Here is a 91,946-nt window from a genome sequence, read left to right as displayed (position 1 = left end):
GGTAAGCAGAGTTTTTGAAATGTAAGGCCTTTGAATAAGACAAAAGGCTGCCTCATCGCTAACTTTGCAACAGTGCCGCGCGACGAGCAGCAGCACCAGGAGCAGAAGCACGTCGAGAAAAAGCAACAGCAGATCGAGCAGCGCCCACGGCGGGCCGCTCGCATCGGATAAGTCGAAAAATCCGGCTAAAGTGGCCGAGCTGCACATCAGGCCGCGCGGTTTTCCTCCCTGATCGCCGGCGCGGTTTCTTCCTCCCTGAACCGCATGCAGACTTGCCGCCTCGGACACCCCGAGGCGGTTTTTTTTCGCCTCGCTCGAGCATCGCCGCATCCGACGATGCCGAGACGACCAGGCCGCGCACGTCGAGCTGCAGCATCGCCATTGCCGACGATGGCACCAGGTCGCCGGCGGTGGCCACCGACCTCGAGCTCGCATCGCCACATCCGACGATGCGCGCCGGCGTCGACCATCGCCAGGTCTGACGATGGCGGCCGCCCTGCCCTGGATCTCGCATCGCCATTTCTGGCGATGAGATCCACGGAGCGGCCATTTAGACCCGCCAATAACGACCCGGCCAAGATAAATCGCATGACGGCCTTTTTGGCCGGGGGTAGCATGACCGGACACTTTGCGTATGCCCAAAGGAGCCCGCAAGTATGCGCAGGACGAAGCCAGTAGCCGCGCCGATGGTGGCGCGGGTCTATCTGCGCGTCAGCACCGACGCGCAGGACTTGGAACGCCAAGAGGCGATCACTACGGCCGCGAAGGCCGCCGGCTACTACGTCGCCGGCATCTACCGTGAGAAGGCATCCGGCGCACGCGCCGACCGGCCTGAGCTGCTGCGCATGATCGGCGACCTACAGCCCGGCGAGGTGGTCATTGCCGAGAAGATCGACCGCATCAGCCGCCTACCTTTGCCCGAGGCCGAGCGCCTGGTGGCCTCGATACAGGCCAAAGGCGCACGCCTGGCCGTCCCTGGCGTGGTCGATCTATCCGACCTGGCGGCCGAGGCCCAGGGCGTCGCCAAGATCGTGCTGGAAGCCGTGCAGATCATGCTTTTTCGCCTGGCCTTGCAGATGGCCCGCGACGACTACGAGGACAGGCGCGAACGCCAGCGCCAAGGCATTGAGTTGGCCCGCCAGGCCGGGCGGTACAAGGGCCGCCGTGCTGATCCGAAGCGCCGCGCCCAAGTTGTCGCGCTGCGCAAGTCCGGCTACAGCATCAACAAGACCGCCGAGCTGGCCGGGTACAGTGCGGCCCAGGTGAAACGGATATGGGCCGAGGTCAGCCAGGCCGAAGCGAAGCAGCACGGCGCGTTCGTGGAGGACGCATTGACGGAAGCCGATGCCCTGGCCGCTGTCGGCCAGGATGAGCGCCAGGAGGAAAGGGCATGAAGAAGCCGAACCAAGACGACGAGCCGTTTTTCATCACCGAGGAGATTGCGGCCGAAATGATCGCCGGCGGCTATGAGTTCGAGCTGCCGCCCATTCCTTGCACCATCCGCCTACGCGACGTGCTGGAGCGCATGACCGATGCTGAGCTAGCATTGCAGCCGGGCGAGATCGCCGACCAGGAGCGTGAACGCTGCCGGCGCAAGCCGTGTTCAACCTCATGATCTGGTCATGGTATTTTTCATGGCACTGAGCCTGATAGTTCTTGCAAATTGTTGTCACTAAAGGGTTTTGTGTGCTTGTTTACAATCGAGTGGGAGTGACGGGCACTGGCTGGCAATGTCTAGCAACGGCAGGCATTTCGGCTGAGGGTAAAAGAACTTTCCGCTAAGCGATAGACTGTATGTAAACACAGTATTGCAAGGACGCGGAACATGCCTCATGTGGCGGCCAGGACGGCCAGCCGGGATCGGGATACTGGTCGTTACCAGAGCCACCGACCCGAGCAAACCCTTCTCTATCAGATCGTTGACGAGTATTACCCGGCATTCGCTGCGCTTATGGCAGAGCAGGGAAAGGAATTGCCGGGCTATGTGCAACGGGAATTTGAAGAATTTCTCCAATGCGGGCGGCTGGAGCATGGCTTTCTACGGGTTCGCTGCGAGTCTTGCCACGCCGAGCACCTGGTCGCTTTCAGCTGTAAGCGTCGCGGTTTCTGCCCGAGCTGTGGGGCGCGGCGGATGGCCGAAAGTGCCGCCTTGCTGGTTGATGAAGTACTGCCTGAACAACCCATGCGTCAGTGGGTGTTGAGCTTCCCGTTTCAGCTGCGTTTCCTGTTTGCCAGCCGGCCCGAGATCATGGGGTGGGTGCTGGGCATCGTTTACCGCGTCATTGCCACGCACCTGGTCAAGAAAGCGGGCCATACCCACCAAGTGGCCAAGACGGGCGCGGTCACCCTGATCCAGCGTTTTGGATCGGCGCTCAATCTGAATGTTCACTTCCACATGCTGTTTCTCGACGGTGTGTATGTCGAGCAATCCCACGGCTCAGCGCGTTTCCGCTGGGTCAAGGCGCCGACCAGCCCAGAGCTCACCCAGCTGACGCACACCATCGCCCACCGGGTGGGTCGCTATCTGGAACGGCAAGGCCTGCTGGAACGGGATGTCGAAAACAGCTATCTGGCCTCGGATGCGGTGGATGACGACCCGATGACACCCCTGCTGGGGCACTCGATCACTTACCGTATCGCTGTCGGTTCACAGGCGGGGCGAAAGGTGTTCACTTTGCAAACTCTGCCGACCAGTGGTGATCCGTTCGGTGACGGGATTGGCAAGGTAGCCGGGTCCAGCCTGCACGCCGGCGTGGCGGCCAGGGCCGATGAACGCAAGAAGCTCGAACGGCTGTGCCGGTACATCAGCCGCCCGGCGGTATCCGAGAAGCGGCTGTCGTTAACACGAGGCGGCAACGTGCGCTACCAGCTCAAGACGCCGTACCGGGACGGCACCACGCACGTCATTTTCGAACCATTGGATTTCATTGCAAGGCTGGCCGCCCTGGTACCGAAGCCCAGAGTCAACCTAACCCGCTTCCACGGGGTGTTCGCACCCAACAGTCGGCACCGGGCGTTGGTCACGCCGGCAAAACGGGGCAGGGGCAACAAGGTCAGGGTGGCTGATGAACCGGCAACACCAGCACAACGGCGAGCGTCGATGACATGGGCGCAACGGCTCAAGCGTGTTTTCAATATCGACATCGAGACCTGCAGCGGCTGCGGCGGCGCCATGAAAGTCATCGCCTGCATTGAAGACCCTATAGTGATCAAGCAGATCCTTGATCACCTGAAGCACAAAGCCGAAACCAGCGGGACCAGGGCGTTACCCGAAAGCCGGGCGCCACCGGCTGAGCTGCTCCTGGGTCTGTTTGACTGACGAGCCTGAAGGCCAACGATACCAATCAAAATGCTGCGTTCACAGCGCCGCGGCAGGGATCCGCCGTGCTGGTTGTCGGAAAAGGAGCCGCTAGTGGGAAAGAGGAGGGTAAATTTTCAGCGTTGCTGGCTCCCCGTCAGCCGGATTGGGTTGCATCGCAGGGGTGTCGAAAGAGTCAACTGCGGTCCAAAGCTGTTGGACTTGGGTGAAAAGGGCGTTTATTCTTCCTATACGTGCCGCGTTCCAGGCGGCGACTATGAGGGCTATGTCGATGCCCATGTGCGCCGGCTGGAGGCGCTACGCCGGGCCGGTATCGTCGAGCGGATCGACGCCGACCAATGGCGCATCCCCGATGATCTGGTCAGCCGTGCCGCCGCCCATGACGCCGGCCGAGACAGTCAGGCCAGCGTTCGCGTCCTTTCCCCGGTCGATCTGAACAAACAGATCGGATCGGACGGCGCGACCTGGCTGGACCGGCGGCTGATCCACGGCGAGACGGCCGACCTTGCGCCAACCGGCTTCGGGCAACAAGTCCGCGAAGCCATGGACCAGCGCCGCGAGCACCATATCGAACAGGGCGACGCCACCCGCAGCCGGGACAGCCGCGTCTTCTACCGGCGCAACCTTCTCGCCATCCTGCGGGAGCGCGAGGTAGCCGGCGTCGGATCGGATATGGCTTTGAGTAAGGGCCTGCCGTTCCGCGCCGCCACGGACGGCGAGAGCGTCAGCGGCAAGTTTACCGGAACCGTGCATCTATCGAGCGGCAAGTTCGCCGTGGTCGAGAAATCCCATGAGTTCACCCTTGTCCCGTGGCGGCCGATCATCGACCGCCAACTCGGCCGCGAGGTTATGGGCATCGTGCAGGGCGGGTCGGTGTCGTGGCAGTTAGGGCGGCAGAGGGGGCTGGAACGCTGAGTGCGCCCATGCCGCATTGCGAAGCAAAAGATAATCGGATAAAATGTAGCAATTCATATTCGTAAGCGTGGAGTAATCAGATGGGAAATTCCAAGTCAGCAGACAAGTAAGCCGCAACAACCAGTATTGTTGTTGCGGCGCTCTGTAAGGCTAGTCTCATCTGATTGCTGACGAGCAGACGTCGCCCGGTATTCCTTAATCGAGGGTTGATTCGTCATGACCACCACACGCCCCGCGTGGGCCTATACGCTGCCGGCAGCACTGCTGCTGATGGCTCCTTTCGACATCCTCGCTTCACTGGCGATGGATATTTATCTCCCTGTCGTTCCAGCGATGCCCGGCATCCTGAACACGACGCCCGCTATGATCCAACTCACGTTGAGCCTCTATATGGTGATGCTCGGCGTGGGCCAGGTGATTTTTGGTCCGCTCTCAGACAGAATCGGGCGACGGCCAATTCTACTTGCGGGCGCAACGGCTTTCGTCATTGCGTCTCTGGGAGCAGCTTGGTCTTCAACTGCACCGGCCTTTGTCGCTTTCCGTCTACTTCAAGCAGTGGGCGCGTCGGCCATGCTGGTGGCGACGTTCGCGACGGTTCGCGACGTTTATGCCAACCGTCCTGAGGGTGTCGTCATCTACGGCCTTTTCAGTTCGATGCTGGCGTTCGTGCCTGCGCTCGGCCCTATCGCCGGAGTATTGATCGGCGAGTTCTTGGGATGGCAGGCGATATTCATTACTTTGGCTATACTGGCGATGCTCGCACTCCTAAATGCGGGTTTCAGGTGGCACGAAACCCGCCCTCTGGATCAAGTCAAGACGCGCCGATCTGTCTTGCCGATCTTCGCGAGTCCGGCTTTTTGGGTTTACACTGTCGGCTTTAGCGCCGGTATGGGCACCTACTTCGTCTTCTTCTCGACGGCTCCCCGTGTGCTCATAGGCCAAGCGGAATATTCCGAGATCGGATTCAGCTTTGCCTTCGCCACTGTCGCGCTTGTAATGATCGTGACAACCCGTTTCGCGAAGTCCTTTGTCGCCAGATGGGGCATCGCAGGATGCGTGGCGCGTGGGATGGCGTTGCTTGTTTGCGGAGCGGTCCTGTTGGGGATCGGCGAACTTTACGGCTCGCCGTCATTCCTCACCTTCATCCTACCGATGTGGGTTGTCGCGGTCGGTATTGTCTTCACGGTGTCCGTTACCGCGAACGGCGCTTTGGCAGAGTTCGACGACATCGCGGGATCAGCGGTCGCGTTCTACTTCTGCGTTCAAAGCCTGATAGTCAGCATTGTCGGGACATTGGCGGTGGCACTTTTAAACGGTGACACAGCGTGGCCCGTGATCTGTTACGCCACGGCGATGGCGGTACTGGTTTCGTTGGGGCTGGTGCTCCTTCGGCTCCGTGGGGCTGCCACCGAGAAGTCGCCAGTCGTCTAACCGACGACTGGTAGCAGGCCCGCTCCGATGCGGCGCACTAACCATCGAAACCTCGTGAATGTCGGTATCCTGTCTGGCAGGATACCGCTCATTTCCCTTGTTCAGTTCATCGCCGTCGCCGAGCATCTGAATTTTCGGCATGCGGCCAAGGCACTTGGTATCAGCCAGTCGAGCGTCAGCGCGCGTGTGAAAGCGCTGGAGGATAACCTTGGTGTCCTGCTATTTGAGCGCCATGCGCGGGGCGTTCGGCTAACAGACGCAGGCAGGCACTTCATGGAGCGTGTCACGGCGGGTGTCGATCAACTCGATCACGCAGTGAAGACCGCGGAGTGACGGGCACTGGCTGGCAATGTCTAGCAACGGCAGGCATTTCGGCTGAGGGTAAAAGAACTTTCCGCTAAGCGATAGACTGTATGTAAACACAGTATTGCAAGGACGCGGAACATGCCTCATGTGGCGGCCAGGACGGCCAGCCGGGATCGGGATACTGGTCGTTACCAGAGCCACCGACCCGAGCAAACCCTTCTCTATCAGATCGTTGACGAGTATTACCCGGCATTCGCTGCGCTTATGGCAGAGCAGGGAAAGGAATTGCCGGGCTATGTGCAACGGGAATTTGAAGAATTTCTCCAAAGCCCGCGACGCAGCGCCGGCAGGCAGAGCAAGTAGAGGGCAGCGCCTGCAATCCATGCCCACCCGTTCCACGTTGTTATAGAAGCCGCATAGATCGCCGTGAAGAGGAGGGGTCCGACGATCGAGGTCAGGCTGGTGAGCGCCGCCAGTGAGCCTTGCAGCTGCCCCTGACGTTCCTCATCCACCTGCCTGGACAACATTGCTTGCAGCGCCGGCATTCCGATGCCACCCGAAGCAAGCAGGACCATGATCGGGAACGCCATCCATCCCCGTGTCGCGAAGGCAAGCAGGATGTAGCCTGTGCCGTCGGCAATCATTCCGAGCATGAGTGCCCGCCTTTCGCCGAGCCGGGCGGCTACAGGGCCGGTGATCATTGCCTGGGCGAGTGAATGCAGAATGCCAAATGCGGCAAGCGAAATGCCGATCGTGGTCGCGTCCCAGTGAAAGCGATCCTCGCCGAAAATGACCCAAAGCGCGGCCGGCACCTGTCCGACAAGTTGCATGATGAAGAAGACCGCCATCAGGGCGGCGACGACGGTCATGCCCCGGGCCCACCGGAACGAAGCGAGCGGGTTGAGAGCCTCCCGGCGTAACGGCCGGCGTTCGCCTTTGTGCGACTCCGGCAAAAGGAAACAGCCCGTCAGGAAATTGAGGCCGTTCAAGGCTGCCGCGGCGAAGAACGGAGCGTGGGGGGAGAAACCGCCCATCAGCCCACCGAGCACAGGTCCCGCGACCATCCCGAACCCGAAACAGGCGCTCATGAAGCCGAAGTGCCGCGCGCGCTCATCGCCATCAGTGATATCGGCAATATAAGCGCCGGCTACCGCCCCAGTCGCCCCGGTGATGCCGGCCACGATCCGCCCGATATAGAGAACCCAAAGGAAAGGCGCCGTCGCCATGATGGCGTAGTCGACAGCAGCGCCGGCCAGCGAGACGAGCAAGACCGGCCGCCGCCCGAAACGATCCGACAGCGCGCCCAGCACAGGTGCGCAGGCAAATTGCATCAACGCATACAGCGCCAGCAGAATGCCATAGTGGGCGGTGACGTCGTTCGAGTGAACCAGATCGCGCAGGAGGCCCGGCAGCACCGGCATAATCAGGCCGATGCCGACAGCGTCGAGCGCGACAGTGCTCAGAATTACGATCAGGGGTCTGTTGGGTTTCACGTCTGGCCTCCGGACCAGCCTCCGCTGGTCCGATTGAACGCGCGGATTCTTTATCACTGATAAGTTGGTGGACATATTATGTTTATCAGTGATAAAGTGTCAAGCATGACAAAGTTGCAGCCGAATACAGTGATCCGTGCCGCCCTGGACCTGTTGAACGAGGTCGGCGTAGACGGTCTGACGACACGCAAACTGGCGGAACGGTTGGGGGTTCAGCAGCCGGCGCTTTACTGGCACTTCAGGAACAAGCGGGCGCTGCTCGACGCACTGGCCGAAGCCATGCTGGCGGAGAATCATACGCATTCGGTGCCGAGAGCCGACGACGACTGGCGCTCATTTCTGATCGGGAATGCCCGCAGCTTCAGGCAGGCGCTGCTCGCCTACCGCGATGGCGCGCGCATCCATGCCGGCACGCGACCGGGCGCACCGCAGATGGAAACGGCCGACGCGCAGCTTCGCTTCCTCTGCGAGGCGGGTTTTTCGGCCGGGGACGCCGTCAATGCGCTGATGACAATCAGCTACTTCACTGTTGGGGCCGTGCTTGAGGAGCAGGCCGGCGACAGCGATGCCGGCGAGCGCGGCGGCACCGTTGAACAGGCTCCGCTCTCGCCGCTGTTGCGGGCCGCGATAGACGCCTTCGACGAAGCCGGTCCGGACGCAGCGTTCGAGCAGGGACTCGCGGTGATTGTCGATGGATTGGCGAAAAGGAGGCTCGTTGTCAGGAACGTTGAAGGACCGAGAAAGGGTGACGATTGATCAGGACCGCTGCCGGAGCGCAACCCACTCACTACAGCAGAGCCATGTAGACAACATCCCCTCCCCCTTTCCACCGCGTCAGACGCCCGTAGCAGCCCGCTACGGGCTTTTTCATGCCCTGCCCTAGCGTCCAAGCCTCACGGCCGCGCTCGGCCTCTCTGGCGGCCTTCTGGCGCTCCTGCTGCGGCGTCCGCTCGTGGGCCGTGGCGCGGGTCCGCGCGCCGGCCTCGTGCGCCTGGCGCTCGCGGGCGAGGTCCAGGGCGGCCGTCTTCACGTTCTGCCTTGCGCAGATGAGATAGATCTAGCGTGGACTCAAGGCTCTCGCGAATGGCTCGCGTTGGAAACTTTCATTGACACTTGAGGGGCACCGCAGGGAAATTCTCGTCCTTGCGAGAACCGGCTATGTCGTGCTGCGCATCGAGCCTGCGCCCTTGGCTTGTCTCGCCCCTCTCCGCGTCGCTACGGGGCTTCCAGGGGTCGTTTGCGGGAAGGGGCGGAATCCTACGCTAAGGCTTTGGCCAGCGATATTCTCCGGTGAGATTGATGTGTTCCCAGGGGATAGGAGAAGTCGCTTGATATCTAGTATGACGTCTGTCGCACCTGCTTGATCGCGGCCGCGATAGCTAGATCGCGTTGCTCCTCTTCTCCATCCGCGTTCCAAGCTGCGGAAAGGCACCCATAAGCGTACGCCTGGTCGAGCAGGCGACGCGGATCGACGTCCAGCGCACGAGAGAATGCGTCCGCCATCTGTGCAATGCGTCTAGGATCGAGACAAAGGTCGTCTCTGTCAGCCGGATCGTAGAACATATTGGCGGCGCCAAAGCCCACTTCACCGACCAGACCGACGGGATCTATCACCAGCCAGCCGCGACTGGAGAACATGATGTTTTCATGATGCAGATCGCCATGTAGCCCACGCAGTTCCGAGGCATTGCTCATCATTTGATCGGCTATAATCGCCGCGTGGACGTAGTCAGTTTGACAACCTGCGTTTTGATCATCGCGCGCCCGCTGAAACAAAGCTGCAAAGCGATCCCGGATCGGGAGAAGGGCAGAAGGCAGGGGTTCCTCAGATGCGGCATACAGCTTCGCCATTAGTTCCGCTGCAATTTCGGTCGCCTGGTAGTCGCCGTGCTCGGCAACGATGTGAGAGAGCATTCGCTCCCCGGCATATTCGAGCAACATCAGATTGTTCTCACGACCGAGCAACCGGACTGCTCCCCTCCCATTGCGCCATACCAGATAGTCGGCCCCGCGCAGTTCATCAGCAATGTCTTCTATAGGTTTCAATCCCTTGACGATTGCAGGAGTCCCGTCTGGCAATGAAACTTTCCAAACGAGGCTGGAAAAGGTGTCCGCAATGAGAACAGGTTGCGAAACGTGCCAATGAGCAGGAAAAACAGGCGGCATGAACATCAACCCCAAGTCAGAGGGTCCAATCGCAGATAGAAGGCAAGGCGTTCGCGGTCGGGGGCTTCGATCCCCAATACATTGAATAGGACAGCGAAGGCGCGCTCTGCTTCATCTGGCGCTGCCCAGTTCTCTTCGGCGTTAGCAATCATGAGTGCCAAATCGGCATAGCGATCTGCTGTTCCGAGCCGCCCAAGGTCGATCAGACCCGTGCATTGAAGAGTTTTAGGGTCCACCATGAAGTTCGGCATGCAGGGATCACCATGGCAAACAACCATATCGGTGCGCTCTTGGTCGAGCCGCACCGGTAGCTCTCGTTCGACACGAGCCAAAAGATCGAGCTGCGGCGTACTCTTGTCCTCGTCCGGTAAGAAGTCGGGATTGACGGCATTGCGGGACACCACATCAACGGCGCGTCCGAACATTCGCGACAGCCTGCGCTCAAACGGACATTGATCAACCGATAGGCTGTGAACAGCGCCAAGTTGCTGCCCCATTGACGGCCACGCTTTGAGCAAATCCGCTCCAGACAGATCAGCCGCCGGTACTCCCGGAATTGCCGTTATCACCAAGCATGCACCCTCCTGTTCCTCCTGCCAGTTGATGACCTCGGGGCAAGCCACACCTCGACCTTTGAGCCAAATGAGGCGGTCACGCTCTCCAGCGAGCTCACCGCGGCGGGAAGCAGGTGCGATTTTCGCGAAGGCATGCCCGTCACCACGTCGAAAAACAAAATCACCAGATTCTCCGCCTCTGACAGGCAACCAGTCAGAATGCGATTCACCAAAAAAAATATTAGTTCGATTCAATGGAGGTTCCTTCAGTTTTCTGATGAAGCGCGAATATAGAGAAATATCCCGAATGTGCAGTTAACGAATTCTTGCGGTTTCTTTCAGCGCCGCCAATACCGCCAGCCCGTCGCGCAAGGGGCGCGGCTCGTGTGTGCGGATGAAGTCAGCTCCACCTGCGGCGGCGGCAAGCTCTGCAGCGAGTGTCGCGGCCCCGACATCCCCCGGACCACGGCCTGTGAGCGCGCGCAGAAAGGATTTGCGCGAAACAGACAGAAGCACCGGCAAATCGAAGCGCAGCCGCAATTCATCGAACCGCGCCAGCACCGAGAGCGAGGTTTCGGGAGCAGCCCCCAGAAAAAACCCCATGCCGGGATCAAGGACAAGGCGGTTGCGTTTGATACCGGCACCCGTCAGCGCCGCGATGCGCGCGTCAAAGAACGCCGCAATGTGATCCATGATGTCGCCAGCGGGTGCCTCGCGCCGATCTGCCTGCCCGTCTTGCACCGAATGCATAACGACGAGTTTGGCAGATGATTTCGCCAATTGCGGATAGAACGCAGCGTCTGGAAAACCGCGAATATCATTGAGATAGGCCACACCACGCGACAAGGCATAGGCTTGCGTCGCGGGTTGATAACTGTCGAGCGAGACGGGAATGCCATCTGCCTTGAGCGCGTCCAGCACCGGCGCGATACGCGCGATTTCTGTGTCGGACGAAACAGGCGCGGCGTCGGGATTGCTGGATGCCGGACCGAGGTCGATCACATCTGCCCCCTCGGCCATCAGCTTACGCGCCTGCGCAATGGCTGCGTCTGGCGCCAGATACCGGCCTCCATCGGAGAAACTGTCCGAGGTTATGTTGACGATGCCGAAAATGATGAGCGATTTATTCATGGGGGCTTCTATAATAATAATAATCGAGCATGAGTCTCATACGGATGCTCGGGTCGAAAGGGAATCCCCAGGCGAGTAACCTGTTTGCGGTGATCCATTAGCTGCAGGAGCAGAATAGCATACATCTGGAAGCAAAGCCAGGAAAGCGGCCTATGGAGCTGTGCGGCAGCGCTCAGTAGGCAATTTTTCAAAATATTGTTAAGCCTTTTCTGAGCATGGTATTTTTCATGGTATTACCAATTAGCAGGAAAATAAGCCATTGAATATAAAAGATAAAAATGTCTTGTTTACAATAGAGTGGGATAAATGGACGCTAAAGAACTGAACCACATGATAGCTGAGGCCTACAGCCGGGATTTGCAAAAGCCTGAGCTGGTATCGTTCAAAGAGGTGAGTCGCTGGGGGCGTAAGTACGGTTTCCCCGTCGTATGCACTCTGGCCGATGAAAGTGAAGAAAAGCAGATCCACTGGGCTGCCAGTTTGCTCATTCAAGTAGCCGGTACTTGGCCGCGAGAAGATATGCCGGAATTGCTCACACCGGAACGGGGCTCCGCGCTGTTCAACGATGCGATGCAGTTATTGGCGAATGGGCTTGGAGCAGCAAATCAATTGCGCTGACAGCACAAACCTTGTCAATAAGCGGCCTTCATGGCCGTTTTTTTGTTTAAAGTTTGTTTTAACAGAACCATAATTAGATATTGCAGTATCATTTTATGATCGCTACAATCTTTCACATGTGAAAGTTTGGGGGTGGTCTTGATCACCTGCGAGAAACCAAAATAGAGGTGGGTATGGCAAAAGTAATCAGCTTCGCCAACCAGAAAGGCGGAGTGGGTAAGAGTACCCTCTGTATCCAGCAGGCCTTTTATCTGGCGTTACAGAAGAAAAAGAAAGTGCTGGTCTTGGATATGGATGGTCAGGGGAACACGTCCTCTCGACTGGCCCCCAGACGAGAGCTTGAGGATGGTGACTACGAGCCCATCCTCACAGGAACCAAAACCGCAGAGCTGTTCGCTTACGAGCTGGACGGCATTGAGGTCATGCACTGCCCTTGCGGTGCAGACCTCATTCATACGCCGAAAAACGACCCGGATCTGTTTGAGATGGAGGCTGTGCCTCTTGACCAGGCCATGAATCCGGCTCGCCATTTGGCTGAGCTGTTTGAGAACTACGACTACGTGCTGATTGATTGTCCGCCTAGCCTCGGCAGAAAGCTGGTGGCAGCGTTGGTGATGTCTACCCATGTGGCATGTCCAGTAAAGCTCTCTGGCTTCGCTGTGGACGGCGTAGAAGGTCTCCTGAACACGATTATTGGTGTGCGCGAGGCGTACAACCAAGATTTGGAGATCCTGGGCATCGTGATCAACGACATGGACCGCTCTGTCAATCACGACAAAGCCCTCAAGTCGCTGGAGAACACAGTTCCGGATCTGTTGTTTGAGAACAAAATTATGCACCGGCCTCCGCTCGATACGGCGACGACTGATGGCATCCCTGTCTGGGAGCTTCGCTATGGACATGTCGCGGCCAAAGAAGTTGAGGCGGTGTTGGAAGAACTATTAGAGAAGGTGGGCTAAGCGATGGCATTGAACAATTTAAAAGGCCTGTCCGAACTTGCTAAAGCCGCCAAAGGCAAGAAAGGCAAAGAGGTTCTTACCGTACCTGTTGACGACGTTGTATCCAAGGTCCAGGTTCGTAAGCGCTTCCGTAACATTGAAGAGCTGGCGGCAACCTTGCTGACCGAAGGGCAGCAGTCTCCGATCATCGTGTTCCCGAAGAACGAAGAAGGCAAGTTCGTCATCCAAAAAGGGGAGCGGCGTTGGAGAGCGTGTAAACACGCTGGTATCGAGACCATTGACTTGGTGGTGAATGATAAGGTCCAGAACAACTTGGACGAGACTGCTGGTGAGCTGATCGAAAACATCCAGCGGGATGACTTGACTCCGGTAGAGATTGCCGAGGCGTTAAACCTGTTTATTGAAGAAGGTTGGAAGCAAAAGGATATTGCTGATCGGCTCGGTAAGAATATCACTTTCGTATCTACGCATCTGTCGTTGCTCAAGCTACCTGACTGTGTGCGTGAGTTATACGATAATGAAGTATGTTCTGATACAGAGACCTTGAATAACCTTCGTCTCTTGTTCGATCTGAATGAAGAAAGATGTCGCGCCGTCTGCGCGGTGGCTATGTCTGACGGGATTACTCGTAAACAAAGCCGTGAGCTGCTGAATGATGCCAAACGTATCAAAGACGAAATGGAAAAAGGCCCACTGACTGGCTCCCACCAGAATGATGAGCTTGGCGCTGGCAACACCGACGAGCAATCCCTCAACTCGGGTGGGGATGGTACGTCGGAACAAACCGGGAATGACGACCTGAACCTTGCCCAGGAGGAACTGGAAGGGGGTAAAAATTCCAATGGTCAGGACGATGATGACGAAGACCCTTTGCGTGATGAAGAGGGTGAGCACAAAGATCCTGTCAAGCAGCCAGATAACAGCGGCAAGGACAAAGATGAAGAAGGCGGTGATGCTCTTCCTCCTCTGCCGAAGGACAAGGAATGGAAGAACGTCCGGGCTGACAGTTTGATTTTTGCTGTCAACGTTAACCTGGATGGCGAGACCAAACGTGGAGTCATCATGACCGACCGTGTTGCTCTGGTTCCGTCTACTGTCTGGGTTAAAACGCTCGATGGCGAAGGCAAGGAAAAGCATGTTCATGTGCCTGTGTCAGACATTGAACTCCTGAGTGTCGAAGGCTAATAAAGGAGGCCCAGCCAGAGAGGTTGGGCCTGTCAAGAACAGGTGAATATGAAGATCTCACAGGACATGAAAAGAAAATTTGCTTTGGTGAATGCCCTGTCTAAAACGGAGAAGCCAAGTCTCCAAGACCTTCACAAGGCAACAAATATTCCTGAATCAACGATCAAGAGACAGTTGTCTGCCCTGCGTGATGAGTTCGGAATGAATATCTTGTTCGTCAGGGAGTCTACCGGCGAACGAGGTGCCACCGGCTACTACATGCTGACAGACTGGGGGATCTTAGACAGGTCTTCGTTCTTGAACCGGTACGGAAAACTGTAAGGTGCCATAGAGCAGCGCATTGAATGCAAAACCCGCCAATCGGCGGGTTTTTTTATGCTGCCACGGTAGCGGCGGTTGCTGGAGGTTTTTCGGCGTAGTAGGCGATGTTCTTGGTTCGTCTGCTAAGGGTGTCTATGCCGACGATACTCAGCGTTTTGGGAGTGGTATTGCGGGACTCGAAATAATGGAATAGCTGGATCATGCAGCACTTCACCATCAACGGATCGATGTCTTCCAGGTAGATTGAGGCTTCTCTCAATGCTTCGGGACCGTGGTTCTCGATCAGGTTTTCCATCCAGTGAATGGCGTTGATGCCAGAACCACAGCAGGGCTCATAAAAGTCTGCCGAAGACTGTGAGCCAACAATGAGTGACATCAAGCGGCCAATCTCTGGAGGAGTGGGGAAGTAATTGGTGCCCTTCTTGTGGAAGCCAGACATGCTTAGGACGTAACCCAAAACATCGCTGGTGGGGTCGCGCTTAATGGCGGCAGACAGGACGTGAGAGAGCTCGAAGGCGACCGGCTGAAGTTCTTCCGGGATCTCCTCCTTGGCTGGGTATAGGCCAGTCTGCAAGTATGCCCACTGGTCAATAAAGGCCTCAACAAACCGAGATGTGCCCATTCTGTATCGGGACTGCTCGATGAGAGATAAAGCCTTGGATGTAAGTTGCTGTGTTTCTGGTGACATAAGCGCTCCAGTTTGTTCTGACGAAACATTCAAGAGGTAGAAACGAAGAACCCCGCCGAAGCGAGGTTCTTTGCTTTCCTGCCTGATCGCCTTAATGCCGAAGCAAAGACGTCTTGATAAAGTCGGGGCAACCGGACATTTCCCGGTCGATGAAGTCCTGACGTTTCGCCAGCGGCCATTTCATGAACGCCGCGAGCGGGATGCGCTTATTCGTGTTAGTATTGCCTTGCAGCATAACAAAGCTCCTTAATTGCTTGATTGTGTTGTAAGGGCTGCAACGAAGGTCGAAGAGCGATGCGGCCCTTATTTATGATTATTACAGCATCATAAAATAATATCAAGAGACAATAAAACGATACCAAGAAACAAAACTTTCACATGTGAAAGTCTCCCCGCTGTCCACCTCGCACACTCCAAACGCCCAAACGCCCAAATAACTTGTCTATCTGCCCAAAATGGGCGCGTAAGCGTCCGATAGAAAGTAATTGTTAGTGAGATATTGACTACACGGAATATGGCTATATCATAGAATCATAAAATGATGCTGTAAAAGTGATATGTATGCCAAAGCAAGCAAATCATCTCCGTTTGAAGAAACCTTGCGCCAACTGTCCATTCCGGAAGGAGGGCGCTATCGAGCTGGCCCCTGGGCGATTAGAAGGCATCATCAACGACATCGTTGAAAACGACATGACGACGTTTCATTGCCACAAGACCGTGCACTCAAAGTCAGGTGGTGAATGGGATGAAGAGGGTAACTATGCACCTTCGGGACAAGAGTCGATGTGTGCCGGTGCTGCGGCTTACTTGATGAAAATAGGCAGGCCGACAGTGGCTATGCGAATTGCCTTTGCGTTTGGTGATGCAAAGGTGTCCGACTGGGACGAAGCTCAAGAGCTGGTTGTCGAGCCTTTGGTACAAGGGGACCGAAATGAGTAAGCGATATGCGGTAGTGCCGCATCCGAAACTGAAACGAGAGTACAAAGGTCGGCTGGTCAGAACTACTCGGGTACTAAAAAACGGCTGGGGGTTGATCCCTCTAGGGGCTGTGGCAACGGTCACGCATCAGTCTCCCAAGGGATCAGAACTGACCTTTGAACCATGCGACTGCTGCGGCCTGAAAGCCATTATCAGTCATGTAAGCATGGACTCCATTGAATTTATCGAACCGATTACTGAGGAAGAAGATGGACGAGAACAAGCTCAACATTGAAACGGTCGATGGGCACAACGAGCTGGTAGTCAGCTTTTTGTCCAGAATGGTAAGCCTGAGTGACGAGGAAAAGCAGACAGTATTGTCCTGCCTTCCGGACACCGGCAAACAAACAATCACCCAGCTCTATGAGGCGCTGCGTTCTCAAGGGCACCAGGATCTTGCAGAGAAAGTCGAACCATACCTCCAGCAGGGGGTGTTTGGGCCGATCTTCGATAACGCCAAGTCCAAGGTGTTCGTTCGGGACGAAGCGCCTTTTTTCCTCATGGATGAAAATCCTTTGAACTGGGATGACGCTAAAGCATTCAATCGCCTACGTATGAGTACGACCTGTGTTCTTGGCCGTGGCGGCTGGACTATCGGTGAGCGCTTTGATGACCGCTTTGATACCGAGGTGGGCGGAACACAGCTTATCGTCACTCAGTCACTCAACGAAAAAGGTGAGATTGAAGGAGGACTTCCTACCTCGATGTCGCTGAATGACTTTGCTGAGTTCCCTAAACAGCCAAGGCCTCCTCAAATAGTCGATTACCAGGAAGACAAGCGATACACGCTTGAGGAAGCGGAAGCTATCCCTGAGCTCGCACCAGTGGTTCAGCGTCTGAAAGAGCGCATCGAAGAGTATGAGGAGAGAAGAGCCCATGATTGACCTGACATGCCGCCTTTGTGCTGGTTCCGGTGTTTATGACTTTTCCCCTTCCAAAGAAACCTGCGGTATGTGCCAAGGGCATGGGAAATTTGTTGACGCCAAAGCAATGCTGGTGGCTGCCATCGAGCTGGCAAAGAAGCAACGCGAGCCTGTCATTGAAGTGGTAATGGGGTTGGTGCTCCAGGGTGTGGATGTTAGAGGGAAGGAGCCTGGAGAGCGGTTCAAGGCTGCTCAGGCCTTTAACGCCCCAGGGCACAACCTATTACGATACGGGTGGGATGCTTGGGAGCTCTATGCCCTCCATGAGGGTGTAAGTCCAGAACTTGCATCGCTTGGCCGAAGTGTGATGCGCGAGTGGCATAGCCATTCATGGGGCCGGTTCAGTGGAGAGGTAGGCTTTAACGCCGCCGAGATCATGATCAAACAGGCCAAAGACAACCCAGAAAAAGCAGAAGAGCGCTGGGCGTTCCTGCTTAGTGAAGAATGGATGGTGGAGTAATTGTCGTGACAGAACAAACCAATAAGAAATTGATGCTGGATGAGTCTCCAGATATGCCCCTGCAATTCAAGTGGAGAAAGTTTGGTGGTGCGATTTTTACTGCCACGCAAACAATGGAGCACGTCAAGGAAGGACGTAAGCTCGGGCCGACTCCAGCAGGGATGCTACCTCAAGAAGTGTGGCTGAACCGCCTGATCGCTATGGAAGAAACCCTGCCACGAGGGAAGTTTTTTGACAGATTCCGCCGCCGCGACAAAAACGAGCAGTATGACTTGGCCGCCGATCATCTCCGTCTTGTCGGAAAGAAAAAGCGATAGGGGGATAGATGAAAGCCCAGGCATACCCACCATCAGTCATTCGTAAAGGCGCTGTGTTGTACGCAGCCCTTTATTACATCTCTGATGATGATAAAGCAAAGGTCGAGGTTACAGAGTGGATAGTTCGCTCTATTCAGAAACGACGCAACTCAACCAGCGATCAACGCTATGTCAATCTTGCCCAAAAGTTAGATGGGATTACGTGGGGGAAAAGGTCACGGAAGAATGGGGACTTTGGTTGGTTGCCATCTATACCGAGCTGGTGCTTGAAGCAGTTCCGGGAAGGTGGCGAATTGCCTTTTGGCGTTTATACGACGCGACTGGCCGCTCTCAAGTTTGCGAAAGTCAGCTTGCAGGAAGAGGTCCAATATTGCGAGGCCGAGCTGAAAAAGGCTCAGACAGAAGAGGATACTCAGGAACTCCAAGAGGAGCTGGCGGAGAACCAGAGACTTCTGAAAGCTGCTGGAGCAATGGTGAAGCGCGAGCAAAACAAGAAGAAAAGAGGTTGACCAATGTTACCGATCGTCTCCCCCTCCGTAGTAACCAAACAACTTGCGTTCAATCGAGTAGGCGATAAACGCAAGGTTAGGGTTTCGTCCAACTTTTTGGATGTTATGGGGTTCAAGCCAGGTATGGGCATCGCCGTTGAGCCAGGGGAGGGGATGGGCGGTTTTTCGGTGATCCCAGCGACCGATGAACTACAGACACACCAGGTTTATCAGCGCCGGTATCAACCAAAGAGTCGCTCCAACAACCCGCTGGAAACCGTTATTGAGTTTTCTGGACAAGGGCTCATAGATAAGTGCTTCCCTCGCTATACAGAGCGTTTCCACGTCGAAATGCGAAAAGGTCGAGTAGTCTTCACTCCCGTCGCAAACAGAGCCTTTGCCATTGCTGATCGGTTCAGAAAAACCAGCCCTTTCCGTGCCTTTGTGGCATTGACTGGCGGGGTAGACATTCATGTTATGGAATCGCTTGGCTGGAAGGCTGAGATTGTTTTGGAACATCGTCCAGTTGAAGCCAGAGACAGAGCATCCGGGCGGAACCTGAGTGAAGTACATGCGCTCAATACGCTGGTGAACAGCTCCCCGCGTATCCTGCTGAATGAAGACATTCATCACCTGGAGCTGGATCGCCTTGGAGCCTTGCTGGCGGAGTGCCCACCAATTGGTTTGGCCCATTACTCGTTGGGGTGTGATGACCACTCAAACGCCAAAAGTCCAAGGGACAAAGAGCGTTCTCTTGAAGATCTCTCCACCATGCTCGACATGGTTTACCCGGCACTAAAACAGATCGAGGTCGTGAACCCTGCCGTCGTGCTGGTGGAAAACGTCCCGAACTTCAAAGCATCCGGAGCCGGGGCGATGATGGGAACGACACTGCGGCGGATGGGGTACTTCCTCACTGAGATGGTCTTGAACGGTCTGGATTTCGGCGCGTACCAGGGGCGAGAACGCTATTACATGGTGGCGTCGGTCTTCCCTGGGTTCGTTCCACCGAAACCTGAGCAGAGAGCTGGTGGACGATTGTGGCCGGTGATCGAGAAGCACCTCGGGGATTGTGCAGACGTCACAGCGTTGAAGTCAATTCAGGCCAGAGAGTCAACTTCTCGCAGGATGCCTGCGTTCTTGACGAGAGAAAGCACCAGTTGCCCGACCATCCTCAAGTCTCAGGATCGTGGGGTAAAGGATGCAGTGTACATCCAAGACGGTGGCCGCATTTACAAGCCATCGGTCGATCTGGTTCAGGAGTTGATGTCGATACCTGATAGCTTTGATATTTCGTGGATGGCAAAAGAACAAGCGACAGAAACACTTGGGCAGAGTGTGGATTACAGATTGCATTCAGCGGTCATGGCCGCAGTTCGGGATCACCTGAATGTGAATTGCGGTCGCCATACCGTGGTGCAGCACGGTATCAGAAGTAAGGAAGGTAAATAATGGCAGTCATTTACTACGGCGAGGGAACCCATGACGCCGGTTTCGTCGGGTTCCGTGTCGCACGAACAGTTGGGGTGGCGGATGATTACCGGCAGGAATACTTCTCCTTGAGAGAGTATTCCTACGCAACAGCTCACCGGCTGGCCTACAGCTTGGACCGAAAGTGGGAAGCTGAGGCAGAAGAGGTGAAGCGTCAGAATAAGACTTGTAAGCGGCGACGCAACTCCGGGCCAAATATCATTGCTGAGGGGCTGAGGGCTTATATCAGTATCGAGAACCGGAGCCGGATGGGGGTGAAGAGAACCTACTTCGCACCTTGTTTTCTCGTCACAAAGCCAGGCTACGGCAATGGGGATATTGTTTTCAGGATTTCCACTCATGGCTACGCAGAAGCCTACGAAAAGGCGGTGGAAAAATATTGTGAGATCCATGATTTGACGGATGAGCAGTATGTTGAGTTGCTTGACCGTATGCCGAGTACAGAGGTGTTCACTGGATACCTGCTGAATGCTCTTTTAATACGCGGTCATCGCGCCACAAAAGCTGAAATACTGAGTAAGCTGGGGGCTGCGAAGAATGAAGATGACATCACCAATAGCAAAGGGAAAAGCGGCCACAACAGAGTGCGTTGCCCAGAGTATCGGTGGGCGCAATAACAGCGCCAGATGTTCAAACCATGTTTTATAGCAACACCTCTTTGGGGGCGGAATTATGTTTTTTGATAACAAAGTAGAATCTCACTCGCTCGTAATGGGAGCCAGCGGGAAGGGCAAATCGGTCTTGTCCGAACAAGTGCGGAAAAACGCGAGGCTGCGCGGTGATCTGCTGGTGGATACTGAGATGTACCGTGAAGGTCGAGGGTTGAAACCATACGAGCATGAGTACGCTCGTCGCTTAGTTCTGGGGCTAAGTGGACCGTTGCCGCGTGAACTGCGTGGGAAGCCGGTGACGGTTATCTCTGATGTGTCCAGACCAAAAAAGGTAAAGCGTCAGCCAAAGCAATTTGTTAAGACCGTAAATGGCGTCACCCTTGAACGCCAATTGGTGGCAGATGCAAGAGACCAGTTGGAAATGCAAACAGGCGTCTGGCTCAAACAACCTCAGCTCATCGAGCTGATGGAAGAGTCGGGCATAGACGAAACTCTAGCCGATTTTGGTGAGGCTGAAACACAGATCCGAGAAATGCTGGCGGATGCGTTGGCGATGAAACTGGTAGGGCGCTCATGGCCCAAGTGTGGAGCCCTCTATAACGCGGCAGAAAAGTCCGACGTTAACTTTTCCTCCGAGCTTGATGCTGCGGCAAAAGAAGCTGGATACATGGTTCGCTGAATGGGATTTGGTGTGGACAAGATAGATCGGCAAAGTTGGCTCGTTAAATTCAGGCGAGCGAAGTGTCAGGACACTTTAGACACGATGCGGGATGCGGCCATTCGCAACTATGAAGGGAATATTCGTGTTATCGCGGATATTGTATTGGCCCATGAGGCGAGAGAGACAGAAATTGAAAAAGGGATGTTTTGTCTAATAGTTAGATAGTCTGATGAGCTATCAGGTGGTGATTATGAAAAAGAGAATACTTCATCTGCCCGTAAAAAAGATTTACTTCGATCAGATCAAATCTGGAGAAAAACCAGATGAATATCGCCTCGTCACAGACTACTGGATAAAAAGACTAGAGGGGCGCGAGTATGATGAAGTCCATGTTAAGTGTGGCTACCCAAAGGCTGGAGATATGTCCAGGATAGAGATTCGTCCTTGGCGTGGCTTCTCAAGGAACGTCATAACGCACCCGCACTTTGGAGATTATCCGGTTGAAGTATTCGCCATCCATGTGAATTGATTTTGGTATTCTGATTTAAAACTATTGTAGCTCAGGTATCAAAAGAACTTGGGTAATTAAAGATAAGGGGCCGACGGCCCCTTAATTGTTTTAGTTTGTGAATATTGAACAATCGAGGTGGGATAGCGCTTGTTCGTAGCTACCTTTGTTGTTCGTCTTACGCAGTGCCACCAGCTCAACAATCAATTGGCTTAAAGCCAGTGATTGAGGCTCCCAGACGCGCTTGCATTTGTCAGCCATGTTGGCATTTACGTCTGTAATGACGTAGAGGAAATCAGGGACGTCTTTCAAGGTCCCCAGGCCTTTTGCCATATCAACAGCCTCAGGGTTTTGATAGCTTCGAGTGGCGCTCAGGTCATCGTGGGAAATATAGCTGGCAGATGTCTCAGCGAAACCTAACACCATGCCTTTTCCTGCGCTTTTTGCAATGGCCGAGCCGATAGCTAGAGTTGGCATGATGGCCTGACCTATTTGGCGGGTAGATGCAGTTGCCAAGCCTGAGGCGATGTTCTTCCCGGCATCTTCGGCAGTGGCAGAGCTGGTTGTGAGCATCGCAGTTAAAATGATTTTTCCAAACATACTTAATTCCTCTATCAATCCATAAAGTCCGACTTTTTGAAGGGCATAGTGCCTTTGCAATCGGGATACGCTGTGCAGCCCCAGAACTTAGAGGCTCGTTTCTTGCCAGGGGCTTTTCCTTTCCTGAGACGCATCGGGCTACCGCAATCTGGGCAGTCTGGACAATCCTCCGCCGCGATACGTTTCTCGGGTTTCCCTCGGTTGTCTGGGAACGTCTTCTTGCAAGCCTCGTTCTGGCAGCCCCAGAAAAAACCGTTCTTCCCTTTGATCCGGTGCATCTCTCCACCGCAGTTGAAGCATTCGTGTGAAGGAGGCTTCGCGCCCTCGAAGGCTTTAGCCATCGCGCCACCTTCTTTGGTCAGAACCGGTGCGGCCACTTTGAGCTGCTCAACCATTTGGCAGATCCAGGTGGAAATCTGCTTCATGAAGACAGACATGTTCCCGGAGCCGGAGGCAACTTTCTCAAGCTCCTGCTCCCAAGCCGCAGTCATGCCGGGTGATTTGATGGCTGGTGGAAGCACTGCTATAAGCGCATGAGCCTTATCAGTTGCAAGCAGTACCTTTTTCTGACGCTTGAAGTAGCCTTTATCAACAGCGCCCTGGATGATGCTTGCGCGTGTTGCTGGAGTGCCTAAACCGGCTGTGTCTTTGAGGATTTGTTTGAACTTCTCCTCAGTCACGAACCGGGCAATGTTCTCCATCGCGGCAAGCAATGTGGCTTCGGTGAAGTGCGGTGCTGGCCGCGTCATTTTGTTTGCCAGCTCGGCCCCATTCAGCAAGGCAGGTTCGCCCTGGCTAACCCTGGGGAGCTTCTCTTGTTCAACCGGCGCGTCGGTGTCTTCCCCCTCGTCCTTGGGACTGCTTTCACTATCAGAAGCAAACAAAACCTTCCAGCCTTGTTTGGTAGGTGTCTTACCAGCGGACGCAAAGAGGTGACGCCCACACTGCACCTCGATGGAGGTTTTGGTGAACTCGAACTCGCTGTAGAACTGCGCGATGTAGAAACGACGGATGGCGTCGTAAAGATTGAACTCGATCTCAGACATGGCACTGATGTCTGTTCTGGCCGGTGTTGGAATGATCGCGTGGTGCGCGGTCACTTTGGCGTCATTGAATACCCTGGCCTTGCGATGAGGATCTGCGCCAGCCACCAGCCCAGAGACGTTCTGATCGGACAAAATGAGCGCCTGGAGAATGTCCGGAATGTCTTCCTTTTGGCTCTCGGGTAGATAACGACTGTCAGTACGAGGGTAGGTGGTCGCTTTGTGCGTCTCGTACAGAGCTTGAGCTGCATCCAGTACCTGCTGAGCTGTGTATCCCCATCGTTTGCTCGCGTATTGTTGCAGCGACGTTAGATCGAAGGGGAGGGGGGCTGACTCTTTACCTGGTTTGGTTTCTGCTTTGCTGATAACAGCATTGGCACCATTGACCTGGGAGGCTACCTGCTCGGCATAGGCCTTATTGACGCACCGGCCTTGCTCGTCACTGCACTCTTCTGGTGGTATCCATTGGGCGGCAAACTGTCCATTCTGTACGGACACGTTCACACCCAGAGTCCAGTATGGTGAGGGGGTGAAACCGGCGATCTCTCGGTCCCGTTGACAAACAAGAGCGACGGTTGGGGTGATAACCCTGCCAACGTGAAGAGTGTGGTTGAAGCCGACATCTCGGGCCAGCACTGTGTAGAGGCGGCTCACGTTCATGCCTACCAACCAGTCAGCGCGTTGCCGTGCCAATGCGGCGTAGTAGAGTGAGACCGTATCCTTGCCATCCTTTACGTTGTTCAGCGCTTTCTTGATGCTTGACTCATCGAGAGCCGTCAAACAAACTCGGCGAATAGGGCCAGAGTAGCGGAATCGATCCAGAAGCGAACGGGCGATAGCCTCACCTTCTCGGTCGTAGTCCGTTGAGATGTAGATGGTGCTCGCCTTTTTGACCAGTCCCTCAACAATTTTGTACTGTTTGAACGCACTCTTGCGAACGTTGTACCGCCATGACTCTGGTGCAATAGGGAGGGTCTCCAGTGACCATGACTTGTAGCGTTCGTCATAATCGTCTGGCATATACAATTCCAGCAGGTGGCCGAACGCCCACGTAATAACGCGGTTTCCTCCATCATGGAGAAATCCATCACCTCGTTGGGAGGCCTTCATTACGCCAGCCAAATCTTTTGCCTGAGAAGGCTTCTCGCAGATATAAAGGTCCATTAAGCAGCTCCTCTCATCTTTGATTCCAGATTCGCCAGCTCAGTCCAGCTTTGAGCCAGACCTTTGACTTCGGGGTAGTCTCTGGAGAGGTTTTCGAGGACTCCAGAAATGACATAGGCCGCTTCGCTGGAATTACCCCTCGAACCGGCCTCCTGGAGCATGATTAATAAAGCGTCGAAGAGCTCAGCCTTACGGCCTAGCTCTGTCTGGTTTCTTATTTCAGAGCTTTGCATGGGTTCACCACTGAATAGGGACGCACGGACTCGCGCACAATGCGGCGATCTGCGTCAGTTACAGCCTGACTGGTGCAAAAGTGCGTCCAGGCATTCAGATAATCTTTATAGGTGTGGGTAGGTGGTATGCAGCCGGTTACAACGTCCTTGGGGATGTTTGTGGTTCCCTCGGCTTCCACAAAGCGCCAATCGTGCTCGTCCATACCTTTGCCACCATCGCAATAGCGTTCCCAGCGTGACAACTCGTACAGCGAGTAGCCTTTGCCTTTATTCATGGACTTGAAGGTATTGATGGCTTCGTTGACATCCCCGTGCTGTTTGATCCCTGCTGGAGTTTTATCTGAACCAGCGGAGTCATCTTTGACCTTGTTCATCGTTGCGCTGACATTACCGTCGCCCAGCACATGGATATAACCAGGTTGACGTAATGCAGCACCACCGCGCCCCATGTTGTCCCATGCCATCGACAGTTCCCGGCTAACTCGGGCAGGTTTGTCATTTTCGGCAGGGGCAGTCTGGGGCTGAGGCTTTTGCTCGGGGGCGTTAGAGGCACACCCGGCCAGAATTGCCACTCCCAGAATTGCTATCAGTTGTCTCATCGTGTCGTTCCTCATAAAAAATTGTCGATGAGCCCATTCTAAAAGGGGGGGGATGGAAAGCTGGTTTCTCAAACTGCCCAAATTGGACAGATAGGCGTGTGTGCGATCTAAAGGTGTTTTGAGAGCATGTAGCGACGAGAAATACGATAGGAATATGGTCAACCTACATGCTGAAAGCCCTTAACAAGTTATTTGGTGGGCGAAGTGGAGTGATCGAGACCGCGCCGAGCGTCAGAGTGTTGCCGCTTAAAGACGTGGAAGATGAAGAAATCCCTCGATACCCACCTTTTGCCAAGGGCCTGCCAGTGGCCCCACTAGACAAGATACTGGCAACCCAAGCTGAACTGATTGAGAAAGTGCGGAACTCTCTCGGTTTCACTGTGGACGACTTCAACCGGCTTGTTTTGCCGGTGATCCAGCGGTATGCCGCGTTTGTTCACCTGTTGCCAGCTTCCGAATCACACCACCACCGTGGCGCTGGTGGTCTGTTCCGACATGGGCTTGAAGTGGCCTTCTGGGCAGCTCAGGCATCTGAGTCAGTTATCTTTTCCATCGAGGGGACGCCTCGTGAACGCCGTGACAATGAGCCGCGTTGGAGACTGGCGAGCTGTTTCTCCGGGCTGCTGCATGATGTGGGTAAACCGCTCTCGGATGTGTCCATTACGGACAAAGACGGGTCAATCACATGGAACCCGTATTCGGAGTCACTTCATGACTGGGCACACCGTCACGAAATCGACCGTTACTTTATCCGGTGGCGCGACAAGCGACACAAAAGACATGAGCAATTCTCGCTGCTGGCGGTGGATCGAATTATTCCGGCTGAGACTCGGGAGTTTCTGTCCAAGTCTGGCCCGTCCATCATGGAAGCGATGCTGGAAGCTATCTCAGGAACCAGCGTCAATCAGCCTGTGACCAAGCTGATGCTTCGCGCTGACCAAGAGAGCGTCTCACGGGACCTTCGCCAGAGTCGTCTCGATGTGGACGAGTTCTCCTATGGTGTGCCTGTCGAGCGGTACGTGTTCGATGCCATCCGCCGCCTGGTTAAAACCGGAAAATGGAAGGTCAATGAGCCAGGCGCGAAAGTCTGGCACCTCAACCAAGGTGTATTCATTGCCTGGAAACAGCTTGGGGACCTTTATGACTTGATCAGCCACGACAAGATCCCCGGTATTCCACGAGACCCTGACACACTGGCCGACATTCTCATCGAACGTGGTTTTGCTGTACCAAACACGGTGCAGGAGAAGGGTGAACGTGCGTACTACCGCTACTGGGAAGTTTTGCCTGAGATGCTCCAGGAGGCGGCGGGATCGGTGAAGATCTTGATGCTCCGACTCGAATCAAACGACCTGGTGTTTACGACTGAGCCTCCTGCGGCTGTTGCTGCGGAAGTTGTTGGTGATGTTGAGGACGCTGAGATTGAGTTCGTTGATCCTGAGGAAGTCGATGACGACCAAGAGGAAGATGTGTCAGCTCTGAACGATGACATGTTGGCCGCAGAGCAGGAAGCAGAGAAAGCTCTAGCTGGTCTTGGCTTTGGTGATGCGATGGAGATGCTGAAAAGCACCTCAGATGCTGTCGAGGAGAAACCAGAGCAAAAAGATGCTGGATCAACGGAATCATCTAAGCCTGACGCTGGCAAGAAGGGTAAGCCGCAGAGCAAACCGGGCAAAGCAAAACCGAAGAGTGATACAGAGAAACAACCCCACAAACCAGAGGCAAAAGAGGATTTGTCCCCTCAGGACATTGCCAAAAACGCACCACCTTTGGCAAACGACAATCCGTTACAAGCACTCAAGGATGTTGGGGGTGGACTGGGGGACATCGACTTTCCGTTTGACGCATTCAGCGCATCGGCAGAGACAGCCAGCACTGACGCAACAAACTCAGAAATCCCAGATGTGGCAATGCCCGGAAAGCAAGAGAAGCAGCCAAAACAGGACTTCGTTCCACAAGAACAAAACTCCCTGCAGGGCGATGACTTTCCAATGTTCGGTAGTTCTGATGAACCGCCATCATGGGCGATTGAGCCGCTCCCTATGCTGACTGACGCACCAGAACAAACAACACCAGCGCCAGCAATGCCACCTACGGACAAACCTAATCTGCATGAGAAAGACGCAAAGACCTTACTCGTTGAGATGTTAGCCGGGTACGGAGAAGCATCGGCGTTGCTTGAACAAGCGATCATGCCTGTTTTGGAAGGTAAAACGACGCTGGGCGAAGTCCTATGCCTGATGAAGGGTCAAGCCGTCATTTTGTACCCGGATGGCGCTCGGTCGCTGGGTGCGCCGTCAGAGGTTCTCTCGAAGCTGTCCCACGCCAACGCGATTGTTCCAGACCCGATTATGCCAGGTCGCAAAGTTCGTGATTTCAGCGGAGTGAAGGCAATTGTACTGGCGGAGCAGCTTTCAGATGCAGTCGTAGCGGCCATTAAGGATGCCGAGGCGTCAATGGGGGGATACCAGGATGCCTTTGAGCTCGTCTCTCCCCCTGGCTTGGATGCAAGCAAGAATAAGTCTGCACCGAAACAACAAAGCCGAAAAAAGGCGCAGCAGCAGAAGCCTGAGGTTAACGCCGGTAAACCCTCGCCTGAACAAAAGGCGAAAGGTAAGGACTCCCAGCCACAGCAGAAGGAGAAGAAGGTCGATGTTACTTCTCCGGTTGAAGAGCCGCAGCGCCAGCCGGTCCAAGAAAAACAGAACGTGGCTCGCCTTCCTAAGCGGGAGGTTCAACCAGTGGCTCCTGAGCCCAAAGTTGAGCGTGAGAAGGAATTGGGACACGTCGAGGTGCGAGAAAGGGAAGAGCCAGAGGTTAGGGAGTTTGAGCCGCCTAAGGCGAAAACAAACCCGAAAGACATCAACGCGGAAGATTTCTTGCCGTCTGGTGTTACGCCTCAGAAAGCACTCCAGATGCTCAAGGACATGATCCAAAAACGCTCGGGCAGATGGCTCGTGACACCTGTCCTGGAAGAGGATGGCTGCTTAGTAACCAGTGACAAAGCCTTCGACATGATTGCCGGTGAAAACATCGGCATCAGCAAACACATCCTCTGCGGGATGCTGAGCCGGGCACAGAGACGGCCTTTGCTCAAGAAACGTCAGGGAAAACTGTATTTAGAGGTAAATGAAACATGACAATGAGTTATGACCCGCTCGCCTACGAGATGCCGTGGCGGCCCAACTATGAAAAAAATGCTGTAGCAGGCTGGCTTGCCGCCTCCGGCGCGGCTTTGGCCGTAGAGCAAGTCAGCACGATGCCTCCGGAGCCCTTCTATTGGATGACGGGGATCTGTGGCGTGATGGCGATGGCTCGTTTGCCAAAGGCTATCAAACTTCACCTGCTCCAAAAGCATTTGAAGGGGCGTGATCTGGAGTTTATTTCTATTGCGGAGCTCCAAAAGTACATCAAGGACACGCCGGACGATATGTGGCTTGGTAGTGGGTTCCTGTGGGAAAACCGCCATGCCCAGCGCGTGTTTGAGATCCTGAAACGCGACTGGACTTCCATCGTAGGGAGAGAGTCCACGGTCAAAAAGGTTGTCCGGAAGATACAGGGTAAGAAAAAGGAGCTGCCAATCGGCCAGCCCTGGATTCACGGGGTAGAACCCAAAGAAGAGAAGCTGATGCAGCCACTCAAGCACACTGAGGGGCATTCGCTGATCGTTGGGACCACCGGCTCGGGCAAGACCCGTATGTTCGACATCCTGATTTCACAGGCCATTCTGCGTGGGGAAGCCGTGATCATCATAGACCCGAAAGGGGATAAGGAGATGCGGGACAATGCACGACGTGCCTGTGAAGCTATGGGGCAGCCGGAAAGATTCGTCTCATTTCATCCAGCATTCCCGGAAGAGTCGGTGCGTATCGACCCTCTGCGTAACTTCACCCGCGTGACTGAAATTGCAAGTCGTTTGGCAGCGTTGATCCCGTCCGAAGCAGGGGCCGACCCGTTCAAATCATTTGGATGGCAGGCACTGAACAACATCGCTCAGGGCTTGGTCATCACTCATGATCGTCCCAACCTGACAAAGCTCCGCCGATTCCTTGAAGGTGGCGCTGCTGGCTTGGTCATCAAGGCCGTTCAGGCTTACTCAGAGCGAGTTATGCCCGACTGGGAGGCAGAAGCAGCGGCTTATTTGGAGAAAGTCAAAAACGGTTCGCGTGAGAAGATCGCTTTCGCGTTGATGAAGTTCTACTACGACATCATCCAACCTGAGCACCCAAACTCTGATCTGGAAGGCTTGCTGTCGATGTTCCAGCACGACCAAACCCACTTCTCCAAGATGGTGGCGAACCTCCTGCCGATCATGAATATGCTGACGTCCGGGGAGCTAGGCCCTCTGCTGTCTCCAGACTCATCTGATCTGAGCGACGAACGCCAGATCACTGATTCCGCAAAAATCATCAACAACGCTCAAGTTGCTTATCTGGGGCTCGACTCCCTGACCGACAACATGGTTGGTAGTGCTATGGGGTCCATCTTCCTGTCAGACCTGACAGCGGTTGCCGGTGACAGATACAACTACGGCGTCAACAACAGACCCGTAAATATCTTTGTTGATGAGGCTGCTGAGGTGATCAACGACCCGTTCATCCAGCTCCTGAACAAAGGTCGCGGTGCGAAACTTCGTCTTTTCGTTGCAACTCAGACTTTTGCTGACTTCGCAGCTCGACTGGGTAGCAAAGACAAAGCGCTCCAAGTGTTGGGGAACATCAACAACACGTTTGCTCTGCGTATCGTCGATGGTGAAACACAGGAGTATATCGCAGATAACTTGCCGAAGACCCGGCTCAAGTACGTCATGCGGACTCAAGGCCAGAACTCGGATGGCAAGGAGCCCATTATGCACGGAGGCAACCAAGGCGAGCGTTTGATGGAGGAGGAAGCTGATCTGTTCCCAGCCCAGTTATTGGGAATGCTTCCGAACCTGGAATACATAGCCAAAATTTCAGGCGGAACAATCGTAAAAGGCCGTCTGCCCATATTGACCCAGTAAGAGCAGAGCTATGTGTGACAAGAAGTATAGAAATTACGAGGTAGCCATCATGGTCGATGTGAACCCTTTCGACAGGGTTATGAATGAATTGAAAAGTCGTGGCCGCAAGAACGCTCACATCCTGAGCATCCTCCAATTCGACTGGCCTGCATCGGAGGCCATCATCGAGAAGCTGAGCTGCTACATCACAGACGGGATTAAGGCTAATCAGGAGCCTGTGATTTACCCGATCATTGAAGAAGCTCTGCATCGCTACAGCCAGCTCGTGTTTCATGAGCAGAGAGAGAAATATGAAGACCCGGCCAGAATTGGGGCATTTCTGGAAACCCTGATCACCGAAACCTGCCGGGCGTTGGAAGTGCAAATTGTCGATAGTGGCGGTGATTCATGGTCTGTCGATTCAGGAGAGTCGTTCTCACTGTGGCTTTCTTCCCATCCAGGAGAACTATCCATTAACCCGCAGCCCCATGAGGATGAGACCTCTTTGCGTGGCTTGCTGTATGAGCTCATCACCTGTGAGAGCGTGAAAACTGTTTTAAGGAGAACCGACTATGAAGAAGCCGTGGTTGCTGGTCGCATGGCTGCTGGTTATTGAGTTGCTGGCAATATTGCTGCTGATCCCTGGCGACTGGACAGACAGAGCCATCAAAAGGGAATCCGAGCTGGTGGAACAGAGTCTTGGTGTCGAAGCAAGAGACTGGATACAGAACAAAGCATCTACCTGGTTCAGGTCGAGCGTTATTGATTCAGGATTCTATGAGGGGATGTACCAAACGCTGATCCCATCAGAAGAGGAGCGCCAGAAGTCCAAGGGGATGCAGGACATGGGCAAGGGCTGGTTTGTGTGGGTCAAAGGCCGCATGGAAGCCTTTGTCAACGTCATTTACCAGTTCTACACAAGGTTGGCACTGTTAGCCGCGTGGGCTCCCTATATGCTGATCCTGTTCGTACCTGCGGTATATGACGGGATGATGACATGGCGAATTAAGCGGACCAACTTCGATTATGCGAGTCCGGTTCTCCATCGTTACAGCGTTCGCGGAACGATGTACCTGATGGCCGGATTGTTCATCGCGTTCTTCATCCCCATAGCGCTCGATCCGGTTGTCATCCCGATGACAATGATGACGTGCTGTGTCCTGGTTGGCCTGACGTTCGGCAACCTCCAGAAACGGGTATAGGGAGGGAGGATGAGCTACTCCGTTATAAATCAAGATGGGGTGCATCTGTGCGACATCCCATTGAACGTCTACCAGGTGATACGTCGCCAATCCTTGTCTGCGTTGTGGCTTTACTGGGCGCAGAGCTTGAATTTGGTGAAGGTGCTCATTGCTTGCGTCGGAAAGATGATCTTTGTGATGCCGGTAATGTGGTTCTGGGTGCTGGTGGTGTGCCGCTTGGTTGAACCAGAACGTATCTCAGACGTGTCAGGACTTATCTCTCCGGACGTGATCGGGTGGGCCGCTGGTGCGGCCATCACCCTCATTATCTATTCCGTTTTTACACGCCCAGCTTTGTACGGATACCACAACTTTTTCAAGCAGCATATTTGCTCAAGAGTAAAGCAAGTAACGCCGGAACTCAGAACAGTCACTGGGCCACTGTTCTTTTACCGAAACGAAATTGGAACGATATAGAGAGGAACCATGAAAGTAACCAATAAACTCAAACTGCTGGCACTGGGGCTGTGTATGGCCGGTACTGCCATCGCGGCTCCTGATGTGCTCAATGACGACGCAAAGCTCAAGAACCTTGAGAAGGTGTGTCCCGACTGTAAGATGGTGGCAAAAGATGTACTCAATCTGCGGGTTGAAAACTGCCAGCTCAAAGACACTTCCAGTGCAATGATGATTGGCACCATGCAAAATGACCCTATGTTTTCGTTTATGCTGGCAGTACACACAGCGGCAGGCTCGGAGGCATACAAAACGGTAGTTGGTGCCGCTGGCAACCATGTTGACTGTGAAAACCCGTTGAACTGGATCAAGCTGACCCAGCAAGCGATTAAAGGAGGCAAAGTCTAATGCGTAAGAGAGATTTCTTTTTTGGAGAGGTGTATGAGGGGGGTGCAGGAGCCACTCTACGACTGAGTGATATGGAACCATTGGCAAGAAAAGTGTCGGCAGAGTTCTTCACTGCACAACTGAACCGTATGCTGAAAGAGCATGACGGTCAGTTGACGCTCAGCGATGGAACGTCGTACCCCAGCTTTTGGAGCTTCATCGACAAGGTTGTTCCAGAGCAGGTTGGTTTCGTGGAGATCTACGCTCGGCAGGATGTTAACGATAATGTTGAAGCGACACTGGCGTGTGACATCGTTTTGGTAAATGGTGTGATCACCGTTAAACCTCACTGGTGTGCTTACAAAGACATCAGGGCTGACGAAGTGATTTCCACCTTACTGGTGCCTTTGCATTTGAAGGCTCTCCAGGGTAAGGCTTACATTCGCTGGGATGATGGTGAAACCGAACCTCTGTTACAAAACGACGACTATCAGGCTGAACTTGAAAATGTGTTTAGTGTTTCCAAGTACCCATCAGCCATGAGCTGGGGCGATACAGCAGACCAGAAGGTTAAGCAGTACAAGATGGACCTTGAGTGCGCCACAGATGTTGGTTGTCGAGGTGTCTCATCAGAGCAAGCATGGGATGCTTATCGAGAACTCCGTTACAATAGAACAGTGTGAAACAAGCGGCCATTGGCCGCTTTGAACTTTCACATGTGAAAGTTTTTCGCCTCCCGCTCTTATCATCTCCTCGAATAAACCTCCATAAAGTGCCCAAAATGGGCCGTAACAGCACTGTTCCTAGATTGATCAATTAAGAGACGATTACTCCGTGATGACGACAAGTTATTTGGAGGGTCTATGTCCGCACAAGCTCACGTCAGAGAAAGCGAAAGCTCATCTGGTTCATTCATCTCCTGGCAGTTCCTTGTCTGGCAGGTGATGTTCGTTATAGGTGTTGTTGCAGGGATGAACCTGGAACACGCATTCAATTTTCTAGGTTAATGGGAGGAAGTGTGAACCTTAATAAACAATTTTTCTGGTTTTTGATGAACGCGGTGCTGATGTGCATCTTCATCGTTCCAGTGGCCGTCGCGTTTTGGCTGTCTGCTTTTGCGGCAGGTTTTGACTGGAGTCAGTGGGTTAAGTTGGCTGCTGATACGGCCAACAGAGCTGCAAGTGACCCGGCCAAGGCTCTGGGCACGGTTCAGACCTACTGGGGCATTCTCAGCTTCTTCCTGCTGGCGGCGTACAGTCTGATGTTCAAGTTTAAAGCCAATGCTAACAAGGAAGTGAAAACTCTGGGGGTGGCCCGACCAGCCAATGAAGTTAGCGTTGCGGCTTCGGAAAAACATTCGGAAGCGGTTCCTCAAAATCAATAACCGATCCAGTAAACGCAAAAAAGGCGGCTTAGGCCGCCTTTTTTTATTTGTCGCTGGAAGTGCCCGAAAAGGGCGCGAAGCCGTGGCAGAAAATCAGTGACCCTGAATGAGAATACAGGCCACTAGGAAAAGAAGAGGGTTGCTATGAAGCCTGTAAAGATACCGCGCCGGGTCGATGAGCCCCCGCATCTGCTGTTGTGGAGCGCAGATGAGTTGGCCCCGATGCTTTTGGGGCTAACGATAGGGGTCATCATCGGTAAGGCCCTGATCTGCTTTCTGGGGGGGTTACTTGTAACCAACCTTTATCGCCGATTCAGGGATAACCATCCGGATGGATACCTGCTCCACATGATCTACTGGGCCGGGTTCATCATGACCAAGGCCAAATCTCTCAAGAATCCGTTTGTCCGGAGGTATTTGCCTTGAACCTGAAAAAGTATCTCAAGACCTGGGAAGGGACCCAAACAGAAAATAAGTGGGGACGAATCTTCCAGGGTGGTCTTATTGCTATCGTTTTCCTGCTGGTGGTCCAAGTATTCAGCAAGGAAACCATCGTCACTATCCAGCCTTTCACGCTCACGGAAGAAGCCTGGGTGACGAAAAATAACGCCTCTCAGTCCTATAAAGAGGCTTGGGGTTTCGCTTTTGCTCAGCTCCTTGGCAATGTGACGCCAGGAACCGTTGACTTTGTGAAAGAACGGATCACCCCGCTTCTCTCCCCGAGCATCTATCAGGACGTGATTGATGCCATCGAAATTCAAGCTCAACAGATCAAGAACGACCGCGTAACCATGCGGTTTGAGCCGCGTTTTGTTGAGTACGAGCCCAAGAGCGACAAGGTGTTTGTCTACGGATATTCCTACGTCAAAGGGGCTTCTTCTAACGAAGAGCGTAGCGAACGCTCCTACGAGTTCGCCATCAAGATTTCAAACTACGCGCCCGTGCTGGACTACATCGACACCTATGTAGGAAAGCCACGCACCAAAACTGTTTTGGAGCAACTCCAGCGCAAAGAAGAAAACCGGAGAAAGCATGAAGAACAACGCTAAACTTTCGCTCCTGGCGCTGTCCTTGGCGCTTGGAACTTCAATGGCCTATGCCTCGGATGACATTCCTGTTGTCCCGGCCAGTGTTATGAAAAAGGATGTTCCTGCCCCTGTGACGTCAGGACAAAGCTCCCATGAGGTTGTGGGCAGCATGAATGAAAACCCCTTACTGACGATGAAGCCGGGGGTTAACCAGATCATCCCGATAGCCGTTGGTCATCCGAACCGAATCGTCACGCCTTTCAGCAATCCTGAGATCGTTTCAACATCTCTGACCGGGGCGACGGATAACGGCCAGTGTGGTGAGGTCTGCATCAAAGAGAATGTGGTCTATGTCGCCACGGATAAGCAGTATCCGGTGACTATGTTCATTACTGAAAAAGGCTCGGAAGCCCAAGCTCTCAGCCTGACGATGGTTCCCCGTCGTATTCCGCCCAGAGAAGTCTTTCTCAAGCTCGATGGTGGTGTAGGTATCACTGGTGCTTTTGCCAATACCAAGGCTGAGACCTGGGAACAGAGCCAGCCTTATGTCGAAACCATCCGGTCAGTATTCCGAAAGATTGCTCTTGGTGAAGTCCCTCAAGGTTACACGTTGAACCGCATCCCTGCTGGTGCTGCGGTGCCGAGCTGCGCTCATCCTGGGGTAAAGGTGGATTTTAGCAAGGGGCAATACATGATGGGCCACCACCTTAACGTGTTCATCGGTGTCGCCCTGAACGTCTCTGATCAGCCTATTGAGTTCAAAGAGGCGTTGTGTGGGAGCTGGGATGTGGCTGCGGTGACTACGTGGCCGCTTAACGTGCTTGAGCCCGGCCAGAAGACGGAGATCTATGTGGCGAAGAAGCAGAAGCGTGGTCTCGCACCAACGTCTAAGCGTCCATCGCTGCTGGGAGGTGCCCAATGATTAAGCGATTTTGGACACAGTTAGACCCCAACAAGAAGCGTTGGGTGTCTATCGCTGGCGGCGTCTTCGTTCTTTTTGCGGTCGTGACAATGTTCTCTGGTGAACCCAAGAAAGAAGAGAAGCGCGGTCGCCAAGAAACCATCAAGCACGTTCTCACAGACAAAAACACCCGTGAGATCGGGATAGATTCGTTGTCTGCCGATGTGAAGATGGTGTCTCGTGAAAACTCCGACCTGAAAAAGGAGCTGGAACGAGTCAAGAAAGAGCTGGAGGAAACCAAAACCACTGCCGGGAAATCCAGTGATGTTGGCCGTGAGATGACCCGCCTTCGTCAAGATTTGGACCGCCTGACCCAGAAGAACATGGAATTGGCTAAGAAAGTCGAAACCGGCGCTGCTGGTGGAAAAACATCCTCTTCATCAGAGGATGCCAGAGCCGATGTTAATGGTGCATCTGGTGGTGATGGTCAGTTCATGGAGAAAAAGCTCGACTACAAAGATCCAGCATCCTTTTTTCGGGACGCACCGCTTCCTGACTCGAAGGGTGGGGCTCCTGCAACTGGCAAGGGAGACGGTCGTGATGCAACTAAACCAGGCATCCAAATAGTGAGCTACTCGCAGAAAGCGCCAGAAGTTGAAGAGAAGGACAACAAGGATGATGAGTCTATCTACCTACCTTCTGGCTCCATCCTGACAGGGGTGCTCATCAACGGTATGGACGCACCAACATCTCAAGGTGCTCGTCGAGATCCGTTCCCTTCGACCCTCAGGATTCAGAAAGAGGCTATTTTGCCTAACCGCTTCCGTGCGGATGTTCGTGAGTGCTTCCTGATTGTTTCAGGCTATGGAGATCTCAGTTCAGAGCGAGCGTACCTGCGTGGCGAGACCTTCTCGTGCGTTCGGGATGATGGGGGGGTCATAGAAGCGAAGCTGGATTCCTATGCAGTGGGTGAAGACGGTAAGGCCGGTGTCCGTGGTCGCGTCGTATCGAAGCAGGGGCAAATCATCGCCAAGAGCTTGATGGCAGGCTTCCTTGGTGGCGTTTCCGAAGCCTTTGACGTCAATCCTGTGCCGGTCGTCAGCACTAACCCTGGCTCAAATACCCAGTACCAGTCTGTGTTCTCCGACCAGATGTTGCAGGGAGCAGCAGTGAAGGGGGCCAGTAAGGCGCTAGATCGCATCGCTCAGTTCTATATCGACATGGCCGAAGGCATCTTCCCCGTTATCGAGGTCGATGCTGGCCGTCAGGTAGACATCATCGTGACCAAAGGAACCAAGCTACAAATTCGTTCCACCGGGGGAACCAAGAAATGAAAAATTTGAACATTTTGACCAGAAAGGGCAGTTCCAGAGGCGAGGCTCAAAAGGAACAGGCAGTAAGATCCGCAAAGATGTTGGGGGTGGGTGCAGCGCTACTTATTTTGTCGGGCTGTTCGACGTTCAACATCGGCAAGGATGAGTATAGCTGTCCGGGAATGCCGAATGGTGTTCAGTGTATGTCAGCGCGAGACGTTTACGCCGCAACCAATGACGGAAATGTCCCGCGCCCAATGAAACCAGAGGAAGTCGAGGCCAAAGCGGAAGCGGATGGCGAAGGTTCCTCAAACGTTTCAGCGAACTCATCTAGCTCCGGAGACCCGGTGATTGACAACTATGTCGCACCGCGTCTTCCGGATCGCCCGATTCCAATTCGTACACCAGCACAGGTTATGCGGATTTGGGTAGCTCCCTGGGAGGACACCAATGGTGATCTCATCGTGACAGGGTATGTCTATACCGAAATCGAACCGCGCAGGTGGGTGATTGGGGATGGCACACCGCAAAGTGAGCCAGTTTTGAGACCGCTGCAAACGGTACAACACGAACCGAAGTCTGAAACAACCAAATAGGAGATGTTCTTGATGAACGCAAATCAGTTGGCGAATGCCTCAAGTAAAAACAACGCACTCTTCCTCTTCCTGGGGTTGATGGTGGTAGCCTTCCTGCTCGTGCCGGATCAGGCCCACGCTGGTACTGGTGGTACAGCGTTTGACGACGTATGGGTAACTCTCAAGGATTGGACCCAAGGTACTTTGGGTCGAATCGTTGCGGGTGCGATGATCCTGGTCGGTGTTGTTGGTGGTATCGCTCGCCAGAGCCTCATGGCTTTCGCTATGGGTATCGGTGGCGGTATGGGCCTGTACAACTCCCCGACCGTAGTGGAATCCATCATGTCTGCTACTCTGGAACATGCAGAGAAGGTCATCCCGGCTGTTGTGCAACTCAGCAATGGCCTGGGGGTGTAAAAGACACCTTGCCGTTAATCAACGGGTGATAGGGGCAGCCTAAAAGCTGCCCTTATTTTTTGGCAAAAAGTCCAGTCATAACAAATTCCAACTATTTCCTTATTTGCTCAAAAAGGGCACTTCCACAGCCCATGTTTATGCACTCCCTCCCGTAACCTCCAGCATTGGGTTCTTGTAACTCAAAACGAATGGAGAATGCGATGATCAATTTCAAGCCTAAAATTCCGGCGATGCTTGGGGCTCTGGCGGTTCTTACCGCTGGTGCTGCTCATGCAGAGCTGCTGGAATACACCTTTAAGGCTCCAGATGGTACGCAACGGTCTCTGACTCCGAATGCCAACTATGCCAACCCAACGGGCAATATCTCGTTTGCCTTGAGTGCCGGTATCGACCGAAAGGTAAAGATTTCGGTGATTCGGTCGGATGGAACAGTGGTTTCGACAGCGACCAGCCACCTTCTTGGGGCTACTGATCGCATCACAGTGGGTGGAAAATCCTACTATGGTGCGGAACTTCAACTACCGGCTCCTTCCGAGGGAGTCTACAAACTAAGGGCCGAAATACTGGCGTCAGACGGAAGTTCCGTTCAGACTGATGAATACCCGCTTCAAGTCGATACGACAGCGCCAAGTTTGGCAAACGTGACAGTAAAAGGGGAATGGAACCGGGCGCTTTCTGATGGAACGCTACTGCGAGGTCCTAACCGATTTTCAGGTATAGATGTGTCTGCATCTGATGCCGGTTCTTCGGTTTCCTCTATACAGGCGTATGCTGTAGATAGCAAAGGCAAGAGGAGTCCTGTTGTCTCGGTTAATTACGCCAACGGCCAAGGCCAGTTGTTGAACTGGAGCACTGTGTTCCCTAATGGGGAGGATCTATATACGCTTCATTTCGAGGCCCTGGATAAAGCAGGGAACAAAGGGTCAATAGCCTATCCTATTGCTTGGGATTCAGTAGGTGCAAAGTCTGGAGAGAATCCTGAGCCAGTAGCAGTGTATGACCCTAAGAACCCGCAGGCCTCAACTTTTAAGGTTAATGGTCAGGCCCTATCAGGTTTTGCGCCTTATCAGAACGGAATGACCATTTATTCCGATACCTACAGGGTGCTCTACCGGATACCCAAAACAAACTCCTATCCTTCTTCACCTTACGGTGCTCAAAGCGGTAACTGGTGTGATTATAAAAACTGTATTGAAGGCAATATCATTGCCGAAGACGGTACATATGATTATCGGCAGACGCAAGCTGATGTATTCCAGCAACATGGGACAAAAACTAAGTCGTTTATTATTTACGACTGGGTTATGAACTCTCTTGGTAATACATCCGTCAGTGTGAAAGCTGATCCATCGGTTAGCTTGGCTCCCATCGGTAAGTATGTTGAATATCTTAGGGATGATGGTCAGTGGGTCCGCGGTGAAACCATTAATATGAGCTCAGTTAACCATTATAAAAAACTGAGATTTCATGTTGAGCCGAGACCTTACGCTCAGGAGTTATGGGGATCTTGGTTGCCTACTACTAAAATTCCGGCAAATGCTTCTTATGCAGAAGTGGATACGGATATATCGTTCAGTGGGCGCTCATGTTCATGGCCTGGATATTGGTCTCGACCGGAAGGGAAGCCTGAACTTCCGTCTGATCGGATTGGGGCAACGTTCTGCTATGACCTTAACCCTCCTGAAATTGCTGGGTTAGAACGAAATGGGCGGATTTTTAAAGCTCATTTCCGTGAGCCTGATTCATTTGACGGTTGGGGTGTTAACCAGTGGGTTATTTCTAACAACTCAAGTGCGTCTGCGATAACCTCGACTGGCGAAGAACGTCCGTTGTCTCGTACTGAAGTTCTTCGTAGTAGCACAAATGATTGGTTTTTCACATTTTCTGCTGAGAATCTGTCAGAGGGCACATATACCGGCATATCTCTCGTAGCTAAAGATGCTTTCGGTAATGAGGTTAAGCAGGTATTCACTGGCTCCCAATATGCTATGAGCATAGATAATTCAGCGCCGACACTAACCGTATCGATCAGTGATGGAGCACCAATCCAGTCTTTGGATGATGTTGTAATCACCTTGACTGATACTGCCGACCCGAGTCCTAAGCTGACCTCTATTGCCCTCGTCGGAGGCCCAGCCGATGACAAGGTGCAGTTGTCTTGGCGTGAGGAGTCGAAAGGTCGATTCCGCCTTGAGTACCCGGTAATGTTCCCGTCTTTGAAGGAAGGGGAATCTTACACGCTGACTGTTTCCGGTGAGGACGCACAAGGCAACGCGGTTCAAAAGGCGGTTGGCTTCGAGTACAAACCGCGTCAGGTGATGCTGGCGGATGGGATGGATGGCAAGGTTATGGTCCCCGCTGTCACTCATGAATTTGTTCATGCAGATGGCAAGCGGATCATCGAGACCAAGCCGCTGACGCTCAGTGATGGTGCTGTCGTGACAGGTTCATACGACGTGTTTGCGACCCTCCGTTCTGATGCGAAAGTGCCGCTGGTGGTGAATGGGGTGCGTATCGAGCCGGGCCAGACAATGGGGATCATGAGCCAACATGATTTCGGTGCGTCAGGTGGTCGTTTGAGCATTCCGGTTAAACCGGCTGTTCCTGATGTGGTCGGCTCTTCCAGTCTTCTTGTCATGACCTCCGCGCCGAACTCACCCATCTTGGTTGTGGACATCAATACCTGGAAAGGGACGGCCAAGCTCTCGGCTGAATCATGGACAATTCGCCAGGTTATTGACCCGGTGAAAATCTATGCCCTGCCAGAGTCGGGTGTGCCTTGCCGGTTCACCACGAAAGAGGATGTGGCTATGGCCGCAGACCCAATTCGTGACCCGGTGTGTTTGCTCCAATGGGACAGAACTCCGGATGAGGCTGAACAAACTACGCAGGACAACAACGGGATGAAAGTTGCCGGGCTGGTGGGGCAGGCTGTGAGCATTGGTGAACAACCTGTCGAATACAGCCTGTACCTGTTCAGTGGTGACGGTTCCAAGGTAAAAGTTGGGTCTGGCTCTCAGAACCTGACGGTAACTACTGCCTATGGCTCTGTTGGTTACACCCCGATTGATGACATTGCTCAGGTGAATCGCGTCATTGAAGACTTTGATGTGAACTTCAAGCAGAGCAAAGGTCCTGATTGTTCAATCACTCTCAGTGCTGACCGTGCGAAAAACGAGGCCGCGAACAAAGCTGTTGGCAGTGCAAGCCGCACCTGTCTGTTCGAGTGGCAGCAGATCCCCGATGGACTGGTCCAAGACCCGTTATCGGAATCTCCTTCGTTGTCAGGTTCCCTGGCCGAGAACGGTGATCACCCTCTGGGGTGGCGGGTAAGTATTTTCACCCGTAACGGCACTCGGGTGACGTTGAACGACGAGACTTTCAATGTCGAAGCGGTTGACCCACCAGCTCCGACCGTTGAACTAGCCTCCGACTACAACTTCAAAGACAACATCTACTTGGTGCCGATGACAGGTAACTACCTGGGTGATGCCATTATCAACTCTGAACGAGCTGATCTGGATATTGCCATATCGCGCAACTCTGATGTTCTTGAGTCTGAGACCTTCACTCCGGGATGGGGTGCCACCAATAAGGTGTATCGCCGCATCAATACCGATGAGCGAGCGTTGTGGGAGGAGACCACCTACAAGGTGAACGCGGCCTACAACAAGGTGCCTGATGTGAAGACTGAGGTTGTCTACCGGGCTATCTCTGCACCTTCTGACAGTATCCGTCCTATCGTTGAAGTTAAAGGTGATACCGCGATTGACACCCAGGCATTGCCGGTTAGGGTTCTCATCCGTGATCAGTACAAACCTGATGGTGACTATGACGCTAACACGATGGGGGTGTGGAAAGTACGCCTGATCCAGCAAAAGGCCTACAACGAGACGGTTGCGCTCACTGATTATGCGGAAGCATCGAACGGTGAAGCTCAGTTCTCAGTAGACCTGTCTGGTGTGGATACTTCCTCCGTCCGTATCGCTGCTGAGGCTGTTCTGGAAAGCCCTGTTGAGGGTTACAACCGCACAGAGTTGTCTATCAGACCTGCCTTCTTGACAGTGCTTCGTGGTGGTGCCATCGGTGCTGGCGTGGAGGCTCGCAAGTTGTCTGGTGAAGCTCCGTTCACTGCTGTGTTCAAGCTATCTTTGGACGACCGTCAGGATCTCCGGGCTACCGGCCAGGTTGTGTGGGAAACCAGTAAGGACGACGGTAAAACCTGGGAGCAGTTCATCCCAGAAGATCGATACAAGTATCAGCTTGTGAAGACCTTCGATAAGGGGGAGTACCAGGTTCGGGCCAAGGTGGTGAACGTCAACTCAGGTGCGGAAAAGTACACCGAAGCGGTCAGTGTTGTCGCTTACGACAAACCTGATATTGCTGTTATCGGCCCGACCACGTTGTTTGTCGGAAGTGAAGGCAAGTACACAGCGAACCTGACGTTGAACGATGAGCCAATCTCCGGTGGCAATGCCATTGTTGAGTGGTCTACTGACGGTGGCAAAACCTACGCGCAGACAGGGGATAGCATCACGCTTTCGAGCGATGAAGAAACCCGATACCGCCTGTGGGCTCGTGTGCGCTCTGCCACTGCACCGGCTGATGACGGCTATGCCTATGAAGTTGCGAAAACGGCAGTTGACTTCCGAGCAGTGAAGGCCCCCCGTCCTTACGTGACAGGGCCGCGAGTCATTGAGACCGGTAAGAAGTATGTGTTCAAAGCCGAAACCAGCCTGCCTTACCGTGGGATGGACGTGAAGCTGAACGGGTTCTTCACGCTGCCTGATGGCTCAATTGTGCAGGGTGATACTGCTGAGTACGTGCCTTCGGACACTGACCTCAACCAGGCTACTGTAGAAACGAAGTACACCACCTGGATCGAAGGATACCGAGATCAGGGTGCAGAAGCCTCGCATAGCCTACGCTCCCGCGTGTGGCAGTATGTATGGCCGAGCTTCGGAATGCAGGTCAGGAAGAACGCTGACGTGGCTCCTGCGACGATCACCGCGTCAGTGCGGCCAATTGCCTTCAACGGCAAGCTGGAAGAACCGACCTACGAGTGGGAGTTGCCGGAAGGCGCAGTGATTCAGGATCAGCGGCAGGATATTGTCCGGTCCTTTGTGATCAATGAGCCGGGCGATTACAACATCAAGGTGACTGTCCGTGATGCTCGCGGCCATGAAACCGTGATCGAGCAACCGCTCAAGATCGGCCAGGCAGAGCCCTATGCTATCGACCTGCAATACTCTGGCTCGAACAAATACGAGCGTGAGCCTCTGGATGTGCTGTTGCGACCGTACATTTCTGGCGGCCACCCACGCGACCGTATTTCGACTCGCGTCTACTCGGTAGATGGTACGCCGTTGGAAAGCAGCGGTTACTACGGCAGAGCAACTCTGGGCGCTGGTGAGCACAGCATCAAGCTGAAAATAACCTCAGAAATGGGGCATGAAGCTGAGGGCGAGGTGAACATCAATGTGGCAGAGAACAAGTTGCCTGCATGTAGCCTGAGCTCACGAGAGACCGTTGGGTCGTGGATCGTTTATGCGAACTGCGAAGATACCGATGGCCGCATGAAGTCCTACGAATGGACCATTGCCGGTGAGTTGCAGAGCATCAGCTCTGATCGAGTGACTATCAGCAAGGGCACCTATGAAACGATGCCGACCATCTCTCTGGTTGGGGTCGATGACTCTGGTGGCAAATCCGAAGCTGTTACCATGAACTAAGGTTCATTCCTCTCAAAGCCCGGTTCAGACCGGGCTTTTTTTTGTATCGCGCTGGAATTGTCCAAATTGGGCTATTACAGAGGCGAGTCTATTTCCCTCCCCCGGATACACTGCCCAGCATCCAGTAATCCAATCTTAGGGGATAGACATGCGGACAAAATTACTCGGGGCGCTGATGGTGTTCGGGATTATTACCGGCACGGCTCATGCGTCATCGAAATTGGAAATCACCGATCCCAGAGCGGCGAAGATAGAGGACATCGTAGAGCTACCCATCAAAGGGGTTCGAGCCGTCCAAAGTGATGGGCAGATCATGTTCCTCTCTGAAAACGGGCGATTTGTTATTTCAGGACAAATCTACGACCTGTGGAGCAAGAAGCCCCTCAACACGATGTCCCAAATGAGGGATGTAGCGGAGCGTATCCACTTCAAGAGCATGGGCATGGATGTGGACACGCTGAACACCGTTTCGATGGGGCGTGGTGACAAAGAGGTGGTGGTCTTTGTCGATCCTAGATGCGCGGTTTGCCATCAGCTCATGGGTGATGCCAAATCGCTGGTGGATGATTACACCTTTAAATTTATCGTGATTCCTGCTCTGGGTGCTGAGTCCAACCGCTTGGCAAAGAACTTGTACTGCGCGAAAGACAAAACCCACGCGCTCAATGCGCTGATGAACAACACCTTGGGTTCCCTTCCTTCAAAAGAAACCTGCGACCCCGGCCAATACGATCAAACGCTGCTGACAGCTCATTTCATTGGGATTGAGGGCGTTCCGTTCGTGGTTGCTCCGGATGGTCGTGTCAGCAAAGGACGTCCGAAGAACCTGAAATCATGGTTGGAGAGTGTTGAATGATCGTAACCATCAAAAAGAAACTCGAAGAAACGTTGATCCCGGAGCACTTGCGAGCTGCCGGGATTATTCCTGTCCTGGCCTATGACGAAGACGATCATGTCTTCCTTATGGATGACCACAGTGCAGGCTTTGGTTTCATGTGTGAGCCCCTGTGTGGTGCCGATGAAAAAGTTCAGGAGCGAATGAACGGTTTCCTGAATCAGGAGTTCCCGTCGAAGACTACGCTCCAGTTTGTTCTGTTCCGCTCCCCGGACATCAATCAGGAGATGTACCGGATGATGGGGTTGCGTGATGGCTTCCGTCACGAGCTGCTGACATCTGTCATCAAGGAACGGATTAACTTCCTCCAGCACCACACGACAGAACGCATATTTGCCAAGACCAACAAAGGTATCTACGACAATGGCTTGATCCAAGACCTCAAGCTGTTCGTTACGTGCAAAGTCCCCATCAAGAACAATAACCCGACTGAAAGCGAACTCCAGCAGCTCGCACAGCTTCGCACGAAGGTCGAATCATCGCTTCAAACCGTTGGTCTGCGTCCCCGCACAATGACGGCGGTGAACTACATCCGGATCATGAGCACCATCCTGAATTGGGGGCCGGATGCTTCATGGCGACATGACTCTGTGGATTGGGAGATGGATAAGCCCATCTGCGAGCAAATCTTCGATTACGGCACTGATGTGGAAGTCAGCAAGAACGGCATCAGGCTGGGGGACTACCACGCGAAAGTCATGTCAGCGAAAAAGCTGCCTGACGTTTTCTACTTTGGTGATGCGTTGACCTATGCCGGGGATCTCAGCGGCGGCAACTCCAGCATCAAAGAAAACTACATGGTTGTGACCAATGTGTTTTTCCCTGAGGCAGAAAGCACGAAAAACACTCTGGAGCGCAAACGCCAGTTCACTGTAAACCAAGCCTACGGGCCGATGCTCAAATTCGTGCCGGTGCTGGCGGACAAAAAGGAGAGCTTCGACACTCTCTATGAGTCCATGAAAGAGGGGGCTAAGCCAGTCAAGATCACCTACTCGGTGGTTTTATTTGCTCCAACCAAAGAACGTGTTGAAGCGGCGGCGATGGCCGCACGAAACATCTGGCGTGAATCTCGGTTCGAGCTGATGGAGGATAAGTTCGTTGCTCTGCCGATGTTCCTCAACTGCCTGCCATTCTGTACAGACCGGGATGCAGTGCGAGACCTATTCCGCTACAAGACCATGACAACCGAGCAGGCGGCTGTGGTCCTGCCGGTGTTTGGGGAATGGAAGGGGACCGGGACCTATCATGCAGCGCTGATTTCCCGCAACGGCCAGCTCATGAGTCTGTCTCTTCACGACAGTAATACCAACAAAAACCTGGTGATCGCAGCCGAATCCGGCTCGGGTAAATCGTTCCTTACCAACGAACTGATTTTTTCCTACTTGTCCGAGGGTGCTCAGGTCTGGGTTATTGATGCCGGTAAGTCCTACCAGAAGCTGTCGGAAATGCTCAATGGCGACTTCGTTCACTTTGAAGAAGGAACGCACGTCTGCCTCAACCCGTTCGAGCTCATACAGAACTACGAGGACGAAGAAGACGCGATTGTCAGCCTCGTTTGTGCAATGGCGTCGGCCAAAGGCTTGCTGGATGAATGGCAAATCTCTGCGCTGAAACAGGTCCTTTCTCGCCTGTGGGAAGAGAAAGGTAAAGAGATGAAGGTTGACGACATCGCTGAGCGCTGTCTGGAAGAAGAAAACGACCAGCGCCTCAAGGATATTGGTCAGCAGCTCTACGCCTTTACGTCGAAAGGTAGCTACGGGAAATACTTCTCTCGCAAGAACAACGTCAGCTTCCAGAACCAGTTCACTGTACTGGAGCTCGATGAACTGCAAGGGCGTAAGCACTTGCGTCAGGTTGTACTGCTCCAGCTTATTTACCAGATCCAGCAAGAAGTATTCCTGGGTGAACGTAACCGCAAGAAAGTCGTCATCGTGGATGAGGCCTGGGACCTGCTCAAAGAGGGCGAGGTCTCGGTCTTCATGGAACATGCCTACCGCAAATTCCGTAAGTACGGTGGCTCCGTTGTCATTGCAACGCAGTCCATCAACGACCTCTATGAGAACGCAGTGGGCCGCGCCATCGCGGAGAACTCGGCCAGCATGTACTTGCTCGGCCAAACCGAAGAAACCGTGGAATCTGTTAAACGTAGCGGTCGTCTGACCCTTTCAGAGGGCGGGTTCCACACCCTCAAGACGGTACACACCATCCAGGGCGTGTACTCAGAAATCTTTATCAAATCGAAGAGCGGCATGGGCGTCGGACGCTTGATAGTGGGCGACTTCCAGAAGCTGCTTTATTCGACCGATCCGGTGGACGTTAACGCCATCGACCAGTTTGTGAAACAAGGCATGAGCATTCCTGAGGCAATCAAGGCCGTGATGCGAAGCCGTCAGCAGGCTGCATAACCAGGGAGACAGTAATGGACATTAAATCAATCGCAATCGCCGCCATTCTCGGTGCCGCTGGTGGCTTCGGCGGTAGCTACTACGTGATGAGCGAACAAACGGCAAGCATCCATCAGCGTTTGAATCAAACCCCGCCAGTGGTCGTGGTTGACTTCGCTAAAGTGGCGTCGGCGTATCCCGCTGGTGCCTCTCAGGAGGAAGTTGAAAGACTGATGGTCAAGACCAATGACGCAATTTTGAAGTTGAAAGACGCAGGTTATTTGGTCCTTGACGCAAGTGCTGTCGTCGGTGCTCCAAGTGACGTGTACCTCCCTGATGAGGTGCTGAAATGAATTTTCCACTCAAGAAGTATTTCGTCAAAAAGGAATCCTGGAAGCGCTTCGGGGTTAAGGCCGGTGTGACACTACTGGTTCTTTGGGCTGCTGGTGCGGCCTTTGCCAGCCGCTACCGTATTGGCATTGATCCACAACAGGAGAAGTGCCTGCCGGGTTACACCTTCTTCCTCATTGATCTGAACGACCAAACTCTGGAGAGGGGAGCTGTTTACGCCTTCCAAGCCAAGAACATGCAGCCTTTCTACAAGGACGGGACTCGCATGGTCAAAATCCTCACCGGTATGCCGGGGGATAAAGTCGAGATCAACGATAAGTGGAAGATCACCGTCAATGGTGATGTCGTCGGAGAGGGGCTCCAGCTCGCAGGGAAACTACATCTGCCAGAGAGCCACTTTTACGGCAAGACCACGCTGAAAGAGAATAACTACTGGTTTATGGGCAAAAGCCCATTCAGCTTCGACTCACGTTACTGGGGGACTGTGAAAAATGATCAGATCATTGGCCGCGCATATCCCCTGTTCTAAGAGCGTTCTGGTGGCGTTGATATTCTCTGTGGCTGGCGGGGCATACGCTCAAGAGTCTCCGCTCACAGAGCAGGATAAGGCGCTTATTGAGAAAGGAAAGCAAATTGCCCAAAAGGCCCAGAAGATGGAAATGCCATCTCTGTTGCAAAACCAACACATGGACGAGGCTCAGGCCGAAGCCAAGGCATTTTTCAAGCAGCTCCAAACTACTAACCCAACGCTCAAGGAGATGCACCGGAAACAGGCTGAAAAGGGTATCTACTCTGACCATCGGATACTGGTTTTCGCCTCGTTGTCTCTTGGCGAACAGGGGTTAGATGACGTCCTAACGGCGGTGTCAGGCCAGCCTGATTCTGTAATTGTGTTCCGTGGCATCCCGGAAGGAATGAACTTGGGGCAGGGAGTTAAAGCTATTCAGGCGCTCGCGGCCAAAAAAGACCCAGTGCCGAACATCATCATCAACCCTACGTTGTTCAAAACGTACAACATCACAGCCGTTCCCACGATTGTGATGCTGGAGGATGAGCCGCTGCCTGGCGAACAACCAAACGTCGTCGCCCAGGTCTCCGGGTTGTCCGACCCGGTATGGTTGGCTCGGGAAGTGGATAACGGAGAAAAAGGCGATCTCGGCGTTAAGGGGCCGGTGGAGAAAATCAGTGAGCCAGACCTTATTGATGTTGCCAAGAAACGCCTTGCCAATATCGACTGGGAAGAGAAGAAGAAACAGGCTATAGAGCGCTTCTGGACCAAGCAGAATTTCAATGAGCTGCCCAGAGCGCCAAAATCTCGAACACGAGAAATTGACCCTAGCGTCATGATCACCAGTGACATCAGCACTCCGGATGGCACTGTGTTCGCTCACGCGGGTGACGTGATCAACCCATTGTGCGATCCGAAGGAAGTTTGCAAGCCTGGAACGCGGCCATTTACCCAAGCGGTCGTAGTTTTCGACCCGCTGGACAAAAAGCAAATGGAGCTGCTCGCCAAGAAGCTGCCTGAAATTAAGCAGGAACCTGGCGTACAACGGATTACCTATATCGCCACAGAGTTCGACAAAGACAAAGGCTGGGATTCCTACAAGAGTGTCACCGACAACTTTGACGCGCCGGTATATCTGCTGACGCCAGATCTGATTACCCGGTTCGAGCTGGAGCACACACCGAGCGTCATTACTGCCAGAGGCAAGAAGTTTGTTGTCCGCGAACTTGCTGAGGAGGGCGGTGAATGATTTTTGCCCCGGCTTTCCAACCAATTAAAGACGTCGGCACAGGTTCGTTTGTCGCTGCTGAGGTACTGGCTCGTTGGTACGACGAAGGCCGGGTTCTTACACCATCCTCTCTGTCATCACCTCCTTATTGGGGGCTGGTGGATATGGAGATGGCACGGTTCATTCAGGACAACCTTCATTATTGCTTGGATCTGTACCCAGCTCTTTTTCTGAATGTCTCTGAACATACTTTGCAATCAGACGTCATTTTCAAAGCGTGGTGGAGGGTTGTCCGCGACATTGCTAAGAATCACTCATCACGGCTTGTCATCGAGATTACCGAGGGCATTCAGGATGCCTCTCTCGCATTGAGATGGGAGGCTCTTACCGAAATAGGGGTTGAGCTGGCGCTGGATGACTATGGAGACAAAAACTCTTCGCTGGAGCGCCTGAGTCGTTATGACTGGCACTATTGCAAGTTTGACGCGAGAAGACTGCGGTCGCTTGAAGACTACTCGGCCATCCTCCACTGCCGCCGAAAAGGCATACAGCTCATTGCTGAGCAGGTGGAGAGCTTCCCATTGGGGGAGAGCGCCAAATTACTTGGACTGTCATGGCAACAAGGTTTCTATCACGGGAAGCCTGCTGTCATGGAGAAACACTTGAATTACGTAAAGGCCTTACCATGATGCAAAAAATTCTACGGGTCATTGCCGTTAGCGCGGTCTTTTGGGTTCGTTCGGTATCGGCTGACCCTGGGTGCCAGAATGCGGAAGTAATCGGCGGAAAACTGATTACTGACATCTGCTGGAGCTGTATTTTTCCCATCAAAGTAGCAGGGGTTCCTATAAGTGGTGGAGGCGGATCATTCCCGAGTGAAGCCGTAAGCAACCCTCTGTGTATGTGCGAGGATAATCTAGGGGTCCCTCGGCCTGGAGTCACCACTTCTATGTGGGAGCCAGCACGGCTTGTTGAATTTCAGAGAGTGCCTGGCTGCTCATCTGTCTTGAATGGTGTCAGGTTCCCGTTTGATAGGACTAACCAAGGGCATCATGGCATGGGAGACATGGATGGTGGTGATGGTTCTTTTATGCACTATCACTACTATGCGTTTCCTCTGTTGGTGATGCTCGATTTATTTATTAAGCAGACCTGTAATGCTGATGGGTATATGGATCTCGACATCATGTACATGTCGGAGCTCGACCCGACCTGGAACAATGATGAGCTCGCTTTTTTTACCAATCCAGAGGCGGCGGCAGTAGCAAACCCAATTGCGGCGGCTGCGTGTACTGCTGATGCTGTCTCATCAACCGCTGGAAAACCTTTAAAACAGCTTTTCTGGTGTGCTGGTTCATGGGGCACCCTGTATCCATTTAGTGGCAACCAGAATGGTGGAAAAGGTGTTATCCGCGATAGCAGTCTTCTTAGCACAAGGGTTCTGGCTGCTTTGCATCGCCGGGGGTTAGCGTGGAAGACAATGGGTTCTGAGGCTATGTGTAGAGGTGTTATTAGCCCAACACTACCCAAAACGCAGTACAAATTCACGCTATTGCATCCGGTTCCAGAGACAAACTCATCTCACGTAATTGGCGAATCCACTCTTACGTGGGGTCTGGCGCGAACTATACCGGCAATTGGGCAAGACCCTATTTACACCATCTGGCGATGGAATGATTGCTGTAACAATTGAGCAGACCCTAACGAATTTGCACGGGCATTTTAGATTATGCCCCAAAAGGGCCACTACACGTACAGGTGGCCCTTGTCTTCTCAGATAGCATGGGAAGGTTGAAATGGAGAACACAATGCGAAGTCATAATTACTTTATGAAAGCTGTGGCCTCGCTGTTGACAGTAACCATGTCTGCGCTGCCGATACATTCCTACGCTAACGGTAGCCAAGACCAGGACATCACAGCGGTGGGTAAAGAGGCCCAGGCTTTCGGACAAAACCTCTCAAACTCATTCAAGTCGAGCTCGGGGACTGTGCAAGATGGCACAATCTCTATGCCGACGTTGAAAGACGGTCAATTCCAAATGAACGGGGGGAGTCAGATTAATGTCAATGATCTATTCCCCGGAACGAGCGGGACCAACAATAAACCTGATAGTTATTACTTCCCTGATGCCAATAAACCTGATGTGGGCGGTCTGCAAGGCATTTACGACTCTGGCGATGACATGGACAGCGTGGGGAATAATGCAAAAGGGTCGCTGTGGAGTGATGCCAATAGTGCTAATCCATCAATCTCTGGTGCGGCATACAAGGTTCTTCTCGATGCCTCTAATCGATCACGCCCTGATTTCAGTAATGACCCTGTACTAAATCTAAGCAAAAAGACCTATGAGGATATGGACCTCATCGCAGGTGGCTTTGGGGATTGTTCTGCCGAAACAACCATCAATCAGAATACTATCAACGCCCACATTCCAGAGTATGAACGGTGTCAGCGTGTTGTAGATCAAAGCGCGGACTGTGAGGTTGTCCATGACTACGATGCCTCTGTGGTGAAGCACTATGATGGTCCATATAACCTCAAATCTTGTGGAGAAGGCTGTACTGAGTTGTGGATTGGCCGAGTTGGTAACGACTACTGGAGTGGCAACTGTTCGATTTATGAGGAATACACGCGGGTCCAAGTCAGTAATCCAGACGCCATAGTGTCTGCAACTCTTGAGTACGCCAAGTGGGATGACTACATGCAAGTTTGGGTTGGTAAATCAGGTCAGGAAACTAAAGTATGGTCCGGCCCTGACGGCAATTTCCCTCCAGAAACGGCTGGCCGATGTGAATTGTCAACAAGTTGGGAGCGAAACCCTAATATTGATGTCACTCCCTATTTCAAGAATGTGAAAGATGGTGATGTTGTTACGTTTAAGATCCGCGTTTCAGTAACTGGCGCAGGTGAGGGTTTTGGCCGCATAAAGCTACGCTATGACCCATCAAAAGCCATTACCAAGGATGAGTGGGCTCCACAGAGCTGCATGGATTCAGCCAAAGGGGTTGTAGATGGTTTTGCGGAAGGCGAGATCACATGTATAGATGACCCGACTGATGCTACGGGCTGCACAGTCATCAATGGGATCAAAGTTTGCGAATCTCAACTCAAGCCGTCACCTTTGCCTGGTATTCCAAAACTATGCAAAAAGGTTCGAGTTAAAGCTGACTATGACTTTTATAAGGGGCAAATGGACTGCTGGACAGACCCTCAAGGTGAAACGCACTGTCCGGTAAACACGGGCGGGAATCTCGATAGCTGTCAGAAATATGAAGAAAACCCTCAGTGCGGCTTCATCAGTTCCAAATGTGTTGATGGTGCTCAGGGAAGTTCTGGTACGTGCTACGTCCACGAGGATACTTATGACTGTGGTACAGATGTTTCTGTTCCGACCTTGGAAAAGGAAACTGAGTACCAGTGCGGTGGGCCTATACGCTGCATGGGAGATGACTGCCTTGATTTGACCAAAACACAAAGCACTGATTTTGCTCGCGCTACTGCGTTGCTCAATGCAGCCCAATTCATGACGCAGGATATGAGCTGCACAGGCCAAGATGGGGATGACAATCCTACCGGGGATGAAAACGTTATTTGCTCTGCTTTTGCAGGGGAAGCTGGCGAATGCAAGATAGCTGTTGGGGGAGTTTCTGATTGCTGTGAAAAGCCAACCAATATATCTCTTGCCGATTATCTGAACCTAATAATGGCCGTTCCAAAGCTCGATGGCGCAGTGATGGGGCTGACTGATGGTAATGCGCTTAAAGGTGCTTATCAGGTACTTAGGGAACCTGCCCTTCAAGGGTGGACAGAAGTCACAAAACCGTTCACAAGTTATATAGAGAACGTTTCAGGTGCTGTTGATTCGTTCTTCCAGCCTGTAGAGCAGTTTGTTGATCAACTCATTGACCAGCTCAAAGAGCAAGTCAAAGAAGTGATGATGGATGTCATGAAATCAGCAGGCCAAGATGCAGCAACAGAGCAGGCGGCTGCCGCAGCATCTGAACAAGCTGCCGAAGCAATGATGGAGACTGCGACAACATGGCTTAGCACTGCCATGACGATATATACCGTCTATGTCGTTGCGATGGTGATGATCCAGATGATTTATAAGTGCGAGGAAGAAGAGTTCACTATGAACGCCAAAAGAGCGCTCAAGAATTGCACCTATGTAGGCTCTTATTGTAAATCTAAGGTGTTGGGCGCTTGTATTGAAAAAAGAGAAGCGTATTGCTGCTTCAATTCTCCGCTCTCTCGTATTATACAAGAACAGGTTCGCCCTCAATTGGGGCAGAACTTTGGAGACCCCAAAAATCCTCAGTGTGAAGGGATTCCACTAGATAAAATTGCCGAAATTGATTGGAGCAAAATTAATTTGGATGAGTGGCTTGGGATATTACAGCAGAACGGTAAATTCCCTGATCCGGCCTCAATAAATCTCGACTCGCTGACTGGAGCAGGGAATGACTTCAATATTGACGGGACGCGGAAGAATGCTCAGGAAAGGGCGTTGGAGCGGTTGGAAGGGATTGATATTGACGCGAAGCGAAAAGAGGCGACAAACAGCATAGACCCTCAAACAGGCGCGCCAACTGGTGGTGGTGGATAAAAAAAGGGGCCTTTCGGCCCCTTTCTCATGTAGATTGATTACGCTTCTGGGTAAACAAATAACTCTGCTTTTCCCTGATCAAGAAGGTAAGGGAAAGCAACTTTTTCGCCATTATCCAGCTCAACCGATTTTGGAGCAAGGTAGAGGTAGGCCCAAGCTGGTAGCTGTTTGCTAATAGCTGCGTAGATCGCTTGCTGAGGAGCATGGCTTGCTGCCCCATTACCGACATTCACAAAGTTGTATGCGGTCTCATGGCCTGATGTGAAGGCATACGCTGTACCTTGAACGCCAGAGACAAAATTAGGAGCTGACCCTAGGCGAGGCTCCACGATTTTCACCTTAACGGAACACATGTCAGCTACCTTACTTTGTCCGTTCACCCACGTCGGGCAACCCCATTCATTCTTGTAGAACTGATAGGTTAGGCGACCATCTTTGTCATACAGAAGCGTGAAATTGGCACCCAAATCAGTCAGCGCTGACTCAATGGAAACTTTCACATGTGAAAGAAATTTGGCCTGAGCGTCTGCCGGTGAAACTGCTTCGTTAGCAGGCATCCAAGCGATCAAGCTATTGCGAGCGCCATGCTGTTTGGGGCCGATAGCCCAGTTCGCAAGGTTGACCAAGCCACCTTGCCAGTCGGTCATTCCGAGCTGAGGGGACATGTAGCCAGACAGCACGTAGGCTGCCCCAAACGTTTTGGTGTCGGTCAGACGCTCCAGCTTGTCACGCGGAACAGAAGCGTCTTGGATGCCTGTTACCAGGCCACCGGCCTCCGCGATGTTGTAAGCGCGACTGTGATTGGTTTTGTACGCTGTGGGTTCGTAACTGCTGGTGGATGCACAGCCAGATAGAGCTGCTACAGCCAGAGCCACGGTGGTGATTAAAGCCTTTTTCATGTTGTTCTCCGTTCTTACCTGAGTTGAATCTGATTTACTTCGATAATATCACAGCATCAAAAAATGCAACCATAAAAGACAAAAAAAAGCCCCTCGGGCGAGGGGCAAAGGTTTGGGCTGGGTTATGCTGCTTTTGTTTTCTCGGCTTCGTCTGCGATTTCCTTGTCGCCGGTTGCAGATTCCGGAGCGGCTTCGGCCACTTCACCTTCTTTGCCTTTGCTGTGGGCGGAAATGCGAGCCCGTTTCTCGATGCCGATGATTCGACCGGCCAGCTTGATGAGGCGTTGCTGCCATTGGTAAGTGGCGTCGGTGCGCTGCTTGCTGGTCAGTACGGTGTTCAGCCAGAGAGTGTCAACGATCCCCATCAGGGTATCCAGTTTGCGGATCAGGTGTGCAAACTGAGCAACCTGAGGAGAGTTGATCTCGATGGTGTATTCATTCGGGTTGGTGTAGCCGGGCATCATGTCGATGCCGTTGTCTTCCATCAGCTTGTTGAGCTGGGCGGTAGCTTTGTCCAGGTCTTCGGAGACCTTGGAAATGTGTTCCAGGATGACGGTTTCAACCTGGTCGATTTCGTCCTGCTCACCGATGATGCGAAGGATCACGTCGATGGAGAACAGGGAGTTGGAAACTCGCTCAAAGCTGCGTTCCATGACGCGCTGAGCTTGGAGGCTATTTACTTTCAGAACTTGCTTGAAAACAGGGCGAGAGTAGTGGTTGCTGCGGTCGTTGTTTGTGTCCAGTGCTACTTGTGCTTCTGCCATTAGAGATACTCCTAAATTTGAGGTACAGATAAACGCACTGGAAAGGATAAATGCGGTCAATCTGTAACCTGACCTCTCGAAGTGCCCAAAATGGACAGTTACAGCGTTTTCTGTTTAGCAAAGGTGAGCTATATTTGAATCATCTTAGTCGCTCTGCGGCTATAGGTGAGATAGCTGGTCTCCGAAAACAAACAGCATCTAGTCTTATGCCGTATGGCATTACTTAACCCCAAGCCGGGGGCTTCTCCCGGTTTTCGGGTGTTGCCCCTGTTTTTTTACATAGGAGCAACACCATGCACATCATCACTTTCATTGTAGTTCTGCTTGCATCTCTGGGCGCACTGTACGTAGGCGCGAAGGCATTTGCTTTTTCCTTCATCGTTCTCGCTAAAGTGTTCCAGCGTATCGGTTTGTTCCTTTGGAACAAATTCGCAGTTCCTGCAATGCGGTCTGTACAGGCCGTCATCAAAGAACGTGCTGCCAAGGCTGAACAAGCCAAAGCAGTCGTTGAACCTGAGGTAACTCAAGTTCAAGAAGTCGCTAAACAAGAACCTGACTGGGATTATCTCGAAATCCCGACTTACCTTCGTAAGGGCAAGGAACTTGTTTGGTAATAACTGTCGCTGAGTAATCTTCGACACTTTCAAACCCATCGGGGCAACCATACCCCGACGGGGATGTTGCCCCTTTTTGCTTAGGAGCAACATCATGGAAATCGCTATCATCGCTTTGTGTATCCCTACTGGTTGGGCAATCTCTCGTCCTTTCGTGAGAATCGCTGAATCGTTCGGTTACTGCTGATAGTCAACGCAAAGGGAGGGGGCAACCCCTCTCTTTCTGGTCAAGCCTCTGTGGCTTGTCCTCAAAGTCTTCTGGTGTCAGTTGGCTTTGACGACAAGCTACAGGGGGAATGTCGAATGCAACAGAATCTTCATGTTTACGACGATCACGCAGGCATCATCTATCTGGCTGATGGACGCGAGGTGAAATTTGATCCGAAACTGTATTCCAGCTCCTACCAGGCGCACAGTGAAGCAGTGAAGTGGGCCAAAGAAACCGGGGTCATTGGTCAAAACGACGATGTGGTGATGTTCGTCCATTGAGGGAGTGGCCTCCAGGAGAGGCTACTCTCCTCGCTCCTTAAAAGTCTTCTTACTCATGGTGAATACCATCAGTAAGCAGATTTTGTTCTCTTCGGAGAGCGAAAAGTGCGATAGCTGGTCGCCAAAAACAAACAGCAAATTAACGTTAATTTACTAGCCCAACCGGGCGCATCCGCCCGGTTCGGGACGTGGTGCGCCTGTCACAATAGGAGCGCACCTATGTCTCAATACTCTCAATTCTCAGTAAGCAAGGTTTTCGGTATGCCCAGCATTCCGGAGAAGGTAACGGCCATCGGCTACGCTGACGGTTCAAACCCTTTCATCCCTGCCACTGATACCAACTACGTTTTCCGCAAAGAGTTTCTGCGAGAGGTCTTGGCCTATCTCAAAGAGCCTGGCGGTGACGCATTGTTCGTAACCGGCCCTACCGGGTCTGGCAAAACCTCAGGTATCACCGAGATCGCTGGTCGTCTCAACTGGCCTGTTCAGCAAATCACTGCCCACGGGCGGATGGAGCTGACAGATCTGATTGGACATCACGCTCTGGTCGCGGAAAAGCCTGGTCAACCACCTGTCATGAAGTTCATGTATGGACCTCTGGCAGTCGCTATGCGTGAAGGTCATCTGCTCCTCATCAACGAGGTGGATTTGGCCGACCCTGCCGAGCTGGCTGGTCTCAACGATGTCCTTGAAGGGCGTCCCCTTGTGATCGCTCAGAATGGCGGGGAAATCATCAAGCCGCACCCGATGTTTCGTGTGGTCGTTACTGGTAACTCTACGGGGTCCGGTGATGCTTCTGGTTTGTACCAGGGGGTGATGATGCAGAACCTCGCAGCTATGGATCGCTATCGTTTCACCAAAGTAGGGTATGCGGATGAGGAAGCTGAACTCAGCATTCTTGGCCGTGTTACTCCGAAACTTCCGGAAAATGTGCGGAAGGGAATGGTTCGGATTGCTAATCAGGTCCGCAAACTGTTTCTTGGCGAAAACGGTGAAGATGGTCAGATCAGCGTCACCATGTCCACTCGGACGTTGGTGCGTTGGGCGAAACTGTCTCTAGCGTTCCGTGGTGCCCCAAATGCTCTTGAATACGCCCTGGATCAAGCTCTGCTTATCCGTGCGGCCAAAGAGGAGCGTGAAGCCATCCTGCGTGTTGCGAAGGATGTGTTCGGGGACCAATGGCGCTAAGGGGTGACGCATGAAGAAAAATGACTGTTTGTGCCGTCGTTACACTGCTAAAGAGTGGGGCAATGACGAAACCACAATAGAAGTCTTCATTGGCTACAAGTTGCTCCGGGAGCCCAGCTCCTCGGAGCCAGGCCAATTCACGATGGTCGAGCTACGCCGAACCGTCACTGATGGGAAAGCTGAAAATTGGTCTGAGACAAAGCTCGAAGGACCTTTTGAAGCTAACGGCCCAGACACGATCCCAATGTCCTACAAGGACAAAGAAAGCCAGTATGTGTCACAGTTTCTCAGCCAGGGGTACACCTTTCTGGATGAGGTGCTGGTAAACGCAGAGACACAGACGGTGCTGGAAGGGGGGAATGTTTCAGCCGGACAAACAGCCAGCTTGGGATCTCTCAACTGGCTGTTATCTCCGCCCTCTGAGTTACCTCCAGGTGACATAAACCTCTTCAAAGGTTTTGTTGCTGGGGTTTTTGCCAAAGGAGCCGGTTTAATCGGCTTTGAGGTTGCTCGGAGCGAAGGCTCAAATGACTTGCTACCCAGTGTGCTGATGCGTACTGACAGCGGTTATGAGCTTGGGGTTAGCACTGGACTAGGCGAAAACACTATCCATCCAGCTACGCTGGAAGGCGCTGGTGAACTCCGCCCGGAACATGGTCACAAACCCCTGCTGATGTTGGTTTACCTGCAACAGCGTTTCGCGGATGACTTTTCAAACGTAGAGAAGCCGCTGGTGGCATTCTGTGATGAACAGGGTGATACCTTCGACTACGAGCGTTTTGATTCACTAAAACCCCTCATTGAACGGTTTGGTTTCAGCTACGACGAAGTAAGAGCAGATGCAGAAAGGCTTGGCCTTGTATCTGAGCTGATTCGCCTGGCAGAGATCGACGCCGAACAAGAGGATCACTTTTTTTAACCCTTACGGGGGCTTGCTCCCCGAAAGGGGCGTTGGCCCTCTCCAAATAACTTGGAGGTCATGATGTCTAAAGGCGTCAACAAAGTAATTCTGGTCGGTAATCTCGGTTCTGACCCGGAAATTCGCTACATGCCAAGCGGAACTGCCGTTGCCAACTTCAACGTTGCAACAACGGATACGTGGCGCGATAAGCAGTCTGGCGAGCAAAGAGAGCATACTGAGTGGCACCGTATTGTGCTTAAAGGTCGTTTGGCAGAAGTCGCTGGTGAGTACCTGAAAAAGGGCTCCCAAGTCTATCTCGAAGGGAGCAACCGCACCCGGAAGTGGACTGACAGCCAACAAATCGAGCGCTACACCACCGAAGTACACTGCGTTGAAATGCAGATGCTTGGTGGTCGTGGAAATGCACCTCAGGACAACTCTCAACGTGCAGCGCCCCAAAAAGGGCAACGTACAGGAGCCGGTACGCAATCTGCTCCTGTGCAGCAATCAGCACCGCAAGGTGGTATGGGCGGAGGCTATGGTCCCGCTCCTGATGGCTGGGATGATGACATCCCGTTCATGCGGCTGCACCACTTGGCTGGCGGGTAACACCGCCAACTCTTACTAAACCCCACGGGGGCACTCATGCCCCGAGGGGGTCATGGTGTCCTCAAACCGTTCATTCGTGAATTGGAGAAACACCATGTCTGATAACAAATCTCTTGTAACCCGTATCGCAAGCCGGTTTGGCGTGGACACCCGAAAGTTCTATGAAACTTTGAAGGCGACCGCATTCAAGCAGCGAGATGGAAGTGCCCCGACCGATGAGCAGATGATGACGCTCCTGATCGTGGCTGAACAGTACGGTTTGAACCCTTTCACTCGGGAAATCTATGCGTTTCCTGACAAGCAAAATGGGATCATTCCGGTAGTAGGTGTTGATGGTTGGAGCCGCATCATCAACGAGCATCCCCAGTATGATGGCGTCGAGTTCGTGTATTCGGACAAGATGGTCAGAATGCAGGGGGCGAAAGTTGACTGCCCTGAGTGGATTGAATGCGTGATTTACCGTAAGGACAGATCTCGCCCTATCCGCATCAAGGAGTTCATTGATGAGGTGTACCGTGAACCGTTTCAGGGTCAAGGTCGCAATGGTGCTTACACTGTTGATGGCCCCTGGCAAACGCACACCAAGCGTCAACTCCGGCACAAGTCGCTGATCCAGTGTTCTCGTGTCGCATTTGGTTTCTCTGGTATTTATGACCAGGATGAAGCTGAACGCATCCGTGAAATGGAGCAGGCATCGGCCATTAACCCGGCTATTGCCAATCTCCCTTCACCATCTCAAGTTCAAAGCCAAGAGCCTTTGGCTATTGAGCACAAAGAGCTTGACCCGATCCTAACCAAACTCGCAAATCGCGCCATTGCTGAAAACGCATGGTCTGCGGCGCATGAGTATGTGAAGGGACGGTATGAAGGTTCGGAACTGCAATATGCGACTCAATTCCTTCGTGACAAGGAGATGGATCAAATGGAGCCTCCGAAACCTGACTACCAGGAAGCGCACGAGCAAGAGTCCGCCGCTGGTGGTTCTGCAAATGCTGAACCTGGTGCCGAAGAAATGCCGCCTTTGAGTGACGAGGACATGATCCCTGTTACAGAAGAGGAGGGCGCGGAAGGCAGTTACTACTAACCCCAACGGGGGGGACTCCCCCGCTGGGGGAGATCTCCCTCCTAACCATTGGAGAGAGGTCCATGAAAATAGTCAACCTATCGCAACGAGAGGAAGATTGGCTTGATTGGCGGCGTCAAGGTGTAACAGCCACTGACGCCGCTATCCTGCTCAATCGGTCTCCGTACAAAACACGATGGAGACTGTGGGCCGAGAAGACTGGGTATGCGCGTGAAGTCGATCTGAGTCTTAATCCGCTGGTTCGCCGGGGGATAGAAAACGAAGATGCTGCAAGACGCGCTTTCGAGGAGAAGTATGATGACATGCTGCTCCCCGCCTGTGTCGAATCGGTTCAATACCCGCTCATGAGGGCCTCCCTGGATGGCCTGAGAGATAACGGGGAGCCCGTCGAGCTGAAAAGCCCGAGTGCGACTGTCTGGGAAGATGTTTGTGCTGAGAAAGCAAACAGCAAGGCATACCAGCTTTATTACCCGCAGGTGCAACACCAGCTCCTGGTAACGGGGGCCAAGCAAGGCTGGTTAGTCTTCTACTTTGAAGGTCAGATTCAGGAGTTTCCAATACTCCGAGACGAAGCCATGATTCAAGAAATCTTGGCCGAGGCTAAAAAGTTCTGGCAACAGGTAGTAGACAAGAAGGAGCCCGACAAAGATCCAGAGAGAGACCTGTACATACCGCAAGGTGAAGAGGTCAACCGTTGGATTGCTGCTGCTGAGGAATACCGCCTCTATGATGCTGAGATTCAGGAGCTGAAACAGCGACTGTCTGAGCTTCAAGAAAGGCAAAAGCCTCATCTCGACACCATGAAGTCCCTCATGGGGGAATACTTCCATGCCGACTACTGCGGTGTGATGGTAACGAGATACAAAGCGGCTGGCCGGGTAGACTACAAAAAGCTGTTGGCTGATAAGGCGTCAGGCGTGAAGCCTGAGGATGTTGACCAGTACAGAGAGAAGTCATCAGAGCGGTGCCGTGTAACGGTTACTGGCTCTGTGAAGCCACGGTACATTGTTGATGAGGACGTGCTTGCTCCTCTTGATGATTTGCCGGAAGAAGTAGAGACGTTCTACTGGTGAGTGGGGGATTTTCCCCCGCTTTCCCTTGGGGATTCTGGGAGTCTCCAACGGAAAGCAAGATTTTGTTCTCTTCGGAGAGCGAAAAGTGCGATAGCTGGTCGCCAAAAACAAACAGCAAATTAACGTTAATTTACTAGCCCAACCGGGCGCATCCGCCCGGTTCGGGACGTGGTGCGCCCCCAACTTTTTGGAGTGCATCATGACTAAAGTGAACCATCTACAAAGCCTCTGTGTTATCCACGTAGACTTTGACATCTGGAGTGGACAAACCCGTTTGTCTGCATCTGATCTCAAGCTGGGCGAGGGTGGTGAAATTCCACCTGAGAAAGTAGCTCAACTGGGAAGTAAGAAGATCTGTGATCCGGCTAAGCTGAAAGGCTTTCATCGCCTGAAAACAGAAACTCGTCGCCTCCTGCTGAAATTCGGTATGCCGTTCATGAACGGATTTGCCGTACCCGTCAGCAAGACCGATGAAATCTGTAACAAGCTGAATGACATAAACTTTCAGTTTAACCAACTGAAACAGGATTTCATCAAAGGTTACAACAAAGCCGTGGATGAATGGTGTCAGGAGAACCCTGAGTATGAACGAGCTATCCGTGCCGGAGCCCTTCCAAAGGAAACGGTCGAGGAGCGGATTGGCTTTGAGTACCAGGTGTTCATGATCCAGCCTGTGAACGAAGATGAGGCCAACGCCAAACGCCTTAACCGCAAGGTTGAGCGCTTGGGTGACGATCTCATCTCCGAAGTGGTTCAGGAAGCGAATAAGTTCTATATGGAACGTTTGGCCGGTCGAGACCAATGTGCGGTCACTACTCGGCAGACACTCCGTAACATCCGCGACAAGGTGGATGGGCTTAGCTTCCTGAACAGCGCTTTTAACCCTCTGGTCAAGCTGCTCGACCAAACCCTCCGGGGATACGAGCAACATGCCGATGGCCGAAACATCGTTGCGCCTTTCTTTTATCAGGTCGTGGCCGCAGTGCTGATCATGAGCGAGAGGGACCGCATCGAGCAGTATGCCAATGGCTCGATTACTGTAGAGGGCATGGCTAATGACATTGGCGGTTCGGGAGCCCAGATGGGGGACCGTTCTAAAGATGAAAAGGCCGAACAGAAAAGCGATAAAGCCGGTGAGCTTATCCCTGCAACAGAGGGTGGCGAAACCAAGCAGCAACAGGTAGGTGGTACTGAATCTGTTCAATCAGAACAGACTAACAGCGGTGGTAACGCTGTTGACCTGGATGAAGACATCGACAACTTCTTCAAGAGTTTTGCAGAACGAGGCGAGGGTGAATCGGAAGATGAATCCAATGCCGGTGATGTGGTTCGAGAAGAGCGCGTTGATGTTGAGGATGAGCCGGTTTTGCCTGAGGAAACTCCGGTAGAGCAAGAGCCTGTCCAAGAGGAGCCGACAGAGGAGCCTCTCAACCAGGAGCTGCCTAAAACTGACGACGATGGCGACTATTTCTTCTAATAGTCACTTCAACTAAACCGACCCGGAGGGGATAGCCATTCCCTCCAGGGGTGGACTATCTCCTTCCCTACCAGGAGAAAAGATATGTCCAAAAAACGCACCATTTACAGCGCTCTACCAATCGTGGCCGCAGCCTATGGTGAAAAACTCGGTGTCAAAGTCGCCATCGGTAACGATGACGCATACACCGATGGTAAGACCATCGTGGTTCCGAATATCCCCGACGACTATCCTCACATGGATGCTGTCTGGGGGTATTTGGCCCATGAAGCAGCCCATGTCCGGTTTACGGACTTTGGTGTTGAGCGCCGCAGAGGTCTTCATGCTGAGTTGTCCAACGTTTTGGAGGACTGCCGCATAGAACGGGCCATGATGGAACTCTTCCCCGGTACGTCGCAGACCCTGAATGAGGTTGCTCGCTATATGGCTCAAGCTGGTCATTACGAGCACGTCACAGACAAAGAGGCCCCTGCCTCCATTCTGACAGGGTTTTGTTTGTACTGGTTGCAAACCAAGGCTGTAGGGCAATCCGTCCTTCAACCCTATCTCGATTCGGCTACCCCCGTATTCGAGCGCGTGTTCCCTCAGGGTGTTGTTGTTCGGCTGAACGCTTTACTGCGTAAGGCTGTGAACACTAAGTCAACCGCAGAGGTGACATCCTTGGCCGACCAAATCATCAAGATGATCGAGGAGGAAAAGGAGAAAGAAGAGCAAAAGCCCCTGAATGGTCAGGATGGTAACAACCAGCAGAATGCTGGTGGCAACCAACCTCAGAACAGTCAGGGCGGAAGTGGTAACGATCAAAACCAAGGGCCTGATGCCAATGGTGGTGATCAGCAAGGTAAAGACCAGAAGCAAGACGATGCTAACGGGAAATCTGATCCGAAAGGACAGGGCGACCAAGGCAAGTCGGATACTGATGGTGGCAGCAAGGCAGGACAAAGCCAGGCTGGTGGCAATTCTGACGCGGCGAAACAAGACGCGGCCAAAATGCTCCAGCAGGTTCTGAATGCCGGTGCCGGTGATTTGCGTGGTGACGCGCATGATGCACTTAAAGCCGAGCTCAACCGGGTGGCTCAAGATAAGGGGGACAGTAGCTATATGACTGTTCGCTCTGCTGTGAACACCCAGGACAACCCTGCTGTTGGCAAAAGCCTGGTAGGGGATGTGAAGAGCACCACTTCAAAGATAAGAACGCAGCTCTACGGATTGGTCCAGGCCAGCCAGCGAGTTGCTCACCGTAACCAACGATCAGGGAAGCGTGTGGATGCTCGGAAACTACATCGTGTAGTGACGGGTGATACCCGCGTATTCCTCAAGCCGGAAGCCAAGAAACGCCCTAATACGGCGGTTCACATCCTGGTTGATATGAGCTCCTCGATGGCCTACAAGGCCGCCAATGGAAAGGAGCGTCAAGACATTGCGCGGGAAGCGTCCTTGGCTATTTCGATGGCTCTGGAAGCAATACCCGGCGTAAACCCGGCAGTCACCTTTTTTGGTGGCAACCGGAACCAGCCAGTGTTCAGTGTCGTGAAGCATGGAGATACGGTTCAGAATCGGGCCGGTCGGTTTGGGTTCAAAGCAACTGGCGGTACGCCTATGGCGGAAGCTATGTGGTATGCAGCTTTTGAACTCACCAAGACCCGTGAAGAGCGAAAAATGTTGATCGTAGTGACTGACGGGCAGCCTCAAAGCGCCCCGGCATGTCGCTCAGTGATTGACCTCTGTGAACGAAGCGATGTTGAGGTGATCGGCATAGGGGTAGAGACTACCGCAGTGTCAGGACTGTTCCAAAAGAACATTGTCATTGATGATGCGGCAGCTCTGCAACGCACACTGTTTAAGTTGATGGAGCGGTCATTGACTGCTTTTGCAGCTTAACAGGAAGTGAAACGACAAACGGCTATCCCTTCGGGGGTGGCCGTTTTTATTTGGAGAGTCTATGAACCAATTCCATTCATCTTTGGATTTGTATCATCGGAACAAAGGTAGAAGGGCTACAGTGCCGGAGACGCCTTTTTTACTGCTTGCTAAGCGCATTCCTCCGATGTACTGGAGACTGTTCCAGGGTGTTACTTTGGATAGTCGTATGGGATACACAGGCAGGCGGCAGTTCCACAGTCTTGGGCAAGCAATCGACTGGGCAAAGTCATCAGTTGGCGATTCCTGGTCAAATAAGCGCTTTCACAAGCCGGTAGGCCTCGATGTATTGCTGGCCTGTACTGCGAGTAAGGTGCCTGAACATCTGGTCGAAGAACTGAAAAGACGGGGCAGTTGATGCGTCTTTGAGCTTTGCACCCGAAAAGGGCAGTTTGAGCGTTCCTGTTCACACAGCTCTCGTGGAACAATCAAAGTGAGGAGGGAATACCCTCCCACTTTCTCAGAGGCCTTCATTGAGGGTTGCTGAGAAAGTGAATTTTGTCCTCTCTGAGGGCGAAACGTGCGATAGCTGGTCGCCAAAAACAAACAGCATTCAACCTCAGCCTAAGGGCGCACTGCGCCTGACAGGCTCTGTGTGCCCAAGTTACTTTAAGGAGCACACATGTCTCATCTGAACAATCTCAAATCCGTAATGATCTCTCTCGCCGCCGAACATAAGCTGCCTGAAATCTACCAGGATGACATCACTACCGATGTGGAGTCTCTGGATCGATTCGATGGTTTACGTCTGGTCTGGCTGTTGCGGTCTTGCGGCAGCGTATTGGTGCCAGCGGAAGTTGGCGTTAATCCGATCTATATCACCCATTGGTTGTGGTCTAACCACGGTCAACAGGTGGTTCCATTCTCTGTGGATACCCGCACGGGGTTGATTGAAAAAATCGACTTCGAGCAAGCTGAAAAGCTGATCATGCAGATGCCTTGCAACCTCTCTTCATTGCAGAACAAGGAATACTTGGTTGACCAGGTAAACCGAGTGTTGCAACGAGGTTGTGAAATGCGTATCTGGGGTATCTTCGAGTCTCCAAGCTCGGTGGAATCCGTTGGTGGTTGGAAAGAGTGGCAGAGCTATTTCAGCTCTACTGGGAATCGACTGATGGCCGATTTCGTTGGTAAAGCCATTCGATTCACCAACCCTCGATAAATCGCCGTTCAACCATTAACCCTAATTAACCCTATGGGGCTCCGATAGCCCTGAGGGGACGGGGCTCCGCAATCGCAATAAGGAGTCCCTATGAAAAACCTATCAGCTTTGGAAGCAGTTCTTGACTACGACAAACCTTCTCGACGTTTTCTTGATGAGCTCAACGAAAACCAGATGAAGGATTTGTCCGGGGAAATCTTCGCCAAGCTCTACTGGAGCAAGCGTAATCCCCAGTGGTACGAGAAAGACACCAATCGGCTGTTTGCACGACTTCGTTGGGTTCAGCGCATCATCAAGAAGCGCTTGAAAACCGGCAAGGTTAAACCTGAACTGACAGAAAATGGTTCAGTGATGGAGCGCTTCAACTTCCCTTATGGTGACACTCTCGATTTCTTCCATCGGTACTTGCGACATCCCAAATGGGAGGTTGTGTATCAAGAATCGGGGTGCAGTGCCTTTTGGAAAAATGAAGCAACGCTTGAGCTATGCACCTACTGCGAAGGTGATGTGGTCATGATGAAGGCTCCTGATGAAGCAACCTTCTTTCGTGATTGCAATCGCCTTAGCTGGTGGTATGCAGATAACGCTTGATCTTAATCCCTAACCAGGGGCGAACCGGCCCCTGATGGGAGCATGGTGCGCCCCATCTATGATGGAGGACGCCATGTTCAAATCATCAGTATGCTCCTACGAAAACAGGGGGCCTTACGGAAACAACAAGTACCGAGGCAACTGCTCGGGCTTTATCGTTAAAGACTTCATTGAGTCTTACATGAGAAAGCCGAACGGGCTGGTGGCAGACCCAAGTGTTGGGGGTGGCTCTAGCATCGACGTTGCCAATGAACTTGGTGTCCGTTTCAAAGGGACAGACTTGCATCAGGGGTTCAACCTGTTGCGGGATGACTTCCTTTCGTTCCTCGGAGAGCCTGCACACCTGATCTGGTGGCACCCTCCTTACTGGGACATGATCCAGTATTCAGGTAAGCAGTGGGGCGAGCCCAACAAATGGGATATGAGCCGCATGAATTTGCCTGAGTTCGTTGAAGCCCTTGAGCTGGCCGTTATGAATATTCATGACGCCTGTGAGCGAGGAGGGCATTACGGAATCCTCATGTTTTGTACCACAGCTAATGTAACTATCCTGTTGCAGTCTTAAACCACTCCTTTATACTGAATAAAAATACAGTATTGGAGGTCCGAGGGTGGAGTTTCTTCTTGCTACACCAGAGTTTGAAATCAGGGGCCATTCCTATGAAGGCTTCCCGATTCTTCTCAAATCCAATCATGATGTGTTTGTCGAAGGAATGGAATTTCTCGTTCATCACTGCTTAAAACGTGGAAGTGTGCAAAGCCGACGTAGTTGGGAAACGTTTGGAAGGGATCTGTGTGATTATTTCGAGTTCATTGAAGCCAATGGGTTTGATTGGAGAGAGCTTGATCACCGAAATCACGAAACCCTGTTAGCCCTGTATCGCGACGTTTCCTTTGATCGATTTAACCTTAACGCCTCCACGGTAAACCGACGACTTCACCTGGTCATCAAGTTTTATCAGTTTGCCCTCAAACAAGGTTGGGTAAGCACGTTGCCGTATGACCTTGAAACGGTGAGAGTCAAACAGACAAAGGGTTTCCTCGCACACACAGACACGTCCGGGGGGTATGCCGTAAAGCCGGATGTGCTGCTGAAAACCACGCCAACCAGGATCAAAGTCCTCAACAAAGAACAAGTGGAAGAGCTGCTCAAAAGTATCAACAACAAAACGCTTCGATTGATCGTTCGCCTGGCCTTGCTGACGGGGTTGCGTAAAGAAGAGCTTCTGACGTTTCCAGTTACTTATGTGTCAGCCCCCCAATCGATCTCGGCTCGAAGTCATGTAGTTGTTGAGCTTAAACCCCAAGAGATGAGCACCAAGGGAGACAAGCCACGGACGATCCATGTGCCGATATCATTGATGGCGGATCTCTGGGACTACGTGATTCACGAACGTCATGAAACGATCCGAAAGCACGGCACAGACCCCAAAACCCTCTTTGTGACCGCCAAGGGCAAGTCCTGGAGCATTCCAACCTCGCTCAACAATCAACTGAACCGATTGAAGCTGTCGTTCGCCTGCCATCCCCACATCCTGCGTCATACCTACGCGACGCACACCCTGAAATCGTTGTTGTCCCGAAAGAGCACGACTTTCAATCCCTTGATCTATGTCCGAGATCGCCTCGGCCACAGCAGCATTACAACGACCGAAAAATACCTGCATTTCCTCGACGACATTGAAGACGACCTGCGCACCAGTTATCAGGAAGAAATTGAGGAAACCGCGAAGGAGGCGGCCTGCGCATGAAAAAAGATTTCACGCTAGACGGTGATGATATTGGGGTTAAGGCGGTTGACGAGACGGCGAACAACGCGAAGACCGAAACCATCGAACCATCGCCGCTCTCAAAGCCAGAGAACGCGGTCGTTGCCTTTCCCGAAAACACAACAAACACGAGAAACGCGGACTTCGGGCCATTTTACGGTCAGGGCTTTGACGACATCACTGCCGCTTGTCAGTGCACCCTCGAAAAGTTGATCACAGAGAGCGCCAATACCAACGGAAAGTCTCTCAGCTTGACCACAATTGTGGGTTATTGGAACGTTGGCTTTCGTTTTTTTGCGCCCTTCCTGTCGTTGCTCCACGCCGCTAGTGGTGAACGCCTGACCATGGCGGATCTCAACGCCGAAACGATCAAGCGATTTATTCAGCACCTGAGAAACGAGCCCATCGAATACGGCTCGCAAAAGGGTCACTTTACCAAAACCAAATCTTTGCTTGTGGCATCTCATCGGTTCGGGTTCTGGCCGGAAGTAGATATGAAAACGGTTTGGCCTGCCAATCCGTTTCCGAATTCCAACAAACGACGTAAGGGCCAGAAGGCGCTCAGCAAAAATGAAAAGCGGTTTTTGATCAAAGCGCTGCGCACAGAGATGGAGCGGATTGTGGCACACTCTGAGCCGCTGAACAGCTACGATTTGACCGTTTGCGTGGTGTCCATCGCCCTGTCCACTGGAATGAATCCGGCACCCATCCTGGAACTCACCACGGACTGCGTGCAGCCTCACCCGCTCAAATCCAACCTGCGGCTGCTTGTGAGCTTTAAACGTCGCGGCAACGCCACGCACGTGGTTGCCCTGAGAAAGTCTGAGGAAGTATCGGAAATGGCCAGTGTCCACCTATATGCCGCTGATGCCATTGATCTGATCGTTACGAGGAATGCCTCTATACGCGCCCAGCTGGGTGATCGGGGGCGACTGCTGGTCTACGAGCCAGTGCGGGGCAAGCACGCGGGCAAACCATGTCGACTCACTGCCAGCCATTTGCACTACATCATCAAGCTACTTGTCGACCAACACCAGCTTCAAACGGACGATGGGAAGCCGCTCATGTTGAACGTCACTCGGTTGCGTCAGACGCTCCTGAATCGCGTGTGGGAGATGTCCGGCCAAGATCCGTTGATCACGGCCAGAACGGGACGACACACCGTTCAGACCGGCAATGCCCACTACTGGGAAGCACCACCAGAAGCGGAAACCAATATGCGTTTTTTAGGCGAGGCGCGTGTTCAAGAGCTTCTTAGCAAGCCGAATATCATCGCCAGTGATCGGACGCCCGTTGCGTCATGCCAGGATGTCCGCCGAGGGCACCGATCCCCGAAAAACGGCGAGCCCTGTCAGGACTATCTGGGCTGTTTCCGGTGCAAGAGCTTTGTGGTGACCGGCGATGACCTGTATCGACTGTTCAGCTTCTACTGGGCCGCCCTGCGCAACTACGACACCTTTGGGGGCAAGCGCTGGACGAAATACCTAAAGCAAGTCATCCGTTTGATCGATGAGGAGATCGCCCCTCGCTTTGACGCGAACCTGGTGGCGGAGCAACGGGAAAAGGCCAAAAACCAACCTCACCCCTTCTGGCGAGACCTCAGCATGGCGAGGATGGCGATATGATCGAGACCTCCGGCGCAGAGGTGCTGGCCAACCGCGAGTGGCTGTTGAAGGCGTTACCCAGCGGTGAGGGACTGCACGGTATCATCACCACAGATCGGGCCGACGGGTTGCTGTACGTACTCTCACGATACGAAGATCCGGAGTGGTGGTTGCCGAAATCGAAGAGCACGGCAAACCGGAATGACGCTGATCGAAAATTGAACTTTGCTCGGATCACCGGGGAGCAGCTGCGATTCGAGGCCAAAATTATCCTGGCACGGTCAATCTGGCGAGAGCGCGAGCTGAGCAATGGCACTATTAAAGTGTTGTTCGGCGATTTGGTGTGTTGGTTGAACTGGTTACACGAGCAGGGGATTAGCACTCAGGAGAAGGTGACGCCTCTGGTAGCCGCCCGCTATGTGGAATTCGTCCACCGCCTTACTTCTGCAAAAAGACCCTTCAATCCACTTGCCAGTCAGACGAAGGCGCATAAGTTCTTTGCTGTTGAGCGATGCTGGCAACTCCTTCGGGATACCCCAAGCGCGTTTGGTCACCCCTGGCCAGAAAGCTCGGCCGTCTCCCTGGCCGGGCACAAACAATCAACCAAAGCCAAGACTAAGATCATTCCAGATAACATTCTTAGGCACCTGTTCCAGCACGCCGAATCCCTGCTCGGTCAAGCTGACACCTTGCTGGCACATCGGGATGCGTTGGCTGACTTCAAACCTTGTTCTGAAAAGCGAACGACACAAGCCAGTGAAATGTCTCGCTACCTGAAAAGCCGCGGTTGGGATTCAGGGCTCGGCGCATTGAACAGCACACTCCTCGACCTGCGTGATGGATGCTTTGTCATCATTCTGGCGACGACTGGCATTCGAGCCCATGAGCTCGGCAACATCCGGCGGGATCAGTGGCACAGTGAAGTTCGAGATGGCGAACGGTTCTACTTCCTCGGCTCACGCTCGGACAAAACTTACGCGGGCGAAACCTCATGGCTTTGTCCAGAGATTGCGATTCGGGCTGTAAAGGTCGTGGAGAGGCTTTCAGAGCCCTTGCAGACGGAGCTTGAGCAGGCTCTGAGAGCCGCAGAAGCGTCCGGAGACTTGAAGGAGGTGACCCGACTTCGGCAGTGCTCTGGCTGCATCGGGCTAACGAACGGTGGGGGCAAGAGAAATTGTATCACTGTGCTTAGCGGCCCAACGTTGAACAAAAGACTCAGGATGTTTGCAAAGAACCTCGGGACGGACTGGAAGCTTGCGTCTCACCAATTTCGTCGCACCTTTGCCAACTATGTCGTCCATCACAAACTGGGCGATCTGCGGTATTTAAGGGATCACTTCAAGCACTGGAGCCTCGATATGACCATCCTGTATGCAATGAACGAGACGCAGGATCTGGAGCTCTACGACGAAATCTACGCTGCCTTTGACGGCAAGCGCCAGGCCATTGTCGGTCACTGGTTGGAGCCTGATACGCCGCTTTCAGGTGGCATGGCCGGTCATATTCGCCAAATGCGAAACCGCTCGGAAGAAGTGCGTACCTACAAAGATCGAAAAGAGATGATTGAGGCCATCAGCGAACTGGTTTACCTGCGGTCCACTGGCATTGCCTGGTGTACCAATGATACCGGCGTGGACTGTGCGGGTGGCCAATGCGAAGGCTGTGAGCACGGCTGTATTGACGATACCCACAAGCCGTTCTGGGAAGGGCTGTACTTACAACAGATTGAGCTTCGGCAGATCGATGACCTGGACGACTCGGGATCAAAGACGGTCGAGCGCACCATGGAACGCTGCGAGAGGGTGTTGACCGATCTCGGTGTAGACATTAATCGCCTCAAGGAGCAAGTGATCGATGTCGAAGCCATCTGAATCAGACACTCACAAGCGTATTCGGCTGGCCATTGTTCGATTGGAAAAAGGCCAGCCCAAGGTCGTTGAGAAGGGCAGGAAAGTCTCGGTGGCCGCTGTTGCCGAAGAGGCCGGAGTCAGTCGTGCCTTGATCCACAAAGACTACCCAGACATGCTGGAGCGCATCCGGGGCAATTCCAACAAGGCGATCCAGAGACAGCGTGACGAGAAGCACGAGAAACTCAAGGAAGAGCGTTTCAAGAATCGTCAGTTACGGGAAAAAATCGTAGATTTGACCGAGCAGCGCAACGAACTTGCTTCAAAAAACGCGACTCTTGAGCTCGAAAACCGCCGACTCTCGGCAATCTTGGACAGTAAAAACGTTACAGTTTTTAGGGGGAAATCGGGTGAGTAGTGTTATATGGCTTTTGGCCGGAACCTTTTTCTTCCACTTTGTAAACAAAAGCGAACATTCGCCGCACCCCCAATTCCAGGCTTTACGCCCCTTAAACGGGTAAGCAATGCCCCATCAAGAACTTGGCAAACGATCAAAAGGGCTGACGGTTCCAGCACGTCGATCGCCAATGACATGCGTGTAGATTTCTGTCGTTCGAATGTCGCTATGCCCAAGAATTTCCTGAACCGTCCTGATATCGCTCCCCGATCTCAATAACTCTGTCGCAAAGGCATGCCGAAAGGTATGAGCCGTCACACGCTTGGTGATTCCCGTGGCCAGAACGGCCTGCCTCAATCGCCGCGAGTACGATGAATGATGAAGATGGTGGCGGCACACATAACCAGCGATGGGATGAACGCATCTTGTTACGGATGGGAACAGGTACTGCCAACCAAAGTCCTTCATGGCCGGTCCATACTTCTTGTGAAGTGAGGCCGGCACTGACGTAAGCCCGAATCCATCGGCCAGATCGGACTCATGTACAGCCCTGACATGGGCGAATTGTCGCTCCATGTTTTCTCTTAGATTGCCTGGAATCAGTGTGTATCGATCTTTTCGTCCCTTACCGTTGAATACGAGCAAACTGCGGCTTTTTAGGTCGATGTCTTTCACGCGAAGCGAAAGAGCTTCGTTGATTCTCAAACCGCATCCATAAAGAAGCGCAGTGATGAGCCAATACTCTGCATCCATGTTTTGAAGAATAGAAGCAACTTCATCGGGACTCAGAACGGTTGGCATGCGTCGAGGCGTTTTCGTCATCTTGTACTGTAGGTTTTCAATCTCCCGCTTCAGCACATGCTTGTAGACAAAAATAATCGCGCATAGCGCCTGATTTTGAGTGCCCGGACTGACTCCCCGATTGACGGCGAGGTGATTCAGGAAACGCTCAATTTCGTGATTACCCATGACTTTTGGGTGCTTCTTGTCATTGAAAAGGATGAACTGACGAACCCAGTAAAGATAGGACTTCTCGGTTCGGTAGCTGTACTGCTTTGTCCTAATTTCTGTGCGGACCGATTGTAGAAACGGTGATTTCGACACGCTCGCCCTCCGTGGCTGAATGCTGTATGTACGTACAGTTATAATAAAAAACACCCAAAAACACCAAAATTCTTGCGGCTTAATTTGCACGGCCCTGCTCGCTTTTCACAATGCATCTCTGTAGGTATCTGTTTCAGCATGGGAAAAATTCGACCCACTGGATTTAACGTGCAAAAACGTGTATAAATATCCCACGTGCACACTTTTCACAGAACCAAAAGCTCAAAAGCCCCCTGAGATGGAGGGGTAATGATCTGAAAAATCGAGGTTATTCAGGTTGTGAAGCAGTATTGGACTGGGTGATGGTGTTGCGGTTTAATAAGAAAGCAAACTAATAAGCTGTTAGAGGCCACTCAACTATGAGTTTCATCATGAAGTATATTATTCTATTCCTTCTCTTGATTCCTTCTATTGTATTTGCAAACAACGAAGGCACTAAAGAACTTAAATTAAAAAAGTTAAGTGATAACGTTTATCAACATATTTCATATAAGAGGGTTGAGCCATGGGGTTTAATTGGAGCCTCAGGCTTAGTTGTTATTAATGGCACTGAAGCACATATGATTGATACACCTTGGACAACCCAAGGAACAAAACAACTAATTGAATGGATTGAGGCTAAAGGTCTAACTATAAAAAGTGCAGTAGTTACGCATTTTCATGAGGATGCTAGTGGTGATATACCACTTTTAAATGATTTGAAAATAAAAACGTATGCAACATCACTAACTAATAAGCTTCTTAAATTAAACCAAAAAGAAGTGTCTAGTGATGAAATATCAAGTAATACCTTTGAATTTATTGATGGTGTTGCTAGTGTATTTTATCCCGGAGCGGGGCATACAGAGGATAATATTGTTGTTTGGCTACCTAATGAAAAGATATTGTTTGGAGGTTGTTTTGTAAAAAGCCTTAAGAATAAAAATTTAGGTTATACAGGCGACGCAAATATTAGTGAATGGCCAAACTCTATGCAAAAAGTCATTAATCGTTATCCTGATGCCAAATTAGTTGTTCCAGGACATGGTGAAGTCGGAGATGTTAGCTTACTGAAGCATACTCAAGCATTAGCTTTGTCTGCAGCGGCCTCTAACAAGAAAATCAACAAGGACTAAAAACAGTGGGCTGTTCGCTCCGCTCCATTTTAGCCCACTATTTTTAGCCTGTTATTTAGGCGTTAACCTCTGAGGAAGAATTGTGAAACTATCACTAATGGTAGCTATATCGAAGAATGGAGTTATCGGGAATGGCCCTGATATTCCATGGAGTGCCAAAGGTGAACAGCTCCTGTTTAAAGCTATTACCTATAACCAATGGCTGTTGGTTGGACGCAAGACTTTTGAATCAATGGGAGCATTACCCAACCGAAAGTATGCGGTCGTAACACGTTCAAGTTTTACATCTGACAATGAGAACGTATTGATCTTTCCATCAATTAAAGATGCTTTAACCAACCTAAAGAAAATAACGGATCATGTCATTGTTTCAGGTGGTGGGGAGATATACAAAAGCCTGATCGATCAAGTAGATACACTACATATATCTACAATAGACATCGAGCCGGAAGGTGATGTTTACTTTCCTGAAATCCCCAGCAATTTTAGGCCAGTTTTTACCCAAGACTTCGCCTCTAACATAAATTATAGTTACCAAATCTGGCAAAAGGGTTAACAAGTGGCAGCAACGGATTCGCAAACCTGTCACGCCTTTTGTACCAAAAGCCGCGCCAGGTTTGCGATCCGCTGTGCCAGGCGTTAGCCTTATTTGAATACTTCACACTCTGATATAAGATGTAAGCCAATCAAAATGATGAGGTTATTACATGAAGCTTTTACTGGTATTTTCGCTTTTAATACCGTCTATGGTGTTTGCAAATAGTTCAAAGTTTCAACAGGTTGAACAAGATGCTAAGGTAATTGAAGCATCTCTTTCTGCGCATATAGGGATTTCTGTTCTTGATACTCAAACTGGAGAGTCTTGGGATTACAATGGCAATCAGCGTTTTCCTTTAACAAGTACTTTTAAAACAATAGCTTGTGCTAAATTATTATATGATGCTGAGCAAGGGGAAATAAATCCTAAGAGTACAGTTGAGATCAAAAAAGCAGATCTTGTGACCTATTCTCCCGTAATAGAAAAGCAAGTAGGACAAGCAATAACACTCGATGATGCGTGTTTCGCAACTATGACGACAAGTGATAATGCAGCAGCAAATATCATCCTAAATGCCCTAGGAGGTCCTGAAAGTGTGACGGATTTTCTAAGACAAATCGGAGATAAAGAAACCCGTCTAGACCGTATTGAACCTGAATTAAATGAAGGCAAGCTTGGTGATTTGAGGGATACGACAACTCCTAATGCAATAGTGAATACTTTAAATGAATTATTATTTGGTTCCACATTGTCTCAAGATGGCCAGAAAAAATTAGAGTATTGGATGGTGAATAATCAAGTCACTGGTAATTTATTGAGGTCAGTATTGCCAGAGGGATGGAATATTGCGGATCGTTCAGGTGCTGGCGGATTTGGTGCTCGGAGTATTACAGCCGTTGTTTGGAGTGAAGCTCAATCCCCAATCATAGTTAGTATCTATCTAGCGCAAACAGAGGCTTCAATAGCAGATCGAAATGATGCAATTGTTAAAATTGGTCGTTCAATTTTTGAAATTTATTCATCACAATCGCGTTGATAAGGCTAACAAAGCATTTAAGAGGGACAGCCAACGCGTGGCATTTTTATTATGCGTTGGTTTTTGTGGTTACGGTGTTATGCGGTAAGTTGGTAGTAGCGTTGGCTGCCCCTTAATGCGGCGTTATTCCGAAATCTGAATGTCCGCTTTGCGACCCTTACGAACGCGTTTAAGCTCTCGTAGAATTTTCCCCCTGCCGAGTATGAACAGCCACCTATAAGTTGTTTGGCAACCTCCTGCCGTTCCCGCAACATTCAACGCGATTCCTGAATCTTGAAAGGTTACAATGAGCTCAAAATTACTCGGAAAACACCAAAAAGTGTCACTTTATTGATTTCTCGTAAAAACAGGCACTTGAGAAAATGTTACATGTTACTGGAGTACTAAACAGATGGGAAACCTGAGGCGCGATGGGGATTATTTCAACCTGTCCAGCCTTGTGGAACGTATCGCACCTGGGAAGCTGGTGGATGAGATCATCAAAACACAGCACAACTGTGTGAGTGACCGAACTCAGTATTCCGGGAAGCTGGTGCGTATCGCCCATGAAAAGCTGTTGGTGTTTCGTCGTAACGACGTTGCCTCATCGCTCTGTCTTCTTGCTGCCGTACACCGTCGAGCAACCAATATGGTTTCGACTACGTGGAAAGCTGCAATACGCCGAACCCTACAGGGGAAAACGTTGAAGCTGGAGCAGATTTACAAAGAGATTGAACCCTACGCAAAGCATCGAGAGAACAACCACTGGCAAGCAAAGGTCAGGCAAGTTCTTCAAGATGCCAGGTTCTTTATTCGCATCGAGGTAGGTGTCTATGCACTTGCTGAGTAGCCCAACCGGGGCGTGACATCCCGGAGGGGATTGGTCGCGCTCATCAACAACAAAGGAGCGTGACCATGAACGTACAACTTCAAGCCAGCAACAATGTGCTGTTGGCGCAAATCGAAAGCAAAGGCCTCACTGTTGAAACGCATTGTCGCAGTGGCTTTTGTGGCATGTGCCGGGTTCGTCTACTCGAAGGTCAAGTGGCCTATGACGAGACGCCCATCGCATTTGTCAAAGAAGGGGAAGTGTTGGTTTGCTGCGCTAAAGCAAAAACCGATGTGACCTTGGAAATTTAACCCATCCGGAGGAGCCTTTCCTGCGGGTGGGGCTCCTCTATCCATTACGAGGAGAAACACTATGTCTATCAATACCAAAGTTGAACAAATCGCATACGGTCATGCTACCGCTCTAGTGCTCAGTGAACTGGGCCAACAAGAGAATTGGTGCAAGGCTTATGAGTATTTGTCTGAGTGTGTCGAACGGGGAGACGAGCCTGAGGATCTGGTCGTTTGGCAACCGTTTGAGCACTGGGAATGGAAAGACATTCTGGAGCAAATCGAGAGCGAAGCCGAGTCTCTGCTTTCGACTATTAAGTCCGTTTTAGGCTTGGCCCACAAAGGCATCATTCAGTCAGCAATTGACTGCTCTCTGGATTCGGACATGACCCAGCTTGACCTGATTGGAATGGTCGAGCTCGGAAGTGAAATCGAAGATGGGGAGTGTGCTGGAGGTGGCTATGCAGCTTAACCGATACACGGCCAGGGAGTCTGACAAAAGTCGGATACTTCGGACCATCGGCTGGTGCAAGCGCAATCACCTTACACTTGCCGGTCTTCCATACGAGGACAATCTTGCAGGAAGTGACGGGATCAGCATAGAGATCATCACTCCTCCTGGTATGTCGCGGGAAATGTTGGAGCAAGCCGTCAGAGAGGGGTATTCAGAGCGAGATGTCGTAAGGCATCGCATTCTGGAGTGCCCTGTCGGTTGGTTCATGGAAGCTGATGGCAAGGCATTTGATCATGAAGTGTTCCACGATTACGTGGTGGCTCATGGTTATGGCGAACCTTCCAGCGAAGCCTATGAGCTGGCGGAGCGGTGGTTCTGGCAGGGCAACGATTATGCGTTGATAGCTGCGGAAATAGTTGCTCGTGATCTTTGTGTTCGTGATGACGAAGATGAGGACTGATCCTATGGATGCTGTAGCGCATATAGCAGCAGATAACCTTGTACCGGCATGTGGAGGTGCAGAGAAGCCGTTTACCGTTAGTGGTAGACAGTGGCTTTACTGCTATCACCCAGCCAGTGGGAGGCACTGCTACTTAGACCTCGATAATGACCGTCCAGTCTGGCATCGAGGATTTCATCCTGCTTTTCATCCTGAGCTTGAGTTCGCTGATGAAGCTGAGTTGCTTCGACCAGTTGAGCGAAAGCCTGACCATGAAGAGCTGGAGGATTTTTACTTTTAACCCACGGGGCCGCTCTTCCTGATGGGAGACGGTCCTCCATTCTCAAAGGAGAAGACCATGAAAGATCACAGTCAAACGATTGTGTTCCCTGGGAACAATGTTGAATCACTTGCTGAGGCTAACGCCATGTTGAGCGCTGTGTCGGAAGATGCACGTAAAGCCAGCAATACGGAAGACAAACGTGACCTTGAATCGCTTCAAGGCTGGCTGGAAGAGAACATCAATTCTCAACTGGCAGGCGTGAAGTAACTATGACTGTAACCCCACTGGGGGCTTCATGCCCCTGTGGGGGCATGGTGCCCGTAAAAGGAGTCACCATGAATGCAGTGAAGATGATCCAGAAGGAAAACCAGCTTGAGCTGCCGCTTTTCTTCCTGGATGAAGAGCCGAAGACCGCAGAAGTCATTCCATTTGAGCCAAAGCCTGAATGGACTGATGATGAGGTAAGGCAGTTACGTGATGGGCTTTTATGGCATAGCCTTAGAGTCCTTGCTGATGGTCGAGCTGGAAGTGAAATCAAGCAGGAAACGATGGCTTGGGTGATGTCCGATGAGGTACATCCATTCTCATTTGTGGTCTGCTGCGATGAAGCAGGTTACGATCCATCTGGAGTAAGGGAAGGCGTGAAGTCTATCCTAAACCGCTTAGCGCGGGTTAAAGCGGGGGGTTAACCCCCTGCTTTCCCAGTGGCATCGACTTTCACATGTGAAAGTTTGTGCCCCTCGGAAAGCAAGATTTTGCTCTCTGTCGAGAGTGAATAGTGAGGTAGCTGGCCTCCCCAAACAAACAGCATTCTACATAACCCTTGGGGGATCACTGCCCCTCGGGCTGGTGGTTCCCTGACAAACATGGAGCCACAACTATGACTACTCTTGCCAGCTTTGCGAATCCGATTTCTGTTATTCAACGCTCACCAACCAGTGGGGTGTTTGGCACAAATCAGTTCGTAGGAGACAAAGAGGGATTTGTACAAAAGGTGCTCGGAAAGTGGTACTGCAATCCAGGGAATACCATTCCCGTTGAGAGCATGTCCCACCTTGAGCAGGCGGAGAAACTGTATGACTTCTATGTCAAGTATCTCCAAGTGAAAGAAAAGATCTCTGTGAACCTTGGCCGGGTGCTGCATAAGCTGTACAGCACTGGTTCTATCAAGGAAGCAGAGATCGTGCTTGAAGCAATAAAGGCTCAGGCTGGCGTAACAGCTTGAGCAATCTACTAACCCTAAACCGGGTGCATCCGCCCGGTTCGGGACGTGGTGCGCCCCCAAACTATTTGGAGTGCATCATGGAAAAACATAACCTCAAATCCGGATTCAGCATCTATTTCGCTGACGTCCATTTCGAGAAACAAGTCTACGCATTCGGCTCAGGACTTGGCTTCACCTCTGTGATTTACGCCTACTCGCTGGGCCGAGATCCGGAAGAAGCTGAGAAGCTGGCGCTTGAAAAGTACGACTCTGACGAAACGAAGGTGAAGAAGGTGCATGTCAATCTGGCTCGCAGCCAGGACATCAACCGCTACACCTTCCCTGAACAAATGGCTGGCTTTGCTAATGCCATTCAGTCTCACGGCATCGCTGTGAACTGAGAACCACTTTAAACCCATCGGGGCCATTACTTCCCGATTGGGACGGTAGTGGCCTCTCAACCGAAAGGAGAGAGCTCATGGCTACTATCGTAAACACCAAGTTAGGAGAACATCGAGGCAAGAAGCGCGTCTGGCTGGAAGGCCAAAAGCTACTGCGTGAAGGTTACTATCCTGGCATGAAGTATGATCTGGAGCTGAAAGATTCCCAGGTTGTGCTTCGCGTCAAAGAGGAGGGTAAGTTCACCATCAGTAAGCGCGAGCGCAATGGCCGGGTGTCTCCAATCATCGATCTGACCGTGCAGGAGCTTGCTACCGTTTTTGACGGTGTAGAGATGCTCCGCGTGTTCATCCGTAACGGCGCAATTGTGATCTCTGCTCACCATCAACAAGAGCGAGTGATCGAGCGCGTCAACCGGCTTATCAGTAAGCTGGAGAATGGAGAATCGCTTTCGGTATGCAGCCTCTTTCATGGGGGTGCTTGATAAAGCGATTCACGCCGGTTTTCACAAGGCGGGAATTGCCAGTGCCATATCTGTGGCCGTGGAGATGGAAGGGAAATATCTCGATTCGTCTTTGGCAAATAACCCGGAGCTTTGGAACGAAGATTCTATTGTTATCGAATCGCCAATCCAGGCTGTGAATCTCAGCAAACGCCCACCACAGGTGGATGTTTTGATGGGGGGCATACCGTGTACCGGCGCGTCAAAGTCAGGTCGCAGTAAGAACAAGTTGGAGTTTGCCGAATCGCATGAGGCGGCAGGTGCCATGTTCTTCAACTTCCTGCAATTCGTAGAAGCGCTAAACCCAGCCGTTGTGCTGATTGAGAACGTGCCTGAGTACCAGAACACCGCTTCGATGGAAGTGATTCGTTCGGTGCTCTCTTCGTTGGGTTACTCCCTACAAGAGCGCATTCTCGACGGCAATGAGTTTGGGGTTATTGAGCGCCGCAAGCGTCTTTGTGTTGTTGCGCTTTCCCACGGGATCGACGGGTTTGAACTTGAGAAGGTTCAGCCTGTTCGCACCAAGGAAAGTCGCATACAGGACATCCTGGAGCCAGTTCCGCTCGATTCTGAACGTTGGAAGTCATTTGACTATCTGGCTGAGAAGGAGTTGAGAGACAAAGCTGCTGGCAAGGGGTTCTCTCGCCAGCTTCTGACTGGCGACGATGAGTTTTGCGGCACCATAGGTAAGGACTATGCAAAATGCAGAAGTACCGAACCTTTCATTGTTCATCCAGAACAGCCGGAGTTGTCTCGCATCTTTACACCGACAGAACATTGTCGAGTGAAAGGGATACCAGAGGAACTCATCCAAGGTCTGTCGGACACTATTGCCCACCAGATTCTCGGGCAATCGGTAGTCTTTCCCGCGTTCGAGGCTTTAGCCCTCGCATTAGGGAACAGCCTGTGGAGCTGGGTTGGAATGATGCCAATCATGGTCGAAGTCGTGGATGAATCACAGCCGGTGATCGGTGGTGAAGACTTCCATTGGGCAACGGCATTGGTTGACGCAAAGGGCACTCTCAAGCTGTCACCGGCAGCGAAAAAACAGGGGATGCCCTTCAACATTATGGATGGTCAATTGGCTGTCTATTCACCTAACGGAACTAAAAAGAGCTGCGGCCATGAGCCTTGCGAATATCTCCCGGTAATGATGTCCGGAGACGCAATCATGGTCACTTCATCTTTGGTTCATTAGTAACTCACCGGGGCAATGCCGAAAGGCCTTTGCTCCGGCCTATCCGAAAGGAGAGTAATCATGAAAATCGAAACTGTTGTGCCTTTACCTCCCGAGGATTCAGGCCTTCAACACTGCATTGCCAGGTTCCATAACCGCAACATGGATTCCAAGCGAAAAGACAAGACCCGTTTTTTCAGGAGGGAGCCGGTTATGATCGTAAACCCAGAGACCAAAGCAAAGGTTCTCCGGTATGCGATGGGCAACCCTGGGAATTTATCCATCACAAAGCTGGCGGTCGCGCTGGATTACGATGCGGTAGATGCTCTGGGTGTTCGTTTTAAAGACACTGTAAATCTTGAGGTTCGCAGAGCCAGGCGCTGGGAAGTCTGGCAGTGGTTCTGGAACCATCCGGATCAAAGTGTCCAACTGTCAATCAAATTGGGCGTGGTTGGCGCTGTGTTGGGAGTCATGGGCTTCCTGACTGGCGTAGCTCCGTACCTCTTGGGATAAACCAATAAAGCCGTTAACGGGCAATGTAAGTCCGGAGACGGCTTGCATTGCTCTCTCGAAAGTGGAGAGTCAAATGAACACATTAGAACAACTTGTAAATCAGAGAGTGCTTGAGGAAGGTCTGAAAAAGGCGAAGCCATTGGCCGCGCAAATGGGGCTTGAATCTGTACCTGATGAGATGCTTGAAATGATCTGCCCAAACTTGAACTACTCTGGGCAGTTTACGCCAGCTCTGTACGCGAGATTTCAAAGCGTAAAGCGATTACTGAAAGAGTTGTCGGAACAAACCTCACCTAAGCACGGGCATATTGTGAAGTTTACCAACCAATATGGGAGCTACGATGAGTCAGCTTTGCTGTTCAAAGAAGGCGACGTCAGAAACCAGAACTTGGTTGCTTGTGTGGGCGGGAAGACGCTAAATCTCGGAGAGCTAGAGCTTCGAGATTATGGGCTCAATATGCACATCGGTTGCGGACCATTTGAGCCGAGCTCAGAAGCGCAGATTCAGTCCTTGTCTGAGTTTGACTTCTATGAGACGACCTACAGATTCTGGGGCCAGAATCCATGTGGAAACGGGATGATAGACATCACCGTCCCTATGAAACGTTGGTTCTTGACTGTGTAGCTTCAACCTGAGTGCGCCGAGAAATCGGCGTACCGGCCCCTTAAAAAGGGTAATCAGCGCAGGGGGAAACCCCGCGCTTTCCCAAGCATCTCGGTTTCCCAGGGTGCTTCGGAAAGTGCCTTAGGCGCTCAAGTGCGGTAGCTGGCTGCCAAAAACAAACAGCAAATTATCAACCCTGACGGGAGCACCTCCTGTTAGGGGGGCTCCGTCATAAACTGAACGGAGATATAGCATGTCTAAAAACGTCAACGATGTTTTTTCAAACCGAACTTCTTTGGAATGTACTGTAAATGCAGCGCTGGATCGTCGTATCGGTCTGCGTGTCGGGTTCCCTCATTACAGAGAAGGAGCAAACGGTGTGGTTTGTGAGATCGAAGCAGAGTACCCATTGCTCAACACTCATTCGAGTGTTGCATGGCCCCTGCTCGATGAACTCAACAGTTACACCATCCAAAAAAACCAATCGCTCATTGATCACATTGATAATGCGGTCGCTGAACTGTTGAAACACAAGGCTCGTCTACAGCTTGATATTCAAAAGCTGCAAGACGGTGACATTGATCTGGTGAAACAGGCCAAGCAGCAATACGAAGACAACCAGATGTCGAGTAGCAGCTAGTTCAGGTCTGATAGCCAGGATTCAATTTTAACCCTACCGGGGTGCTTTCCCGGAAGGGATGGGCACCCTGCTAATCCAGGAGGCCCTATGCAACAAACATTAAACTTTGATCTATCAGAACAACCCATCCCAGTGCTTTTGCGTGGGGATAAGTGGGATTCTGTTTGGTCAGAACTGACTGATAACGAGGATTTGAACTTCGTTGATGCCAGTAGAGGAACCAGTCTGTCATCGTTGATCACGTCATCGGTTGAGTCCATTCACACGGCCTTAATTGATGGGTGGACCATGATGATCGGCTATTCCAGTGGTAAAGATTCTGAAACGGTCTTGCACCTGTTCCTGATGGCCCTGATCCGGGCTGTAAGGAGTGGGGCGACCATCAGCCAGCACCACTTCATCTTGCACACTGACACACTGATCGAAAGCCCAGAGGTAAGGTGGCTGGCGGATCAGAAACTGGCCGAGCTGGAGCGTTTCATTGCGAAGGAAAACCTTCCTCTGACCATCGTTCTAGCAAAGCCTGGGATCTCGCAGAGTTGGACGGGCCGAATCCTTACTGGGAGGGGGTTGCCTACGTTTTCCAACTCCACGGCCCGCCAGTGTAGCCAGGATTTAAAAATCACCTCTGCCAAAAGAGCGAAGGCAGCTTATATGCGAGAGCTTCCCAAAGAGGTTCGACAGAAAGTCTGCCTTTTGCTGGGCAGTCGTGATGCTGAAAGCACTATTCGTGCGGCCAACATTGCAAAACAGCGAGGAAGCTCAGATCGCGTCATTAAGACGAAAGATGGGGGTGAGCTGTATGTGGTGAAAAACTGGTTGGCGAGTGATGTCTGGGAGTTCTTACTATCCGCTGGCATGGGCTCAGCATATCCTCTGCCAAGTTACTTGGAGAGCAATGTCACTACGGCAGAGCTTTACAAGGCGGCAACAGGGGAGTGCGTGTGGTCGGCAACAGAGAAGAAGGCCAGTGACGCCTGTGGCGCTCGCTTCGGTTGCTGGGCTTGCCAGGCTGTTGGGTTGGATAAGTCAATGGAGACGTTGCTTGCCACGGACCCTGAAAGGCATGGCTATATGTCGGGGCTGAACCGCATCCAGCGCTACTTGGCAAAACGCCGGTACGCATGGGAAGACCGCCATCCCGTAGGTCGAACGATTTACGAGGGCGGATACATCAAAATACAGCCGGACGTTTACAGTCCTGTTTTCCTAGAACGATTGCTTCATGTCTGTTGCAGCATGGACTACATGGAGCAAAAGAGAGCTGATGAGCTGGCATACAAGCTGGCTACTGGTCAAGCAGAGGATAACGACTGGAACCGTCGAATGGCAGAGCCACAATTCCGGATCATATCGGAAGAGGCTTTAGTCCATATCGACTTCATGTGGGCCTTCCATCATTTCAATGATAAGCCTTTCCATGCCCTGGAGATTTACCACAGGGTTTGGTCGATGGGTGATCTGGACTTGCTGGAAGACGAGCCGCAGTGTGAAACCGTTCCTCAGTCACCAATTCCGAAGCCATTGTGGTTGAAGGTTGGTCGCTGGGGCGATGGTTCGCTTTCTGATGGCTTGGCCGATCCGTTAGCGGAAATGGCTTACTTTGACGGCGGGGATGACCCGTTGGCAGCGCAAGTGATCAATACCGCAGACGGAAAGAGAAGGGTGGTTTGCTTCGCAGAAGATGATGAAGTGAAAGTCGATCCCGACTCCGCTGCGTTCATCATCTGGAACGAATACCCGCGACTAAGGGAGTCTGTACTAAAGGGACATTATACGCCCGGTAGTGCAGCGCAGTTCTACCTTCGGTTCGGAGCAATCCAGCTTGCGAAAGGAAAAGGCGCTTTGTATCACCGTATGATGCAAAGAGGTCAAACCTACCACCAGATGGGCCTTACAGGGCTACAGACGATGGAAGGAATCCAACAGCGCAAGGATGTCAAAGTGCTTAGCGATGCTAAGTACAAAGATCTGGTGAAGCGAAAAATCAAGGGAAGACTGGCAACGGTACGCTGGTGGGTCAACTTGCACTTAACGTTCAAGTACCATCTGCACCACCGTACTCCGACGGGGTTGTTCATCGAGAAGCAACTTGACCAGGAAGCAATGGAAGAACAGAAACGGCATCAGGAGCGATGGTTTAACTACGTGACTGACGCGATGCTTTGTTACTCCAGCGCATTCTGTATGAGCGTCATGGAAGGGCGAGAGGGGAGCGGAAACGCCAACATTCGTCGTTACATGGCCGCGACCAGAAGGAAGGCTTATACGGCCCTCTGCGAGCTCTTGGACAATACTGACGCCCAGTGGGTGAATGATGTGGTCCAGAGTGCCGTAGGGCAGTATGAGGCGATACAGGCAGCCCTAACCGAAGGTTCCGCGCTTGCTATCTATCTCGACTGGATCAACCTACTGTCAAAACGCCATCCAGCCTCTTTGGAGCGACATGTCAGAACGATGATCAAGGCGGTTCAACGCTTACATCGCCGCGACGACACAGAGTTGCAAAGAGGACAGCAAGGCTTGTCCTTGGCCGCATAAAAAGCCCTCCTTCGGGAGGGCTTTTTCTTTTGCACCCCAAAAGGGCAATTACAGCGTTTTACCCTTTTAGGTGGCTGTCATACTCTTTGTTCATTGTCAGCGCTTGCTGGCTATAACGGTAGCTGGCCCAAAACAGCAATAACCTAACCCCTCGGGAGGAAACCCCTCCTGGGTTCTCTCCCACAAACAAAGGAGAGAAGCATGAGCCTAGACAAGTTAAGTCGGCTGGTGGACCAACAACGAAAGACCCAGGATGAAATCGACAATGAAATCATTCTGGCCGTCAAAGAGGTGTTGGCTACAAACTCAGTCGGTTTAGCCCGTGAGCTTGTTGGGGGTGTCCCGCAAGATCATCCATTCCATCCGTTTTTACTCGCTATAGCTAAGCAGCTTGACCCGAGATAACTAAGTAACCCAACCGGGTACACCAAGGCCCGGTCGGCTTTGGTGTACCTCCAACCAATTTTGGAGGCACTATGTCTAATTCAAATTTCGGCTTTCTAGCTCTGGCCTTGCGCCAACGCCTGATCAAACGCTGGTCACTGATGCACTCTGTTCAACCGGAGTCTGTGTTGGAACACAGCGCTGTTGTTACCCTGCTTTCCTACCTGGCTGGCAATATTGCCATTCAGCAAGGGAAGTCGGTGGATCTGGCAGTCATGCTTGCTCATGCTTCGTTGCATGATGCAGCCGAGGTTCTCTGTTCGGATGTTGTAACACCGGTCAAGAAAGCAAACGCTGTTTTGCAGCGTGAGTTTGAACGACTGGAAAAGGCCGCAGAGGACAAACTCATCCAGACTCTTCCCGAAGAACTCCAGGATGCAGTCGCCATAGCCTTCGCTCCCGGTGGCTATGAACAATCACTGGTTAAGGCCTGTGATACCTACTCCGCTTACATCAAGTGCAAACTTGAGGTGGCCGCAGGTAATGGCCTTGAGTTCCAGGATGCTCTCAGCAAAATGGAACGTGTTGTTGCTCAGGTGAAATCGGACTTCCCGGAAATCGACGCTCTGGACAAATGGTTTGGTAACGGACTCGGCCATTCAGTAGATAAACTGCTGGCAGGGGGTAACGATGACTAATCCAATCCCTGGCGACATCAAGATTAAGGACTTTGGCCGCGACCGGAAATTCCGTTCGGTTGATGAGCTTCAAAGCACTTTGTCAGAACAGTACAAAGGTCAGCATGTCAGCATCGTTTACCCTGCAAAGCCCAGCGGTTTACTCCGCACGGTTTTTGTCAGTGTCGATGATGCTGGTGGCGTGAATCGAACCTATGGGGACCAGTCTCCTGTCGATTTTTCTGCCATCAAAGATGACCTGTATGTACCAAGTGACCTGTAGGAGAGCACTAGCTATGGTGGTGATCATCGTAAACACAGGACACTATGAGTTTATCGGCCTTGGTGAGACCCACGGACAAGCCACAGAAGGGCTTTTGAAACGCTGGGACGAACACTGCGAACGTAATCCGGATGCTGAGTCTGGTTACATGCAGGAGCTGATAGAAGAAGGAAGCGCACAAGTTGTCGAGATGGAGCCCGGCTCCGCCGTAATTTACGGACTTGACGGCTAAGCCTTCTCAACTAACCCACTCGGGCGCATCATCCCGAGAGGGTGTGGTGCGTCCTAACCAAAAGGAATGCACTATGTCTAACTTTGAACAAGCTCTGGAGCGTACTGACGGTAAAACACTGATTCTCAGCAATGGGAGTAAGTGGGCAGGCCAAGACCCGGACAGCATTCAGACTTTACTGGATGTCCTGGGTGACAACGTTCTTGACCCGATGTTTGAGCAGTATCACTGTTATCGCCCATACCCGTTTGAACCAATGGTGAGGACGGGGCGAAATGGCGAAATGTTCCAGCCTTGGCTTGGGGCAGCCTGCTTCTTTGGGAACTTCCTGACCGTCTCTCATGTTTTCAACATCATCACGAAAGATGACGGTGTTGTTGAGGCCTTAACAGAGGCGATCCGGAAGAATATGGCGACTGAACAGTACCAGCAGAATGCCTATGAGCGTTATGCCGGTTGGTTCTACGCTGAAACCAGCGAAGGGTTAAGGCTAGTCTCTCCAAGTGAGGCTGCCGACATCCGAGCTGGCGCAGTTTCAAAGCTGCGTTACCCAAGAAACTTCGAGGTTATGAAAACTGCGGTTCTCAAAGGTCCTCGATTTGATACTGAATTAAACCGCAAGGCTTCTTAACCCAAACATTAACCCCACGGGGGACATCGGTCCCTGAGGGGATGGTGTCTCCCTCTGAAATTAAGGAGATACCAATGATTAAACAGCATTTTCAAAACGAACTGGTTAAGTGTGGATACCCGGATGATCTGACGATTGAGTACAGTCTCGGATACTGCCAGGGGGATGGCGTAGCCTTCTACGGGGATTTGAGCGTTGATGACGTCAAAGCTCTCATGAATCGCCTATTCAGCACTGAGCCCGGCCAAGTGGATGCTGTCAGCCGCGTGAAGAACCTGATGGCACAGAAAGACATTGAGAATATGCTTTCTGTCCTCCGCGAATATGGTTCCTGTGACCTGTCCATTACTCGGAATAGTCACGGGCATCACTACAGCCATTGGAACTGCATGAACATCGACGACAACGTGGACTTCACAGGGATCTTCCCTGATGATGATTCCATGATTGGCACCGGCATTGAAGGGATTAACCAGGATATGGTCGAGCGCTGGCAAGACCTCTGGGAACGCTTTGTGCTGGAGCTGGCGGATGATGTAAAAAGTCTTTCCAAGAAGCTCGAAGCGGACGGGTACTCGCTGATCGAGGCCTCTCCATGCGAAGATGAAGTGGTTTGGGAACGGGCCACTGAAAACTACCTGGTGCGTGTTACTGAACTCCCTGAGCGGGATTTCGATATGGGCCACTGGGATGACGAAGTAAGAGACCAAACAATTTGTTCTATCCTGGAAGGGAAAGAGCGAGTGCTTGGCCTACGTGTTGAGGTACTCTCTCGTGAAAACGAGATTGTCCTGGGTGAAGAGAGTCTGCACGGCTTGACCGTTGCCAGTGATGACAAGAGCTACGCTGGCTACAGACGAGAACTTCTCCGGGGCGCTATCCAGCAAACCAGGGACTTTTTCTCTCGCCACCTCAAAGCGGCATAACAAGGCAGGGGGAAACCCCTGCTTTACTTCCCAAGTCTTCTTACTCATGGTTAAGCCATCAGTAAGCAGATTTTGTCCTCCCTGAGGGCGAAAGCGTGCGATAGCTGGTCGCCAAAAACAAACAGCAAATTAACGTTAATTTATTAATCCCTGCGGGAGTCTATCTCCTGCTGGAGATACCTCCCGTTATTTCTGGAGGTATCCATGAACAAATTCCAAGACTTTAAGTTGGTTTATCGTCAAGGTGGTCGTCGCTTAGAGCGTGTCTTTAAGGACACTCTTTACGCGAATGTGAAGCGTGTCGCTGACTCGTTTCCTCCGACCGTTCTTTGGCGCATTCAGCCAGCGTAAAACTCGGAACCTTAAAGCTCGGCTTTGGCCGTGACCTTTCAATAACCCATGCGGGTACACTTCCCCGCACGGGGTAGGTGTACCCATTAACTTTGGAGTACACCTTATGAACCAAGTAGCTAAATTGGACCTCGCCCAAATCCGTCAACAAGCCATCAATGATGGTCTGCTGGTGGACCAATCTTCCATCGGTAAACAAGCTGGTTTCCTGACCAATGTGGCAGTGACCCCGGCAATTGTCGATGGAGTATTTGGTGCAGATGGTAAGCACTCGGTAGAAGACTTCCTTTTCATGTTTTTGCAGCTTTGTGTTGCTCAAACAAAGGTCGCTTTTACCGACAACAAGAATTGGGGAAAGATTCGTCTTTATTACCCCATGCCCACTGTAGATGGCTTTTTCAAACCCACTGAGGTTGTGATTAAGTCAGATCCTGTAACCGCAGATGTCACAATCATGATGGCCTCGGAAGATGGCACTCATTTGTGCTTGTGATATTCACAAAATTCGCCTCCGTTTCGGGGGCGACCTTTTTAAACCCCTCGCCGGGGAGTTCTCCCCGGCTGGGGAGCCTCCTTGGCACATTCTCCCGGTGTCGGGGTTTCCTTAAAACCCTGGCGACGGGGGTTTAAGGAAGCCTCGATGCTGGGGTTCACGCTAAGGAGAAAACCTATGTCTTACTACAAAGCTGACACCGTTCGTGAAGCTGCAAACGGAAACTGGCTATTCATCCTGGCGGCCCTAGCGCCCCATCTTGAACCAGCTCTCCGTAAACCTGGTCGTCATGTTTCTTGTCCTATCCACGGCGGGAAAGATGGCTTCCGACTGTTCAAGGATGCCCACCTGACTGGTGGCGGCGTATGCAATACATGCGGTGCCAATCATGATGGTTTTGAGCTGCTGATGTGGCTCAATAACTGGGACTTTAAACAGTGCCTGAGCGAGGTTGGTGATTATCTGGGCGTTGAGAAAGAGCAACCCCAGTATCAACAAGCCGCTGCACCGACACGAGCTCCTGTCCAGGCCAAAGCGCCTGTTCAGCAAGAGCCTATGAAGGTGAATAACAAGGTTCTCGATTCCAAGAATCGTAAAAAATCCATTGCCGGTACTCTGATTGCCCACGGTAAAGCTCCTTATGAGCATAACGAAGACAACGAGCTCAGCTACTTTGCCTTCATCCGTGACAAGAGCGGTTTGGAACGCACCATCTGGGGCGTGGATCTTGAAAGAGCCATTGGTGAAAGTGAAGCCAAGTATGGGGATGAGATCGTCATGACAAACCTCGGGCGCGAGCCTGTAACTGTCGTCGTTGAAGTTAAGGACGAGCAGGGGAATGTTGTGAGAGAACAACCTATGCAAACGCATCGCAACACCTGGCTGGTGGAACGTCGCGGCGCTACGGTAACGCAGTTCCGCGCTCGCTCGAACGGTGGTGTTGAGCCGGTGAGTCACCATGTTGAGTCGGCCCCTGTGGTCAACCGCACGGTAGAAGCTCCGGCACCGCAAGTACAACATGCGGCCACACAACCGGAAGAGCAAAGCAGCGAAAACAAGCCGAAAGTTGTTCCGATGTTTCGTGAACAACCTAAGCCTTGGCTGCTTGAGCTCCAAGAAGAAATGGAGAAGAGAATGGAGCGCGAACGCGCTTACAGTGCTCGTCTCCGTGAGAAAATCGAGAAGGTATGGAACGAGTGTTTGCCGTTCTCCAGTCATGTGACTGAGCCAATGCGTCTGTACTTCAAAAACCGCGAGCTTCTGTTCAAGGTTGATGAAGTAGAAAAAACAGACTGTCTGCGGTTCAATCCGGCTATGGCCTACTACGACGAAGATGGCAATGAAGTTGGGAAATTCCCGGCTATCGTCTGCGCTATCCGAGATGTGGAAGGCAACCTGGTAACGCTCCACCGCACCTATCTCACCCAAAACGGTAAAAAAGCCAAGGTCGGCAACGCCAAGAAGATGATGCCCATTCCTGACGGTTTGGATGTCAATGGCGCGGCCATCCGCCTCGGTGAACCGACTGAGGGTATCCTGGGTGTTGCAGAAGGGCTGGAAACAGCCCTGTCAGCTTATCGAGTCACTCAAATCCCGGTTTGGTCAACGGTCAATGCGACCCTGATGGAGTCCTTCGAGGTTCCAGAAGGTGTTCACACCGTACTGATCTGGGCTGACAAAGATAAGTCTGTGACTGGTGAGAAGTCAGCGAACGTGCTGAAAGCCAAGCTGGAGAAGCGCGGCATTCGTGTGTACGTCCTGCTGCCTAAACTCCCGATCCCGCCCAGAGCGAAAGGGATTGACTGGAACGATGTCCTGATGAGTCAGGGAAGCCTCGGTTTCCCGAATGCTCGCTACCTGCGCGATTTCATTGCGAGAAGGAGAGCTGAGTATGGCCGTCATTGATGTCTCGAAGGTTGATACAACGCCTGGTAACGACGCGGTGTGCCCCTTTTCTCCCCCTGAGGGGTGGGAGGGGGACTCTGCGGCCTACGTTGAGCTTATGCGGTCTCGGTATCGTCATCTGATGCACGGCCAGAGAATGATGGTGACAGCCTCCTTCGCAAGAAGGGAGCCTATCCAAGTTACTGGCCCGTTTGCTGATGAAGCGACGAAGATCATTAACTCAATGAAGATGAACAAGGCGAAGCCAACAGCTTTGTCTGCCTAAAACTTTAACCCTGAGGGGGTGTTCATGCCCTCTCGGGCATGATTCGCCTCCTCTTCAACTATGGAGGTAATCATGAAAAAGTTTTTGCGTATTAAGACGTGGTTTGTGCGTCTTTTCTCTCCTGACAAGAAGACTCTGGGAGCTATCGGTGAAGACCTGCGTAAGGTCGCCGTAACAGCCATCGGTGTCGGTATTGTAGGGGTCGTCTCAGAAAACGGAATCTATGGTCACTCCCGTTTTTGCAACACCGATTTTGACGACAAGTTGGCTTGCT

General features: G+C 52.2%; 106 protein-coding genes and 1 pseudogene. 92 read left to right on the top strand and 15 right to left on the bottom strand.

Annotated features, from left to right (window positions below; genetic code table 11):
• Positions 1 to 330, bottom strand: a 330-nt coding sequence (locus tag R7093_RS20460) for a hypothetical protein (RefSeq protein ID WP_170868628.1), incomplete at its 3' end; no start/stop codon positions are given.
• Between the two features lie 326 nt (positions 331 to 656).
• Between R7093_RS20460 and R7093_RS20455 the strand changes: the two genes are divergently transcribed.
• From R7093_RS20455 to R7093_RS20425, 7 genes and pseudogenes are all read left to right on the top strand, one after another.
• On the top strand, positions 657 to 1,394 hold the full coding sequence (locus tag R7093_RS20455) for a recombinase family protein (protein ID WP_001366550.1): 738 nt from the start codon (positions 657 to 659) through the stop codon (positions 1,392 to 1,394).
• A complete protein-coding gene (locus R7093_RS20450) occupies positions 1,391 to 1,615 on the top strand; it encodes a hypothetical protein (protein ID WP_000743213.1) in 225 nt (74 codons plus the stop codon). Before R7093_RS20455 ends, R7093_RS20450 begins: the two co-directional genes overlap by 4 nt.
• Before the next feature lie 210 nt (positions 1,616 to 1,825).
• The gene (locus tag R7093_RS20445; RefSeq protein ID WP_001120888.1) at positions 1,826 to 3,319 is read left to right on the top strand and encodes an IS91-like element ISVsa3 family transposase; all 1,494 of its coding nucleotides are present in this window, start codon (positions 1,826 to 1,828) and stop codon (positions 3,317 to 3,319) included.
• A 30-nt stretch (positions 3,320 to 3,349) separates the two neighbouring features.
• Positions 3,350 to 4,234, top strand: coding sequence for a DUF3363 domain-containing protein (locus tag R7093_RS20440; protein WP_001447541.1), 885 nt, complete (start codon positions 3,350 to 3,352; stop codon positions 4,232 to 4,234).
• Between the two features lie 216 nt (positions 4,235 to 4,450).
• The gene (floR, locus tag R7093_RS20435; protein WP_000214122.1) at positions 4,451 to 5,665 is read left to right on the top strand and encodes a chloramphenicol/florfenicol efflux MFS transporter FloR; all 1,215 of its coding nucleotides are present in this window, start codon (positions 4,451 to 4,453) and stop codon (positions 5,663 to 5,665) included.
• A 27-nt stretch (positions 5,666 to 5,692) separates the two neighbouring features.
• The gene (locus R7093_RS20430) at positions 5,693 to 5,998 is read left to right on the top strand and encodes a LysR family transcriptional regulator (RefSeq protein WP_001255015.1); all 306 of its coding nucleotides are present in this window, start codon (positions 5,693 to 5,695) and stop codon (positions 5,996 to 5,998) included.
• Between the two features lie 111 nt (positions 5,999 to 6,109).
• Positions 6,110 to 6,319 (top strand): annotated as a pseudogene (locus R7093_RS20425) (IS91 family transposase); the annotation flags it as partial.
• Here the strand turns inward: R7093_RS20425 and tet(A) are convergent.
• Positions 6,265 to 7,464, bottom strand: a complete 1,200-nt coding sequence (tet(A), locus tag R7093_RS20420; RefSeq protein WP_000804063.1) for a tetracycline efflux MFS transporter Tet(A) — start codon at positions 7,462 to 7,464, stop codon at positions 6,265 to 6,267. The pseudogene R7093_RS20425 and the gene tet(A) overlap by 55 nt on opposite strands.
• Positions 7,465 to 7,569: 105 nt before the next feature.
• Here tet(A) and tetR(A) point away from each other — a divergent pair, with 105 nt between their 5' ends.
• Positions 7,570 to 8,220: a tetracycline resistance transcriptional repressor TetR(A) gene (gene tetR(A), locus R7093_RS20415; protein ID WP_000164043.1), complete on the top strand. Its 651-nt coding sequence runs from the start codon at positions 7,570 to 7,572 to the stop codon at positions 8,218 to 8,220.
• Between the two features lie 31 nt (positions 8,221 to 8,251).
• On the opposite strand, the gene R7093_RS20410 is transcribed toward tetR(A), so the two are convergent.
• The 4 genes from R7093_RS20410 to sul2 form a co-directional block, all read right to left on the bottom strand.
• Entirely contained in the window at positions 8,252 to 8,494 is a 243-nt protein-coding gene (locus tag R7093_RS20410; protein WP_000844627.1) for a transposase, read from the bottom strand.
• A gap of 305 nt (positions 8,495 to 8,799) precedes the next feature.
• Entirely contained in the window at positions 8,800 to 9,636 is an 837-nt protein-coding gene (locus R7093_RS20405) for an aminoglycoside O-phosphotransferase APH(6)-Id (protein WP_000480968.1), read from the bottom strand.
• Positions 9,636 to 10,439 carry an aminoglycoside O-phosphotransferase APH(3'')-Ib gene (gene aph(3'')-Ib / locus R7093_RS20400; protein WP_001082319.1) on the bottom strand — a complete coding sequence of 268 codons (804 nt, stop codon included), beginning with the start codon at positions 10,437 to 10,439 and terminating at the stop codon, positions 9,636 to 9,638. Before aph(3'')-Ib ends, R7093_RS20405 begins: the two co-directional genes overlap by 1 nt.
• 60 nt (positions 10,440 to 10,499) lie before the next feature.
• On the bottom strand, positions 10,500 to 11,315 hold the full coding sequence (sul2, locus tag R7093_RS20395; protein ID WP_001043260.1) for a sulfonamide-resistant dihydropteroate synthase Sul2: 816 nt from the start codon (positions 11,313 to 11,315) through the stop codon (positions 10,500 to 10,502).
• Between the two features lie 306 nt (positions 11,316 to 11,621).
• On the opposite strand from sul2, the gene R7093_RS20390 reads away from it, so the two are divergent.
• The 4 genes from R7093_RS20390 (at position 11,622) to R7093_RS20375 (ending at position 14,398) form a co-directional block, all read left to right on the top strand.
• Positions 11,622 to 11,933: a hypothetical protein gene (locus tag R7093_RS20390; RefSeq protein WP_000338945.1), complete on the top strand. Its 312-nt coding sequence runs from the start codon at positions 11,622 to 11,624 to the stop codon at positions 11,931 to 11,933.
• A 173-nt stretch (positions 11,934 to 12,106) separates the two neighbouring features.
• Entirely contained in the window at positions 12,107 to 12,892 is a 786-nt protein-coding gene (locus tag R7093_RS20385; protein WP_001151304.1) for a ParA family protein, read from the top strand.
• Between the two features lie 3 nt (positions 12,893 to 12,895).
• Entirely contained in the window at positions 12,896 to 14,077 is a 1,182-nt protein-coding gene (locus R7093_RS20380; RefSeq protein WP_001207227.1) for a ParB/RepB/Spo0J family partition protein, read from the top strand.
• A 48-nt stretch (positions 14,078 to 14,125) separates the two neighbouring features.
• Positions 14,126 to 14,398, top strand: a complete 273-nt coding sequence (locus R7093_RS20375; RefSeq protein WP_000703827.1) for a helix-turn-helix domain-containing protein — start codon at positions 14,126 to 14,128, stop codon at positions 14,396 to 14,398.
• Positions 14,399 to 14,450: 52 nt separating this feature from the next.
• Here the strand turns inward: R7093_RS20375 and R7093_RS20370 are convergent, their stop codons facing one another.
• Positions 14,451 to 15,086: an N-6 DNA methylase gene (locus tag R7093_RS20370; protein ID WP_000074431.1), complete on the bottom strand. Its 636-nt coding sequence runs from the start codon at positions 15,084 to 15,086 to the stop codon at positions 14,451 to 14,453.
• Between the two features lie 91 nt (positions 15,087 to 15,177).
• A complete protein-coding gene (locus tag R7093_RS20365) occupies positions 15,178 to 15,321 on the bottom strand; it encodes a hypothetical protein (RefSeq protein ID WP_000939033.1) in 144 nt (47 codons plus the stop codon).
• Between the two features lie 326 nt (positions 15,322 to 15,647).
• Here R7093_RS20365 and R7093_RS20360 point away from each other — a divergent pair, with 326 nt between their 5' ends.
• The 10 genes from R7093_RS20360 to R7093_RS20315 all read left to right on the top strand — a co-directional run bounded on the left by R7093_RS20360 (position 15,648) and on the right by R7093_RS20315 (position 21,544).
• Positions 15,648 to 16,025, top strand: coding sequence for a hypothetical protein (locus R7093_RS20360; protein ID WP_001125904.1), 378 nt, complete (start codon positions 15,648 to 15,650; stop codon positions 16,023 to 16,025).
• Entirely contained in the window at positions 16,018 to 16,299 is a 282-nt protein-coding gene (locus tag R7093_RS20355) for a hypothetical protein (RefSeq protein ID WP_000044823.1), read from the top strand. The genes R7093_RS20360 and R7093_RS20355 overlap by 8 nt, the downstream gene beginning before the upstream one ends.
• Positions 16,274 to 16,948, top strand: a complete 675-nt coding sequence (locus tag R7093_RS20350) for a hypothetical protein (protein WP_000344149.1) — start codon at positions 16,274 to 16,276, stop codon at positions 16,946 to 16,948. The genes R7093_RS20355 and R7093_RS20350 overlap by 26 nt, the downstream gene beginning before the upstream one ends.
• Positions 16,941 to 17,447, top strand: coding sequence for a hypothetical protein (locus R7093_RS20345; RefSeq protein ID WP_000566443.1), 507 nt, complete (start codon positions 16,941 to 16,943; stop codon positions 17,445 to 17,447). Before R7093_RS20350 ends, R7093_RS20345 begins: the two co-directional genes overlap by 8 nt.
• Positions 17,448 to 17,452: 5 nt before the next feature.
• A complete protein-coding gene (locus R7093_RS20340; RefSeq protein WP_001447539.1) occupies positions 17,453 to 17,764 on the top strand; it encodes a hypothetical protein in 312 nt (103 codons plus the stop codon).
• An 8-nt stretch (positions 17,765 to 17,772) separates the two neighbouring features.
• Positions 17,773 to 18,273: a hypothetical protein gene (locus tag R7093_RS20335; protein ID WP_000647188.1), complete on the top strand. Its 501-nt coding sequence runs from the start codon at positions 17,773 to 17,775 to the stop codon at positions 18,271 to 18,273.
• Positions 18,274 to 18,276: 3 nt separating this feature from the next.
• Complete coding sequence (locus R7093_RS20330; RefSeq protein WP_000936897.1) at positions 18,277 to 19,704, top strand: DNA cytosine methyltransferase; 1,428 nt, start codon at positions 18,277 to 18,279, stop codon at positions 19,702 to 19,704.
• Positions 19,704 to 20,360: a hypothetical protein gene (locus tag R7093_RS20325; protein ID WP_000268552.1), complete on the top strand. Its 657-nt coding sequence runs from the start codon at positions 19,704 to 19,706 to the stop codon at positions 20,358 to 20,360. The genes R7093_RS20330 and R7093_RS20325 overlap by 1 nt, the downstream gene beginning before the upstream one ends.
• A 124-nt stretch (positions 20,361 to 20,484) precedes the next feature.
• Positions 20,485 to 21,033, top strand: coding sequence for a phage head-tail adapter protein (locus R7093_RS20320; RefSeq protein ID WP_225452416.1), 549 nt, complete (start codon positions 20,485 to 20,487; stop codon positions 21,031 to 21,033).
• Positions 21,034 to 21,265: 232 nt separating this feature from the next.
• Positions 21,266 to 21,544, top strand: coding sequence for a hypothetical protein (locus R7093_RS20315; protein WP_000746034.1), 279 nt, complete (start codon positions 21,266 to 21,268; stop codon positions 21,542 to 21,544).
• A gap of 90 nt (positions 21,545 to 21,634) precedes the next feature.
• Here R7093_RS20315 and R7093_RS20310 read toward each other — a convergent pair whose 3' ends face one another.
• Genes R7093_RS20310 through R7093_RS20295 form a run of 4 tightly spaced genes read right to left on the bottom strand, consistent with a single transcriptional unit; the run spans position 21,635 to position 25,162 of the window.
• Positions 21,635 to 22,123, bottom strand: a complete 489-nt coding sequence (locus R7093_RS20310; protein ID WP_000467110.1) for a hypothetical protein — start codon at positions 22,121 to 22,123, stop codon at positions 21,635 to 21,637.
• Positions 22,124 to 22,137: 14 nt separating this feature from the next.
• Positions 22,138 to 24,330 (bottom strand): DNA topoisomerase 3, encoded by a 2,193-nt coding sequence (locus R7093_RS20305; RefSeq protein ID WP_000366823.1) that lies wholly within the window; start codon positions 24,328 to 24,330, stop codon positions 22,138 to 22,140.
• Positions 24,330 to 24,563 (bottom strand): hypothetical protein, encoded by a 234-nt coding sequence (locus tag R7093_RS20300; protein WP_001191890.1) that lies wholly within the window; start codon positions 24,561 to 24,563, stop codon positions 24,330 to 24,332. The genes R7093_RS20305 and R7093_RS20300 overlap by 1 nt, the downstream gene beginning before the upstream one ends.
• On the bottom strand, positions 24,545 to 25,162 hold the full coding sequence (locus R7093_RS20295) for a hypothetical protein (RefSeq protein ID WP_001249395.1): 618 nt from the start codon (positions 25,160 to 25,162) through the stop codon (positions 24,545 to 24,547). The genes R7093_RS20300 and R7093_RS20295 overlap by 19 nt, the downstream gene beginning before the upstream one ends.
• A gap of 167 nt (positions 25,163 to 25,329) precedes the next feature.
• Here R7093_RS20295 and mobH point away from each other — a divergent pair, with 167 nt between their 5' ends.
• The 24 genes from mobH to traN all read left to right on the top strand — a co-directional run bounded on the left by mobH (position 25,330) and on the right by traN (position 53,490).
• The gene (gene mobH / locus R7093_RS20290) at positions 25,330 to 28,302 is read left to right on the top strand and encodes a MobH family relaxase (RefSeq protein ID WP_001326173.1); all 2,973 of its coding nucleotides are present in this window, start codon (positions 25,330 to 25,332) and stop codon (positions 28,300 to 28,302) included.
• Entirely contained in the window at positions 28,299 to 30,164 is a 1,866-nt protein-coding gene (traD, locus tag R7093_RS20285) for a conjugative transfer system coupling protein TraD (protein ID WP_000178857.1), read from the top strand. Before mobH ends, traD begins: the two co-directional genes overlap by 4 nt.
• Positions 30,165 to 30,213: 49 nt before the next feature.
• Entirely contained in the window at positions 30,214 to 30,759 is a 546-nt protein-coding gene (locus R7093_RS20280) for a hypothetical protein (RefSeq protein ID WP_000228720.1), read from the top strand.
• Complete coding sequence (locus tag R7093_RS20275) at positions 30,716 to 31,345, top strand: DUF4400 domain-containing protein (protein WP_000743449.1); 630 nt, start codon at positions 30,716 to 30,718, stop codon at positions 31,343 to 31,345. Before R7093_RS20280 ends, R7093_RS20275 begins: the two co-directional genes overlap by 44 nt.
• A 47-nt stretch (positions 31,346 to 31,392) precedes the next feature.
• Positions 31,393 to 31,569, top strand: coding sequence for a hypothetical protein (locus tag R7093_RS20270; RefSeq protein WP_169342285.1), 177 nt, complete (start codon positions 31,393 to 31,395; stop codon positions 31,567 to 31,569).
• A gap of 241 nt (positions 31,570 to 31,810) precedes the next feature.
• The gene (locus R7093_RS20265; protein ID WP_000869261.1) at positions 31,811 to 32,188 is read left to right on the top strand and encodes a hypothetical protein; all 378 of its coding nucleotides are present in this window, start codon (positions 31,811 to 31,813) and stop codon (positions 32,186 to 32,188) included.
• Positions 32,188 to 32,850, top strand: coding sequence for a hypothetical protein (locus tag R7093_RS20260; RefSeq protein WP_001231463.1), 663 nt, complete (start codon positions 32,188 to 32,190; stop codon positions 32,848 to 32,850). The genes R7093_RS20265 and R7093_RS20260 overlap by 1 nt, the downstream gene beginning before the upstream one ends.
• A 180-nt stretch (positions 32,851 to 33,030) precedes the next feature.
• Positions 33,031 to 33,174 carry a hypothetical protein gene (locus R7093_RS20255; protein ID WP_001275801.1) on the top strand — a complete coding sequence of 48 codons (144 nt, stop codon included), beginning with the start codon at positions 33,031 to 33,033 and terminating at the stop codon, positions 33,172 to 33,174.
• 11 nt (positions 33,175 to 33,185) lie between these two features.
• On the top strand, positions 33,186 to 33,551 hold the full coding sequence (locus R7093_RS20250) for a hypothetical protein (RefSeq protein WP_001052531.1): 366 nt from the start codon (positions 33,186 to 33,188) through the stop codon (positions 33,549 to 33,551).
• A gap of 144 nt (positions 33,552 to 33,695) precedes the next feature.
• The gene (gene traL, locus R7093_RS20245) at positions 33,696 to 33,977 is read left to right on the top strand and encodes a type IV conjugative transfer system protein TraL (RefSeq protein ID WP_000805625.1); all 282 of its coding nucleotides are present in this window, start codon (positions 33,696 to 33,698) and stop codon (positions 33,975 to 33,977) included.
• Entirely contained in the window at positions 33,974 to 34,600 is a 627-nt protein-coding gene (locus R7093_RS20240) for a TraE/TraK family type IV conjugative transfer system protein (protein WP_001049716.1), read from the top strand. Before traL ends, R7093_RS20240 begins: the two co-directional genes overlap by 4 nt.
• Entirely contained in the window at positions 34,584 to 35,501 is a 918-nt protein-coding gene (locus R7093_RS20235; RefSeq protein ID WP_000794249.1) for a type-F conjugative transfer system secretin TraK, read from the top strand. The genes R7093_RS20240 and R7093_RS20235 overlap by 17 nt, the downstream gene beginning before the upstream one ends.
• A complete protein-coding gene (locus R7093_RS20230; protein ID WP_024131605.1) occupies positions 35,501 to 36,814 on the top strand; it encodes a TraB/VirB10 family protein in 1,314 nt (437 codons plus the stop codon). Before R7093_RS20235 ends, R7093_RS20230 begins: the two co-directional genes overlap by 1 nt.
• The gene (traV, locus tag R7093_RS20225) at positions 36,811 to 37,389 is read left to right on the top strand and encodes a type IV conjugative transfer system lipoprotein TraV (RefSeq protein WP_000793435.1); all 579 of its coding nucleotides are present in this window, start codon (positions 36,811 to 36,813) and stop codon (positions 37,387 to 37,389) included. The genes R7093_RS20230 and traV overlap by 4 nt, the downstream gene beginning before the upstream one ends.
• A gap of 78 nt (positions 37,390 to 37,467) precedes the next feature.
• A complete protein-coding gene (gene traA / locus R7093_RS20220) occupies positions 37,468 to 37,785 on the top strand; it encodes a TraA family conjugative transfer protein (RefSeq protein WP_064754699.1) in 318 nt (105 codons plus the stop codon).
• Positions 37,786 to 37,985: 200 nt separating this feature from the next.
• The gene (locus R7093_RS20215; RefSeq protein WP_000606833.1) at positions 37,986 to 43,517 is read left to right on the top strand and encodes an Ig-like domain-containing protein; all 5,532 of its coding nucleotides are present in this window, start codon (positions 37,986 to 37,988) and stop codon (positions 43,515 to 43,517) included.
• 148 nt (positions 43,518 to 43,665) lie between these two features.
• On the top strand, positions 43,666 to 44,373 hold the full coding sequence (locus R7093_RS20210; RefSeq protein ID WP_172692928.1) for a DsbC family protein: 708 nt from the start codon (positions 43,666 to 43,668) through the stop codon (positions 44,371 to 44,373).
• The gene (traC, locus tag R7093_RS20205) at positions 44,370 to 46,817 is read left to right on the top strand and encodes a type IV secretion system protein TraC (RefSeq protein WP_000637386.1); all 2,448 of its coding nucleotides are present in this window, start codon (positions 44,370 to 44,372) and stop codon (positions 46,815 to 46,817) included. The genes R7093_RS20210 and traC overlap by 4 nt, the downstream gene beginning before the upstream one ends.
• Before the next feature lie 14 nt (positions 46,818 to 46,831).
• Complete coding sequence (locus tag R7093_RS20200; RefSeq protein ID WP_000351984.1) at positions 46,832 to 47,149, top strand: hypothetical protein; 318 nt, start codon at positions 46,832 to 46,834, stop codon at positions 47,147 to 47,149.
• Entirely contained in the window at positions 47,146 to 47,676 is a 531-nt protein-coding gene (locus tag R7093_RS20195; RefSeq protein WP_001010738.1) for a S26 family signal peptidase, read from the top strand. The genes R7093_RS20200 and R7093_RS20195 overlap by 4 nt, the downstream gene beginning before the upstream one ends.
• Positions 47,639 to 48,904, top strand: coding sequence for a TrbC family F-type conjugative pilus assembly protein (locus R7093_RS20190; RefSeq protein ID WP_000621288.1), 1,266 nt, complete (start codon positions 47,639 to 47,641; stop codon positions 48,902 to 48,904). Before R7093_RS20195 ends, R7093_RS20190 begins: the two co-directional genes overlap by 38 nt.
• The gene (locus R7093_RS20185; RefSeq protein ID WP_001337754.1) at positions 48,901 to 49,572 is read left to right on the top strand and encodes an EAL domain-containing protein; all 672 of its coding nucleotides are present in this window, start codon (positions 48,901 to 48,903) and stop codon (positions 49,570 to 49,572) included. The genes R7093_RS20190 and R7093_RS20185 overlap by 4 nt, the downstream gene beginning before the upstream one ends.
• Entirely contained in the window at positions 49,569 to 50,576 is a 1,008-nt protein-coding gene (locus R7093_RS20180) for a TraU family protein (RefSeq protein ID WP_000983283.1), read from the top strand. Before R7093_RS20185 ends, R7093_RS20180 begins: the two co-directional genes overlap by 4 nt.
• 115 nt (positions 50,577 to 50,691) lie before the next feature.
• Positions 50,692 to 53,490: a conjugal transfer mating pair stabilization protein TraN gene (traN, locus tag R7093_RS20175; RefSeq protein ID WP_001256487.1), complete on the top strand. Its 2,799-nt coding sequence runs from the start codon at positions 50,692 to 50,694 to the stop codon at positions 53,488 to 53,490.
• Between the two features lie 38 nt (positions 53,491 to 53,528).
• Here the strand turns inward: traN and R7093_RS20170 are convergent, their stop codons facing one another.
• Positions 53,529 to 54,389, bottom strand: a complete 861-nt coding sequence (locus tag R7093_RS20170; protein WP_000709517.1) for a hypothetical protein — start codon at positions 54,387 to 54,389, stop codon at positions 53,529 to 53,531.
• Between the two features lie 122 nt (positions 54,390 to 54,511).
• The gene (locus R7093_RS20165; protein WP_000796664.1) at positions 54,512 to 55,153 is read right to left on the bottom strand and encodes a hypothetical protein; all 642 of its coding nucleotides are present in this window, start codon (positions 55,151 to 55,153) and stop codon (positions 54,512 to 54,514) included.
• Positions 55,154 to 55,446: 293 nt separating this feature from the next.
• Between R7093_RS20165 and R7093_RS20160 the strand changes: the two genes are divergently transcribed.
• The 17 genes from R7093_RS20160 (at position 55,447) to R7093_RS20080 (ending at position 71,899) form a co-directional block, all read left to right on the top strand.
• Positions 55,447 to 55,767: a hypothetical protein gene (locus R7093_RS20160; protein WP_000547566.1), complete on the top strand. Its 321-nt coding sequence runs from the start codon at positions 55,447 to 55,449 to the stop codon at positions 55,765 to 55,767.
• Positions 55,768 to 56,070: 303 nt separating this feature from the next.
• Positions 56,071 to 56,256, top strand: coding sequence for a hypothetical protein (locus R7093_RS20155; protein ID WP_001186917.1), 186 nt, complete (start codon positions 56,071 to 56,073; stop codon positions 56,254 to 56,256).
• 219 nt (positions 56,257 to 56,475) lie between these two features.
• Positions 56,476 to 57,444 (top strand): AAA family ATPase, encoded by a 969-nt coding sequence (locus R7093_RS20150; protein WP_000085162.1) that lies wholly within the window; start codon positions 56,476 to 56,478, stop codon positions 57,442 to 57,444.
• Between the two features lie 10 nt (positions 57,445 to 57,454).
• On the top strand, positions 57,455 to 58,363 hold the full coding sequence (locus tag R7093_RS20145) for a hypothetical protein (protein WP_000739139.1): 909 nt from the start codon (positions 57,455 to 57,457) through the stop codon (positions 58,361 to 58,363).
• A 60-nt stretch (positions 58,364 to 58,423) separates the two neighbouring features.
• A complete protein-coding gene (ssb, locus tag R7093_RS20140) occupies positions 58,424 to 58,954 on the top strand; it encodes a single-stranded DNA-binding protein (protein ID WP_000987165.1) in 531 nt (176 codons plus the stop codon).
• Positions 58,955 to 59,048: 94 nt separating this feature from the next.
• Positions 59,049 to 60,038, top strand: a complete 990-nt coding sequence (gene bet, locus R7093_RS20135; RefSeq protein ID WP_001282585.1) for a phage recombination protein Bet — start codon at positions 59,049 to 59,051, stop codon at positions 60,036 to 60,038.
• A gap of 62 nt (positions 60,039 to 60,100) precedes the next feature.
• The gene (locus tag R7093_RS20130; RefSeq protein ID WP_000706865.1) at positions 60,101 to 61,111 is read left to right on the top strand and encodes a YqaJ viral recombinase family protein; all 1,011 of its coding nucleotides are present in this window, start codon (positions 60,101 to 60,103) and stop codon (positions 61,109 to 61,111) included.
• A 199-nt stretch (positions 61,112 to 61,310) separates the two neighbouring features.
• On the top strand, positions 61,311 to 62,588 hold the full coding sequence (locus R7093_RS20125; protein WP_000170086.1) for a DUF3150 domain-containing protein: 1,278 nt from the start codon (positions 61,311 to 61,313) through the stop codon (positions 62,586 to 62,588).
• Positions 62,589 to 62,672: 84 nt separating this feature from the next.
• A complete protein-coding gene (locus tag R7093_RS20120; RefSeq protein WP_000039318.1) occupies positions 62,673 to 64,469 on the top strand; it encodes a VWA domain-containing protein in 1,797 nt (598 codons plus the stop codon).
• 61 nt (positions 64,470 to 64,530) lie between these two features.
• Complete coding sequence (locus tag R7093_RS20115; protein WP_001071288.1) at positions 64,531 to 64,866, top strand: hypothetical protein; 336 nt, start codon at positions 64,531 to 64,533, stop codon at positions 64,864 to 64,866.
• A 264-nt stretch (positions 64,867 to 65,130) separates the two neighbouring features.
• Entirely contained in the window at positions 65,131 to 65,670 is a 540-nt protein-coding gene (locus tag R7093_RS20110) for a hypothetical protein (RefSeq protein ID WP_000018872.1), read from the top strand.
• Positions 65,671 to 65,760: 90 nt separating this feature from the next.
• On the top strand, positions 65,761 to 66,261 hold the full coding sequence (locus R7093_RS20105; RefSeq protein ID WP_000793769.1) for a hypothetical protein: 501 nt from the start codon (positions 65,761 to 65,763) through the stop codon (positions 66,259 to 66,261).
• Positions 66,262 to 66,334: 73 nt separating this feature from the next.
• Positions 66,335 to 66,826: a hypothetical protein gene (locus R7093_RS20100; RefSeq protein ID WP_276427839.1), complete on the top strand. Its 492-nt coding sequence runs from the start codon at positions 66,335 to 66,337 to the stop codon at positions 66,824 to 66,826.
• Between the two features lie 46 nt (positions 66,827 to 66,872).
• Entirely contained in the window at positions 66,873 to 68,012 is a 1,140-nt protein-coding gene (locus R7093_RS20095) for a tyrosine-type recombinase/integrase (RefSeq protein WP_172692929.1), read from the top strand.
• Entirely contained in the window at positions 68,009 to 69,655 is a 1,647-nt protein-coding gene (locus R7093_RS20090; RefSeq protein WP_172692930.1) for a hypothetical protein, read from the top strand. The genes R7093_RS20095 and R7093_RS20090 overlap by 4 nt, the downstream gene beginning before the upstream one ends.
• Positions 69,652 to 71,505 (top strand): hypothetical protein, encoded by a 1,854-nt coding sequence (locus R7093_RS20085; RefSeq protein ID WP_172692931.1) that lies wholly within the window; start codon positions 69,652 to 69,654, stop codon positions 71,503 to 71,505. Before R7093_RS20090 ends, R7093_RS20085 begins: the two co-directional genes overlap by 4 nt.
• The gene (locus R7093_RS20080) at positions 71,489 to 71,899 is read left to right on the top strand and encodes a TetR family transcriptional regulator (RefSeq protein WP_169630805.1); all 411 of its coding nucleotides are present in this window, start codon (positions 71,489 to 71,491) and stop codon (positions 71,897 to 71,899) included. Before R7093_RS20085 ends, R7093_RS20080 begins: the two co-directional genes overlap by 17 nt.
• 114 nt (positions 71,900 to 72,013) lie before the next feature.
• On the opposite strand, the gene R7093_RS20075 is transcribed toward R7093_RS20080, so the two are convergent.
• Positions 72,014 to 72,982: an integron integrase gene (locus R7093_RS20075; RefSeq protein WP_008169685.1), complete on the bottom strand. Its 969-nt coding sequence runs from the start codon at positions 72,980 to 72,982 to the stop codon at positions 72,014 to 72,016.
• Between the two features lie 371 nt (positions 72,983 to 73,353).
• On the opposite strand from R7093_RS20075, the gene R7093_RS20070 reads away from it, so the two are divergent.
• The 29 genes from R7093_RS20070 to R7093_RS19930 form a co-directional block, all read left to right on the top strand.
• A complete protein-coding gene (locus R7093_RS20070; protein ID WP_172692932.1) occupies positions 73,354 to 74,097 on the top strand; it encodes a subclass B1 metallo-beta-lactamase VMB-1 in 744 nt (247 codons plus the stop codon).
• Between the two features lie 82 nt (positions 74,098 to 74,179).
• Positions 74,180 to 74,653, top strand: a complete 474-nt coding sequence (gene dfrA1 / locus R7093_RS20065) for a trimethoprim-resistant dihydrofolate reductase DfrA1 (RefSeq protein ID WP_000777554.1) — start codon at positions 74,180 to 74,182, stop codon at positions 74,651 to 74,653.
• A 151-nt stretch (positions 74,654 to 74,804) separates the two neighbouring features.
• A complete protein-coding gene (blaPSE, locus tag R7093_RS20060; RefSeq protein WP_172692933.1) occupies positions 74,805 to 75,671 on the top strand; it encodes a PSE family carbenicillin-hydrolyzing class A beta-lactamase in 867 nt (288 codons plus the stop codon).
• A 391-nt stretch (positions 75,672 to 76,062) separates the two neighbouring features.
• Entirely contained in the window at positions 76,063 to 76,500 is a 438-nt protein-coding gene (locus tag R7093_RS20055) for a hypothetical protein (RefSeq protein WP_238901844.1), read from the top strand.
• 65 nt (positions 76,501 to 76,565) lie between these two features.
• Entirely contained in the window at positions 76,566 to 76,790 is a 225-nt protein-coding gene (gene yfaE / locus R7093_RS20050; RefSeq protein ID WP_001102700.1) for a class I ribonucleotide reductase maintenance protein YfaE, read from the top strand.
• Between the two features lie 61 nt (positions 76,791 to 76,851).
• Positions 76,852 to 77,241 (top strand): hypothetical protein, encoded by a 390-nt coding sequence (locus tag R7093_RS20045; RefSeq protein WP_000026577.1) that lies wholly within the window; start codon positions 76,852 to 76,854, stop codon positions 77,239 to 77,241.
• On the top strand, positions 77,231 to 77,683 hold the full coding sequence (locus tag R7093_RS20040) for a hypothetical protein (protein ID WP_001176699.1): 453 nt from the start codon (positions 77,231 to 77,233) through the stop codon (positions 77,681 to 77,683). Before R7093_RS20045 ends, R7093_RS20040 begins: the two co-directional genes overlap by 11 nt.
• A 4-nt stretch (positions 77,684 to 77,687) precedes the next feature.
• Positions 77,688 to 77,963 carry a hypothetical protein gene (locus tag R7093_RS20035; protein ID WP_000340223.1) on the top strand — a complete coding sequence of 92 codons (276 nt, stop codon included), beginning with the start codon at positions 77,688 to 77,690 and terminating at the stop codon, positions 77,961 to 77,963.
• 57 nt (positions 77,964 to 78,020) lie between these two features.
• On the top strand, positions 78,021 to 78,212 hold the full coding sequence (locus R7093_RS20030; RefSeq protein ID WP_000651508.1) for a hypothetical protein: 192 nt from the start codon (positions 78,021 to 78,023) through the stop codon (positions 78,210 to 78,212).
• A gap of 68 nt (positions 78,213 to 78,280) precedes the next feature.
• Positions 78,281 to 78,634, top strand: coding sequence for a hypothetical protein (locus R7093_RS20025; RefSeq protein ID WP_000994741.1), 354 nt, complete (start codon positions 78,281 to 78,283; stop codon positions 78,632 to 78,634).
• Between the two features lie 191 nt (positions 78,635 to 78,825).
• Positions 78,826 to 79,170, top strand: a complete 345-nt coding sequence (locus tag R7093_RS20020; protein ID WP_000209093.1) for a hypothetical protein — start codon at positions 78,826 to 78,828, stop codon at positions 79,168 to 79,170.
• A gap of 77 nt (positions 79,171 to 79,247) precedes the next feature.
• Positions 79,248 to 79,550, top strand: a complete 303-nt coding sequence (locus R7093_RS20015) for a hypothetical protein (RefSeq protein ID WP_000410925.1) — start codon at positions 79,248 to 79,250, stop codon at positions 79,548 to 79,550.
• 77 nt (positions 79,551 to 79,627) lie between these two features.
• Entirely contained in the window at positions 79,628 to 80,032 is a 405-nt protein-coding gene (locus R7093_RS20010) for a hypothetical protein (RefSeq protein ID WP_254216662.1), read from the top strand.
• Entirely contained in the window at positions 80,019 to 81,248 is a 1,230-nt protein-coding gene (locus R7093_RS20005) for a DNA cytosine methyltransferase (RefSeq protein WP_254216663.1), read from the top strand. Before R7093_RS20010 ends, R7093_RS20005 begins: the two co-directional genes overlap by 14 nt.
• A gap of 60 nt (positions 81,249 to 81,308) precedes the next feature.
• Positions 81,309 to 81,740 carry a hypothetical protein gene (locus tag R7093_RS20000; RefSeq protein WP_000687894.1) on the top strand — a complete coding sequence of 144 codons (432 nt, stop codon included), beginning with the start codon at positions 81,309 to 81,311 and terminating at the stop codon, positions 81,738 to 81,740.
• A 73-nt stretch (positions 81,741 to 81,813) separates the two neighbouring features.
• Positions 81,814 to 82,365, top strand: a complete 552-nt coding sequence (locus R7093_RS19995) for a hypothetical protein (RefSeq protein WP_172692934.1) — start codon at positions 81,814 to 81,816, stop codon at positions 82,363 to 82,365.
• Between the two features lie 232 nt (positions 82,366 to 82,597).
• On the top strand, positions 82,598 to 82,984 hold the full coding sequence (locus R7093_RS19990; RefSeq protein ID WP_000042274.1) for a hypothetical protein: 387 nt from the start codon (positions 82,598 to 82,600) through the stop codon (positions 82,982 to 82,984).
• A gap of 87 nt (positions 82,985 to 83,071) precedes the next feature.
• The gene (locus tag R7093_RS19985) at positions 83,072 to 85,525 is read left to right on the top strand and encodes a phosphoadenosine phosphosulfate reductase (protein WP_001187970.1); all 2,454 of its coding nucleotides are present in this window, start codon (positions 83,072 to 83,074) and stop codon (positions 85,523 to 85,525) included.
• Positions 85,526 to 85,726: 201 nt separating this feature from the next.
• Entirely contained in the window at positions 85,727 to 85,930 is a 204-nt protein-coding gene (locus R7093_RS19980) for a hypothetical protein (protein WP_000050848.1), read from the top strand.
• A gap of 71 nt (positions 85,931 to 86,001) precedes the next feature.
• Complete coding sequence (gene yfbR, locus R7093_RS19975) at positions 86,002 to 86,607, top strand: 5'-deoxynucleotidase (RefSeq protein WP_000071870.1); 606 nt, start codon at positions 86,002 to 86,004, stop codon at positions 86,605 to 86,607.
• Entirely contained in the window at positions 86,600 to 86,869 is a 270-nt protein-coding gene (locus tag R7093_RS19970) for a hypothetical protein (protein WP_000184110.1), read from the top strand. Before yfbR ends, R7093_RS19970 begins: the two co-directional genes overlap by 8 nt.
• Positions 86,859 to 87,101: a hypothetical protein gene (locus tag R7093_RS19965; protein ID WP_405532174.1), complete on the top strand. Its 243-nt coding sequence runs from the start codon at positions 86,859 to 86,861 to the stop codon at positions 87,099 to 87,101. Before R7093_RS19970 ends, R7093_RS19965 begins: the two co-directional genes overlap by 11 nt.
• A gap of 73 nt (positions 87,102 to 87,174) precedes the next feature.
• Entirely contained in the window at positions 87,175 to 87,732 is a 558-nt protein-coding gene (locus tag R7093_RS19960; RefSeq protein WP_000064431.1) for a pyruvate dehydrogenase, read from the top strand.
• Between the two features lie 74 nt (positions 87,733 to 87,806).
• Entirely contained in the window at positions 87,807 to 88,658 is an 852-nt protein-coding gene (locus R7093_RS19955) for a hypothetical protein (RefSeq protein ID WP_000595210.1), read from the top strand.
• Positions 88,659 to 88,862: 204 nt separating this feature from the next.
• The gene (locus tag R7093_RS19950; RefSeq protein ID WP_001032042.1) at positions 88,863 to 89,009 is read left to right on the top strand and encodes a hypothetical protein; all 147 of its coding nucleotides are present in this window, start codon (positions 88,863 to 88,865) and stop codon (positions 89,007 to 89,009) included.
• 106 nt (positions 89,010 to 89,115) lie between these two features.
• Positions 89,116 to 89,502: a hypothetical protein gene (locus tag R7093_RS19945; RefSeq protein ID WP_001077335.1), complete on the top strand. Its 387-nt coding sequence runs from the start codon at positions 89,116 to 89,118 to the stop codon at positions 89,500 to 89,502.
• A 177-nt stretch (positions 89,503 to 89,679) separates the two neighbouring features.
• Positions 89,680 to 91,407, top strand: a complete 1,728-nt coding sequence (locus R7093_RS19940; protein WP_000122923.1) for a toprim domain-containing protein — start codon at positions 89,680 to 89,682, stop codon at positions 91,405 to 91,407.
• Positions 91,349 to 91,672 carry a hypothetical protein gene (locus R7093_RS19935; protein WP_015058952.1) on the top strand — a complete coding sequence of 108 codons (324 nt, stop codon included), beginning with the start codon at positions 91,349 to 91,351 and terminating at the stop codon, positions 91,670 to 91,672. The genes R7093_RS19940 and R7093_RS19935 overlap by 59 nt, the downstream gene beginning before the upstream one ends.
• Positions 91,673 to 91,744: 72 nt before the next feature.
• On the top strand, positions 91,745 to 91,946 hold a 202-nt coding region (locus R7093_RS19930), incomplete at its 3' end, for a hypothetical protein (RefSeq protein ID WP_042632561.1).

Source organism: Vibrio sp. 1580 (assembly GCF_033340055.1).
This window is presented reverse-complemented; position numbering and strand designations above follow the sequence as displayed.

Excerpts from the sequence above, each read along its gene's own strand:
- R7093_RS19985 (WP_001187970.1), top strand. The coding sequence starts at position 83,072 with ATGCAACAAACATTAAACTTTGATCTATCAGAACAACCCATCCCAGTG.
- R7093_RS20405 (WP_000480968.1), bottom strand. The coding sequence starts at position 9,636 with ATGTTCATGCCGCCTGTTTTTCCTGCTCATTGGCACGTTTCGCAACCT.
- R7093_RS20255 (WP_001275801.1), top strand. The coding sequence starts at position 33,031 with ATGTCCGCACAAGCTCACGTCAGAGAAAGCGAAAGCTCATCTGGTTCA.
- R7093_RS20045 (WP_000026577.1), top strand. The coding sequence starts at position 76,852 with ATGTCTATCAATACCAAAGTTGAACAAATCGCATACGGTCATGCTACC.
- R7093_RS20390 (WP_000338945.1), top strand. The coding sequence starts at position 11,622 with ATGGACGCTAAAGAACTGAACCACATGATAGCTGAGGCCTACAGCCGG.
- R7093_RS20100 (WP_276427839.1), top strand. The coding sequence starts at position 66,335 with ATGTTCAAATCATCAGTATGCTCCTACGAAAACAGGGGGCCTTACGGA.
- R7093_RS20025 (WP_000994741.1), top strand. The coding sequence starts at position 78,281 with ATGAATGCAGTGAAGATGATCCAGAAGGAAAACCAGCTTGAGCTGCCG.
- R7093_RS20200 (WP_000351984.1), top strand. The coding sequence starts at position 46,832 with ATGGACATTAAATCAATCGCAATCGCCGCCATTCTCGGTGCCGCTGGT.
- traL (WP_000805625.1), top strand. The coding sequence starts at position 33,696 with ATGAAGCCTGTAAAGATACCGCGCCGGGTCGATGAGCCCCCGCATCTG.
- mobH (WP_001326173.1), top strand. The coding sequence starts at position 25,330 with ATGCTGAAAGCCCTTAACAAGTTATTTGGTGGGCGAAGTGGAGTGATC.
- R7093_RS20365 (WP_000939033.1), bottom strand. The coding sequence starts at position 15,321 with ATGCTGCAAGGCAATACTAACACGAATAAGCGCATCCCGCTCGCGGCG.
- R7093_RS20035 (WP_000340223.1), top strand. The coding sequence starts at position 77,688 with ATGGATGCTGTAGCGCATATAGCAGCAGATAACCTTGTACCGGCATGT.
- R7093_RS20235 (WP_000794249.1), top strand. The coding sequence starts at position 34,584 with ATGAAGAACAACGCTAAACTTTCGCTCCTGGCGCTGTCCTTGGCGCTT.
- R7093_RS20430 (WP_001255015.1), top strand. The coding sequence starts at position 5,693 with ATGCGGCGCACTAACCATCGAAACCTCGTGAATGTCGGTATCCTGTCT.
- R7093_RS20280 (WP_000228720.1), top strand. The coding sequence starts at position 30,214 with ATGGTCGATGTGAACCCTTTCGACAGGGTTATGAATGAATTGAAAAGT.
- R7093_RS20370 (WP_000074431.1), bottom strand. The coding sequence starts at position 15,086 with ATGTCACCAGAAACACAGCAACTTACATCCAAGGCTTTATCTCTCATC.
- R7093_RS19970 (WP_000184110.1), top strand. The coding sequence starts at position 86,600 with ATGACTAATCCAATCCCTGGCGACATCAAGATTAAGGACTTTGGCCGC.
- R7093_RS20070 (WP_172692932.1), top strand. The coding sequence starts at position 73,354 with ATGAAGTATATTATTCTATTCCTTCTCTTGATTCCTTCTATTGTATTT.
- R7093_RS20005 (WP_254216663.1), top strand. The coding sequence starts at position 80,019 with ATGGGGGTGCTTGATAAAGCGATTCACGCCGGTTTTCACAAGGCGGGA.
- blaPSE (WP_172692933.1), top strand. The coding sequence starts at position 74,805 with ATGAAGCTTTTACTGGTATTTTCGCTTTTAATACCGTCTATGGTGTTT.
- R7093_RS20145 (WP_000739139.1), top strand. The coding sequence starts at position 57,455 with ATGAAGAAAAATGACTGTTTGTGCCGTCGTTACACTGCTAAAGAGTGG.
- R7093_RS20375 (WP_000703827.1), top strand. The coding sequence starts at position 14,126 with ATGAAGATCTCACAGGACATGAAAAGAAAATTTGCTTTGGTGAATGCC.
- sul2 (WP_001043260.1), bottom strand. The coding sequence starts at position 11,315 with ATGAATAAATCGCTCATCATTTTCGGCATCGTCAACATAACCTCGGAC.
- R7093_RS20305 (WP_000366823.1), bottom strand. The coding sequence starts at position 24,330 with ATGGACCTTTATATCTGCGAGAAGCCTTCTCAGGCAAAAGATTTGGCT.
- R7093_RS20295 (WP_001249395.1), bottom strand. The coding sequence starts at position 25,162 with ATGAGACAACTGATAGCAATTCTGGGAGTGGCAATTCTGGCCGGGTGT.
- R7093_RS20165 (WP_000796664.1), bottom strand. The coding sequence starts at position 55,153 with ATGGCAGAAGCACAAGTAGCACTGGACACAAACAACGACCGCAGCAAC.
- R7093_RS20315 (WP_000746034.1), top strand. The coding sequence starts at position 21,266 with ATGAAAAAGAGAATACTTCATCTGCCCGTAAAAAAGATTTACTTCGAT.
- traD (WP_000178857.1), top strand. The coding sequence starts at position 28,299 with ATGACAATGAGTTATGACCCGCTCGCCTACGAGATGCCGTGGCGGCCC.
- traV (WP_000793435.1), top strand. The coding sequence starts at position 36,811 with ATGAAAAATTTGAACATTTTGACCAGAAAGGGCAGTTCCAGAGGCGAG.
- R7093_RS20110 (WP_000018872.1), top strand. The coding sequence starts at position 65,131 with ATGTCTCATCTGAACAATCTCAAATCCGTAATGATCTCTCTCGCCGCC.
- R7093_RS20170 (WP_000709517.1), bottom strand. The coding sequence starts at position 54,389 with ATGAAAAAGGCTTTAATCACCACCGTGGCTCTGGCTGTAGCAGCTCTA.
- R7093_RS20385 (WP_001151304.1), top strand. The coding sequence starts at position 12,107 with ATGGCAAAAGTAATCAGCTTCGCCAACCAGAAAGGCGGAGTGGGTAAG.
- R7093_RS20190 (WP_000621288.1), top strand. The coding sequence starts at position 47,639 with ATGATCAGATCATTGGCCGCGCATATCCCCTGTTCTAAGAGCGTTCTG.
- R7093_RS20000 (WP_000687894.1), top strand. The coding sequence starts at position 81,309 with ATGAAAATCGAAACTGTTGTGCCTTTACCTCCCGAGGATTCAGGCCTT.
- R7093_RS20455 (WP_001366550.1), top strand. The coding sequence starts at position 657 with ATGCGCAGGACGAAGCCAGTAGCCGCGCCGATGGTGGCGCGGGTCTAT.
- R7093_RS20275 (WP_000743449.1), top strand. The coding sequence starts at position 30,716 with ATGAAGAAGCCGTGGTTGCTGGTCGCATGGCTGCTGGTTATTGAGTTG.
- R7093_RS19960 (WP_000064431.1), top strand. The coding sequence starts at position 87,175 with ATGTCTAACTTTGAACAAGCTCTGGAGCGTACTGACGGTAAAACACTG.
- R7093_RS20310 (WP_000467110.1), bottom strand. The coding sequence starts at position 22,123 with ATGTTTGGAAAAATCATTTTAACTGCGATGCTCACAACCAGCTCTGCC.
- R7093_RS20020 (WP_000209093.1), top strand. The coding sequence starts at position 78,826 with ATGACTACTCTTGCCAGCTTTGCGAATCCGATTTCTGTTATTCAACGC.
- R7093_RS20085 (WP_172692931.1), top strand. The coding sequence starts at position 69,652 with ATGATCGAGACCTCCGGCGCAGAGGTGCTGGCCAACCGCGAGTGGCTG.
- R7093_RS20130 (WP_000706865.1), top strand. The coding sequence starts at position 60,101 with ATGAAAATAGTCAACCTATCGCAACGAGAGGAAGATTGGCTTGATTGG.
- R7093_RS20120 (WP_000039318.1), top strand. The coding sequence starts at position 62,673 with ATGTCCAAAAAACGCACCATTTACAGCGCTCTACCAATCGTGGCCGCA.
- R7093_RS20090 (WP_172692930.1), top strand. The coding sequence starts at position 68,009 with ATGAAAAAAGATTTCACGCTAGACGGTGATGATATTGGGGTTAAGGCG.
- bet (WP_001282585.1), top strand. The coding sequence starts at position 59,049 with ATGTCTGATAACAAATCTCTTGTAACCCGTATCGCAAGCCGGTTTGGC.
- R7093_RS20335 (WP_000647188.1), top strand. The coding sequence starts at position 17,773 with ATGAAAGCCCAGGCATACCCACCATCAGTCATTCGTAAAGGCGCTGTG.
- R7093_RS20180 (WP_000983283.1), top strand. The coding sequence starts at position 49,569 with ATGATGCAAAAAATTCTACGGGTCATTGCCGTTAGCGCGGTCTTTTGG.
- R7093_RS20210 (WP_172692928.1), top strand. The coding sequence starts at position 43,666 with ATGCGGACAAAATTACTCGGGGCGCTGATGGTGTTCGGGATTATTACC.
- ssb (WP_000987165.1), top strand. The coding sequence starts at position 58,424 with ATGATGTCTAAAGGCGTCAACAAAGTAATTCTGGTCGGTAATCTCGGT.
- R7093_RS20345 (WP_000566443.1), top strand. The coding sequence starts at position 16,941 with ATGATTGACCTGACATGCCGCCTTTGTGCTGGTTCCGGTGTTTATGAC.
- R7093_RS20010 (WP_254216662.1), top strand. The coding sequence starts at position 79,628 with ATGGCTACTATCGTAAACACCAAGTTAGGAGAACATCGAGGCAAGAAG.
- R7093_RS20125 (WP_000170086.1), top strand. The coding sequence starts at position 61,311 with ATGACTAAAGTGAACCATCTACAAAGCCTCTGTGTTATCCACGTAGAC.
- R7093_RS20185 (WP_001337754.1), top strand. The coding sequence starts at position 48,901 with ATGATTTTTGCCCCGGCTTTCCAACCAATTAAAGACGTCGGCACAGGT.
- R7093_RS20030 (WP_000651508.1), top strand. The coding sequence starts at position 78,021 with ATGAAAGATCACAGTCAAACGATTGTGTTCCCTGGGAACAATGTTGAA.
- R7093_RS20080 (WP_169630805.1), top strand. The coding sequence starts at position 71,489 with ATGTCGAAGCCATCTGAATCAGACACTCACAAGCGTATTCGGCTGGCC.
- R7093_RS20360 (WP_001125904.1), top strand. The coding sequence starts at position 15,648 with ATGCCAAAGCAAGCAAATCATCTCCGTTTGAAGAAACCTTGCGCCAAC.
- traN (WP_001256487.1), top strand. The coding sequence starts at position 50,692 with ATGCGAAGTCATAATTACTTTATGAAAGCTGTGGCCTCGCTGTTGACA.
- R7093_RS19945 (WP_001077335.1), top strand. The coding sequence starts at position 89,116 with ATGAACCAAGTAGCTAAATTGGACCTCGCCCAAATCCGTCAACAAGCC.
- R7093_RS20350 (WP_000344149.1), top strand. The coding sequence starts at position 16,274 with ATGGACGAGAACAAGCTCAACATTGAAACGGTCGATGGGCACAACGAG.
- floR (WP_000214122.1), top strand. The coding sequence starts at position 4,451 with ATGACCACCACACGCCCCGCGTGGGCCTATACGCTGCCGGCAGCACTG.
- yfbR (WP_000071870.1), top strand. The coding sequence starts at position 86,002 with ATGTCTAATTCAAATTTCGGCTTTCTAGCTCTGGCCTTGCGCCAACGC.
- traC (WP_000637386.1), top strand. The coding sequence starts at position 44,370 with ATGATCGTAACCATCAAAAAGAAACTCGAAGAAACGTTGATCCCGGAG.
- R7093_RS19990 (WP_000042274.1), top strand. The coding sequence starts at position 82,598 with ATGTCTAAAAACGTCAACGATGTTTTTTCAAACCGAACTTCTTTGGAA.
- R7093_RS19995 (WP_172692934.1), top strand. The coding sequence starts at position 81,814 with ATGAACACATTAGAACAACTTGTAAATCAGAGAGTGCTTGAGGAAGGT.
- R7093_RS20445 (WP_001120888.1), top strand. The coding sequence starts at position 1,826 with ATGCCTCATGTGGCGGCCAGGACGGCCAGCCGGGATCGGGATACTGGT.
- R7093_RS20260 (WP_001231463.1), top strand. The coding sequence starts at position 32,188 with ATGCGTAAGAGAGATTTCTTTTTTGGAGAGGTGTATGAGGGGGGTGCA.
- R7093_RS20300 (WP_001191890.1), bottom strand. The coding sequence starts at position 24,563 with ATGCAAAGCTCTGAAATAAGAAACCAGACAGAGCTAGGCCGTAAGGCT.
- R7093_RS20195 (WP_001010738.1), top strand. The coding sequence starts at position 47,146 with ATGAATTTTCCACTCAAGAAGTATTTCGTCAAAAAGGAATCCTGGAAG.
- R7093_RS20450 (WP_000743213.1), top strand. The coding sequence starts at position 1,391 with ATGAAGAAGCCGAACCAAGACGACGAGCCGTTTTTCATCACCGAGGAG.
- yfaE (WP_001102700.1), top strand. The coding sequence starts at position 76,566 with ATGAACGTACAACTTCAAGCCAGCAACAATGTGCTGTTGGCGCAAATC.
- R7093_RS20325 (WP_000268552.1), top strand. The coding sequence starts at position 19,704 with ATGGCAGTCATTTACTACGGCGAGGGAACCCATGACGCCGGTTTCGTC.
- R7093_RS20215 (WP_000606833.1), top strand. The coding sequence starts at position 37,986 with ATGATCAATTTCAAGCCTAAAATTCCGGCGATGCTTGGGGCTCTGGCG.
- R7093_RS20355 (WP_000044823.1), top strand. The coding sequence starts at position 16,018 with ATGAGTAAGCGATATGCGGTAGTGCCGCATCCGAAACTGAAACGAGAG.
- R7093_RS19950 (WP_001032042.1), top strand. The coding sequence starts at position 88,863 with ATGAACAAATTCCAAGACTTTAAGTTGGTTTATCGTCAAGGTGGTCGT.
- R7093_RS19935 (WP_015058952.1), top strand. The coding sequence starts at position 91,349 with ATGCTCGCTACCTGCGCGATTTCATTGCGAGAAGGAGAGCTGAGTATG.
- R7093_RS20265 (WP_000869261.1), top strand. The coding sequence starts at position 31,811 with ATGAAAGTAACCAATAAACTCAAACTGCTGGCACTGGGGCTGTGTATG.
- R7093_RS20330 (WP_000936897.1), top strand. The coding sequence starts at position 18,277 with ATGTTACCGATCGTCTCCCCCTCCGTAGTAACCAAACAACTTGCGTTC.
- R7093_RS20150 (WP_000085162.1), top strand. The coding sequence starts at position 56,476 with ATGTCTCAATACTCTCAATTCTCAGTAAGCAAGGTTTTCGGTATGCCC.
- R7093_RS20115 (WP_001071288.1), top strand. The coding sequence starts at position 64,531 with ATGAACCAATTCCATTCATCTTTGGATTTGTATCATCGGAACAAAGGT.
- R7093_RS19940 (WP_000122923.1), top strand. The coding sequence starts at position 89,680 with ATGTCTTACTACAAAGCTGACACCGTTCGTGAAGCTGCAAACGGAAAC.
- R7093_RS20380 (WP_001207227.1), top strand. The coding sequence starts at position 12,896 with ATGGCATTGAACAATTTAAAAGGCCTGTCCGAACTTGCTAAAGCCGCC.
- R7093_RS20015 (WP_000410925.1), top strand. The coding sequence starts at position 79,248 with ATGGAAAAACATAACCTCAAATCCGGATTCAGCATCTATTTCGCTGAC.
- R7093_RS20155 (WP_001186917.1), top strand. The coding sequence starts at position 56,071 with ATGCAACAGAATCTTCATGTTTACGACGATCACGCAGGCATCATCTAT.
- R7093_RS19955 (WP_000595210.1), top strand. The coding sequence starts at position 87,807 with ATGATTAAACAGCATTTTCAAAACGAACTGGTTAAGTGTGGATACCCG.
- R7093_RS20105 (WP_000793769.1), top strand. The coding sequence starts at position 65,761 with ATGAAAAACCTATCAGCTTTGGAAGCAGTTCTTGACTACGACAAACCT.
- R7093_RS20040 (WP_001176699.1), top strand. The coding sequence starts at position 77,231 with ATGCAGCTTAACCGATACACGGCCAGGGAGTCTGACAAAAGTCGGATA.
- R7093_RS20055 (WP_238901844.1), top strand. The coding sequence starts at position 76,063 with ATGGGAAACCTGAGGCGCGATGGGGATTATTTCAACCTGTCCAGCCTT.
- R7093_RS20440 (WP_001447541.1), top strand. The coding sequence starts at position 3,350 with ATGCTGCGTTCACAGCGCCGCGGCAGGGATCCGCCGTGCTGGTTGTCG.
- traA (WP_064754699.1), top strand. The coding sequence starts at position 37,468 with ATGGTGGTAGCCTTCCTGCTCGTGCCGGATCAGGCCCACGCTGGTACT.
- R7093_RS19980 (WP_000050848.1), top strand. The coding sequence starts at position 85,727 with ATGAGCCTAGACAAGTTAAGTCGGCTGGTGGACCAACAACGAAAGACC.
- R7093_RS20160 (WP_000547566.1), top strand. The coding sequence starts at position 55,447 with ATGCACATCATCACTTTCATTGTAGTTCTGCTTGCATCTCTGGGCGCA.